Here is a 115,343-nt window from a genome sequence, read left to right as displayed (position 1 = left end):
CCTGCTGGGCCTGGCGGATGAGCGCGGGGACGTCGGCCTTCTCGTCGACGAGGAGACCGCGCTCGGTCAGGACGACCTTCGCGGTGCTCTCGATGAGTTCCTTCGCGCTGCCGATCGCGAGCGCCGGGTCGTCGATGACAGGTCGTTGGATCCGGTCGAGGTGCTCGCGGATCGCGGAGGGGAGTTCAGCCATGGCAAGGACGGCCAGCTCACCGGAGCAGACCGCGAATCCGTGGAGATCTCCGTGCTCGCGTTGCACCTGCCGCAGGCCGCCGTCGCCTACGTCAACACCGTCCTTGACCAACGCGTCCTGACCGACCCGGCCTGGACGGCGAGGCTCACCGACGCCGACCAGCGCGGCCTGTCCGCCCTGTTCTGGACCCACGTCAACCTCTACGGCCGCTTCCAGCTGGACATGACCAGCCACCTCGACGCGCTACGACCGTTGACGGAGGAGGTGTCGTGAGCCAGGAGCAGGAGCTGACCCAGCACGCGGCTGGCCTAGCGACGTTCCTCGTTGAAGAGAAGCCGCGGCGGCAGGTTGGGGCGGATGTGCCGGAAAATCCAGTTGCGACCGGGTACGGAATTGCCTGTACTGCGTGAGGTGGGCCTGCCGCCGTGCTGGCTGGGTGTGTGACAGGGGATGGGTGATGTCGCCAGGGACGGATGAGTCGGTCGCGCGGGTGCGGGAGGTCTTTGACGCCTTCGGCGAGGAATGGGAGCGGCTGCGCAAGGATGTCGCCGGACGGGTTTCCTTCGAGATCCACCGCCGTTTCCTCGATGAGCATCTGACGTCCGCTCCACGGGTGCTGGAGATTGGCGCCGGTCCCGGGATCTTCACCCAGTACCTGGCACGGCGCGGCGCCCAGCTCACCGTCACCGACATCTCCTCTGTGCAGCTGGTGGACAACCAGCGGCGGATCACTGAGGCCGAGCTGGGCGGCGTGGTGGAGGACTTCCGGGTCGCGGATGTGCGGGATCTGTCCTGGTGTGCCGATGGCTCGTTCGACCTTGCGGTGGCCTACGGCGGCCCGCTGTCCTACGTCTTCGAGGACGCGCCGGCCGCGCTGCGGGAACTGCTTCGGGTCACCCGCCCGGGCGGCACGGTAGTCGCGTCGGTGATGTCCACCCTGGGCGCTTACCGGCACCTCATGCCCGGCGTGGTGGACATCATCATGGACTACGGCGACGACGCCAACGACGTGGTCCTGAGTACTGGAGACCTGCGGCCCGTTCAGCCCGCCGGCCATGTCTGCACCATGTACCGCTCCGAGCAGATCCCCGGCCTGGTCGCGCAGGCCGGAGGCCTGCTGATCGGGATGTCGGCATCAAACTGGTCCTCGCTCGGCGACATCGGGGCCCTGGCCCGGTTGGAGGCCGACCCGGCGCACTGGGCGCGGTTCCTGGACAACGAGACATGGGCGTGCCGTCAGTCAGGCTGCCTCAACGGCGGTACGCATCTGATCTTCGCCGCCCGCCGCCACCACTCCGACACCAGCGATATTCCGCCGCCAACCCCGACCGTGTGACTGCGTCGGTCACGACGCAACAGCCGCCTCACCCGATCCGGGCAGCACCAAATGGCTGCAGGCGGTACATCGAGATCGAGGGAGAGGCCACCAAGAGGGTCGCAGCCGTTTTCGGATAACGGGCCATCGTCTGGTACCTCAATACACACAAGGCGTTCACCGCGGTGACACGGACCCGAGTCCCGGCCCCAGCTGCCTGTGACATGGGAAGGAAGGCAGATGGGAGAAGTACCCTCGGGGATCGACGCCTACAGGAGTTCCAGCACAGCACTGGTGCTCGATGATTCCGTCCAACCAGTTCGCGCAGGAGGTCTCCGTCGGCCGCCGGCCGGGGCACTGGCCAAGGAACATACCCAGCTACATCAGCTACTGACGCTGGCGTTCACAGATGGCGCCCGGCGTGCCGTGCGGCCCGAGCGACAATGCCGGCGGGGAGAATTTCCAGGACGCCGGAGGCCCCGTTTTCCTGCCCGACGTAGAGGACGTTGTCGCGCTGGGTGTGCGGACCCCACCCAGCGCCGGCATGGACAGCGACGGCTTGCCCAGGACCGACTCGTGCCCACCAGAACCAGGCGTCGAAGGCATAGCCGCTCGCGTCGTCCCGGACAATCGCCTTCGTTCCCCGCGCTGCGTACTGATAGACCTGTAGCACGTGCACGAGCGCCGCGCCTGGGGTGGCGGCGACTCGTCCGCGCACGAAGTAGAGATGGGCCGCCGCCGCTGCATCGCCCCGCTCGCGACGACGACGGAACCAGCCAAAAAGTCCCGACATGCCCATGAGCCTAACCATATCGCCTGTAGGTGTTCACCGGGGGTAACCGGCCAGGCTGGTGGATTTTTCCTTGACTTCGGGATTGACTGGAGTTAGCCGACGGCATTTCGGCTTTGTTTGTTTGTGAGCCGGGTGGGTGAGCGGGCCGCGGGGCGCAGGCGGTATCGCTGCCGCGGACGCCGGCGGACCCGACGGAGCGGTTCAGCCACGGGTCAGATCCTGGAGACCGACCACGCGCAGCAGTTCCAGCCGCTCGTAGGAGCTGCTGCCGGGACGGGCGGTGTAGACGACCAGCCGCTGGTCGTGCTCCGGGTTCAGCAGTACCTCGCAGTCCAGCTCCAGCAGGCCGACGACCGGGTGCAGGAAGCGTTTGGTGTCGGCTCGGCGGACGGCGACGTGGTGGGTGTCCCACAGCGCCGAGAACTCCTCGCTGTGGGCGCGGAGCCGACGTACGAGCCCTGCCAGCCGCGCGTCGTCCGGGCGGCGGGCGGAGGCGGCACGCAGGTCCGCCACTGCCGCGCGGGCGGCATGGTCGCGGTCCTCGGCCGGGAAGAGCTCCCGCGCGGAGGGGTCCGTGAAGTAGCACCAGACGACGTTGCGTTCCGCGTCGGGGCGGGCGGACGCGTCACCGTGGAGTGCCGTGGCCATCGCGTTCTGCGCGAGGATGTCGCCGCGGTCGCTCACCACCCGGGCGGGCGTGTCGGTCAGCCGGTCGAGGACGAGAAGCAGGCCGGGGCGGACATGCTCCGAGGTCGGCCGGCTGCGCGGAGGCTCCTCGCCGGCCAGATAGAAGAGGTGGTCCCGCTCGTCGCCGGTCAGCCGCAGCGCGCGGGCGACGGCTGCGAGCATCTGGCGGGACGGGCGTGAGCCCCTGGCCTGCTCGAGGCGCGTGTAGTGGTCGGTGGACATGCCCGCCAGCTGCGCCACCTCCTCGCGGCGCAGTCCCGGGGTGCGGCGTCGCGCGCCCTGCGACAGCCCGACGTCGGCAGGGGCAAGCCGGGTACGGCAGTGGCGCAGGAAGTCGGCCAGTTCGGTTCTGTCCACCCCTCCACCATGCCCGGGATGCCAGACGCAGCCAGGGACGGCCCGTCCCCGGATAAGGACGTCTCTCCCGACGGCGCCCGCACCGCCGCACGCTGGAATCCGGCTCGGCGGACCGGCGGCGCCCCGTCGGCGCGACGGGACGAGCACCGGAGAGGTGTCGCGTGCCACCTGCGGCACCTGCGCGACAGCCACATCCGCCCGCCGCTGACTTGTCGGCGTTGCTGGCTATTTGGATATCTCTTTGCGGAGAAGGGCAGATTTCGCATGCAGTACCGCACGCTCGGCCGGACCGGGATCAAGGTCAGCCCCTACGCGCTCGGCGCCTTGATGTTCGCCACGTCCGTCGGCAACCCCGACCCCGACGACTCGGCCCGCATCATCCACAAGGCGCTGGACGCGGGAATCAACCTCATCGACACCGCCGACGCCTACGGCGACTCCGAAGAGGTCGTCGGCAAGGCACTCCAGGGACGACGGGACAACGTCGTCCTCGCGACCAAGGTGAGCCGCCCGACAGGTGACGACCCCAACCAGCAGGGCGCCTCGCGGCGCTGGATCGTGACCGCGGTCGAGAACTCGCTGCGCCGGCTGCGGACCGACCACATCGACCTCTACCAGATACATCGGCCGGACCCGGCCACGGACATCGAGGAGACGCTCTCCGCGCTCACCGACCTGATCCACAGCGGGAAGGTCCGTACGATCGGGACGTCCGCGATGCCGGCGTCCGACATCATCGAAGCCCAGTGGGTCGCCGAGCGGCGCGGTCTGGAACGGTTCCGCACAGAGCAGCCGCCGTACTCGCTACTCAACCGCGGCATCGAACGCGAGGCGCTGCCAGTCGCTCAGCGCTATGGGATGGGAACGCTGGTGCGGGGCCCGCTCGGGCAGGGACTGCTCACGGGGCGCGTCCGCAAGGGCCAGCAGAACGAGCTGCGCCGCGCCGGCTACTTCAGGCACCTCAACGACGAACGTCGTCTCGACGCCGTCGAGCGGTTCATCTCCCTGGCCGAGCAGGCGGGCCTGCCGCTGACCCATCTCGCCATGGCGTTCGCGATCGCCCATCCCGGCGTGACCAGCGCGCTCGCCGGGGTGCGCACGATGAGCCACCTCGACGACCTTCTCGCCGGCATCGACGTGGCACTCACCGACGACATCCTCGACCGGATCGACGAGATCGTCCCGCCGGGCACCGACGTCGGCACCCTCGACCAGGCATACCTACCGCCAGCGCTCCAGCAGGCAGGCCTGCGCCGTCGACCCGTCAGCGACCGCACCGCCGCCTGACGCATCCCGCCACCGACCGCGGAACCGCCGACTGGTCAGCGAGGCGGCTACATGTCAGGCCGCGGGGCGAGGACGCAGAACTCGTTGCCCGCCGGGTCGGCCAGGACCGTCCATGGGACGTCGCCCTGGCCTACATTGGCGAGCGTCGCGCCGAGGGCCTTCAGTCGGGCCACCTCCGCCTCCTGATCGTCGCCGGGGTACGGCAGCAGGTCGAGATGGACGCGGCCCTTCGCGGTCTGGGCATCGGGCGTGCGGAGAAACTCCAGATACGGGCCGACGCCCCTGGCGGAGCGCAGGCGCGCGTGATCGTCGGTCACCTCGTGCAGGGTCCAGTCCATCGCCTCACCCCAGAACCGGGCCATGGCGCGCGGATCCGCGCAGTCGACGACCACCGCGGCGATCGGCCCGGTGTCCCGGTAGATCTCCCGAGGCTCCAGCACGCAGAACAGATTGCCCTCCGGGTCGGCCAGGACCGTCCACGGGACGACGCCCTGGCCCACGTCGGCGGGCGTCGCCCCGAGCTCCTTCAGGCGCGCGACCAGCTCCGTCTGATGGGCCGCGGAGGTGGTGGCGAGATCGATGTGCACGCGGTACTTCACCGTTTCGGGGTCCGGGACGGCGACGACATCGACGCAGACCGCGGCGGGGTCCGGCCACGCGAAGCCCACGGGTTCAACGTTGGTCACACCGGGTCCCTCGCTGGAAACGCCCCAGCCGAGCGCCTCCGCCCAGAACCCGCCGAGCGCCGAGTGATCCCGAGCCTTGAAATTCACCTGAACAAGTCGCAGTGCCATGCCGCCAATCCTGTGCCAACGGATGACCAGGATGAACCACGCACCTTCCGCTCACCCGGCGGTCATGGGCGGGTGGATCTCCGGCTCGAGTCATGTGACGGAGGTCATGCTGTCGCCAGGCGGTTGGGTCAGCCGGAACGTGAAGTAGTTGACCTGCCAGCCGTCCTTGATCAGATCCCGTTGAGCCACGATCTCCGTAGTGAATAGGCCGAATGTCGCAGCCCAGGCATGCGGATCCGGACGGCCACCTTGCTGCCACCGCTCCCGGCGTCGGGTGCACAGGCCTCGGCCGGACGTCCCTAACCGGCGGGTCGCCACCGCGCACCCGGTCAGCCGGCAGCGACCTCTCAGCGGTGGCCCCGGATCGGCGAGGAACACCTCCCGCTCGGTGAGGTAGTCGGCATAGAGCCGCATCAGTTCTGCGCTGGCCGGGACGGTTCGGGAGATCCCCATCTTGGCCTGGGCCCGATTGACGTTGGACCGCGGCAGGACGGTCACAGTCCGCTCAGCGATCCCCCGGCTCCACTGGGGCGGGGCCTGGTCGTTGCCGAGCACAGTCCATGACTCGACCTGCGAAATCGGGCTGGCGGAGCGCGGCGAGTGGCTCCGTGGTGTCCGGCCGCGGGGCCTCCGCAAAAACCTGTTGGCGGATCACGGCGACCACTGCTAGTTTTCCGGAGGCCGTGCGAGAGGACGAGGAGGTGGTACCCGTGAACGCAGTATCGACATGGGTGCTCCCCTCCGGGGTCACGGTCGGACGATAGGTCGTCCGGGAGCGCCGTTCACGAGCACTCCCGGAAGGCACGACCATGCGATTCACTTCTGAAAAGCGCCTCGACGACGGTGTTCTCGAGCGCGAATTCGCCCTCGGCGACATCCCCGGCATCCTGTGGACGCCCGGATCCGCATCCGCGTCCGCACCTGCCCCGCTGATCCTGGTCGGCCACCCCGGCGGATTGCACAGGATGTACCCCCGACTGGTGGAGCGGGCCCGGCACTCCGCGGCGGAGGGCTTCGCCGCGGTCACCATCGAGCTCCCCGGGAGCGGTGACCGGCCCCGTTCCGCCGCGGCCGAGAAGGCCCGCGCCGACCTGCGCCGGGCGCTGGCGGCCGGCGAGCCGGTCGACGACGAGATCGTCGACCGGCTCGTCCTGCCGCTGGTCGAAAAGGCGGTCCCGGAATGGCGGGCCGCCCTGGACGCCGTCCTTTCGCTGCCCGAGATCGGCGGCCCGGTCGGGTACTCGGGAGGGGTGATCGCCATCGGCGTCCGGCTGGCGGTGGTCGAGCCGCGCATCTCGGCCGCCCTTCTGTTCGCCGGGAGTTTCGTGCCCCGCACCATGTTCGAGGAGGCCCGGCAGGTCACCATTCCGCTGCACGTCCTCCTGCAGTGGGACGACGAGGGAAACGACCGGCAGATGGCCCTGGACCTGTTCGACGCCCTCGGCTCCAAGGAGAAGACGCTGCACGCCAATATGGGCGGGCACACCGGCGTCCCGCAGTTCGAGGGGGACAACGGGAGCCGGTTCTTCGCCCGGCACCTGAAGTGAGGCCCGGCAGTCAGGCCGGCGGCAGACGATAGGAGCTGTCGGCCAGGATGCCGCTCATCGAGGACAGGTCCCGGCCCTCCTCGATGAGCGGCGGCCACCAGATGCACGACCGCCCCGACCGGCCGGACTTGCCGTCGCTCTGACACCACTCGGGGCCGGCGTCCTGACCATCCGGCGCTGGGCCACGACGGGGCCACTCGGACGCGACGGCCTCTCGGTGGTCACGGGAATCCTCGGCTTCTTCGTCATGCTCGACGCCTGGTCCTGCCCTCCCCGAACGGCGCCACGCTGTCCGCCGCCGCCAGCGCATACGGGGCCGCACCGGTCGCCGGTTGCCTGCGCAACGCCGCGGCCGTCGGCGACCTGCTCGCCCACAACGTCGCCGCTGGCCGCTCCGTCGCGGTGATCGCGGCCGGGGAACGCTGGCCGGACCCGTCGGGAACCGCGCACGCCGGCCCGCTGCGCCCAGCCGTCGAGGACCTCCTCGGCGCCGGCGCGGTCATCGCCCGAGGCCGGCGACCTCACCCGGACCCAGTTGTCCCCGGAAGCCCGCGCCGCCCGGGCGGCGTTCGACGCGGCAGCACCCGTCCTGCACGACGAACTGCGCGGCTCCGTCTCCGGGCGGGAACTGCTGGAACTCGGCTGGGACGACGACATCGAGGCCGCCGCCCAACTCGACGCCGACACCGCCGTGCCCCTCCTGCACGACGGCGCCTTCACCGCCGTCGCCGGGTCCGCCCTCCAGACCCGTTCCAGGGAGCAGATCTGGTGAAACGTCCGCGCAGAACCCGCGTCGCAGAGCTGGTTCAGCAAGACGGCGCACCACGGACTGTCTCAGCGAATCCGCGCTGCCCAACTCAAGGCCCTTGATCGCGAAGCAGGTTCGGTGAGACGGCACACCGGTGTCGACAGACGACCGTTTGCCGACAAGATCCCCGGTGGGTCATCGTGGCCCTTCAGGACGTCCGATACTTAACCGCGTGAGCGATTGCGATCCGGCCGCCTCGCCGCGACGGACGACGATTCTTCGCGGGGTCGGGCGGAGCTCATTCTGGTCTTGATGTTGTTCTGGCCGTGCCGAGCGACGTCGTGGAAGCCGAGCCGCCGGTAGAGGGCGTGCGCTTGCTGGTTGACGGCCTGGACGTCGAGGGTGACGGGGTGGCCGCGGCGAGCGGCCTCGTCGAGGAGGCTCTGGATGAGGCGGCTGCCGATGCCCTGCCCCTGGTAGCCGGGGTGGATCTCGATCCGGCCCAGGTAGGTCTCGGTCGGCCGGCGTTCGACGCTGATCGAGCCGGCGTCGTGGCCGTCCACCGTGATGATCTGGGTCCGCGCCGGGTCGAAGGTCCGCTCGTGGTGGGCGCGTTGGAGGGCGTCGTCCCAGCCCCAGATCTGCTCGACGTACCTGCCCATCGCGTCGCGGTGCAGCGCGAAGCAGAACTCGCTGTCACCGGATGTCGCTGGCCGTAGCCCAACCTCGGTCATGCGACCCGTTCCATCGAGCTACGAGCGTTCGCGACCAGGGCGGACGCCCCGTCTACGTACCCCGACGATGCATACCTCCAGGCGTCGGTGTACTCGACGCAGTGCTTCCCCAGCCGGTCTTCTGTCGCTGTCAACAGGCACTGGTGCAGGTAGTCGTGCCGGCTATCGAGGATCAGGCCGGCGGCTATCAGCCCGATGACGAACGCGACCGTCCATCGCTTGACGGCGCCCCGGTTGTGGACCAACCAGGCCAGCACGAGCGCGGCCAGGGGTGCGCCGGCCACTATGACGGCGGCGCGGATCAGGGCCCGATCGCCGGAAAGGATGGCGGCTCGGGTCGGCAATTCGTCGGATGGAGGAAAATTGCTGGCCGTGAGCATCGCGTCGAACAGGTATATGGCCGTCCCGAGGATCCCCCCGACGCCCAGCAGCAGCCGCAGGAAGAAGGTCACATCGAACCCGTCCTGCGCCGAAGTCTGATCGGTCACGCTGTCGATCCTCGCTCAGCGCCGCGGCACGCGCGGTCGAACCCCGGCGGGCCGCACCCACGGCCTTCCCTCGTCGCCTCAATCCCGGACCACGCCGAACCCGGCGGCGGCCAGCGCATGCCGGTAGCGCTGCTACTCACCATGACGGTCGAGAACAGGGCCGTCGGCCCAGCGCACCAGGAACGCGGCGTGGTTCTGTGGGCTTCCGCGACGAACCCGATGTGCCGTGATTCCTTTGGTGCGCTCGGACCCGCTGCGCAGGCCGCTGAAGCTGCCCATGATCCATTGGCCTGTCTTATTGGATCTGGTCCGGAGAGCATGATCTTTCGCGTCACCTCGTCGAAGGTGCTCGCTCTGGCTGAGATCCGTGGCGTCGTTTGGCTATGCCCTGATTGCAATCAGCGCCCGGACCGTGACAGCTTCGACGAGGTCGGCGTCGGGGAGTTCCTGCAGGGCGTCGGTAAGGGCGCATTCGAAGGCAGGCTGCTGGTCGCCGAGGAGATGGCGCAGGGGAAACGACGTCGAGTAGAGGTAGCCGATGATCCGTTCGATGGTCCAGTGCCGGGAGAACTCATAGGTAAGGCGTTCGACATGCCGGAACGCGGAGCGGGCTAGGACCGGCTCGGCGCCTTCGGCGGCCTGCGTGGGCGTGGTGTTCGCGGGCTGGCGGTCAGGCCCGAGGAAGCGCTGCCGCACCATGTCGACCGTGCGCTGCCAGGGAGTGCTCGCCTGGACCAGGCAGGAGTCACCGACGATCACAATGCCGCCGTCGTCTGTGACCATGCCGGCAAGAGCGGCGAGGACCTGGTCCCGGTTCATCCAGTGGAACGACCGGCCCATCGTCACCAGCCGGAACCGCCCGAACATTCCCGGCAGGTCGTCGGAACGGCCCAGCGTCCATGTCACGTTGGCGACCTCGGCCGCCCTGGCCTGCGCCGCTGCCTCACGCAGCATCTCTGCCTCCGGGTCAACGCCGACTGCCTCGGCGACGTGACGGGCGAGCGGGAGGGTCAGCTGTCCAGTGCCGCAGCCGAGGTCGAGGAGCCGGCCGGTGCCGTCGAGACGGAAGCGCCGCACCACGTCATCGATGAATGCCGAAGGATAGTCGGGTCGAAATCGCGCGTAGTACCAGGCTGTCGCGGCGAACAGCTCCCGCGCGTCACCATCTCGGTTCATGATCAATTGATCTGTCTCCTCGGGCTGGTCTGGGATTCGTGATCTTTCCAACCTCGCCGGTCGGGTCTGCCATGGCGTGAGCTGCGATGCCTCAGATAGGCCGGTAGGGCTGAAGGTCTTGATCTGTCATTGGATCTGCGGCAGGTCGCGGTGGCAATGGTCGCGAAGCGGAAAGCTGCGGTCGCGGCGGGCAGGCAAAACTGATCGCCAGGCGGGGGCGGGCTTTTCATACTGGGCAGGGTGGAGATCGATAGCCGGATGACGGCCCAGTATGAGCGGGTTGACGAGGACGACCGTCTGTGGCGGCCGGGCCTGGGCGACCTGGTCCGGCTGCGGACCTGGGACATCTTCACGCGGTTCCTGCCCGGGCACGGCCGCGTCGTGGACGTCGGTGGCGGTCCGGGGACCCACGCCGCGCACCTCGCCGGGCGCGGCCATGACGTTCTCCTTGTTGACCCGGTTGCCCGCCATGTCGAGATGGCGCAGGCCCGATCCCGGGCGCAACCGCACGCGCCGTTTCGAGCCGAGCTGGGTGAGGCCCGTCGTCTTCCGGTGCCCGATCAGACGGCCGATGCCGTTCTGCTGATGGGCCCGCTCTATCACCTTGTCCAGCGGGATGACCGGGTCGCGGCGCTGCGCGAGGCGGCCCGGGTCCTTCAGCCGGGCGGTGATGTTCTGGTCGAGGTCATCGCCCGGCACGCCTGGGTCCTCGACGCGACGTTGAAGGGCCTGCTGGGAAGCCGCGAGATCTGGGACAACTTTGACCGCAACCTGCGTGTCGGCCTCAGCCAGGACCCGGACCGGCCCGCCGATGGCAGCTTCTGGGCCTACTTTCACCACCCTGAGGAACTGCGCGCGGAGCTCGACCTCGCCGGCTATCGAGACATCCGCCTCGTCGCGGTCGAGGGTTTCGCCTGGCTGTTGGGAGACCTGGCGCAGCGGATGACCGACCCCGCCGATCTGCTCAGGGCCGTCCGCCTGACCGAAACCGAACCGTCGATGCTCGGAACGAGCGCGCATGTCATCGGCGTCGCCCGCAAGCCGTAGGGCTATCGCCTGACCATCCAGCGCGCCGGGATGGCTCAGATAGCAATGTCGTTCAGGGTTTGCGGAAAAATAACCCGTAGCTTCCGGGTTCGCCTGTCTTGGCGAGGTATGGCCTGCATGGAGGAGTTCGGCGGGTGCTCGGGGCGAAGTTCCCGCATCTGGATGAGCGGCAGCGCCGGCTGGTGATGGCGGCTGAGGCGCGGGCGCTGGGGCATGGGGGGATCCGCTTCCCCAGGCCTGAGGAACATCGGAACGAAACCGTCCGATCCACCTGAGCAAGCGCCGCAGACCAGTTCCACTCAGGTTGACACGCGCTGCGCATGGCCCACGGGAGCTGCCACAGCCGCACCGTGCCGTCGGCGCTGGCCAGAGTGCGCCCATCCGGGAGAACTCGACCGCGGAGTCCGTCCGAGGCTGGAGCCAGCTCACGCGGAACGGGCCGGGCAATTTCGTCACACCGGCAAGCCATGATCGGGTCGTGATAGATCCACACATTGACCCTGATGAGGCCGCGAGCCGCCGAACGGATCTCCTGGTGACCAACGGACGTCGGCGATGCGCGCGCTGTGACCGGGAGTTGGCGGAATCTGCTTACGCCCGGCCGCGAACCGTGAAACGCCCGGGCAGTGCACAGTGCGAAGTGCGGTCAGCGCATGCCGCGTCCGGCCTACCGTCAGGTGTCCGCCGGCCGTTGGCGAACCGACTGCATGGACTGCGCCAACTCCCGAAATCGGGAGAGGTATCGCATCGAGGGCGGTTTGGAGCGGATACGCCGTGACCACTGGCTACGAACGTATGGGCTGACCGTCAGCGCCTATGCGGCCCTCATGGCGTCGCAGGACGGCAAGTGCCCCGTTTGCGACGTAGTCCTGTCCTCACTGCCCGGGAACCGCGTACACGTCGATCATGACCACCGCGATGGCCGGGTACGTGGCCTGCTCTGTTCGACGTGCAACGTGCGCGTCGTGCCAGCAGTCGAAGCACTGGCTCCTGACCTACTGGCTCGCGCTATGGCCTACCTTCAGCGCACCCTCGCCGGTCGCGACCTCTAGCGGCATCTAACTCACGAGAACGGCAGCTTATCGAGCGTCAGACTTTTCGTCGCGCGACCCGAAGCGTTTCGTTCCGTCGTTCCGTTGCGTCTCTGCTACGTTCTTGACGAAACGGAACGGGCGGATCTGGGTGGGGACGGAAGGGCTGGGCGTGGCGAGGACAACGAGGACGGGTCGGGACGCGGCGGACGACGGGGCCGGTTCGAGCGGCGACGAACCGGCGGGCCCGTCGACCGGGTCCGCCGGCGGGCGGGCCGCGGGACCGGCGGACCCTTCGGCGTTCGGCGACGGCACGCGGAGCCTGACGGACGCGCCGGTCGGCGGGGGCGGGGCGCCGGTCGTGGTGGTCCCACAGACGCGGGTCGAAAGCGCGGTGTGCGGCTACCCGGGGTGCCCGAGGCCGTGCGCACCGGCCGACGGGCCGGGGCGGCCACCGGCGTACTGCGACGACCCGGCGCATACCCGGCTGTCGGCCTACCGCCGCCGCCGCGACCTCGCCGCGGCGGCCGACGGCGTCAGCGGCGAGGCCGTCGGCGGTGACGGGCGCAGGCGGCCCGGGTCCGGGCGCGCCGGCGGCCAGGGCGCGGCCAGGCCCACTGGTGAGCAGGCGGCACGACGGCCGGTGGCGCTCGCACGACTGCGCGCCGACGAGCTGGCCGCCCACGTCGGCGACCTGGCCGCCGACCTGGGCCGCACCCTGGACGCGTTCGCCACGACCCTTGGCCGCCTCGGCGACGTCGCCACCGCCGAGGCGCAGGTGGAGGCCGCCGAGGCGGACGCCGCCCGCCGGGTCGCGGACGCCGCCGCCCGCGCCGGACGCGCCGAGGCGGCGGCCCGCGACGAGGCGGCCGCCCGCGCCGACGCCGAGGCGGTCGCCACCGAGGCCGCCACCGCCCTCGACGAGCTCGAACGCCGGCTCGAGACGGCCGAGGCGGCGGCGCTCGCCGCCCGCCGCGACGCCGATGAGGCCGGCGAGCGCGCCGCCCTGCAGACCGAGCGGGCCCGCGCCGACGTCGAGGCCGCCCGCGCGTCCGCCCGGGACGAGATCTCGGCCGCCCGCCGGGAGGCCGAGGAGCGCGCCGAGGGAGCCCGCGCCGAGGCCGCCGCCCGGCTCGCGACCATCCGGGCGACCGCCGAGCGGGAGATGGCCGCGCTGCGTGGTCAGGTCGCCGCCGCCCGCGGCGAGCTCACCGCCGCCCGCCGGGACGCCGACGCGGCGACAGCGGCCGTCGCGGAGCTGCGCGCCGAGCTTGCCTCGCTGCGTGAGTCGGCGACCGCCGAGCGGGCCGCCGCCGCGGCGGACCTGGACCGGGTCCGCACCGCCGCCGCCACCGAGGCGGACCGGCTGCGCCGCGAAGCCGCCGACGAGCTGGCGCGCCTGCGGGCCGCGGCCGACTCCGAGCTCGCCCGGGTGCGCGCCGAGGTGGCGGCCGCCCGCGAGGCCGACCGGGCCGCCGCCGACGAGCGGGCCGGCGTCCTCGTCGAGGCCCGCGCCGACGCCCGTGCCCGCGCCGAACGCGCCGAACGCCAGGCCGACGAGCTCGCCGCCCAGCTGGCCCGGCTGGGATCCCGGTAGGAACGGAAACCGGAGTTGCTGGCAGACTTTTTCACGGTCGGCGAAGGTCAGCTCATGATGGCGGAGATGCTCCAGACGTCGTCGTATCTCACCGACGTCATCGCGGGCGCCGACCCCGCCGGTCATCTACCTGACCGACACGTTCGGGCCGGCGTTCCCCAAAGGAGAACCCGCCCTCCGCTGACGTGGCGTTCGGGACCCGCTCCAACTGCGCCCGTGACGGCGCCCCGACGAACGAGTCACAGACCGCAGCCTGCGCGTCAGACGGGGAACTCGGGCGGCACCCCGTGAGACCCTCGTCCGTGCCTCGTCATCGCGCACGGCCCGTTTGGAGTCGTCGACCCGGTCACGGCGTTCGCCCGCGTCCTGCCGGCGTCCCCACCGCCGACCGGTACGCCGGCGCCCTCGCGGTGATCACGGATCCTGCATCCGGGCCCTGGATCATCGGGCCGGAGTCGCGAACATCCGTCAGGAACCGCTGTACGTCGGCGGTGTCGCGGCCGCGGTGGAGGGCCAGGCGGTGACCGCCCGGCCTGCCGCGCCCAGCCCCGCCACAGGTCGTAGGACCACCCTGGGACCACAGTCGCGCGGGCGGGGGCGTGGACAACCGGCACGCATCCACAGTTTCGTGATGTTGGTGGCGGCCGTACCCGGCCGGCGCGCACCGTTGCCCCATGTCCCTGGCCCCGAGGAGTGCACCATGTCGGTCATGGCCGTTCCACCGCCAACACCGCCCCCGCCCGACCCGTGGTTGTTCCCCGCACCGGGCCCGGACGGGTTCACGGCCGACGACCTCGCCGACCTGTCCGACGAGGGCGGCCACGCGGAGATCGTCGACGGGACCCTGCTGGTCTCCCGCCCGGGTGGCTTCACCGTCGACGATCTCGACCGCATCCCCGGCGGCGACGGCAACCGCTACGAACTCATCGACGGGATGCTCGTCGTGAGCCCGGCGCCCGGCATGCCGCACCAGGTCGTCGTCACCCGGCTGGCGATGCTGCTGACCGCCGCCTGCCCGCCGGACCTGTTCGTCCTCGGCTCGTCGCCGGCCATCCGGACAGGGCGCCACGGCAGTGTCGAGCCGGATGTCGTGGTACTGCGCAAGGCCGACGTCGCCGCCGCGTTCGACCGGCCGTACACAGGCGTGCCGGTGCTGGCCGTCGAGGTGCTCTCCCCGTCCGGCAGAACCTTCGACCGCCTCGTCAAGCGAACCATCTACGCCCGCATCGGCGTGCCGACCTACTGGATCATCGACCCGTCCCCGCGCACCGGCCCGGCCATCACCGCGTTGCGTCTCGACCTCGCGACGGGCGAATACCAGGACGACGCGTCCGTCGACCCGGGCGGCATCCTCACCACCGCCGAGCCGTTCCCCGTCACCCTCCGCCTCTCCGACCTGCACGACCTCGGGTAGCGACACCTCGCCGTAAGGCGCGACGTGGATCCAGAACAGCGGGGTCATCCCACACCTGGGATCGGAAAGTTCGGAAAACCGGGCAACCTGGAGACGGCCCGCCGGCCTCTGTAAGGCGAGGGAGGTCGTGTTGCGCACAGACGAGGGCGACGACGGCGGGTTCACGGCGTACTTCACGCCGCGGGCTGCCGGGCTGCTGCGATTCGCCTACCTGCTGACCGGCGACGCCGGTGAGGCGGAGGACCTGACGCAGACGACGCTGACCCGGGTGTTCGTGGTCTGGCCGCGGGTCCGCGGCCACGACCGGCCCGACGCCTACGCCCGCCGGGTGATGGTCAACACCAACACCAGCCGGTTCCGCCGCCACCGGGTCCGCCAGGTCCTCGTCGACGTGCCGCCGGAGCGGGCGGAACCGTCGCCGCAGCTCGCCGCCGTCGAGGACCGGGCGGGACTCGCCGCCGCGCTCGCCACGCTGCCACCGCGGCAGCGGGCCGTCGTCGTGCTGCGCTACTGCGAGGACCTGCCCGAGGCCGAGGTCGCCGCGCTCCTGCGCTGCTCGGCCGGCACCGTGAAAAGCCAGGCGGCGAAGGGCCTCGCGAAGCTGCGCACCCACCCCGCGCTCGCCAGCCCCACCGCCCCACCGGCCCCGTCCCGCGTCACACGCCCCGTCGTCCCGCGGCAGGAGACGCCATGACCAACACCCCGTCCGGCAGCTCCGACGACGCGGCCGCCCGCTGGCTGCGCTCGGCGACCGGCCAGCTGGAGGTCCACCCGCCCGCCGAGCTGCTGCCCGCCGCGCTGGCCGCGGCGCCCGCCGCCCGGCGCCGCCGCCGCCTCGCCGTCGCCGTCCCGGCCGGCGCCGCCGTCCTGGCCGCCGTCGTGATCGGGGCGGGCGTCCTCGCCGGCGGCCGCGCGGACAGCCGGACGACGATCCGGCCCGCGGCCGGGTCCCCCACCGTGGTCCGCGGCGCCGCGCCGGCAATCCCCACCGAGGTCCCCGCCGCCGCGGGCGGCCCGCCCCTCCACCTGCGCTACGTCGACACCCCCCGTCTGCTGACCCTCACCGACGCTCAGCGCGACGAGGTCGACGCCGGCTGCGCTACGCCCTACGAAGCCCAGCTGCCGCCGGACGCGGCGCGCCTGTTCGTCGCCGTCGCCGACCGATGGGGCCTGCAGGTCCTCGTCGCCGACGCTGGCGGTGGCGGGTCGTGCCGGACCTTCACCGGCTCCGGGAGCGTCCCCGACTTCTCCGGCCTGAACGGCCCTCTCCTGTGGTCGCCCGGCCGGCACGACCTGACCCGGCCGCCAGCAACCCCCGTCGAGGTGTTCAACTCCGGCGAAGACGGGTCCGGCAGGCTGGGCGAATGGAATGCGCGGCAGTGGGCCGCCGGCCAGGTGTCCCCGCAGGTCGCCCTGCTCGTCGCCGCGCTTCCAACCGGAGACGCCGTCGTCGTCCCCTTCGAGCCCGCGACCGGCGCGTTCATCACCCGCATCCAGGTCACGACCCCGGATCTCGCCCAGTACCAGGCCATCGGCCAGATGCCGCTGACGTTCTACGCCTACAGCTCGACCGGCACGCTGCTCGCCCAGGCGACGGCGGCCACCTGCGGTCAAGTGTCCGCGTGCGACAGCGGGCCTGGGACCTTCCAGACCCAGATGCCCTCACCCTTGTCCTCGCCACCGGCGGCACCAGCATCGGGCACGGGCAGACCTGCCACCCCCGCCGCTGGTTAGGCACGGCACCCGCCCGCCCCGGTGTCGGACCGAATCACCCGGAGGAGACCGTCGTGCCGGCGGCGACCGCCGCGCGGCTGCCAGACGGGCTCGATCCGGTCGGCGCGGCTTCCCTGCCGCTCAACGCCTCGACCGCGGCGCAGCTGGTGGACCGGCTCGGCCCCGCCGGGGCTGTGGGCGGGTACGCCGTCGCGCTGGCCGCCCACGCAGGCTGGGCCGTCACCGGACTGGCCCGCGAGTCCGACCGCGACTTCGTGCTGAGCGCCGGGGCCCGCGCGCTGGTCACGCGGCTGCCGGAGCCGTCGTTCGACGCCGTCGTCGACGGTGCCGTCCTGCACGCGGCGGCCCTCGGCGCCCTGCGCGACGGCGGGACGTTCGTCGGCGTCACCTCGGCGTCTCCCGCCACACCCGAGCGGGGCATCGAGGTCGCCATCGTCAACGTCCAGCCCGACGGCTCCCAGCTCGCCGATCTGTTCGCCCTCGCCGCCGCCGGCGTCCTGGAACTGAGAGTGGCCGGCCGGGTGCCACTGACCGAGGCGGCGGCGTACGGCAAGGTCGCCGGCGGGGGACAGCGGGGGCGGTGGCTGCTGGTGCCCTGACCCAGCCCGGTCTCGACGGGCGTCGTCCCGCGCGCCGTTCCGCTCACCCGCCACCCACCATCCACCATCACCGCACCGGCGATGAGTCTCACCCCGGCTTCGGGTCTACACCCGGAGAACCCAGGAACGGAGGACGAGATGATCGAGTCGAGTGGGCGGACTCCGATGCCGGCGCGGCCGCGGACCTTCGCGCTGATTCCCGGCGCCGGGGGCGTGGCCGCGTACTGGCATCGGGTGGTTCCGCTGTTGCGCGAGGCCGGGCACGAGGCGGTCGCCGTGGACCTGACCGGCACCGGTCCGGATGCGGGGCTGGCGGAGTACGCGAAGCTGGTCTGCGCCACGGTCGACGGCCGGGACGACGTGGTGGTCGTCGCGCAGTCCCTCGGCGGGTTCACGGCACCGCTGGTCGCCGAGGCGGTCCCGGTGGCCGCGCTCGTGTTCGTGAACGCGATGATCCCGGCTCCGGGCGAGACGCCGGGAGCCTGGTGGGACAACACCGGGCAGGCCCAGGCGCTGGCCGCCGCGGCCGAACGGGGTGGCTACAGCGCCGAGTTCGACCTTGAGACGTACTTCCTGCACGACATCTGCGCCGAGGACGCGGCGGCGATCCGGGAGGATCAGCGCGACGAGGGCGACGCCGTCTTCGAGTCCGTCTGCGCGTTCGACGCCTGGCCGGCCATACCGGTCAGGGTGGTCGCCGGAGCCGACGACCGTTTCTTCCCGGTGGACTTCCAACGGCGGGTGGCACGCGACCGTGTGGGCGTGGAGGCTGATGTGCTGCCCGGTGGTCACCTGATGGCGCTGTCACAGCCCGACGCCCTCGCGCGTTACCTGATCGGGATCTGAAACCGGCGGATGTCGCCTGAACCGGGCGGACCGCCGCGGCGGATGGGCGTAGCGTGCCGGTGCCAGGCGGGGCCGGACGGGTGCCGGCCCCGCGTCCGCCGGGGATTCAGGGAGGCGAGACGGCGATGCCCGAGCAGACCGCGGCGGTGCGGGCGGTGTCCGAACAGAAGCGGCGGATGCTGGCCGGGGAGCTTTACCACGCGGGTGACGAGGAGCTGGCCACCGACCGGCTGCGGGCCGCGCGGCTGCGCGAGCGGTACAACGCCACCCGCGCCGACGAGCCGGAGCTGCGCGCCGAGATCCTCGGCGAGCTGCTCGGCGAGGTCGGGGACCGGGTCGAGATCCTCCCGCCGCTGCACGTCGACTACGGCTACCAGACGACCATCGGCCCGGGCACGTTCGTCAACACCGGTGCCGTGCTGCTCGACGTCGCCCGCATCAGCCTCGGCGCCGACGTCCAGATCGGCCCGGGCGTCCAGCTGCTCACACCCACCCACCCGCTCGACCCGGTCCTGCGCCGCATCGGCCGCGAGGCGGGTGAACCGATCACCATCGGCGACAACGTGTGGCTCGGCGGCGGCGTCATCGTCAGCCCGGGCGTCACCATCGGGGAGAACTCGGTCGTCGGTGCCGGCGCCGTCGTCACCCGTGACCTGCCGGCGAACGTGCTGGCCGTCGGCAACCCGGCCCGGGTGATCCGGACCCTCTGACCCGGTGCGCCGCGGGGCGGGCTCGCGTGGACGAACAGGGGCCGGGCGGACCGCTCAGGGCTTGGTGGCGCGCAGGGAGTAGAGGAGCGGGGCGCGGGGGGTGCCGGGCGGGAACCGGTAGAGGCCGTCGTCGCCGTGGACCAGGGTGTCGAACCGCTGGGACGGCACGCAGTCGTGCTCGTGGAGGAACTCCAGGCGCAACCCGGCGCCGGCGACCGCCGAGACAACGGACCCGAGGGTGTGGTGGTACTCGACGGTCACGTTCGCGTCGGTCTCCGCGTCGGGGTCGGCGTAGCTGCCCTCCTCCTCCCAGACGATCGGGCCGATGTCGAAGTAGTCGAGGTCGAACGTCGAGCCCGACTCGTCGTCGAGGACGTCCTGCACCGGATGGGTCTCGGCCAGGTAGAGGAAGCCACCGGGGGCGAGCAGCCTGGCCACGACACCCGCCCAGCGGGCGATGTCCGGCAGCCAGTTGAGCGCGCCGATACCGGTGTAGACGATGTCGAACGTCTCACCCGTGAGGACGTCCGCCGCGTCGTAGACGTCGGCGGTGAGGAACCGGGCCGGCAGCGTCAGCTCGGCGGCCAGCGCCTCCGCCGCGTCGACCGCCGGGGCGGAGAAGTCCAGTCCGGTGACCGTCGCGCCGCGGTGCGCCCAGGACAGGGTGTCCAGGCCGATGTGGCACTGCAGGTGCAGCAGCCGGGCACCGGTGACGTCCCCGACCTCGTCGGTCTCGAAGGCGCGCAGTACGTCGGGCTCGGCGAGGAACTCGTCGAGGTCGTAGTAGTCGCTCGCGAGATGGATCGGCACCCGCTCGTCCCACCACGCCCGGTTCGCCACCGCCCCGTCGCCCGGCCCGGCCCGCTCACCCAGCTGCGTCACGCGGGTGACTGTAGCGCCTCGGCCGCGTTCCCTCTCCCGATTTTCTCGGCGGCCCCTGGACCAGTCCGCATGCGGAAACCCGGACGGAGATCAGAGCCACCGGGGGCCGCCAGGACGGTGGTGTGCCACCCGGAGGCTGGCCGGTCGCCACTGCGGGCCAGGCCTGCCGCGGGGCCTCCATGATCTGGTGGATTTTTCGGGGCCGGAGCACGTTTTCGGGGCCGGAGCACGGACGAACACACCAGATCATGGCAGGGCCGTGGCGGCGAGATGGCTGGAACCCGGCGGTCGGCTAGGTTCCAGCCATGACGACGTTCCCAAGGACCGGCCAGCCCGCCTCCGGGGAGGCGTCTCGCCGAGCGGTCGAGCCGGCGCCAGTGGTCCGTCCCGTCCCGGTAGCGGGATCGGCCGGCCGGCATCTGGTCGCGGTGCTGGCGGTCGACGGGGTGGTTCCGTTCGACCTGGCGGTGCCGGTGGAGGTGTTCGGGCGGGCCCGGCTCGCCGACGGCCGGCCGGCCTACCAGGTCGTCGTCTGCGCGGCCCGGCCAGGAGCCGACATTGACGCGGGGACGTTCACGCTACGGGCGCGCCATGGGCTGGACGCGCTCGCCGAGGCCGACACGGTCGTGGTGCCCGGCGCCGCCGACCCGGCCCTCCCCGTCGAGGCGGTCGTCGTCGACGCCCTGCGCGGCGCCGCCCGTCGCGGGGCGCGGGTGGCCTCGGTCTGCTCGGGCGCGTTCCTGCTCGCCGCGGCCGGGCTGCTCGACGGGCTGCGGGCGACGACGCACTGGCTGGGAACGGCGGAACTCGCGGCCCGCTACCCCGGGGTCGATGTCGACCCGGAGGTGCTGTTCGTCGACAACGGCGGCCGGATCCTGACCTCCGCGGGGGCGGCGGCCGGGCTGGACCTGTGCCTGCACATGGTCCGCGCCGACTTCGGGTCGGCCGTGGCCGCCGACGCGGCGCGGATCTCGGTCATGCCCCTGGAGCGTGCCGGCGGGCAGGCGCAGTTCATCGCGCACGAGCCGCCGGCGCCCGACGGGGTCTCGCTGGAGCCGCTGCTGCGCTGGCTCGCCGACAACCTCGACCGGGAGCTGTCCCTCGACGCCATCGCCCGACAAGGCGCCCTGTCGACTCGTACCCTGTCGCGGCGGTTCCGTGAGCAGACCGGCACCACCCCAGCCCAGTGGCTGGCCCGCGCCCGGCTGCGCCGCGCCCAGCAGCTGCTCGAGTCCACCGACCACGGGATCGAGTGGATCGCCGAACGGGTCGGCTTCACCTCGCCGTCCACGTTCCGCGACCGTTTCCGCCGCCTCGTCGGCACCAGCCCCCAGTCCTACCGCCGGGCCTTCCGCGCTCCTGAGGCTGAAAGGGCGGCCTGACCCGGCGTCGGCCCACGGGCCGTCAGACGCCCGTGGTCGAGCCCGGGCGGACGATCATGAGGACGACGACGGCCGCCCAGAGCAGGTTGAAGATGCCGGTGGTCATCCCGAGCCGGGCGGCCGCGCGGGACAGCACCGGCGACGCGTCGGTCGCCACCCGGGCAGGGGACGCGACGGCGACCGAACCGGCGGAACCACCGGAATCGGCCGAGCTGGCGGAGCCCGCCGGAGCGACCGCGGCGGCCGGAGCGGGCTCGTCGTCGCCAGCGGCGGGTCGCGGCGCGGCTTCGGGAAGGGTAGCGAGCGCCCGGCGCTGGCCGGGCAGGATGACGGCGGCGAGCAGGGCGGCCGCGGCGGCGGTCAGCACGATGGAGATGATCACCCAGGCGTCGCCGAAGACGTGCAGCGGGCCGGCGGTGGCCAGGCCGAAGAACGGCACCGCGATCCCGAGCAGCGCGTAGACCCGGCAGATCCGGTGCAGGGCCCGCGCCACACCCGCGGCCGGGCCGTCCGCCGGACCCACCGCCGCCAGCCGCAGGTAGCGGGGGAAGATGCTGGCGGCCACCGCCACCGGCCCGATCGCGAGGATCGCGGCGAGCACATGCAGGCTGAGCAGGATCTTGGCCACGGATCGGTCTCTCCACGGGTCGTCGGGGTCGAATCACGACGCTAGCGACGCCACAACCGCCCGAGCAGTGGCCAGAACGCCAGATGCCGCCGGATTCCGGCCAACGGCGCGCACAGAAATGCCTTTGGCCCGGGCCTGGCTGGCCATAGGTTGCTGACCATGACCTGGCGACATTGATCCCACCAATGGCAACCCAGCCGGCGACGAAGCGCCGCGCGGCCCGAGCGGGCCCTCGCGCGGCGGCTGTACATGTACGCGTTCCTCGAGGAATGCGTGCCGTTCTACGCCCTCTACGCGCTGCTGTTCGCGGACAGCGGGGTGTCGACGGCGGGCATCTCGGCGCTGTTCGCCCTGTGGTCAGCCACGACGTTCCTGCTGGAGATCCCGTCCGGGGTGTGGGCGGACGTCGTCTCCCGGCGCCGGCTGCTGACGTTCGCCCCCGTGCTCGACGCGGCGGGCTACGCGCTGTGGACGGTCGCGCCGTCACTCTGGTCGTTCGCCGTGGGGTTCGTGCTGCTCGGCGCCGGGGTCGCGCTGCGCTCCGGCGCGCTGCAGGCCCTCGTCTACGCCGAGCTCGACCGGCTCGGCGCCACGGCGGCCTACCCGCGGCTGATCGGCCGCTCCCAGGCGGCCGGCGGAGCGGCCGGTCTGCTCGCCACCGCCCTCGCCGGCCCGCTGGTCGCCGTCGGCGGCTACCTCGCGGTCGGCGCGGTCAGCGTCGTGTCGCTGCTCCTGTGCGCCGCCGCCGGTCGCGCCCTGCCGGAACAGCCACAGCCAGACGACGTGGAGAAGGCCGGTCAGGACGGCTCGGACGGCTCCACCGCGCCGGCCGACGACGAGGACGCGACCGCGGGCGAGGCCCGGCCGGGGCTGGCGGTGCTGCGGTCAGGACTGGCGGTGGTACGCCGGTCGGCGCCGGTGCGGCGGGCTCTCCTGCTGTCCGCGGCGCTGACCGTCGTCGGGGCGCTCGACGAGTACGTGCCGCTGCTCGTCCGCGACACCGGCGCCGCGCCCACGGCCGTGCCGCTGCTGGTGACGGTCGTGGCCGCCGGGTCGACGCTGGGCGGCCTAGTCGCCGGCCGTGGCGGCCGGCGGCTCGTTCCGCTGCTGGCCACCGCCGCGGTGCTGCTGGCCCTCGGCGCGGGCAGCGGGGCGCCGGTCGGGATCGCCGGCGTCGCCGTCGCGTTCGGGATCTTCTACTGGGCGCTCGCGCAGGCCGACGCCCGGCTGCAGGACAGCCTCGACGACACCTCCCGCGCCACCGTCACCTCGCTGTCCGGCGCCGGCATGGAGGCCGTCGGCATCGCCACCTTCGCGGCCTACGGCGCGGGCGCCGACGGGCTGGGCCTGTCCGCCCGCTGGCTGTTCGCCGCGGCCGCCGTCCCCTACCTCCTGCTCGTCCTCCCAGCCGCCGCCCGCCGGGCCAGGTCCCGGTCCCAGGCGAGCCCATGACCCAGACCAGGCTGCACGCCGCGCCCGCCTGGGACGCCGGCCCGCGGGTCGTGTGGGGATCCGCCGCGGGGGGGCCCCCCCCCCGCCGCCGGGGCCCCCCCCCCGGGGGGGGCCCCCCAAAACACAACAACCCGCGGGCCGCGGCCGGGGGGGGGGGGGGGGCTCCCGCGGGGGGGCCCGCCCGCCCCGGGGGGGCCCCCCCGCGGCCGGTTGCGCGCTCAGACCTCGACGACGGCCTGGGCGAACTGGGCCTTGTACAGCCTGGCGTAGGCACCGTCGGCGGCCAGCAGCTCCTCGTGGGTGCCCTGCTCCACGATCGAGCCGTGCTCCATCACCAGGATGGTGTCGGCGTCGCGGATCGTGGACAGCCGGTGGGCGATGACGAACGCGGTCCGCCCGGCCCGAAGCTGCGACATGGCCCGCTGGATGAGCACCTCGGTGCGGGTGTCCACCGAGCTGGTCGCCTCGTCGAGGATGAGGATCTGCGGGTCGGCGAGGAACGCCCGGGCGATGGTGATGAGCTGCCGCTCGCCGCCGGACACGCCGGCGCCCTCGTCGTCGAGGACCGTGTCGTAGCCATCGGGCAGGGTGCGGGCGAACCGGTCGACGTGGGCGGCCTTCGCCGCCGCGATGACCTGTTCGCGGGTGGCGCCCTCGGCGCCGTAGGCGATGTTGTCGGCGATCGTGCCGCCGAACAGCCAGGTGTCCTGCAGCACCATGCCGGTCGCCGCACGCAGCTCGTCGCGCGTCATCGTCGCGATGTCCACGCCGTCCAGGGTGATCCGCCCACCGGTGACCTCGTAGAACCGCATCAGCAGGTTGATCAGCGTGGTCTTGCCGGCACCGGTGGGGCCGACGATCGCGACCGTGTGCCCCGGCTCGGCGACCAGCGACAGGTCCTCGATGAGCGGCTTGTCCGGCTCGTAGCGGAACGCGACGTGCTCGAACTCGACCCGCCCACGCGGCTCGGCGGGCCGGACCGGCTCGACCGGGTCGAGATCCTGCTCGGGGGTGTCGAGCAGCTCGAACACCCGCTCGGCCGACGCCACCCCTGACTGCACCAGGTTCGCCATCGACGCGACCTGGGAGAGCGGCATCGAGAACTGCCGGGAGTACTGGATGAACGCCTGCACCGAGCCGATCGACAGGTCACCGGAGGCGACCCGCAGCCCGCCGACGACCGCGACGAAGACGTAGTTCAGGTTCCCGATGAACATCATCGCGGGCTGCATCAGCCCGACGATGGCCTGCGCCCGCCAGCTCGCCTCGTAGAGTTTCTGGTTCTGCTCGGCGAAGACCGCGGCGGCCTCCTCCTGCCGGCCGAACGCCCGCACCAGCATGTGCCCGGTGTACATCTCCTCGACGTGGGCGCCGAGCCGGCCGGTGGTGCGCCACTGGCTGACGAAGTGCGGTTGCGCGAACTTCCCGATCCGCGCCGCGAGCAGCATCGACAGCGGGACGGTGACGAGCGCGATCAGCGCGAGCAGCCAGGAGATCCAGAACATCACCGCCAGCACGCCGATGATCGTCAGGACGGACTGGACGAACTGCGCGATGCTCTGCTGCAGGCTCTGCCCGAGGTTGTCGATGTCGTTGGTGACCCGGGACAGCACCTCGCCGCGCTGCGCCCGGTCGAAGTACCGCAACGGCAGCCGGGTGATCTTCTCCTGGACGTCGGTACGCAGCTGGGACAGCACCCGCTGCAGTGCGGCGTTGGTGAGCCGGGCCTGCAGCACGGAGCAGACGCCGGCGAGCAGGTAGACGGCCAGCACCCAGGCGAGCACGGCGCCGATGGCGTGGAAGTCCATCCCGGCGCCGGGGGTGACGTTCAGCGAGTTGAGCAGGTCGGCCTGGGTGCCGTGGCCGGTGGCGCGCAGGTGGTCGACGGCCTCGGCCTTCGTCGTGCCCGCCGGCAGGTTCCTGGAGAAGACGCCGGTGAGCACCAGGTCGGTGGCGTGGCCGAGCAGCTTCGGGCCGCTGACGTTGAAGGCGACGGCAATGGCGCACAGCACCAGCGAGGCGACGAACAGCCGCCGCTGCGGGCGCAGCAGCCCGAGCAGGCGCCGCGTCGACCCCTTGAAGTCCGCCGACTTCTCGACACCACCACCCATCATCATCCGGACCGCCGGGGGGCCGCCGCCCGCGGCGGCGGGGCGCGGCGCCGGCAGCCCACCGGCTGGTCGGCCGTTGGGACTCGTCATGCGGCGGCCTCCTGTTCGGTGAGCTGGGACAGCACGATCTCCCGGTAGGTCTCGTTGCCGGCCATCAGCTGGTGGTGGGTTCCGACGCCGACGACCCTGCCCTCGTCGAGGACGATGATCTGGTCGGCGTCGCGGATCGTCGCGACCCGCTGGGCGACGATCACGACGGTCGCGGCCGCGGTCTCACGGGAAAGCGCCGCGCGCAGCGCCGCGTCGGTGGCGTAGTCGAGCGCGGAGAACGAGTCGTCGAACAGGTAGATCTCCGGGTGGCGCACCAGCGCGCGGGCGATCGCGAGCCGCTGGCGCTGTCCGCCGGAGACGTTCGTGCCACCCTGCGCGATCTGCGTGGCCAGCCCGTCGGGCATCGCCTCGACGAAACCGCGGGCCTGGGCCGTCTCCAGGGCCTGCCAGAGCTCGTCGTCGGTGGCGTCCGGGTTGCCGTAGCGCAGGTTGGAGGCGACGGTGCCGGTGAACAGGTAGGGCTTCTGCGGGACGACGGCGACGGTGGCGGCGAGCAGCGCCGGGTCGAGCTCGCGGACGTCGACGTCGTCGACGAGCACCGCCCCCTCGGTGACGTCCGACAGCCGGGGGATCAGGGACAGCAGCGTCGACTTGCCCGCCCCGGTCGACCCGATGACCGCGGTGACCTGGCCCGGGCGGGCGAGAAGGCTGATGTCGCGCAGCACCGGCTCCTCCGCGCCCGGGTAGCGGAACCCGACGCCGCGCAGCTCCAGCTCGCCGTGCCGGGTCAGTCGCGTGACCGGCGCGGCCGGCGGCAGCAGGGTCGTCTCGGTGCCGAGAACCTCCTCGATCCGCTCGGCGCAGACCTCGGCGCGAGGGATCATCATGAACATGAAGGTCGCCATCATCACCGACATCAGGATCTGCATCAGGTAGCTGAGGAAGGCGGTGAGCGCGCCGATCTGCATCGCCCCGGAGTCGATGCGGTGCGCGCCGAACCACAGGACCGCGATGCTGGAGAGGTTCACCATGGTGAACACCAGCGGGAACATCAGCGCCATCAGCCGGCCGAACCGCAGCGACGTGTCGGTCAGCTCCGCGTTGGCAACCCCGAACCGGGTCCGCTCGTGGTCGTCGCGGACGAACGCCCGGATCACGCGCAGGCCGGCCAGCTGCTCACGCAGCACCCGGTTGACCGTGTCGAGCCGCTCCTGCATCGCCCGCCCCAGCGGGCGCATCCTGTAGATGATCAGTGAGATGATGATCGCCAGCAGCGGGACGACGACGACCAGCAGCGTCGAGAGGCCCAGGTCCTGGTGGATCGCCAGCACGATCCCGCCGATGCACATGATCGGCGCGGACACCATCATGGTGAACCCCATCAGGACGAGCATCTGCACCTGCTGCACGTCGTTGGTCGCCCGGGTGATCAGCGACGGAGCCCCGAAGTGGGCGACCTCGCGGGCGGAGAACGACTGCACGCGGTCGAACACCGCGGCGCGCACGTCCCGGCCGACCGCCATCGACGTGCGGGCGCTGAAGAACACGGCCCCGCCGGAGCACACGATCTGCCCGACCGTGATCGCCAGCATGATCCCGCCGAGCCGCAGGATGTAGCCGGTGTCCCCGGTGATCACCCCGCGGTCGATGATGTCGGCGTTCAGCGTCGGGAGGTAGAGCATCACGAACGTCGCCGCGAGCTGCAGCGTGACGAGCGCCGCGAGCTGCGCGCGGTAGGGCCCCAGGTGGGCCCGCAGAAGTCGGATCAGCATGCGGTGGCGGTCCCTCTCAGCGGTGGTGCGGGTGGCGGCGCTGCCGGCGCTGACAGCGCTCGCGCACGGGTGTGACAGCCGGTGGCGGCCGGGCGTCGCGGGCCAGCCGGGCCGCGGGCGGCACGTTCGGACACTACGGACTCACCTCCAGGTGAGGTCAAAGGCATTTCCACGGTTCCCACGGCGGACAACCGGCGGCCACCAGCTGGCCAGGGCGGCGGCGCGGCCGGGCACGGCGGCCGTGCTGGTCCCAACCAGCCGACCGGCGGGTCTGTTCTCATCAGGACGGGTCGCCGAGCTGGCCGCGGGCGGCGGCGCGGTCGACGCCGAGCCGGTCGAGCAGCGTGGCGGCCGGGTCCGGAGGCGGGCGTTCGAGCAGTGCCAGCAGCACCAGCTCGGGGGTGACGCGGCGGGCCGGGGTGGTGGGCGCGACGGCGAGCGCCCGGGAGAGCACCGCGCGGGCGCCGGAGCTCAGCGCGGTGCGCAGCTGGGCGACCTGCGCCGGCGTCGGCCGCTGCCGGTCATGGCCGAAGAGAACAGCGGCCGGATCGTCGCCCGACGCCGGCTCGCCCGACGCCGGCGCCCGCGCGGCGGGCCACGGGTCCACGCCGTCGTCGGCCGGCGCCGCGGGCGCCAGGGCGCCGACGGCGATCCCCAGGGCGGCCAGAGCAGCCTGGTCCAGCGCGGCGAGTGCCGAGCGCGCGGCGGGCAGGTCCACCCCGAGCGCGCGCGCCGCCTCGGTGTCTGGATGGTGCAGGACACCGAGGAGCAGGTGCTCGGTGCCGATCCGCCGGTCGCCGCGCAGCCGCGCCTCGGCCAGCGCCGCGCCGACGACCCCACGGGCACCGGCGGCGAAGCGAGCGGGCATCCGCCATCGCCTCCTCTTTCTGCTGTCCGAATCTGTCCTGTCCGAAGCACCGGAGGGACGCCGCGCGGGGCGCGGGCTAGCCGGCCGCGCGCCCGTGCTTGGCGTGCGCGGACTGGCGGGACACGCCCAGGGCGTCGCCGATCTGCTCCCACGACCAGCCCTGCTCGCGGGCCGTCACGACGGCCTGCGCCTCCACCTGCTCGGCGAGCCGGTGGAGCGCTCCGACCGCCCGCAGACCGAGCGCCGGGTCACCGGCCCGCACCCGCGTCAGCAGATCGCCCACGTCCATGGCTGTCAGTTTGGACTGACAGCCATGACTTTGTCAATTCAGACTGACAGCCATGGTCTTGCTGACGCGGGACCCGGGGGAGAAGACTTCACCCATGCCCACCGGACGCGAGCCAGCCGCCGACCCCACGGGCGGCGAGCAGTCCGCCGAGGTGGCCAGACTGCCCGCGCGGGCCGACGCCGAGGTGGCGTGGGACGGCGACGCGGACCTGACCGCGGCGCTGGCCGGCCGGGTGACGCAGTACGCCCGCGCCGCGCGGGCGACCTCGACGTGGCGGGCCTACGACACCGACCTGCGGCACTTCCGCGCCTGGTGCGCCGCCCAGCCGACGGTGCCGACGGCCGTGCCGGCGAGCGCGCTGACCGTCGCCGGCTACATCGCCGCCCTCGCGGACGCCGGCTACAAGCCGTCGACGATCCGGCGGCGCCTCGCCGCGATCTCGGTCGCCCACCAGCTCGCGAAGGCGCCCAACCCGGCGACGTCCCCGGAGGTCGCGACCGTGTGGGACGGCATCCGCCGCGTCCACGGCACCCGCCCCGCCCGCAAGGAGGCGCTGGAGACGTCGCTGCTCACCCGCGTCCTCGCGGCGATCGACGAACCACCCGCCGACGCGCCGACCAGCACCGGCGCACCCGCCGACGAGACGCCGAAGGGCGCGTTGGCGGGCGACGCGGTGCCGGGCAGCGCGGCCGCGGCGCTCGCCGCCGTCCGCGACCGGGCGCTGCTGCTCGTCGGGTTCGCCGGCTGCCTGCGCCGTTCCGAGCTGGTCGGCCTCGACGTGGCCGACATCGAGGTCACCGCCGACGGGCTGGTGCTGTCGATCCGCTCGTCGAAGACCGACCAGGAGGGCGCCGGCGCGCTCGTCGGCGTCGCCTACGGCTCCTACCGGCCGACCTGCCCCGTGCGCGCCTGGCAGGCGTGGGCCGCCGCCGCGAGGCTCACGGGCGGCCCGGCCTTCCGCGGGATCAACCGGCACGGCCACGTCGGGGCCAGCCGGCTGCACCCCAGCTCGGTCGCCCGGATCGTGCAGCGCCGGGCCGCGGCGGCGGGCCTGGACCCGGCGGACTTCGCCGGCCACTCGCTGCGCTCCGGGTTCGCCACCGCCGCCGCCCGCGCCGGCGTCGCCGACCGGGCGATCATGCGGCAGGGCCGGTGGCGCTCGGCCTCGTCCCTGGACAGCTACGTGCGCGCGGGGCGGCTGTTCGACCGTGACAACCCGTCGGGCCGCGTCGGCCTCTAGTCCGACGCGGGGCCGGCCGGGCCGGGTGACCAGGCACGTGGGAGGCTCGCGGGCGTGACAACGGGCAGTGGGACAGGTGGTTCGGCGGCGCCAGGCGTGGTTCGCTGGGACCTCGCGGTGAGCTTCGCCGAGCAGGACCGCGGCTGGGCCGACTGGCTGGTCTGGCAGCTGCAGGACGCGGGCCGGCGGGCCACCGCCGAGCCGCTGCCCGCCGGCAGCCCGGGCGCTCCAGCCGTGGCGGTGGCGCTGCGGTCCGCCGCCGGGCACGCCGACCAGGTGCTCGTCGTCCTGTCCGCCGCCTACCTCGCCGCTCTCGGTGACGACGCCGGCGAACCATCCAGCCCGGCCGCGCACCCGCCGCGCCTCGGCGAGCCGGCGGCCGGCGGGGACGAGGACACCGACACCCCGGCCGGTGGCCAGGGCCCGGAGACCGGCGCGGGCGAGGTGCCGGTCGGGCGGATGGTCGTGGCCCGTGTCGAGGACCTGCGCCGGCCCGCGCTGCTCGCCGGCGCCGTGTCGTTCGACCTGTTCGGCCTGGAGCCCCCGGTCGCCCGCGAGTGGCTGCGCCGCCAGCTCGCTGTCCTCCCGGCCACCGCCCGCTCCGTGAACGCCGCTCCGGCGACGCCGGCCGACGCCATGCCCGTGCCGTCCGCCGCGGCGGCGCCCTCGGCCGGCACGACCACGCCGGCCGAGGCGCGGCCCGCGGCATCGGCCGAGCCGGCGGCGTCAGCGCCGGTGCTGACGCCGGGGGTGCTCGCCGAGCTGCAGGGGCAGCACTCCCCGGTGCGCGCCGTCGTGCTCCCGTCGACTGGCGGGGTGCTGGTCAGCGGCGCCCAGGACGGCAGGGTCCGGCTGTTCGACCTGGCGAACCCAACCCGCCCGGCGCCGCTCTCCGTGATCGAGTACGGCGGCCGGCTGACCCAGGAATGGGTCCGCGCGCTGGCGGCAAGCGCCGACGGCACCCGCCTCGCCATCACCGGCGACGGGATGCGGGTCGCGCTGTGGGATATCACCGACCCCTCCGCGCCGGAGGAGGTCTTCACCGAGCGGGGCCACCGCCACTACATCCGCGCGGTCGCGCTCAGCCCGGACGCCCATCTGCTCGCCTCCGGCGGGCAGGACAAGATCGTCGCTCTGTGGGACACCCGCCGCTCCGGGGCGGACAGTCTCCTCGTCGCGCTGACCGACCATCGCAAGGGGCTGCGGACCGTCGCGTTCAGCCCGGACGGGCGGCGCCTCGCCAGCGGTGGTGACGACAACGTCGTGCTGCTGTGGGACCTGGCCGACCCGGCGAAACCGACCCGGATGGCGACGCTGGCCGCGCACCGCGACACCGTGTACGCCGCACGGTTCGTCCCGTCCGGGCCCCTGCTCGCCACCGCCGGCGGCGACCGGCTCGCACGGCTCTGGGACGTCGCGAGCCCGGCCCATCCAGAGCCGGTCGCGGACCTCGCCGGACACCGCAAGGCCGTGACGGCGCTGGCCGTCACGGCCGACGGCCGCGGGCTCGCCACCGGCGGCGCCGACGGCCAGGTGCTGCTGTGGGACCTCACCGACCCGGCCCGCCCGGCACGGGTCGCGGCGTTCACCGCCGGGCACGGCGCCATCAACGACCTGGCGTTCTCCCGTGACGGCGCGCTGCTCGCCGCCGCCTGCGCGGGCAAGGCCACCGTCCTGTGGAGCACCGGCACCCTGCTCGCCACCGCGAACCACTGACCCGGCGGCGCCTCAGGCGCCCGGGTGGGGTTCGCGGGCGAAGCCGTGCAGAGCGGTGTGGTGCTCGAGGACGCGGGTGAGCAGGCGGATCAGCTCGGCGCGCTCCTGGGTGTCCAGGGGGGCGAGGAAGACGTCCTGAAGGTCGGCGGCGACCACGTCGAAGTCCGCCAGCCGCGACCGCCCGGCCGGGGTGATCGCGATGATGTTGCGGCGCCGGTCGGCCGGATCCTGCGCACGCTCGACGTGGCCAGCCTGGACCAGTTCGTTGACCATGGTCGCGACGTCGCTGCGGTCGAACCCGCAATGCCGCCCGAGGTCCGCCTGGCTCGACGAGCCGAACTCCTCGAGTGAGGCGAGCAGCGCGTAGTGGAAGCGGCGGCCGCCAACGGCGGTGAACGCCTCGGCGGTCAGCCGGTGCGAGTGCACCGCCGTCTTGTTCACCAGCCAGCCGGCGAGCCCGCGCACCCGGGCCGGCCAGGATGCGGCAAGCCCTTCGGCGGCGGTGGCTCCCACGGTATCCGTCGCGGCCGCCGCGACGCCGCCCGCAGGGGCACAGCTCTCGCCCACCAGGTCCCACCCCGCTTCGTCCGACAAATTTGTTGGCGCCACCCACGAATCTTGTTAGTGTTGGCGACACCAACGTTGGCAGTCCCCATGATAGTGCCGCCGAAGCCCAGCATCCCGCATCCGGTTTCGGCGCCCGGCACGAGACCCCGCCAGGACGCGGGGCAGAGGGTGGAAACGCGATGAGCACGGACCCTTCACCGACACGGCCCGCCGACCCGGCCGCCGCGGCCACCAGCCCCGACCACGACGACGGCGCGGCCGACCCGCGGCGCTGGCGAGCGCTCGCGGCCGCGGCGCTCGGCCAGCTGATGGTCGCCGCGGACTTCACGATCATGAATATCGCGTTGCCGTCCGCGCAGCGCTCGCTGCACATGTCCGACCCGAGCCGGCAGTGGGTCATCACCATGTTCGCGCTCGGCTACGGCGGCTTCCTGCTGCTCGGTGGCCGGGTCGGCGAGCTGCTCGGCCGCCGCCGCGCGCTGCTGATCGGCCTGGCCGGCTTCGCCGTCGCCTCCGCGCTCGGCGGCGCCGCGGTGAACACCGGCATGCTGCTGGCCGCCCGCGGCCTGCAGGGAGCGTTCGGCGCCCTGTTCACCCCGGCCGCGCTCGCCCTGCTGGGGACCACGTTCACCGTCCCGGCCGAACGCGCTCGCGCCTTCGCCATCTTCGGCACGGTGATGGGCTCCAGCTCGGGGATCGGGCTGATTGCCGGCGGGCTGCTCACCGGCTACTTCTCCTGGCGCTACAGCCTGTTCATCTCCATCCCGCTCGCCATCCTCGCGAGCGTCGTCACCCTCGCGGCCGTGCCCGCCAAGGCGGCACGCCCGGCGCGCGGCACCGAGGCGGCCAGGATCGCCAGGGCGGCGCGGGAACGGCTCGACCTGCTGGGAGCGCTCCTGGCGACCGTCGGGCTGATGGCGCTGGTCTTCGGGTTCTCTCGGGCGGAGACCGACGGGTGGGACGCGGCCATGACGATCGTCTCCCTGGTCGCCGGCGTCGCGCTGCTCGCCCTGTTCGTGCTCGTCGAGTCCAGGACCGCCAGCCCGCTGCTGCCGCTGCGGGTCGTCACGCACCGCGGCCGCGGTGGCTCGTACCTGGCGACGTTCAGCCTCGGCGTGGCCGTGTTCGCCGGGATGTTCTTCCTGACCTTCTATCTCCAGGAGGTGCTCGGCTACTCGCCGACCCGCACCGGCGTCGCGTTCCTCCCGATGACCATCGGCCTGATCATCGGGGCGCGCATCGTCGGCCGACTGATCGTGCGGGCGCCGATCCGCAACCTGCTGGTGACGGGACTGGTGAGCGCGGCCGTCGCGCTCGCGCTGATCGGCCTGCTGCGGCAGGACAGCTCCTACTGGACCGGGGCGCTGCCGTCGCTGGTCGTGCTGGGCTTCGGGATGGGCTGGGTGATGATGCCGGCGAACAGCATCGCCACCCTCGGCGCCGGCCGTGACGCAGGGGTCGCCGGTGGCGCGGTGATGACCTCCCAGCAGATCGGCGCGTCCCTCGGGCTCGCGCTGCTGGGCACCATCGCCGGGACCGCCACCTCCGGCTACCTGGGCTCCCACCCGGCGGCCACCGGGGCGGCGGCCCACGGGCGGCTGCTGACAGCCGCGACCGTGCACGGCTTCAACGTGGCCAGCCTCGTCGGCGCCGCCTTCCTCGCGGCCGCGGCCATCGTCGTCTTCCTGGTCGTCGGCGCCCGCGCGTCCACCGCCACCGGCGGCGCCGCCGCCGCGCCCGGCCCAGGCCCGGCTCTGGCGGCCGAACCGGCGGCCCTCCCCGCCCAGGCCCAGGGCGCCACGCCCGAAGCGACCCCGGTCCCGCTGGCCACCTAGCCCGGCGGATGGCCGGCCGGCCGCCGCGTGCCGCCCCGGCACACGGCGGCCGGCCCGTCCCGCCGGGGAAACACGGCGGCGACGTTCCGCCAGCCCAGCGGGCACAGCCGGCCGTACCGTGGGACGATCCCCGCCGGCCGGGGGTGCCCCAGGGGAGGCACGCGGGTGCCGTGGGAGTGACGATGGTGGAGACGACGCCTGAGACGGCGAAGAAGCCGGCACAGCCGGCGCAGGGTGGCCCGAGCCCAGCGGCGGGCCACGGCGACGCGGGGCAGGCCGCGGACCGGACGACCCGGGCGCGGGGCAGCGAGACGGACCGGCCCACCGCCGGGCGGTCGATGGTCGGCAGGACCGTCGTCATCACCGGAGCGAGCGCGGGGATCGGCGCCGCCGCGGCCCGCCAGCTGCGCGCCCTCGGCGCCCGGCTCGTGATCCTCGGCCGCTCGCCCCAGCGGACCGCCGCCGTCGCCGCCGAGACAGGCGCCCTGCCCGTCGTCGCCGACTTCGCCCGGCTCGCCGACGTCCGCCGCGCCGCCGCCGAGATCATCGACGTCTGCCCCCGTATCGACGTGCTCATGAACAACGCCGGCGGGCTGTTCCCGGCGCTGACCCGGACCGAGGACGGCAACGAGCTCACGTTCCAGGTCAACCACCTGGCCCCGTTCCTGCTCACCGGCCTGCTGCTGCCGCGGCTGTCGGCCACCCCCGGCTCGCGGGTGGTCGTGACCAGCAGCGTCGTCAACCCCCTCGGCCGTCTCGACGCGAAGGACCTGGACCGTGCGCGGCGCCGCTACCAGCAGTTCGGCGTCTACTTCGACAGCAAGCTCGCCAACGTCGTGTTCGCCCGCGAGCTCGCCCGCCGGGCCGCGCCCGGCTGGCCGACCGCGACCGCCGTGCACCCGGGTGTCGTGGTGAGCAGCTTCGGCCGCGACACCTGGTTCGTGCACACGTTCTACCGGCCCCTGCGGCTGGTCGGTGCCCGGACCCCGGCCGGCGGCGCCCGCCCGCTCGTGGCGCTGGCAACCCGGCAGGACCCGGAGGCCGTCAATGGCGCCTACCTGCACCGCTACAAGGTGCGTGACCGGTTCTTCACCGGCCGGCAGGCCCGTGACACGGAGCTTGGCAGGGCGCTGTGGGAGTACTCGGCCGCCCGTGTCAGCCTGCCTGACTGACCCTGCCGGGCGGTGACCAACGGCGCGGCCGTGTGCGCGCCTCGTCGCGGCCGGGCGGCATACCGTGAGACGGCGGCGCGGCCGCCGATCGGCCTGGCGCGGGCCGTGGCCGCCGCACCGCTTCGGTACCGGCCGGCCAGGGACACCGCCGCCGGCCGGCAGGCTGTCCGTCGCGGCGGACAGCCGGGGACGTCAGCGGGAGAGAGCCCTGAGCGACGCGGAACCTGTCCTTTCGGCGGCGCCGGCGGTACGCCGCCGGCCGCTGGCGGGGACGCACGGCGCGGTGATCGCGGTCGTCGCCGCCGGCGGGGTGGTCGGCGCCTGCCTGCGCTACGGCGCCGCGCTCGCCTGGCCGACCCCGCAGGCGGCGTTCCCCTGGACGACGTGGGCGGTCAACACCGCCGGCTGCGCGGCGATCGGCGTGCTCATGGCGGTGGTCGCCGCGCGCCGGGCGGTGCACCCGCTGGTCCGGCCGTTCCTGGGCACCGGCGTTCTCGGCGGCTTCACCACCTTCTCCACCTATGCCGTCGACGCGCAGCGCCTCCTCGACGCGGGCCGGGCGGGCCTGGCGCTGGCCTACCTCGCGGCGACGATGGCGGCGGCGCTCGCGGCCGTCACCGTCGCCTCCGCCGCGACCAGGCTTACGCTGCGGGCGGGGCCTCAGGCGGCCCGCGCGCTGTTCGGGAGGCACCGATGACCAGGCTCGCAGGCCGGGCGCTGCGCCTCACGGTGTTCATCGGCGACAGCGACCAGTGGCACCATCGGCCGCTGTCGAGCGAGATCGTGCGCCGGGCGCGCGCCGCCGGCCTTGCCGGGGCGACCGTGTTCCACGGCGTCGAGGGCTACGGCGCCTCGTCCGTCGTGCACACCACCCGGCTGCTGTCGCTGTCGGAGGACCTGCCCGTCGTGGTCGTCATCATCGACGAGGAGCCTCGGGTCCGGGCGTTCCTCCCCGAACTCGACGAGCTGGTCGGCGAGGGGCTGGTCGTGCTCGACGAGGTCGAGGCCGTCCGCCACACCGACCGGCGGCCGGCGGGGTGAACTGGCTGCTCGTCGCCGCCGGCGCCGCCGTCGGCGCCCCGCTGCGCTACCTGGTGGACCGGGCGGTTCAGGCCCGCCACGGCGCCGTCTTCCCCTGGGGGACGTTCACCGTGAACGTGGCGGCGAGCCTGCTGCTGGGCCTGGTCGCCGGGGCGGTCACGGCCGGCGTCGCGTCGCAGCGGGTGGCCCTGCTGGTCGGGACGGGGCTGTGCGGGGCGCTGTCGACCTACTCGACGTTCTCCTACGAGACGCTGCGCCTGGCCGAGAGTGGTTCCCGGCTGGTCGCCGCGGCGAACGTCGCCGTCACGGTGCTGACCACGCTCGGCGCCGCCATCCTCGGCGCCGCCGTCGCGGGCGCCGCCTGGGGCTGAGCGGGCCGACCGGCGGGCGGTCACCGCGCGAGGCGGACGCCAGGGAGCCGAGAAGGGTGCCGGGTCCCCGGCGGTCACCCCGCCGCGACCAGCCGGGAAGGCGGCGGCTGGTCGCGGGCGGCGGTTGACCGCCTCGGTGGGTCGGCCGGCCGGTACGCCCGCGCGATGGCGGGGCCGGAGGTGGGGCGGCCCGCGACCGCGGTGCGCTGCCGGTCGGCGCGGCGGGCCAGCAGCCGCTCGGCGAGCGCGTCGGCGCGTTCGATGTCGTCGAGGGTCGCGCGCTGGCGGGCGTCGACCTCCAGGATCGCGGCGAGCAGCTCGGCTGACAGACGGGTCCGGGCCGCGACGCGGGCGACGCTCGGCGGCAGGGCGGCCGGCGCCCACGGCGGGCCGCCTGGGGCGGCTGCCCGCGCGGCGACCGGTGGGCGGGTGACGGTGGCGCGGTGCGCCGGGGCGGGTGGCGGGGCGAGGCCCGGGGCCGGCGCGGCGCCGCGATGGGCCGTCTCGGCGGTGGTCGTCTCGTCGCGGCGGAGCCGTTGCATCAGGGCCATGCACCCAGTGATACCTGCGGGCGTGTCCCGTTCAACGCCTTGACATCCGGCCTGTCGGCGGGATCAGCCCTGTCCCACAGGCGATCCCCAGCCTTGACCCCCCTCGTCCCCAGGGGGCACCCAGTTACCCACCGTGTCGTCACCAGGGTTATCCACATGTCGATCATCATGTGACGCATCTCACATGCTGTGGCCGGGGGGTGGGCCAGGCCTCCGACGCGCGGGGTACGCACCCTGCCGACCTCTCACCGGCGCCGGGGTGGCCGCATCGCGGTCATCCCTGTGGACGAAAGGTGTCCGTCCACAGGGATGAGACGAGCCTGGCGGGCCGGGCGCGGCCCGGTCCACGCTCGGTCCCGCCTGGCGGACGCGGCGCCAGGGCTCGCGGCCGGCGGTCATCCGCCGACGGCCGACGGTGACCGACAAGGACGAGGGGCCCAGGCATGGCGGTGAAGGTGCGGCGCGGCGGGGTCGCGCACGCGAGGGACGGCGCCACGGCGCCGCGGGGACGCCACCAGGCGGCCCCGGCGGCGGGACGGGCGCGCGGGGGTACGCGGTGAACGGCGAGGCGGCCCCGGTGCCGGTGAGCCTGGTCGCGGCCGGCCGGAGCACCGGGAGACCGGCGGCCCAGGCCGAGGGCCTGGCGGACGTGCTGCACCTGCGGCTCGAGCCCGACGACGCCGTCGCGGGGGTGTCACTCGGCCAGGCAAGGGCGCTGTTCGCCGGGGTCGCGCGGCTGTTGCAGGCCGCGGCGATGGCGGCCATCGGCCCGGCATCGCGGTTCGCCGGCCGGCGGCCGGACGCGGTGAAGGCGTTCGTCGAGCAGGACGTCCGGTTCGTCCACGCCGAGGCGGACAGCCCCCTGCTGGCGGTCTACACCCGGCTCGACGACGGCCCACTGCCCGGCGCGGACCGCGGCCGGGGCGCGCCCGCGGCCTGGCCTTCGGGGGCGCGGCTGGCGCCGTTCCAGCGGCGGGTGGGCACGACCCTCGCGGGCGCGCTCGTCGAGGTCACCGAGGCGATCCGTGACCACCACACGGCCCGCCGCCTGCCGTTCGCCGAGCCGGCGGACGACCCGGCCGGCCCGCTGGCCGTGCCGGCGGCGGGCCTCGGTCCCGCCGGCGGCACGGCCACCGAGGCGGCGCCGTCGCCGCTGGTGCTGCGCGGGGTGAGCGTGGACCTGTGCGACGCGCTGCTCGGGATGGTGACCGCGCCACGGGTGCGCAGGATGGAGCTGGCGTTCTACTGGGCGCCGCGCGCCGGGCTGGACACCCCGGCGGTGGTCCGGGTGGCGTTGCGCCGCGACGACGCCGAAGCGCTGCTGCGGCTGCGAGCCGTCCTGGCCGCCCTGTCCGAGCGGCCCAGGACGGCGGTGTACGGGCAGGTCACCCGGCTCGACCGCGGCGAGGCCGACGACGGCGGGATCGCCACGATCCGCGGCGTCGTCGGCCGGTCCACCCCGCGCACCGTGCAGGTCACCGTGTCCGGCCCGGAGTACGACGACGCGATCCGCGCATACCGGACCAGGGAGCCGGTCGTCGCCACCGGCCGGCTGCGCCGCCATGGCGGGGTGCACATACTCACTGGCCACTTCGCCGTCGCCAGCGGCGACGGCCAGTGACCATGCCCCCGCCTTTAGGAGCCGCCCCAGGGGGAGCGGGGGCGGGTGGGTGCCGGCGGCTCCGTCGCCGCCCACACCTTGCGCCACCGGGCCGGCTCGCCACCGCCGGGGGCGGGGACGGCGGCGCGGGTGCCGCCGGGAGGTGGCGTCGGCCGGCCCGGCCGGGGCAGCGACGCCCACCAGGACGTCTCGCTCTCGGTGACGAGCCTGTCGACCTCCGCGGCCAGCCGGGCGGTGAGGCCGCGCACGTCGTCGCCCTCACCGGGCCGCAGCGGGCGACCGAACCGCACCGACACCTCCGGGCGGCCCGGCACCGGCCACGACCGGCCCCGCGGCATCGCCGCGAACGTGCCGCGCAGCCCGACAGGCACCACCGGCACCCCGGTGTTGATCGACAGGAACGCGGCGCCGAGCTTGAACCGGCCCCGTGCCCCGTCCGGCGACCGGGTGCCCTCCGGGAAGATCACCAGGTTCCAGCCGTCGCGCAGCAGGTCCACCGGCGTCGTCGACGGGGCGCCGCCGCTGCGGTCGATCGGCACCGTGCCGAACGCCAGCGCCGTCGACAGGCCCCGCCACGTCGACTCGAAGAAGTAGTCCGCCGCCGCGGTCACCACCGTGCGCTCCCGCACCGCCGGCGGCAGCGCGCACAGCAGCACCGTGGCGTCCAGATGGCTCGCGTGGTTCGCCACGATCAGGGCCGGCTGTTCGCCCAGGTCGGCGAACACCTCGGACCCCTCGACCGTCCACGTCAGCTGGGAGTGCAGCAACGGGTCCATGATCCCGCCGAGGAACGCCGCCCGGGCCGCCGTGGCGGCCGGGCCGCGCGCCCACGCCGTCGGGAACTCCCGGCCCGGCAGCGGCGGCCAGTACACCTGCGCCGACGCCGGTACCAGCCGCTGCCCGCCGAGACGGAACCCGCGGGCAGCCTGCCGCAGCCCCACGCCGGGGTGGGGCTGCGAGGACGACGACGAGCCAGCCCGCACCGGCCGGCCCGACGCCCCACTGACCCGGCTCACCGGACGTCCGCGATCGCGTGCGGCGGCGAGTGCAGGTAGGTGATCGACGGGTCGCGACCGACCGTGCCCGACACCATCTCCAACGCGTCGGCGAACGTCGACGCCGCTCGGAAACCCATCCGGGCGCACGCCCTGCGGTCCCCGCCGACCCAGACGACGTCGCCGACGTGGTCCATGCCGTGCGTCGCCCAATACCACATGTAGAAGGGGTGGACGCCGTGGTAGGCGTGCGAGGTCCGGTACAGGTGGATGTACCAGGGGTCGGTCGCGTACTGCTTCTCGAACTTCGCCTCGATCGTCGCCGGGTCCGTCGACTCGGCGAGGACCTCCTCGTAGAAGTCCACGTACGAGGGGTGGTGCAGCTGGGTGAACTCGGGCGTCACCGGGTGGTACAGGATCATCGCGCCCTTGTGCCGGACCAGCGGCCTGCCCCGGTACATGTTGAAGAAGTAGCCGAGCCCCAGGCAGGTCGCGAGGATCGGGTTCATCACCGCGTCGGAGTTGTACGGCCCGATGTACGGCAGCCCGACGACCAGCACGTCGGACTGGCCGTCGACCTCGACGAGCTGCTGGCGGTGCACCGACTCCAGGGTCCTCTCGTGCACCGCCTCGGTCTCGCCGGCGTTGACGGCGGTGACCTGGTAGTCGGCGACGATGTTCTGGAACAGCCGGTGGCGCTGCCGGCCGGGCAGCTTCGGCAGCGCGGCGGTCATCCCGTAGGCCATCGCCTGGTCCTTGCGCGACCACTCCCACTCGCGCTTCGTCAGGAAGCCGTACTTCTCCGGGAACGCCTGGTTGTTCACCGTCGTCTCGACCGTGAAAATCTTGACGTGCCGCGCGAGGAGCCGGCCCATCCGCCACGCCGACGAGTGCATCGCCGAGCGGGTGTGGTCCATGAACGAGTTCGAGTGCAGCATCGTGTGGCTGTTGTGGTGATGCCGCAGGCTGTTGTACGACGCGAGGCCGATCGGCACCGACTTGTGCCCGCCGTCCATCGCGACCAGGTTCACGTTCACATAGACGATCAGGTCCGACTCGGCGGCCCGCCGGTTGATCTCGACGTCCTCGCCGTGGTCGGTGACCCCGACGTGCAGCAGGTTGTCGCGGTCCTCCGCGTCGTGGTTGTACAGGTTGTCCGGCCAGAACGACCGGAACACCCGCTCCCCGACGACGTACTCGATCTCGGCGGCGGTCATCCGCCGGTGCAGCGCCGTCGCGACGATCAGATGGACGTCGTCGACCCCGGCCTCGGCGGCCAGCGCCAGCACCTGCTCGATCACCCGCTGGCGGATGTCCGGGCGGCGCATCCTCGGCAGCGGGATCGACAGGTCGTCGAACGCGATCGTCAGCTTCATCCCGGCGAACAGCAGCGCCCGCAGCGGCTCGCTGCCGTGCGGGTGCTCCAGGGCGTCCGCGATCACCGCGTTCACGTCCGGCACACCGGGCAGCGACTCCGGCGGGTACACCACGCGCGTCCCCAACGGGAACTGCTCCAGCAGCAGACCCTCACCCTGGTGCACCAGCAGCGGGGGAGTCCGCTCGTCGACCTCGAGCACGAACCCCGGTCTCACAGCCACGTTCCCCTCATCGCGGGCCCGCACGGCCGGCGTCGGCCGCCGCGTCGGGCTGTTCGGAATATCGCCCCGGCCGCGGACCGGGCCGGTGGTGCGGCCGCGGCGCCAGGCGTCGCGACCATCGTGCTGGATCCGGCACCGGCGGTCACGCCCATGGTCATGCCGGCATCGTCGGGTCGAACGCGACCTTCACCGCGCCGAGCCGGCCGGCGGACAGCGCATGGTCCAGCGCCTCCCGCCAGCGGGCCAGCGGGTAGACCGCCGAGACGACCCCGTCCAGCGGCGCCGACGCCGCCAGCTCGAACGCCCGGCCGAAGTCGGACCGCGCCCCCGCCGCGCCGTCCACCCCGGCCGCCGCGCCGGCACCCGCCGCGTCCAGCTCCAGCCCGGCGCCGGTGGCCCCGTCCGCCGGCCGGCCGGTCCGGCCCGACGACGCGTAGGTGCCGACGAGCTCCAGCTCCCGGTACCACAGCGGCGTCAGGTCCACCGACCCCGACGGCACCCCCGACAGCACGACCCGCCCGCCCGCGCGGGTGACCCGCAGCGCCGTCGACAGCGACGACGACGACCCGGCGCAGTCGACGGCGATGTCGACCCCGCCGAGCAGGAACGGCCCGCCGAGCTCAGGCTCGGCGCGCAGCGCCCTCGTCGCCCGCCGCACCCCGCCGAGCGCGTCCGACGGGGACAGCACCTCGTCCGCGCCGAAGCGCCGCGCCAGCTCCACCTGGCGGCGGTGCTTCGCGACCACGGTGATGTGCGCCGCCGGGGTGTAGGCCCGCAGCGCCAGCAGCGTGAACAGGCCGACCGCCCCGGAACCGATCACCAGCACCCGGTCCCCGGGCGCGACCCTCGCCCGCCCCGCGGTGTGCACCGCGGTCGCCAGCGGCTCGACGAGCACGGCCCGCTCGTCGGACAGGTCGCCCGGCACCGGGTGCAGCTGGCTGTGGTGGGCGACCAGCGCCCGCGCCCAGCCACCCCCGGTGTCCTTGCAGTACCCGGTCTGCAGCCCCGGCGAGAGATGCCCGACCGTCACCCGGTCGCAGCGGCTCGTCAGCCCCGCCGCGCAGTGCGCGCAGGGCTCCAGGCCGCGGGCCGCGCAGCCGAGCACCGGGTCGATGACGACCCGGCTCCCGGCCTTGTAGACGGTGCCGTCGGGCAGCGCCGCGTCCGACTGCAACGTGCCGACGACCTCGTGGCCCGGGGTGAAGGGCATCGACACCAGCGGCGAGAAGTAGAACGACGACTGGCCGGTCACGGTCGCCAGGTCCGACCCGCAGATCCCCGACAGCGTCGGGCGCACCGTCACCCAGCCTCTGCCTGGCAGCGCCGGGTCGCCCTTGTCGACCAGCCGCAGCGGCGCGGCCGACGTCGCCGCCGCCCCCGCGAGCGACGGCACCCTGCTCGAGAGCACCCGGGCCGCGGCGTAGCGTGGCATCGACCGGTACAGCTCCAGCCCGCGGCTCACCGCGCACCCCCATCCCGTCCCACGCCGGCGCCCGTGCCCGCGCCGGTGAGCGTGGCGGCGGCGATGCGGGCCGCGTGGAACAGCGACCGCTCCTGCCGCGACGGGGCCACCGCCCGTGGCTCCCCGGCCGTCGACGGCCACTCCTCGACCGCCCAGCCGTTCGCCTTCGCCGTGCGGAACAGCGACAGGTCCGGGTTGACCGCCACCGGGTTGCCGACCGCCCGCAGCATCGGGATGTCCGACTGCGAGTCCCCGTAGGCCCACGACGACGACAGGTCCGCGCCGACCTGCCCCGCGTAGTGGTCGAGGAACGCCGCCCGGGCGTCCCCGACCAGCGGCGACGACGCCAGCTTCCCGGTGAGCAGCCCGTCCGCGCCGACTGTCAGCTTCGAGGCGACGACCTCGTCGAACAGCGGTGCCAGCGGCCGGACCAGGAAGTCCACCGACCCGGTGAGCAGCACCGTGCGGTGCCCCGCCTGCCGGTGCGCCCGCACCCGGCGGATCGCCGCCGGCTTCACCCGCCGCAGCAGGATGTCACCCGCGACCTCGTCGATGATCCTCGCCAGCTCCTCCGGGTCAGCTCCCTTGTACCGGGCGTACACCGAACGGATCAGATGCCCCCGGTCGGTGCGCTCGGCCCGCAGGTAGCGCGGCAGCACGGCCGCGAGCCCCGCGAGCTCCCGCGCCCGGCCCGCCGGCGCCTCGTCCGCGAGCCGCAGCCACAGGTACGACTCGATCACCGTCGAGGTGACCAGCGTGCCGTCGAGGTCGAACACTGCCAGCGCGTCCGGGTTCGCCGGCAGGTTCACCCCGCTGCGCTTGGGCGGCGCCGGGTCCCGCGGCCTGCGCAGGATCGCGGTGACCGCCGGGAAGTGCACCTCCTGCAGGTAGTGGTACCAGTCGTAGCAGGCCGGGTCGAAGTTGAAGTCGGCCTGGTCGGCGGCGTCGAGCGCGTCGTAGAGCGCCTTCGTCGCGTCGTCGACGTAGACGAGCTCCGCCTTCGTGTACGCCCGGTAGATGTCGGCGTAGCGGCGCAGGAACCCGACCCGCGACTCGAACCGGTCGAACTCCTGCGCCCATCGGCGGACCTTCTCCGAACGCGGCACATGCTCGAGCACCCGGCCGGCGACGGCCGCGACCCGCTCGCCGTTGCGAAGCTTCGCCTCCGCCGCCCGCGCCCCGGCGAACGGCCACTCCGGCACCGCGATCGGCCCGCGGCCCCGCTTCGGCAGCGGATGCTCCTGGAAGTACTCGTGGACGTGCTCGAACAGCTCCCGGAACAGCAGCGGGTTACGGAACCCGGAGCACACCGTGTAGTACGCCGGCTCGTCGGCCGGCGGCGTCTGCGCGGCGGCGGCGATGATCGCGTTGACGACCAGGTCGACCGGGATGATGTCGATCGTGGCGTCCGGGGACGCGGGGAAGTCGGGGAACTCGCCCCGGCCGTAGGCGAGGATCAGCGGCTCCGCCATCTTGAAGCCCTCGATCCACCCCGGGTACGGCCGCGCCAGCGCCGACTCGATGATCGACGGCCGGACGATCGTCAGCGGCAGGTCGCCGTGGGAGTCCTCCAGGCAGCGCTCCGCGAGCGCCTTGGTGAACGTGTAGCAGTCCGTCCAGCCGAGCACCTGCGCCCGCTCCGCCCCGGAGCGGACCAGCCGGTCGCGCACCCACTGGCGGCGGCGGTCCTCGGCGTCGCGGGACACGGACTGCGCCCCGGCGCGCAGGTGCTTGGCCTGCGCCTCCGCCAGGAACCGCGCCGAGTGCTCCGGCGTGCGCGACGCGTCCTCCGCGGCCTGGCGGGCCCGGCCGGCGACGGCCTTCTCCGCCTCCCAGTCGACGTCGTGCGTGAGCCGCCCCTCGGCGATGTGCCCCGAGCGCAGCCCGGCCACGTACGCCGTCGACACGTGCACGATGTGCGGCGACGCGCCCCCGGCACGGGCCGCGCGCAGCAGCTCCTGCACACCGCCGACGTTCGTCGTGAACCCCTCGTCGACCGGCGGGTCGAACGACACCTCACCGGCGCAGTGGATCACCAGGTCGACGTCGGCCGGGATGTCCGGAATCGACGCCAGGTCCCCGTCGAGGACCTCCACCCGGGCCGCCAGCTTCTCGACAGCCCCCTCGCCCACCTTCTCCCGCAGCGCCTTGAACGCGGGCTTGCGCAGCTGGCGCCGCAGCCGCGACGCCCCGTCCTGCCCGCCGCGGGGTCGTACCAGCGCGACGACCCGGGTGTCCGGGAAGTCCGACAGCAGGCGCTCCAACAGCGCCTCACCGACGAATCCCGTCACCCCGGTCATGTACACGCGCCTACCCGCGAGCCGCTCGCGCAGCCCCACCCGTCACCTCCGCTACCGCACCGACATCCGCTGGGCAACGGTAGGCGACGATGGACCCACAGGCGGTGTCCTGGCCGAATCGTTCGCGTGCGCGTGCTGCCCGAGCCGGAGTATGACTGGTCAAACTACCGGCCCACCGACCCGGCGCCGCCGGCACCCGGCTACCGCGCCGCCAGCCCCGCCCGGGCGGCGGCCCGGCCCGATGCCCAGCACCCGCAGTCTCCACCGCGGGTGCCCGCCCGGCCGGTAGGCCAGCCCCGACCGGGCCGAACGTCGCCACCCCGCCCACAACGGCCGGCCCATCTTGCCCCGGTGTGGGCCACATCTCCCGCCCACCCCGGCCCGGCCGTACCCAGCGCCACGAGCCCGGCGGGCCGGGTGCCCGGCCGGGCGGCGTGCGTGAGCGGCGGGCCACGCCGAGACGCCAGCCGCCGGCGGGCCGTCAGCCGCTGTCAGCGGCCGGCGGCCGAGGTCGCCAGGGCGCGGGCCAGCCGGGTCGCCGCGGAGGTGAGGCCCCAGCGCTCGGCGAGGGCCAGCACCCGGTCCGGGTCGGCCGGGGCCGCGGGCAGGGCGGTGCGCAGCGGCGGCAGCGGCACGTCCGGCACGACCCGCACGACGACCTCGGCGCGGTCCAGGTAGTCGCGGGCCACCTCCAGCCGCCGCCGTGCCCCGGCCGGGAAGCCGTCCTGCTGGCCGGCGTCCAGCGCGTCCAGCGCGGCGGTGAGCGAGCCGAACCGGGTCAGCAGCGCCGCCGCCGTCTTCGCGCCGATCCCCGCCACCCCGGGCAGCCCGTCGGACGGGTCGCCGCGCAGCGCGGCGAAGTCGCCGTAGGCCCTGCCTGGCACGCCGTAGCGGGCGGTCACGGCCGCCTCGTCGATGATCGCGAACTTCTCCACCGAGTAGCGGACCCGCACGGGCACGTCGTCGCGGATCAGCTGGAACAGGTCCCGGTCGCCGCTCAGCACGTCCACCGGCCCCGCCCAGCCCCCCGTCGGCGGCCCCTGCCCGGGTGCCGGGTCGCGGACGGCCCAGCCGTCGCCGTCGCCGTAGGGGAAACGGGTCGTGAGCGTGCCGATGACGTCGTCGGCCTCGAACCCGGCGGCCTGCGCGCGGGCGATGCCGAACGCGTCGAGCATGTCGTCGATGACCGGCAGCTGCGGCGTCAGCTCGTCGGGCACCTCCTCGACCTGCACGCCACCTTCACCGCCCGCGCCCGCGGCGCCCGTCGCCGCGTCGCCGTCGCCGGGCGGGACGGGAGAGACGGACGTTGACGCGGGCACCTCGGCCGGCGTGAGCACCTCGGCGACCCGGTGCGCCTTGTACGACGCCACCAGCTCGACGCGGAACGCCGGACGCCAGTCCGCGTCGAAGCAGCACACCAGGTGCCGCGGCCGAAGATCCAGGATCTGGCGGGCGAGCACGTCCAGCAGCCCCCGCACCGCGTTCACCGGCGTCCCGTCCGGCGCCGTCACCGACCGCGGCACCCCGTAGAACGCCCGGAAGTACAGCGACGGCGTGTCCAGCAGCGCCAGCCCGCCGCCCAGCTCTGTCCCATCCACACCGCCCACCCTGGCACGGCCCACCGACAACACCGACAACCCGGCAGCCCCGTCCGGGACGGACACACACCCAGACGACTGGCCCGTCCCGCCCCCACCGCCCCCGTCGAGGCACCGACCCAGGCCGGGCGCGACTCGGCCCATTACCATGCCCCGCCCACCGTGTCGCTCCTGGTGGCGCCCCACGAACCCGCCCGCAGCACCCGCTAGCCCATTGGTGCCATCAGCGGAGACAGCTTCATGACAGCCACGGGCGCGACAGACCGGAGCCCCGCTCGGCCACGCCGCACCCGGCGGATCACCGGTGAACGCTCCGCCCTGCCAGGCCCTACGCTGCCCCTCGTGCTGGAAGATCTCGACCGCCAGATAGTGCGGCTGCTGTGTGACGACGGGCGGATGAGCTTCACCGACCTCGCCAAGGGGACCGGGCTGTCCGTGTCCGCGGTCCACCAGCGCGTCCGCCGCCTGGAACAGCGCGGCGTGATCACCTCCTACACCGCGCAGGTCGACGCGGCGCTCGTCGGCCTGCCCCTGACCGCGTTCATCTCGATCAAACCGATCGACCCGTCGCAGCCCGACGACGCCCCCGACCGGCTGCGCCACCTCACCGCGATCGAGGCCTGTCACTCCGTCGCCGGCGAGGAGAGCTACCTGCTCAAGGCCCGCGTCGCGGCCCCCGCCGACCTGGAGACCCTCCTGCAGCAGGTCCGCGCCGCCGCGAACGTGTCCACCCGCACCCTCGTCGTCCTGTCCACCCCCTACGAGGGCCGCTCCCCGGCGCTCTGACGGCGCCGACGGCCGCCGGCAGATCCACCACCGACGGGGCCGGACCGTACCGGCCCTGGTCACTCGCGCGCAGCCTCGCCAGGCCCCGAGAGGCCTGGCTGCGTACCGAGCCGAGGGAGCAGCCGAGGGCGGCGGCGACGTCCGCCTCGGGTAGGTCGTCGACGTAGCGCAGGACGACGATGGCGCGCTGCCGGGGCGGCAAGGTCCGCAGGACGCTGATCAGGCTGTCGCGCTGGGTCATCCGGTCGGCGTGATCGGGGCCCGTGTCGGCGACGTCGGCGGTCCACTCACCGTCGACGACCAGCGGCACCTCGCCGACCCGGGCCCGCAGCCGCCGCCAGCGGCTGGTGGCACCGTTGACCACCGCCCGGCGCAGGTGGGCATCCTCACGGCCCTCGCCGATCTTGCCCCAGCGCAGGTAGATCTGTTCGAACGCCCCCTGGACGAGGTCCTCGGCCGCCGCCCAGTCACCTCCGGTCAGCAGGACCGCGCTCAGCAGCTGCCGGTTGGCCGCCCTGGCCATGAACTCCTCGAAAGCCCGCTCGTCATCCGCACGCACCCTCGCCTCCTCACCCGTGTCCGCTCCGTCGCAGTCCAGACGCGGCCGGCCCGGCGCACGATGAGATGGTTTCTCCCGGGCGGCAGCACGGCCACCGCCCGCGCGCCCCCCGCCGGCCCGGCAACGGCGGACGGCCACAGTGTCAGCCGGGGACGCACGCCGCGGACGCGACCCAGGTCAGCACGCCGCAGTAGCTGTCGGCGGTGAGCTTCCAGCCGTCGGCGGTGTCGACGAACCACGTCGGGCCGACCCGCGGAGCCGGTCCGCCGGCAATGACGAAGACCTGCGGCGCCACCACCGCCTCGGTGGCGCTGAGAAACACCACGTCGGCATCGTGGAATCCGACGGGCCGCAGGCCCCGCAGGCCAACCGGGTTCACCCGCAGCGCTTTGTCCAGCGCCGGGCGCATCCGTGCCCCGTCGGCCACGGCGGCCAGCATCTCGGTCCCGGACGAGCCATCGAGTGCGGCCAGCGCCGCCGCGTGTATCTGGTGGATGGCTCCTGCCCGGTCCACCGGCGTCGGCGGTGGACCGGGCACCGCCGCGCGTGCGATCCGCAGCACCGCCTCCCGGTCCGCTCCCAGGACCTCGACCCCGACCTGGGCGCCGCCCGGTTCATCGACCACCCAGTACACGAGGTACCAGCCGATCTTCGAGTACGCGGCCAGCACCGCGGGGTGGCCGCTCACCGTCGTGGGCGTCAGCACCGGTGGCGACGCGGCGACGTCCATCGGCCGACGCCAGTCGTCCAGGCTCCGTACCGCCCCGGCATTGCCTCCGGAACGCGTGACCGTCACCGTGACGGTCCCGTGCGGATCCGGCGTCGGCCCCCCGCTGGGCCGGGCCGAGGCGAACATGGCCTGGTACGCCAACCGGTAGTCGTCCGAATCATCCAGCGAGATGCGGGAGTAGTCGCCGCGCTGCCAGATCATGCCGTCCGGCAGCCACCCCAGGGACACTCCGTACACGGCAGGCCGCGGACCGGACGCCCCGCCCGCCGGTACCACCGACGCCCTGTCGTCGTCGCGCAGCACCTGGGGGAGGACCGCCGCACCGGCGGCGACCAGCGCCACCGCCACCGCGGCGGCGACCGCGACCAGCAGCCGGCGTCGCCGCGGCTCCCACCGCCCAGACCGCGCGCCGCGCGACATGACCTCCGCCGCGGCGGTCGCCGGCAGGCAGACGTCGCCGGCGGCCTCGGTGAACGCGGCGCGCAGGTCGCGCTCGAAGTCGGTCACCGCCGCGGTCTCGGCCGAGACCGCCAGCCTGTCCGTCCCGCTCACAGGGACACCTCCTTCACCGACGCGGGCCCCTCGGCCCCGGGCAGGACATGCCGCGCAGACGGCCCTTCGGAGGGCGCCGCGGGGGGCTGGGGCGGCGTGGCCGCGGCCCCCGGGCCGAGCAGCTCACGCAGGCGGGAAAGCCCCCGGGACGCGTGCGTCTTCACGCTGCCCTGGCCACAGCCGAGCTCGGCGGCGATCTGCGCCTCGGACAGGTCGTCGAAGTACCGCAGCACGATCACCGCCCGCTGCCGGGATGGCAGCCGCCGCAGCGCCCCGAGCAGGTCCTGGCGGTCACCCACCGCCCTGGCCACATCCACTCCGCCGCCCCGGTCCAGGCCGCCTTCGGCAGACCAGTCGACGAGGTCCTCCCGGGCCCTGCGCCGCCACCGCAGGCGGCTCGTCGAGGCGTTCACCAGGGCGCGGCGCAGGTAGCTCTCCGGCTCGTCGATGTCGTCCCAGCGCCGGTAGGCCCGCAACAGGACGTCCTGCAGCAGGTCCTCGCCCGCCTGGCGGTCACCGGTGAGGAACACCGCGGTGCGCAGCAGCGCCGTCCCGCGGTCAGCGACGAACTGCTCGAACGACCGGTCATCGCGGCGCGACAGTGCGCCACCGTCCGGCATGTACGTCCCCTTTCGCCGTCCCGTCCCTCCCACAGACGCCGCCGAACCCGCCGCGGTGGACACACCGAGGCATACGCCGCGGTCTCTCAGGGAACGGCACTGCCACGGCGAAGCCTCGGACCGCCCAGGTTCATGATCTGGTGGGCTTTTCCAGGCCGCGGAGGGCGGCAGGCAGACTTGGGCAGGTGCGCACCCGGATGTCGCCCCGGTCCGCCGGCGCCGAAGGCCGCCGGGACCAGGCGGTGCTCTACCGCGGCGGCCACGTGCACAGCCCGGCGTACCCGGGCGCGACGGCGCTGCTGACCGTCGGCGACACCGTCGCCTGGGTCGGCGCCGACCTCGACGAGATCGGGGCGCCGGGGCCCGGCAGCGGCGTCGACGCGGTCGTCGACCTGGACGGTGCGCTGGTCACCCCCGCGTTCGTCGACGCCCACCTGCACGCCACCGCCACCGGGCTCGCCCTCGGTGGCCTGGACCTCGCCGCCGCGCCCACCCTGGCGGCGGCGCTCGACACGGTCGCCGCCGCGGCCCGCGCCGACCCGGGCACGGCTCTGCTCGGTACCGGCTGGGACGAGACCCGCTGGCCCGGGCGGCGCGCCCCGGCCGCCGCCGAACTCGACCGGGCCGCACCCGGCCGGCTCGTCTACCTCGCCCGCGTCGACGGCCACACCGCCGCCGTCTCCACCACCCTCGCCGCCGCGTCCGGCGCCGCGGGCCTTCCCGGCTGGCTCGGCGACGGCCTCGTCGCGGGCGACGCCCACCACGCCGCCCGTGTCCACGCCTACGCCACCATCAGCCCCTCCCAGCGCGCAGGCGCCTGGCGGCGGCTGCGCGCCACCGCCGCTCGCCTTGGGATCGCGGCGCTGCACGAGATGGCCGGCCCCGACGTGTCCAGCGCCGAGGACCTCGCCGCCCTGCTCGCCCACGCCGCCGCCGAGCCCGGCCCCGCCATCCACGGTTACTGGGCGGGGGAGGCGGCCGTCCTCGCCGACCTCGACCCCGACGGCCGGCTCGCCGTCGGCCTCGGCGGTGACCTGTTCGTCGACGGGTCGCTCGGCTCCCACACCGCCGCGCTGCGCGCCCCCTACGCCGACCGCCCCGGCCATCGCCCCGCACCGATGCTGGACGCGGCCGCCGTCCGCGACACCGTGCTCGCCGCGGTCGCGACCGGCCGCCAGCCCGGTTTCCACGCGATCGGCGACGCCGCGCTCGACGTCGTCCTCGACGGTCTCGACGCCGCCGTCCGGACCGTCGGCGCCAGCCGGGTCGCGGCCAGCCGGCCCCGGGTCGAGCACTGTGAACTCGCCCACCCCGACCAGATCACCCGGCTCGCCCGCACCGTTGCCGTCGCCGTCGTCCAGCCCGCGTTCGACGCCGCCTGGGGTGGCCCGGACGGCATGTACGCCACCAGGCTCGGCGCGCGGCGGGCCGGCGCGATGAATCCGTTCGCCGCGCTCGCCGCCGCCGGCGTCGGCCTGGCCCTGTCGTCCGACGCCCCGGTCACCCCGCTCGACCCGTGGGGTGCCGTGCGCGCCGCCACCGGCCACCACACCCCGACCGCCCGCCTCGACCTCGCCACCGCGCTGCGGGCGGCCACCCACGGCGGCTGGCACGCCGCCCGTGCCGACGCCGACGGCTCCGGGACCCTCGCCCCCGGCCACCCCGCCACCCTCGCCGTCTGGCGCCTGCCCGCCGGCCTCGACCCGGCGGCCGGGCTGTCCCGGCCACCGCTGCCCGACCTGACCGGTGCGGACCCGGCCTGCGCCCGCACCGTCCTGGCTGGCGACGTCCTCTTCGACGCCGGCACCTGACCGCCGTCACGGCCAGCCCCGCCCCGAGCCCGTCCCCACCTCGCCGGCCGACGCGGGCCGGTTGGTCCAATGTTGTGAATGTGGCCGTCGCCCCGGACGGGCCGCCGCCGCGTCATGAGGACGGACCCAGACGGCGGAAGGGGACACCATGCCGGACGGTGGCGCGGCGCCGCGCCGCGACGACCGGTCGTTCGAGGACTACGTGGCCGACCGCGGCATGACCCTGCTGCGCACCGCCGTCTTCCTCACCGGCGACCGGCAGGCGGGCGAGGACCTGCTGCAGGACGTCCTGCTGCGCGTCTACCGGCGCTGGCGGCACATCGACGACCCCGACAGCTACCTGCGCCGGTCGCTGGCCAACGGCGCGGTCAGCCGGGCGCGGCGCCGGCTGACCGCCCGGGAGAACCTCGTCGACTGGGACGACCCCGACGTCGACGACCCCGCCGGGCCCGCTGACGAGGCGGCCCAGGCCACCGACCGCCACGACCTGCTCGCCGCGCTGCGCCAGCTGACAGCCCGGCAGCGGGCAGTGATCGTGTTGCGCTACTTCGGGGACCTGCCCGAGGCCCAGATCGCGGCCGAACTCGGCTGCGCGCCCAGCAGCGTCAAGACCCACACCGCCCGCGGCCTGCTGCGCCTGCGCGCGCTCCTGGGCCCTGGCGCTCCCGCTCTGCCCCCGCTGTCCCCGTCCCCGAAGGGAGCGACCGCATGAGGGCGCCCGAACCGGCCGGCCACGACGCCAGGCCGGGGCCGGCGGAGCTGGCCGGGTTCGAACGCCGCCTGCGCGTCGAGTTCGACGCCGCCGCGGCCGGCATCCTGCCCCCCGCGCCGACCGGCGCCGCCATCATCACGCGGCGCCGCCACCAGCGCCGGGCCGTGACCGCCGCCATCGCCGTGGCCGCCGCCGTCGCGCTCGTCACCGGCGGCGTCACCGTCCTGACCGGCACGACCCGCCACGCCGCCCCGGCGGTCGTCCCCGCGCACACCCGGCCCGAGACCCACATCGACGTGTACGGCGTGACGTTCGGCTGGCTGCCCCCGGGCGTCGCCCGCTACGACGACACCGTCACCGCCCTGGGCCCCACATCCAACGTCAACGCGCCCGTCGGCGTCGCCCGGCCAGGACCGACGGTCCAGCAGGAGCTGAAACTCGCCCCCGTCGCCGAGGTCAACCAGGCGCTGGCCGGCGGCGACCCGCCCAGCCCCGCCACCGCCTACACCGTCGCCGTGCTGCGCGTACAGCCCGATCCGCTCACCGGTGCTTCCCCCGACCCGGGCATCGAACTGCGCCGCCAGTGGGACCGCCACCAGAGGTTCTCCCCCGACTGGTCGGCCACCGAGGTCTATGCGCCCGGCCTACCCGCCCGGTCCACGGTGCTCATCCGCCGGGACGCCCGGCCGGCCGGCCCCTCGGCCGGTGACATCCCACCCGTGTCGTACGCCCTGTACGTCCACGTCCCAGGAGCCCCTGCCGGGGTGATCGTCACCGGTCCGGACGCGGACACGGTCGGGCGGATCGGGGCCGCCGCCACCGTCGGCCCCCAGCCAGCCGTCGCGCCAGCGCAGCGGGCCTCAGCCCTCGCCGGGTTCCGCCAGGCCGCGCACGCCGCGTTCGACGGCCCCGCCGGTGCCGGGATGCTCGCCGCCCTCACCGCTCCCGACCGGGCCCGGCCCGCGCTGACCGAAGCGCTGGCGAGCCACGGCGCGCGGATCCACGCCGTCCGGTTCGTCGGCCTCGGCGAGCTCGACGACGACGACGAACCCGACCCGCTGTTCCTCGGCACCACGGAAGCCACCGTGACGGCGAGAGTCGAGCTGCCCACCGCCGACGGCCAGGGGCACGGGACCATACCCGTCGAGCTGCGTCTCGTCCTCGCCGACGGCCACTGGAAGATCACGACGGCGAGCTACTGCGCCGCGCTGACCTCCGTGCTGCGCTGCCCGACCATCCCCTGACCCGGCCCGCGCCGCCCTCCCGGCAGCCACGAGGACAGAGCTACGTCACAGAACGTTACGAACGCCACGATGAGTACTCGCCAGGGGGCCGGGCAGGGCCGGACGGCACGGGGACAGGCAGATCCGGACAGCGGGGGAGCGGGCCGCAACCGGCCCGGGCGCGGGCAGGACGGGCACTCCCGCCCACCAGATCCGTTCTGTCCAGCACACTGGGACCGTGACACCGCCGTCCGCCGCCTCCGCGCGCACCGGCCCGCCGCCCTCGGTCGAGTCCCGCCCCGGCGGACCCGCGACCGAGGGCACGGTACCCGGCGTCGCCACCGACACCGCCCGGCCCCGGCGGCGACGCCTCCGGCCGCCCAGGCCCGCGACGCTCACCCGCGCCGTGGCCGCGCTCGCCGCCGGTGTCGCCCTCTACCTGGCGTTCCCCCCGGTAGGGGCCTGGCCACTCGCCCCCGTCGCCGTCGCCGCCTTCACCCTGCTGGTACGCGGCCGGCGGCTGTGGTCCGCCTACCGGGTCGCGTTCCTGTTCGGCCTGGGCTTCTTCCTGCCGCTGCTGCGGTTCGTCTCGTTCGTCGGCGAGGACGCCCTGGTCGCCCTCGCCATCGGCGAGGCCGCGATCCTCGCCCTCGCCGGCCCCGCGACCGTGCTCGCCCTGCGGCTGCGCGCCAGCTACGCCTGGGCCGCCGTCGCCTGCGTCTGGGTCGCCCAGGAGGCGGTACGCGGCCGCGCCCCCTTCGGGGGCTTCCCCTGGGGCCGGCTCGCGTTCAGCCAGCCCGACGGCCCCTACACGCCGCTCGCCGCCGTCGCCGGCACCCCGGCGATGACGTTCGCCGTCGCCGCCACCGGCGCGCTGCTCGCCCTCGCCCTGCACACCCTCGCCACGACCGGCCGCGCCGCGCTGGCCACCCGCCTCGGCGTCCCCGACGTCACCGCACCCCCCGGGCCAGCCACCAGCCCCACCGGCCCGGCCGCCGTGCCCGCCCAGCGGTCCGGCGACGGCGACACCCGCACCGGCCGGCACGGGCGGGCGCGGGTGCTCGCCCTCGGCGCCGCGCTGCCCGCCGCCGGCATCGCCGCGCTCGCCGCCGTCGGCCTCGCCGTCCCGCTGCCCACCGCGGCCCAGGACGGCACCCTGCGCGTCGCCGCGATCCAGGGCGACGTCCCCGAACCCGGCGGCCTCGACGCCCTCGGCGAGAAGTTCCAGGTCACCCGCAACCACGTCGACGAGACGCTGCGCCTCACCGCCGACGTCGACGCCGGCCGCACCCCCAGACCCGACCTGGTCGTCTGGCCGGAGAACTCCTCCGACGTCGACCCGTTCGCCGACCCCCGCGCCGCGGCGCTGCTCGACGAGGCCGCCCGCGCCGTCGGCACCCCGATCCTGCTCGGCGCCGTCCTCGACGGCCCCGGCGCCGGCCACGTCCGCAACGCCGGCCTCGTCTGGACCGCCGACGGCTGGGCCGGCCAGCTCTACGTCAAGCACCGACCCGTCCCGTTCGCCGAGTACCTCCCCGGCCGCGCCCTCCTGCAGAAGGTCATCACCCGGTTCGCGACCGAGATGCCCAACGACTTCGTCCACGGCACCGGCCCCGCCGTCCTGCCCGCCGCCGGCACCACCATCGGCGACGTCATCTGCTTCGAGGTCGCCTACGACGGCAACGTCCGCGACTCCGTCGACCAGGGCGCCCGCCTGATCGTCGTCCAGACGAACAACGCATCCTTCGGCCGCAAGGGCGAAAGCCAACAGCAGCTCGCGATGACCCGGATCCGCGCCGTCGAACACGGCCGCGCCACCATCCAGGTCTCCACCAGCGGACAAAGCGCCATCATCACCCCCGACGGCACCATCCTCGCCCAGACCGGCCTGTACGAACCGGGCATACTGTCCGCCGAGCTGCCACTGCGCACCGGCCGCACTCTGGCCGACCGGGTAGGCGCCATCCCGGAGGCGGTCGCGAGCGCCCTCGCGGCGGCGGCCATTATGGCTGGGATCGCCACTAGTAATTCCGGGGACAGAGGCCGCCGGAGGCGCGAAGGAGGAACATCTTCGCACCTCCTTTGGCCCTCTAGGCGCCGGCGCCCACGGCCAGCCGGTCCCACCCCGTCCGGCGCCGGGCACCCCGGCCCTGACGCCACCCCGCGGGACACCCCCGCCCCGCGGGCAGGCCACCGGCCCGACGGCCGTGGACCAGAAAGGAGCGGCGTGGACGCCCACCGGGTAGTCGTCTGCATGCCGACGTACAACGAACGGGAGAACCTCACCCGCACGGCCCACCGGCTCCGCGAGGCGAACCCGGCCGTCGACCTGCTCGTCATCGACGACAACAGCCCCGACGGCACCGGTCAGATCGCCGACGAGCTGGCCCGCGAGGACCCCCAGATCCACGTCCTGCACCGCGCCGGCAAGTCCGGTCTCGGCTCCGCCTACATCGCCGGCTTCTCCTGGGCCCTGCGCCACGGCTACGACGTCATCGTCGAGATGGACGCCGACGGTTCCCACCAGCCCGAGGAGCTCGCCCGCCTGCTGGCCCGGCTGAACACCGCCGACCTGGTCATCGGCTCCCGCTGGGTCCGCGACGGGCAGGTCCGCAACTGGCCACGCAGCCGGCTCATCCTGTCCCGCGGCGCGAACCTTTACGTCCGCGCCGCCCTCGGCATACCGCTGCGTGACGCCACCGCCGGCTACCGCGCCTACCGGGCCGACGTGCTGCGGGCCCGCGACCTCGACGCGATCCAGTCCCAGGGCTACTGCTTCCAGGTCGACCTGGCCTGGACCGCGTGGCGCGCCGGTTTCCGCGTCGCCGAGGTACCCATCACCTTCGTCGAACGCGAACGCGGCGCGTCCAAGATGAGCCGTTCCATCATCATCGAGGCCTTCTGGCGCACCGCCCTGTGGGCACTCACCTCCGGCCGCAGCGGCCCGGCGCCCCGCCCGCTGCCCACCACACCGGTCAGCGTCCCCGCGCCCTCCACCGAGCCCGCCCTCGTCACGGCCACCGCCACCGCCGGCGCGCCCACACAGCCCACCAAGCCCACGATCGCCACCACCAGTCCGTCCGCCAGCACGGCGACGTCACCCAGCTCCGCCGGCACCACCACCGTCAACCCGCCGGCGCCCGCCCACCAGCGCACCTCCGACGAGCCCTGACCCATGGCCAGGCGACCCCCGACCGGGAACCCGGCCCGGAGGACAGGCAAAAGGGGCGTGGCCTCGGCGCCACGCCCCTTTTGCCGCGTCCGCGGCAACACTTCCGCCGCTTCCGCTTCTCCGTGCTCTTCGCTCGCTCCGTCGGCCTCCGCCGGGCCGCGCCCGGCCGACAGGCTCCGAGGGTCACCCCCGGAGCAGAACAACTGACCCAGGCCCGCCGGGACACCACCCGAAGGGGCGGCGACCACGCCAGGCCCGCTACCCGTCAGCTGGCCTGGCGGCTGTCCCCACGCAGGACGGCCAGACGCTCCGCCAGAACCTCCTCCAGATCCGCCGTCGTCCGCCGCTCCATCAGCATGTCCCAGTGGGTACGCGGCGGCTTGGCCTTCTTCGGCTCCGGCCGCTCCCCGTCCACGATCACCGACGCCTCGCCGCACACCCGGCACTCCCAGACCGAGGGCACCTCAGCCTCAGCGGCGAACGGCATGGTGAACTGGTGGCCGTTCGGACAGTCGTACGACGCGGTCTGCCGCGGAGCAAGCTCCGTGCTGCGGTCGGTCTCGTAGGACACCGCGCCGAGACGGCTGCCCCGCAGAACGCGCTCGCCCATAGAACCCCTCCGAGCCGTTGATAACCGGTGTCTCTGTTCTCCGAACGTCGGAGCCAGCCGAGACGTTCCCACAACGGAAGGGTCGGTAACGAGACCGTGGCCACACTACGTGTCCGCACGCTCACATCCATCACACCGCAAGCCGGCGGCCGCACGCATCTCGGCCTGCTCGCCCTCGGCCGCTGCGCCATCGGCGCCGCCGCGCTCACCCGCCCCGTCACCGCCCTGCGCGCCACCGGCGTCGACCGCGTCACCGCCGAGAACACCGCCTGGGCCGCCCGCCTCCTCGGCGGCCGCGACCTCGCCCTCGGCACCGGCCTCCTGCACGCCCTCGCCCGCCGCCACCCCACCGACGGCTGGGTCTGGGCCGGCATCCTCACCGACGCCGTCGACGCCACCGTGCTGTCCACCGCCGCCGCCCGCCGGCAGATCTCCCCGGCCGCCGGCGCCCTCGCCGCCCTGCTCGGCGCCGGCGCGGTCGCCTGGGCCGCCCCAGCCCTCACCCGCCCCGCCGCCGCCGGCCCGACCGACCCGGACACAGACACAGACACAGACTGAAGTCCACCCGCGGGCCCCCGGTCACGGAACCGACCACAGCCGGGCGGTGCCGTCGCCGTTTCCGGTAGCCAGCAGCCGGCCATCCGGCGACAGGGCCAGGCTCGCCGCCCCGCCCTCAGGGCCCGCCACGTGGCGCGCGGTCAACACCGGCCGCGCCGGATCCGTCACATCCCACACACCGACACCCCAACAGCCCGCGGCCGCGAACATGTCGCCGTCAGGGGAGAACACCATCCGATATGCCCCGTCCGCGACCGGCACGCTCGTCGGATGCGCCGGGTCGGACACATCCCACAGCCGGGTACGATCATGGCCGCCGAGGCTGTTGGTGGTCGTCGCCAGCAGGCCGCCGTCGGCGGAGAGCGCCACCGCCACCATCTGAACGCCCTCGGCCAACGTGGCGACCGGACGCGGCCGCGCCGGGTCGGACACATCCCACAGCCCCGCGCCGACGCCCGCGGTCGCCAGCCGGCCGCCCTCGAGGGCAACCAGGTTCGTGTCACCGACCGGCAGCCGGGCGGCCAGCCGGCCATGGGCCGGGTCGGACACGTCCCACAGCCGGGCCGCGTCATAGAAGCCGCTGCTGGCCAGCAGCCGACCGTCCGCCGAGAACACCACCGCCCCGACCGGCCCGGCCTGCCCCGTCAGCGGCTCACCCACCTCCCGCGGACGTGCCCGGTCCGTCACGTCCCACAGGCGGATCGCCGCGTCGAACCCACTGGTCGCCAGCACCCCGCCGTCCGGGGAGAACGCCAACGCCTCAATGATGCCGGTCGTCGCGAACGTCCCACCGACCCGCGACGGCCGCGCCGCTTCCGACACGTCCCACAGCCGGACAGCCTGGTCGTCACCACCGACCGCCAGCGTCCGCCCGTCGGGGGAGAACGCCACCGCGTGCACGTTGCCCGAACCAGAGGACGCCACCCCGGACTGCTCGAGCACCCGCCCCCCGGCCGGCGGCTCGCAGACAACCTGCCCGGCCCCATCCGAGCCCTGGTCGCCACCACCGTCACGCGCCGTGAGGACAACGGCGGTGACGACACCCGCCAGGACGACGGCCGCGGGCGCGGCGACGAGCGCCAGACGCCGCCGGCCGCGCCGTCGCGGCGCGTTGCCCGCGGCCGGCACCCCACCAGCCACCCCACCCGGCGGCGGGACAAACGGCCCTGACTCGCCCTGCCAGGGCGCCCGCCGGGTCACCGCATCCGGATCCGGCGCCGCACCCATCGTTGCCCGAGGCGGCCCGGCGGGGCCGGTCACGACGGAGGTGACGGGCACACCCGCGCCATCCGCGTCACCGTCCCCGCCGACCGACCCGGCCGGCATCGGGGGAGGCGGGGTCGGCGGCGGGGTCAACCGGGCACCCGCATCCGGAAGCGTCGGCCCGGCCGCCGCCGGCCGCGGCGGGCGGGCCGCGAGCCGATGCAGCAACAGCAGCAACTCGTCGGCGGCCGGCCGATACGCCGGATCCTTCGACATCGCCCGGGCGACCAACGGACGCAGCGCCCCATGCACCGAGGACAGGTCCGGCGCCTCGTCGACCACCCGGCGCAGGACCACCGGCGTCGAGTCACCCTCGAACGGCGGCCGGCCCGACGCCGCGAACAGCACCACCGCGCCCCAGGCGTACACATCGGCCGCCTCCGACACCGGCCGGCCCAGCGCCTGCTCCGGCGCCATGAACCCCGGCGTGCCGATACTGCCGTGCGTCAGCGTCGCGGTGACGTCCAACGCCCGGGAGATCCCGAAATCGATCACCCGGGCACCCGTCCCGGACAGCAGGATGTTCCCCGGCTTCAGATCACGGTGCACGATCCCGGCCGCGTGAATCGCGGTCAGCGCCGACGCGACCGCGACCGCGAGACGCTCCAGCTCCGCCGGTGGCAACGGCCCACCCGCCCGGACAGCGGCGAACAGCGTCGGCCCGTCGATGAACTCCGTCACCAGGTACGGCCGCCGCCCGACCGTACTGACGTCGATCACCTCGGCCGTGCAGAACCGCGCCACCCGCTGCGCCGACCGTGCCTCCCGCAGGAACCGCTCCCGGAACTCGGGAATGCGCGCCAGATCCGGCCGGATCACCTTCAGCGCCACCAGCGGACCCGCGTCACCTCCCGCCCCGCTGGCCTCGCCGGAACCGTCGGCCACGCGGCGGCGCGCCAGGTACACACTGCCCATCCCGCCATCACCCAGCCGACCCAGCAGGTCATACGGGCCGACCGACGTCGGGTCGTCCTCGTCCAGCGGCAGAGTCGACACCACCGGCGAACCTCAACCCCCCTGGCCGCGAACCGGCCCCATCCCCGCGAACCGCGTCATACGGCCACACCTGCGGCGATCGTAGGGAACCCGGCGCCCTCCGTCCTGCGTGCTACCACTGACCCATGCCGCCGTCCTGGCGACACCGCACCCCCGCGGCGGCCAGCCGGCCCCACGGGGAATGCCCACACCAGCCGGACCGCTGCACCATGTGACGATCGACGACCCCACCAGGCACCCACTGGACCAGTCCCATCAGGACACCCGCGACCGTCAGCGACCACCCGCCAACCACCGATGGAGAAGCCGCCGCAACGGCGCACAGCGCCGACGCACCACCGCCGCGGGCACCCACGACCGGCGAGGCAGCGGCAAACGGCAAACCGTCCCAGCGACGCGTCGTCGTCCACCGACAGGAGCACCATGACCGACAGCCAGAGCAGCACCCCGCGCGCCGCCGACGAGAAGGTCGTGCGCGACGACACCGAGTGGCGCGCCCTGCTCGACCCGTCCCGCTACGCCATCCTGCGCCAGGCCGCCACCGAGCGGCCCTTCACCGGCGCCTACACCTACTCCAAGGAGACCGGCACCTACATGTGCGGTGGCTGCGGCAACCCGCTGTTCGCCTCCGACACCAAGTACGACTCCGGCAGCGGCTGGCCCAGCTTCTACCAGCCGATCACCGAGGGCGCCGTCGAGTACATCGAGGACCACTCTCACGGCATGACCCGCACCGAGGTCCGCTGCGGCCGCTGCGGCTCCCACCTCGGCCACCTGTTCGACGACGGCCCCGCCCCCACCGGCCAGCGCTACTGCATGAACAGCCTCGCGCTCGACCTCGACACCAACACCACCTGAGCCCAGCCGCCCGCCACGCCGGCCCCCAGGACCGGCCACACCCCGGCGGCCCCGCCTCGGGGCCGCCAACCCACCCGACCCGGCACATCCGACCCCGCCGGCTCCGCCCCCGCCGTCGACGGCCCGGACCGGACCGGACCCGCCGGACATGCCCACCGCGAGCCGCCGCCGGTGAGCAGCACCTACACCAACCCCGGCCCTGCGTCGGGCCCTTCGCCACCAGCACCCGGATCTGTGGACGGCCCGCCGACATCCACAGCGGAACTCGCCGGCACCAGCGCACATCCACGCCAGTCCGTAGCGTGACCCACCGGAGGACCACAGGCGCACCGACCAACCACACGGCTCCCAGGAACCCGGAGCCGCGACGCAGGGGGCGTTCCACCGCACAGCGGGAGACGCCAATGAGCAAGCACCGCGGCCCCCGGACCCGCCCGCGCCGCACCCTCACCATCACCAGCGCCACCACCGGCCACACCCACGGCACCAGGACCCACATCACCACCCCGACCGGCGGGCCCAACCGGCTCATCGACACCGAACACGAACTGGACCGCCTCTGCGACCAGTTCGAACAGCGCTACACCGCCCTCCTCGACGCCACCATCACCGAGCAGGGCTGGGCACTCCAGGGCGTCGGCGGCGACCCCTGCCTGCCGCGCCACGTCTACACCATCGGCCTGACCGCATACGACCACCCCGAACTCGTCGTCGTAGGCCTACGCACCCAGCCCGCCGCCCACCTCCTCAACACCCTCGGCGAGCAGGTCCGCGCCGGCGCCCGCCTCACCGCCCGCCACCAGTGCGCCGACTTCCCCGGCTGGCCACGCCTCGCCCTCCTCGACGTCGACCCAGGAACCTCCGCCGACCTCCTCACCTTCGCCAACCGCCGCTACCAGACCCCCGACGGCCCACCCGTCGACGCCCTGCAGATCGTCTGGTGCGACCCCGCCGGCCACTTCCCCTGGGAACCCGGCTGGGTCCTGCCCCACGACACCCAGCCGATCCTCTACTACCCCCTCGACCCCTTCGCCGCCCTCGACGACGAGGACGAGACCGACCTCGCTCACCCCGCCGCCCCCGACAGCGAGCACACCGACCAGGACGGCGGAGACGACTCCCCCCGCCACCACACCGCCGCCAACTGACCACGGCCCGCCCCCAGGAACCGGTTCCCCGGACAAGGCGGCCATCCCGCCGGGGGACCGGTCCATACAGTGGCCGCCATGCCACGGACCGAGGCCACCCGCCTGCCCGAGCTGATGTCCCACAACCGAGCCGACCTCGACCGGCTGCTCGCCTCCACCGTTCTAGGCCACGTCGGTTTCGTCGACGACGATCACCCCGTCGTCCTGCCGACCGCCGTCGTCCGCTGGGACGACCAGCTCCTCATCCACGGCTCCACCGGGTCCCGCTGGCTGCGCGCCATCGCCACCGGCCAGCCGGTGTCGGTCTCCATCGCCGCCATCGACGGCGTCCTCATCGCCCGCTCCGCCTTCGAGTCGGCGCTCCTCTACCGCAGCGCCGTCCTGTTCGGCACCTTCACCCCGCTCACCGGCACCGACAAGGAGACCGCCCTCGACATCCTCACCGACCGGATCGCCCCCGGCCGCGTCGCCGAACTGCGCCGCCCCACCGCCAGAGAACTCGCCGCCACCCTGCTCCTCGCGATGCCGATCCGGCAGTGGTCGATACGCGTCCTCGACGACTGGCCCCACGACCCCGCCGACGACGTGGCCGGACCCGCCTGGGCCGGCCAGGTCCGCCTCGGCACCCCACCCCTCACCGTCCTCGACGCCCCCGACCTGCGCCCCGGCATCCCCACACCACCCTCGGCCACCGCCATCCACGGCATTCGCTGACCCCACAGCCACCCGCGACCCCGTCCGAACCCGGCACCCGGCGCTCCCCGGCGAGTCCCAAACCCGCCGGGGGAGTATCAAAAGCCGGACCGCCGAACTGCGTGCCGCCACCGCCAGCCCCTGACGGGCCCCGCCCGGGCAACGCCACAACCACGTCACCCGAGCCCACGCGCGCCATCCCACGCAGCGCCCAGCACAGGCCAGTCCGAGACCCGTCCGCCACGGGTCCACCGGCGAACTACCCGCCCAACACCACAGCCGGCCCCGAGACCGACACACCACCGGCCGCCGGAACATCCACCGTCAGGACACCCGGACGCCCCATGTCCTGCCCCTGGTGGACCGTCAGCCGCGCCGGCGTCACCACCAGCTCCAACTCGCGCAGGTAGCCACCCAACGCCGCCGCCGCGGCACCCGTCGCCGGATCCTCGACCACCCCACCAGGCGGGAACGGGTCACGGGCATGGAACGTCGCCGCGTCCGCCCGCCACACAAGCTGCACCGTCGTCCAGCCCTCCGACGCCATCAGCGCCGCCAGCCGGTCGAAGTCGTAGTCCAACGCCGCCAGCCGCGCCCGCGAACCCGCCGCCACGATCGGATGAAACGCCCCCGCATAGCCAACCCGCGGCGGCAGGGCCGGATCGAGGTCCTCCGGCCGCCAGCCCAGCGCCGCCAGCAGCTCCGACAACGCCCCGGCGGACACCGGCGCCACCCGCGGCGGCACGCTCGTCAACGTCGCCACCACCCCCGCGTCCGTCACGGCCGTACCGACCTCCACCGGCCCCGCCGCCGTGTCGAACACCAACGCGCCTGTCCCATGCCGATCCGCGTAGGCCACCGCCGACGCGATCGTCGCGTGCCCGCAGAACGGCACCTCCACCAGCGGGCTGAAATACCGCACGTCGAACCGGCCGCCGCCCCTCGCGACCAGGAACGCCGTCTCCGAATAGCCCACCTCCGCCGCGATCCGCAACATCTCCCCGTCGGACAGCCCGGCCGCGTCCAACACCACCCCAGCCGGGTTCCCACCCTCCGGCGACGACGTGAACGCCGCATACCGCAACACCTCGACGCCAGACCCGGACACCCGCACCAGCTCCATCCCTCGCCAGATCCGACCGCCACGCACGCGCGTCTCCCAGGCACCGCGTCGCGCCCGATCGGGACTCGACGCTGCCCGTGGGCGTGGGCACGGTGCCAAAACCAGCACACGGCCCGACAACAGCTACCAGACCACGCGTCACCCCGGAACACACCCCGAAGCCACATTCAACGAACCCCACGGCAGCGGATGTGGGGAGGGATTTCCGACAGGTGTGGTCGACATCCTCCCTGATGCCCGGGCCATCTATTGGGACGCGTCGGGCCGGTCCAGGGCAAGCTCGGTGCCGGTAACCGCTGGCAGGTGAGCACTCTGACCGCCTGACCTCAGGCGAGGTGTCCGCGCTCAGGGACCAAACTCAGCGCACCTCGGCCCCGAACCCACAAGCCGTTCATGATCTGGTGGGATCGTCCGAGCCGCGGCCCCAAAATTCCACCAGATCATGAAACGCGGCACCAACAGCGGCAACCAGTGGAAGACCTCGCCGCCGGGTGTCGGAGAGGCAGAAAACCCGCTGGCACCAGCAGTTCCCCCCCACTCCCCCAAGCGCCGATAAGGAACATTATGTCAAGTAGAGGGGAGTGGGGCCGGCCTGTCGCGGCCCACCGGCCGGGCCCACCCTCCGAGCCTCACCCGAGAAAGTCCAACCGGCCACGCCGCCGGCTCGCCCCGTCCCGCGGCGCGAGCCCCGGGGAAATGCCGATCCAGCCAGCACCCGCCGACGGGACCGTCGCCCACGTCACGACAGCCAATAGTGGATCTTGCCGCCATCGTCGCCGGGGTCGTCGATGACCCCCGGCCCCCGGTGATGTACCGATTCTGATCTTCAAGATCAAACTGACGGATGTCTGCTCGTCAACAGCGTTGATTATCTTCGTTGTTGCGCCGGTGATCAGATCGCCCGGGCCATGACCGGGTCGGCCGATGACCTCGATCGTTCGTCGTTGGAGCTGAGACGCAGGACGCGGGACGTCGGGACCTGGCGCCAGCTCGGCACGGTCGGCCGTTCCTGGCGAGCCGGGGTGACCTGTCGGTGGTGTGTGGCACATTGCGGGCATGCCGGAACGCCCACCCGTACCGCGCGAGATGGTCAGCCGCCTTGGCGCGCTCCTGACCGGGTTCCCCGACTGCGTCGAGGAGGACGCCTGGACCGGTGTGCGCTGGCGCGTCGGCCAGGCGACGGTCGCGCACGTGTTCGGCGGGGAGGACCAGCTCATCAGGATCACCTTCCGGGCCGAGCTCGGCGAGGTGATGGCGTTCGAGCGCCTCGGCCCGCCGTACTTCAAGGCGTCGTGGGGCGAGAACGTCGTCGGCCTCGTCCTTGATGGCCAGACCGACTGGGAGGAACTTGGCGAGCTCCTCACCGACGCCTACTGCCTCCAGGCCCCGCCCCAGCTCGCCGAGCGGGTGCCGCGACCAGACCTCGCCGGCCGGGCCAACGGCGCCTAATGTAGATCAACTCCGCTCATAGATCAACTTCATCGCCGCCGGCGCGTCAACAGCGTTGACTATCTTGTGTGCCTTCGGGCCGACGCCAGGCGCGGCGGCGGTCAGCGGGTGTTCGGGGTGACGAGGCCGGTCTCGTGGGCGACGACGACGGCCTGGACACGGTCGCGCAGCGAGAGCTTGGACAGGATCCGGCTCACATACGTCTTCACCGTCGCCTCCGACAGAGGTACGGGCGCCATTAACGGACGTGTCACTGGCCCCAAACGGGGTGGATCTTCGATGGATTGGCCGTTCCCGACGAGGGTGCTTCACTGACGCGACTGCACGGGGGCCAGGGCTCTGGTGCCCGGTCGTCGCTGACGAGCCGTACTTGAGCATGATGTGCGGCCATGGCGCGGCAGCCGGTGGGCGTGGATGAGCTGGTCCAGTACTGGACGGTGCTCGGTGACGAGCTGGAGCTCGTGGCAGGTAAGCGGGGTGGGACGCGGCTGGGGTTCGGGCTGCTGCTGAAGTACTTCACTCGGCATGGCCGGTTCCCCCGTGGTGGGGCGGAGTTCCCGGACGAGGTGGTCGAGTTCGTGGCCCGACAGCTGGAGGTGCCGGCGGCGGAGTTCGAGTCCTACCAGTGGGTCGGGAGCACGATCGAGTACCACCGTGCCCAGATACGCGGGCATCTGGGGTTTCGGGCGTGCTCGGTGCAGGACGCGGAGAAGTTGACGGCCTGGCTGGCCACCAACGTCGCGCACGCCGAGCGGAACGCGGACCGGGTGCGCGAGGAGCTGCTGAAGCACTGCCGCGAGGAGAGCATCGAGCCCCCGGCGCCGGACCGGATCACGCGGATGGTCCGTTCCGCGTTGCACACCGCGGAGGAGACCTGGTTCGCCACCGTCGCGGCCCGGTTGGTTCCGGAGGTGCGAGAGCGGATCCTCACTCTGGTGGCCGCCGCCGGTGACACGGACGAGGAGGACGCGGACGACGGCGAGTCGGTGCTGGCGCTAATCAAGGCGATGCCAGGGAACGTGAGCCTGGAGTCGATGCTGCGGGAGATCCGCAAGCTGACCGCGATCCGGGCGATCGGGCTGCCGGCGTCGCTGTTCGCCGACGTGGCACCGCAGGTGCTGGCTTCCTGGCGGGCGCGGGCTGCGGTGGAGTCGCCGTCGCACCTGCGCCGGCGGTCGCAGGAGGCTGCGGTGACGCTGCTGTCCGCGCTGCTGGTGGAGCGAGAGCGGGAGGTGACCGACTCGCTGGTGGATCTGCTCATCGCCACAGTGCATCGGACCGGCGCCCGGGCCGAGCAGAAGGTGACCAACGAGCTGATCAACGCCTTCAAGCGGGTGACGGGCAAGGAGAACATCCTGTTCCGGATCGCCGAGGCGTCGCTGGCCCAACCGGACGGTGAGGTCCGCGAGGTCGTCTTCCCGGCCGCGGGCGGAGGCGAGCAGACGCTGAAGGAGCTGGTCCACGAGTACCGGACGAAGGGGCCGGTGTACCGGCACACGGTGCAGACCACGCTGAAGGCGTCCTACACCAGCCACTACCGGAAGGGTCTGATCGAGCTGCTGGAGGTGCTGGAGTTCCGTTCCAACAACTCCGCGTACCGGCCGGTCATCGACGCGCTCGCCCTGGTCCAGAGGTACGCGAAGGCCGGGAACACCACCTACTACCCGCTCGGCGAAACTGCGCCGGAGCATCGGGTCACCACCGGGCAGTGGGCGGAGCTCGTCTACCGCGCAGACAAGCGCGGCCGGCGTCGGATCGTGCGGATGGTCTACGAGGTGGCCACCTTCCAGGCGTTGCGCGAGCAGCTGCGCTGCAAGGAGATCTGGGTGGTCGGCGCGGGCCGCTGGCGCAACCCGGACGAGGACCTGCCCACGGACTTCGAGGCCCGCCGGGTCGAGCACTACAACGAACTGCGCAAGCCGCTGGACCCGGCGGTGTTCATCACCTCCCTGCGTGAGGAGATGACCGAGGCCCTGGCCGGCCTTGATGAGGCCCTGCCGGGCCTGGGCTGGGTGGAGATCAAGGAGCGTAAGGCCGGGGCGATCAGATTCACCGCGCCGGAGGCGTCCGAGGAACCGCGTAACCTGCGGCGGGTCAAGAACGAGGTGGGCCGCCGCTGGAACGCGGTGCCGCTGATCGACATGCTCAAGGAGGCCCTGCTGCGGACCGGCTGCCTGACGGCGGTGACCTCCGTGGTGGGCAGCGGGCACCTGGCGCCCGAGGTGCTGGCTGAACGGCTGATGCTCGCGATCTACGCCTACGGCACCAACGCTGGTATCCGGTCGGTAGCCGGTGGCGAGCACGGCCACACCGAAGAGGAGATCCGCTACGTCCGGCGCCGCTACCTGACCTTGCAGGCTGCCCGGCAGATCGCCATTGAGATCGCCAACGCCACCTTCGCCGAGCGAGAGACGGGGTTGTGGGGCACCGGGTCGACCGCGGTGGCCTCGGACTCCACGCACTTCCGTTCCTGGGACCAGAACCTGTTCACCGAGTGGCACTCGCGCTACGGCGGCCGGGGGATCCTGGTGTACTGGCACGTCGAGCGGGGCTCGGTGGTGGTGCACTCCCAGACGCTGCGGGCCTCGGCCTCGGAGGTCGCGGCGATGGTCGAGGGCGCGATCCGCCATGGCACCACGATGAGCGTCGAAGGCAACTATGTGGACAGCCACGGCCAGTCGGAGATCGGGTTCGGCATCACCCGGTTACTGAACGTCGACCTGCTGCCGCGGATCAAGCAGATCAACCGGGTGCGCCTGTACCGGCCGAACGCTGGCGAGCCGGGCGCCTACCCGAACCTGCAAGCCGCCCTGACCCGGCCAATCCGCTGGGACCTGATCGACGCCAACTACGACCAGGTCATCAAGTACGCCACCGCGATCCGCACCGGCACCGCCTCCACCGAGGCGATCCTGTCCCGTTTCACCAGGGCTGCCTTGCACCCCGCCTACCAGGCGATGCTGGAGATCGGCCGCGCTCAGCGCACCGTCTTCCTCGCCCGCTACCTGCGTGACCGGGACCTTCAGCGGGAGATCGAGGAGGGCCTGAACGTGGTGGAGTCCTGGAACGCGGCGAACGCGGTGATCTACTACGGCAAGGGTGGGGAGATCTCCACCAACCGGCGTGAAGAGATCGAGACGGCCGCGCTGTGCCTGCGGATCCTCCAGGCATCGCTGGTGTACGTCAACACGCTGATGCTCCAGGACGTCCTCGTCGAGCCGCAGTGGTCAGGCCTGCTCACCCCCGCCGACCGGCGTGGGCTCACCCCGCTGTTCTGGTCCCACGTGCGCCCCGACGGAGAAGTCCGCCTGGACCTGGGATCACGCCTGGCCATCGGCCCCACGACCTGAACTGCGCGAGGACGTGCAGTCGGGTCAGCGGCGTATCGCCTGGGAGCGGGACCTTGCCCGCCGCAACGTGCTCGTCGACGTCGGAGCGGACGCTGCCGCAGATAATCACCGACTTTCTGCGGAACCCGCCCAGACCCACCGATCATGCACCCGCAGACCGCCCATCAGCACCGACTCAGGCCTAGCATTGTTTTCGTTCCGATGTTCCTCAAACCCCAACCAGTACAACACGCACAGAGCCGGTCAAAGTCTTACTAGACTTCCATATCCATGGCGATTGGGGGGCCGGACAGCGGTCGCCGGCCGTGGCGCGACCGGCTGGTCTGGCGCCGTGCGGTCGCGGCCCTGCTGGCCGGAGTAGCGGGGCTGGCCGTTCTGGGCGCGGTGTTCGTCGTCCTGCCGGGTGTGGTGGTCGACCACGATCTCGCTAGGGCGAGCGTCGCTCCGCAGGACCGGCTGAGCGCGGTGAACGACGTCCGTACGACGCTTCTGCAGGCCGTCGGCGGCATGATCGTGCTTTTCGGCGCATACGCCACCTGGCGGCAACTGCGAGTCAGCCAGGACGGCTTGCGCGCCACCCAGGAGGGCTACGTCACCGACCGGTTCAGCCGGGCCGTCGATCAGCTCGGCAGTGACAAGCTGGAAACCCGCATCGGCGGGCTCCACGCGCTGTGGCGAATCGCGGAGCACTCCGCCCGCGACCGCGAGGCCGTCATCTCCATCCAGGCCGCTTATCTGCGTACGCACCTGCCCTGGCCGCCCACCGGTCCGGAAGCTCCAGCGGCGGAGGTGCCTATCAACGACATCTCGCCGCTGGAGGTCCGTGCCGCCGATGCCCAGGTGGCGCTGACCGGCCTCGGGGTGCTGTGCCAGCGCCGGGAGCAGTCCTGGGTCAACCTCAGCGTCACCGACCTGCGACGGGCCGACTGCGACGGGCTGTGGCTGCCCGAGGTCAACCTCGATCGTTCCTGCATGGAGGCGGCGGGCCTTTACCATGCCAACCTGACGCAAGCGTCCCTCGTCTCGGTCAACCTGCGACACGCCGACCTCAAAACCGCGATCCTGCGCCGGGCCCGCTGCGTTCTGGCCGATTTACGGGGCGCACGACTGGTCGAGACCGACCTGCGCGACGCAGACTTCACCGAGGCTGACCTGCGCGAGGCGAACCTGCGCAAGGCCGACGCCAACGGCGCTGTATTCCGCCACACCGACCTGCGCTTGGCCGACGTGCGTGGCACCGACCTGAGCACGGCCGATCTTCTCCAGGCACGTCTGACCGGCGCGGTGGCCAGCGAGCACACTCGCTGGCCCGCTGGCTTCGACCACTCGGCCGCCGGCGTCGTCGTTACCGAGGACCCCGGCCCCGAACCTCCGCCGCTACTCCAGCCACCAGGGATAACGACACATCACCCGCCCCTGCAATCCATGCCGTGACCGGGAGATCCGGGTGAAGACCGTTGCGGGCGCGAAGACCTGGCCGGCGTTACTTCTCCGGCCGGACGAGACGGTCTGTGACCTGAGCCCCTGATGGCGCATCCAGCGCCGCCCACACAGCCGTCGCCAGTGCCTCGCCCGCCGGGGAAGAAAGCCCGTGGGATCACGCTAGTGACCGCAGCCGGGCAGTGACACAGAATCGAAATTACCTGTCACATACCCTCACCGCGGGGCGCGTGGGCCCAGGTCGGTGCTCACCGCCCCGCGGACGACTCCGTAACGTTATGTGTCACATCAGTTCGGGAGGCCGGCCGCCGTGTCCGTCGTCGCGTTCCCCGGCCCGGCCGCCGAGCCCGTGGCTCTCGCGGCCGCCGTCGACCGTTACCTCGACTCCATCCAGGTGTTGACGACCCGCGCAAGCTACGCCGAGACCCTCGCCCGCCTGGTTGCCGTCGCCGCGGCCGACCGGCCCGCCGCCCTGACTCCCGAGGACTACGCCGCCGTGATGCTCCGGTGGAACGGTGCGGCGGGAGCCACCTGGAACCGGCACCTGACCGCGCTCACCTCCTTCACCGCCTGGGCGCAGCGCCAGGAGCTGCTGGCGACCAACCCGGCCCGGCGGTTGGAGCGCCGCAAACCCACCCGCCGCGGGGACCGGGCCATCCCCCGCTCCCGCCTGGAGGCGCTGTTCACCGGCGACCACAACGGGCTGCGTGAACGCGTTCTCTGGAGGCTGCTGTATGAGACCGCCGCCCGCGCCGAGGAGGTCCTCTCGCTGAACATCGAGGACCTCGACACCGAGTTCCGCCGCGCCCGGGTGATCTCCAAAGGCGGCGCGATCGAGTACGTGCACTGGCAGACCGCCACGGCCCGCCTCCTGCCCCGCCTGCTGTCTGGGCGTACCACCGGCCCGGTGTTCCTCGCTGACCGGCGCGCTCCCGCCTCCGGCCGCCGCGCGCCCGCAGCCGCCGACATCGACCCGGCCACCGGCCGCGGCCGGCTGTCCTACCCCCGCGCCGAGCACATGTTCAAAACCGCCTCCGCGCAGATCGACCCGCACAGCCACGGCTGGACGCTCCACCAGCTACGCCACTCCGCACTCCAGCACCTCGCCCAAGCCGGACGCACCGCACCCGAACTGCAAGCCAAGTCGCGCCACCAGCACCTGGCCAGCCTCGGACACTACGTCCGCCTCGGCGAAGAAACCTCCGCCCGCGTCACCGCCGAACACGACCCCACCACCCGCCGCCGCACCCGCTGACGGAACCCCCACCGGATTTGGGGCTGGTGACACGTTCGTTAATGGCACCCGAGGTACAGCGCGGCGGCGATCTCGGTGTTGGACAGGCCACGGGCGATCAGGATCAGCACCTCACGCTCCCGCGGCGTCAGCGATGCCAGGTCGCGGTGGGGGCGGCCTGGTTCGTCCGGGCGAACCGCTCGGCCAGACGGCGGGTGATGGCCGGGTCGGCTGGCCGTCGGTGGCGGCCGGGGCGTCGGCGAGGATGCGCCGGGTGGCCTCCAGCCCGTCCAGCTCCGGCATCCGGACGTCCATGAGGACGGCGTCCGGGCGCAGCCGGCGGGTCGCGAAGATCGCCTCCAGCCCGGTGCCCGCGTGACCGACGACCTCGACGCCGCCGGCAGCGAGGATCACCTCGACCGGCAAGCGCGCGGGCTCTTGTTACGGTGCGGGCATGAGGCTTCTGGACGGGCGGGCGATGGCGGCCGAGATCGGCCGGGGCGTCGTCGACGAGGTCGCGCACCTCGCCGAGACAGGGGTGACGCCGACGCTGGCGGTGGTGGTGCCCGGCACCGATCCGGCGGCGCTGTCCTACGTCCGGGTCCTCGAGCGCACCGCCGGCCGGGTCGGCGTCGGCTTCCAGCGCCACCAGCTGACCGACGACCCGGCGGAACTGGCCGCGGCACTCGACCGGCTCGCCGCCGACCCGGCCGTGCACGGCGTGATCGCGCAGACGCCGCTGCCGGCCGGGATGATCACGGGCGAGGTGGGTGACCGCATCCCACCGGTCAAGGACGTCGACGGGATGAACCCGGTCAGCCTCGGCCGCCTCGCGCTCGGCCTGCCGGCGTTCGCCCCGGCGACGGCCGCGGCCGTGGTCGAGGTGCTGCGCCGCGGCGAGGTGGCGATGTCCGGCGCGCGGGCCTGCGTGATCGGGCGCGGCGCGGTCGTCGGCAAGCCCGCCGCGCTGCTGCTGCTCGCCGAGAACGCCACCGTGACCGTCTGCCACTCCCGGACGAGCGGGCTGGCCACGGTCGCGCACGAGGCGGACATCGTCGTCGCCGCGGTGGGCCGGCCGGGGCTGGTCGGCGCGGGCTTCGTCCGCCCGGGCGCCGCCGTCGTCGACGTCGGCACGACCGTGACGGACGCGGGCCTCCTCGGCGACGTCGACGCGGACGCGATCGCCGGCGTCGCCGGCGCCCTCACCCCCGTTCCCGGCGGTGTAGGCCCGGTCACGACGATGATCCTGCTTCGCCACACCGTCCAGGCCGCATACCACGCGACCCGCTGATCCCTGCTCCCAGTCCCCCTCACCCGACGATGTCCAAGATCGAACTTGGGCGCCCGGCGCTGTCAACACCGTGGACAACACCGTGAGACCCACCCCCGTCTCGTGACGTCCCGCGCCTTACAGGCGAGTCGATGTCCTCTGGCGTCCGCGCCGCCGCGAATGGGACTTCGGGGGCATCGTGCGGACGTGAACGCCGGCGGCACCTCCTTCACGGAGATCTCCGGAAGCGTCACCGTTCGGTTCGGTTCGGTTCGGCCACGATGGTCGGGACCTGGAGCAGCGGCGCGACCTACGGTGCGCGTCAACGACACCGGCCTCGCCTCGGCCGCATCATCCCAGTACCGTTTCCGCCTCGCCCTGTCCGGCCACTGACCACCGTCCGCGCCAGCGCGGTTTCCCGCTGGCCCGACGGCGCCACGGGCACAGGCGCGGCCGCCCGGCAATGGTCGGGAGCGGCCACGGACAGGTTCCCGACGCCAGGCCCGCTGGCGGGGAGCACGCCCTAATCCGCCCGGGTCGCCTGAGGAGGTACGGGGGGAGCTCCGCCCTGGACCGGCGGCCCGGCCTCGCCCGCCGGCGCGGCGGCGGCGGGCCGCTCGGCGGCGGAGGCGGCGAGATGGACGCGGTTGCGGCCCGCGGCCTTGGCGCGGTACAGGGCGGCGTCGGCGGCCGCGAGGGCGGAGGCGAGGCTGGCCGGCGGCTCGCAGGCCGCCGCGCCGACCGAGACGGTGACGCTCACCGTCCCCCGGTCATCGTCATCGCCGCCGTCGAGACCTGCGGCGGGTGACGGGCCGTCGAGCGGGCAGCGGGTGGCGGCGACCTGACCGCGGATCCGCTCGGCGACCTCGGCCGCGGTGGACAGGTCGACGTCGGTGAGCAGCACGACGAACTCCTCGCCGCCGAACCGGCCGACCAGGTCCCACGGCCGGGTCGCCGCCCGCAGCGCGTCGGCGACGGCGACCAGCACCGTGTCGCCGAACAGATGGCCGTGGCGGTCGTTGACCTGTTTGAAGTGGTCGATGTCGACGAGCAGCACCGACAGCGGCCGGCCGGCGCGCCGGGTCCTGGCGAGCTCGGCCTCGGCGACCTCGCGCCACCAGGTCACGTTGGCGAGCCGGGTCTTCGGGTCGGTGCGGGCGGCGGCGAGCAGCTCGTCGGGCGGAAGGCTGCTGGCGAGCAGCAGCACGGGTGGGACCACGGCGAGCATGAGCAGCGGGTTCGCCGCCCACAGCGCCGCGACCGCCACCCCGGAGCACAGCTCGGCGATCTCCGCACCCTTCGCGGGCCCGCACAGACCGCGCCAGCGCCCGGTCACGCGCGTCCGGGACCCGGGGATCGGTGCGCGCCACCAGCCCGGCCAGATCGCGTCCGCGGTCCAGGTCTCCCCCGAGGCCTCGTTCCCGGTCGGCGCCACCGCCCCGCCCTGGACGGGGACGCGGCTGGCGCCCGGCTCCCCACCGGCGCCAGTACCGGTGATCGCCTCGGCGTTGGCGTACGCGCGGTGTCCGGGGAGGCTGGCACGGCGGACCGCCGGCCGCGGCGAGCCGAGCAGCAGGCGGCGGACCAGGGCGTAGCCGAGCACGGTGGCGGCGACCGCCGCGAGCCGCCCCGGCGAGCCGGCGAGGCTGTGCGCGGTGTAGGGCTCACCCGTGGGCGCCAGCAGCCCGTGCAGCCAGGACGCCGCCGCCCCGGCCACCCCGAGCGCCGCGGCCCCGTGGATCTGCCGGCCGCCGGCCCGCGCCACTCCCCGCGCCACCACCGCCGGCCGGCTGGCCCGTCCCTCCGAGCCGCCGGCGCCCGGCGCGGCGGCGGCGCGGGCCGGCGGCCCCTCGCGGGTCCCCTCGGGCTGCGCGGGGCGCGGCGCCTCGGCGGAGCCCGGCGACACCATGGCACCTGCTGGCGCCGCCCGGTTCGCGGCGCCGTGGGTACCAGGGGCGCAGGGCCGGCCGGTCGCAAGCAGGCAGAAGGGCAGGTGGGTGACCAGGGCGTAGACCGGCGGGAGCAGGAGGACGACCGGCAGGGTCCAGATCTCCAGCAGGTCGTCGCGGGAGCACACGCCAAGGCGGCGCGAGGCCGTCAGTGCCAGTGCCCCGAGCGCGAGCAGCGTCCCGAAGGTGAGGACGTCCGTCAGCCGGAACAGGGGGTCGACCAGCCAGCTCGCGGCGAGTCCCGCCCAGGCGGCTCCCACCGCCGCCGCCCGCCAGCTCGGCCACATCGCCCTCGGGGTGCCCCCTGGCCGCGCAGGCCGCGGTCCGGGTCCGGTCGAGAGGTGACCGGTCGCGAGCCGTGCGGCCGGCGGCCGGCGGCCGGCCGGCGCGACGGCCGCGGCGCGCGGCTCCCGCTGGCCGTCGGCACCGGCAGGCCGCCGGCGCGCCGACTCGCCGACAATCGCCGCGGCCGGCGGGCGCGGACGCTTGCCCGGCGGGCGGGACAGCGGTGGCGCGCCGTCTCCCGTCGCGGGCGGCGCGGGGACCGTTGGCAGCCCGGCCGGCGGCGTGTCGACGACCCAGCCGCCGTCTCCCAGGACGCCAGGGTCCGGGACGGCCGGGCGCCGACGACGCGGCGATCGTGCCATCATGGCCATACCCGCGTTGATGACCACGCCGAGCCGTAAGAACACGGACGCCATCGACCAGGCCCATGCGCGGCGCAGCACCGCGCCCATCCGGTTGCGGCGCCGGTCCAGACCGCCGTTCCCACCGGTGCTGCCCCGTCCGCGGCGCTCGCCGTGGGACGCGGCGGCTTCGGTCACTGTGGCCATGGGGCATCGGCCTTCCTCGTCCAAGGTCCAGGCGGGAATTGCCGGTCTGAGGCCCCCCTGGGGTATAGCTACTCCCTGTGCTCCGCTGAGAACAAAGAGTACGAAGTTCGGGTGGGCATCGGCAACCACTTCACCAATGTCGGTCATCTGTCGCCTTAGGTGACCACCGTTGCTGATCTAGATACACACAGCAACATAGCGACCACCCTGACGCGGCGCTGACCTGCACGAACACCGGCTCCCCCCGCCGCGCGGCGCGCCCCCAGGTCGCCAACCCCGCCCGCGGGAGCACTGTGGCCTCCGGAGCAGAGGTCACATCGCGTCCACACCAAGCCCCTCCGACCGGCCGCGGCACGCCCCGCCATGGCACCTCCGGGCAGAACGGCGCAGGCCCCCGGCCCGGCGGATCAGGGACCGAAATTCCACAGTCGGCCGCCGTCAACGTCGTTGACTATCTTGTGGCGGCCCGCCCACGGGCCCGCCGAGGCCAGCGGGCAGCGGGCAGCGGGCAGCGGGCAGCGGGCAGCGGGCAGGATCATCCCGTGGTACGGGCGACGGCCTCCACCATCGCGGACGTCAGGGTGGCGACGTCAGCGGTGGAGGTGATGAAGGGCGGCATGGCGTAGACGAGACGCCCGAAGGGGCGGACCCAGACACCCAGGTCGACCAGCAGGGGCTGGATGACGGCCATGTCGACCGGCTCACGGGTCTCGATGACGCCGACGGCGCCCAGGGTGCGGACATCCGCGACGCCCGGCAGGCCGGCGGCGGGGGCGAGGCCGGCGGCGAGCTCGGCCTCGATGCGGCGCACCGTCTCGCGCCACGGGGAGGACAGCAGCAGGCCGAGGTTGGCGTTCGCGACCGCCGCCGCCAGCGGGTTGGCCATGAACGTCGGGCCGTGCATGAACGCGCCCGCCGGTGGCGAGCACACCCCTTCGGCGACCTCCTCGGTGCACAGCGTCGCCGCCATCGTCAGGTAGCCGCCGGTCAGCGCCTTGCCGACGCACATGATGTCCGGGCTGATCCCGGCATGGTCGCAGCCGAACAGCTCCCCCGTCCGGCCGAACCCGGAGGCGATCTCGTCGGCGACGAGCAGCACGCCGTGCTCGTCACACAGCTCGCGGACCCGGGCGAGCCAGCCGGGGGCGTAGCCGCGCATCGCGCCCGTGCCCTGCAGCACCGGCTCGAGGATCACGGCGGCCACCTCGTGGGCGTGGGCGGCGAGCAGGGCCGCGAACGGCTCGGCGTCGGCGTCCTCGAACGGCTCAGCGAACCCGCGCGCCGGCGCCGGGGCGAACAGGTGGCGCGACAGCAGGCCGGTGAACAGGTGGTGCATGCCGGTGTCCGGATCGCAGACCGCCATCGCGCCGGAGGTGTCGCCGTGGTAGCCGCGCCGGATCGTCAGCAGCCTGCTCCGCTCCGGCCGGCCGCGCCCCGTCTGGTACTGCAGCGCCATCTTGATCGCGACCTCGACGGAGACCGACCCCGAGTCGCACAGGAACACCCGGCGCAGCGGCTCCGGGGTGATCGCCACCAGGGTCTCGGCGAGTGCCACCGCCGGCTCGTGGGTGAGCCCGCCGAACATGACGTGCGCCATCGTGTCGATCTGGGCGTGCGCGGCGGCGTCGAGCACCGGGTGGCGGTAGCCGTGGATCGCCGCCCACCACGACGACATCCCGTCGACGAGCTCGCGGCCGTCGGTGAGCGTGAGACGAACACCCGAGGCGGAGGCGACCGGGTACAGCGGCCCGCGCGCGCCCGGCCCGACCGCCGCGTAGGGGTGCCACACGACGGCCCGGTCCCGCTCGACCAGCCGCCGCGCCGCGCCCGTCAGGACCACCGAGGCGGCCACCTCGTCCTGGCCGCCCGCCAGCGGCTCGCTCAGCAGCTCCACGCCCCCACTCTGCCTGACTCTCCCGCTGCCCCGGCGCCCGGCCGGGGTCCCTGCCGGGTCGCGAAGCGATCTGGGAGGTCTGGGGCGCCGCGGCCGGCTCACGACGTGGCGGGGCGCCGCGGCGCCCGTCCCAACAGGGCCAGGACAGCCAGGGCCAGCAGGCCGACGACGGCGACGAACACCAGTCCCGCGGTCCGCAGCGTCGTCAGCGTGGCGAGCACGCCGATACCGACAACGGGCACCGAGAGCGCGACGTAGGCGACGACGAAGAACGCCGACGAGGTCCGCGCCCTGGCCTGCGCCGGCGCGGCGGTCAGCAGCGCGCCGAGGCCGGAGGAGAAGCTCAGTCCCTGCCCCACGCCCGCGATCACCCCGCCGAGGGTCAGCATCGCGAGCGAGGCGAACACCAGCGCCAGCGCGACCACCCCCACCCCGACGATCAGCACGACGCAGCCGAGCGGCAGGCCGGCACCGGGCCCGGTCCGGCGGGCGACGAGCTGGCCGGCCGCCGACGACCCGAACACCGCGGCGACCACCAGCCCGGTGACCAGCGGGTTGTGCACGCCCAGCTCCTCGCCGAGGAACGCCGGGCAGACGGCGGTGAACATGCCGAGCACGGCGAATCCGGCGAACCCCGCCAACGCGGCCCGTACGAACGCCGCCCGCACCTGCGCCGGGACCCGCGGCCGGGCGACCAGCCGCCCGCTGGCCCGCGCCGCCGCGCGCGCGGCCGGCGCCACGGTCTCCGGCATCAGCAGCACCGCGGGGACGAGCAGCGCGAGGTCGACGACGAACGTCAGCCGCAGCGGGTGCTCGCCGAACCGGGCGACCAGGCCCGCCAGCACCGGCCCGCAGCCAAGGCCGCCCATGTTCGCGACCGTGGCGACGAGAGCGGCGCGGCTGGCCTTCCCCGGCGCGGCGAGGTCGACGATGGCGGCGGTCGCGGTGCCGGTGAGGATCCCCGCGGACAGGCCGGACAGCAGCCGGCCGGCGAGCAGCGCCGGCAGCCCGCCCGCGAGCAGGAACACCACGGCGCTCGCCGCCGAGGCCGCCAGCCCCGGCAGCAGCGCCGACCGCCGCCCGACCCGGTCGGACAGCCGGCCGAACAGCAGCAGCGCCGCGATCACCCCGACGGCGTAGGTGGCGAAGACGACCGTCACCATCAGCTGCGAGAACCCGAACTCGGCCCGGTAGGCGGGGTACAGCGGCGTCGGCAGCGTCGTGCCCGCCATCGTCACCACGAACGCGTAGGCCGCCGCCGCGAGCCCCGCCGCCCGGCCCAGCACCACCCGCCGCCCGCGCGCGCCGGCAGGCGGGCCCGAGGACGACCCAGGCGCAGTGCTCACCCCAGGCGCGGTGCTCACCGCGGGCGGGGACGGCACATCGCTGACGGCTCGCACCTCACGGACAATGCCAGCCTCCGGTCCCGCGTTCCCCGCCCACGGCGTGACAGCCGCCACCGCCGAAGCCGGCGCGCCGGCACGATCCCGGCCCGGGCACCGCCCCCGGGCACCCGGGGGCGGTGTCACGGCGTTGTGGCGGGGGCGTTGCGCCGGCGCCTCGCACCGCCCCCGTGGCGCCGGGGCGAAAGGGGCCCGGCAGGATGTCGGGCGTGGTCATCCCCATCCACGACATCAACCCACTCAGCCGTCGGCCGGTCGTGACCTGGCTGCTCATCGCGGTCAACATTCTCGTCTTCGTGCTGCTGACCCCGGTCGCCACGGCGGTGATGGGGATGCACCGGGACGGGCAGGCCGCCAGCGTCTGCGAGCAGCGCCGGTTCTTCGAGCAGTGGGGGGCCATCCCGAAGGAGCTGCTCAGCGGCGACCAGCTGCCAGCCGCCGACACCGGCCGCCTGCAGCTGCGGCCCGACAGCACCACCGGCTGCCAGGTCGTGAGCCCGCCGCCGTTCCACAAGTACCCCGTGCTGTCCGTGCTGACGTCGATGTTCCTGCATGGAAGCTGGCTGCATCTGCTCGGGAACATGCTGTTCCTCGGGGTGTTCGGCAACAACATCGAGGATCGGATGGGCAGGCTTACCTACCTGCTCTTCTACCTGGCCTGCGGGTTTGTCGCCGCCTATGGCTTCTCCCTCGCGCAACCCGACTCGCAGAACACGCTAATCGGCGCTTCCGGCGCGATCGCCGGCGTGCTCGGCGCCTACCTGGTGGTGTTCCCGCAGGCCCGGGTGATCGGCCTGATACCGATCCTGTTCTTCATCCCGTTCTGGCTGCCGGCCTGGATCGTGCTCGGGTTCTGGTTCGTGCTCCAGTACCTGTACTTCACCGGGATCGGCGTGTCCTCCGGCGGCGCGGTCGCCTATGGCGCGCACGTCGTCGGCTTCGTGTTCGGCGCGCTGGCCGTGCTCCCGTTCGTCCGCCGGCTGCGCGCCGGCGGGCCGCACCCGCGCCGCCACGCGCCGCGCGCCCGCTGGGTCCGCGACACCGGCTGGTAGGGCGGGACTGGTCGGTCGCGCGCGGCCGTTGATGGCCTGGTCGCGTTCTCTCTCGGGGCGAGACGGGGCCGGTGCCCCACGCGAGAGGCCTGTCCGGCGCGGCGTGGTGTGAGGGGGCTCGCCGGTAATCCGGTGGATTCCGGTCGGACGGTCGGGCAGGGTTGGACCGGCCACGGCCAGGAAACGGACACCGACCGACCGTCCGTACACGCCCGTCCAGCCAGGCGTGTACCGCGAGGTCAGCCGCGGGCGGTCGTCGGCAGCGTGGCTGGGTCGGCGGCTCAGGAGTCCACTGTTGGCCAGTGTCTACCGGCAGGCGTTCGCGACCCCGGGCGCCAACCGCTTCGTGCCCGCCGCGTTCGTCGGCCGCCTGCCCATCTCGATGGTCGCCATCGGGATCGTGCTCTACATCCAGCACACGACGGGCTCCTACGGTGTCGGCGGCACGGTCGTCGCCGCCGGCACGATCAGCGAGGCGGCTCTCGCCGCCCAGCTCGGGCGCGCGCTCGACCGGTTCGGCCAGGCTCGGGTGCTGCTGTGGTGCCTCGCCGGCCATCTGGTGGGCCTGGTCGGCCTGCTCGTCAGCGTCGGCACCGGCGCGCCGCGCCCGCTCTGGTACATCGCGGGGGCGCTGACCGGCGGGCTGTTCCCGCCGGTGGGCGCCTGTGTGCGGGCCCGCTGGAGCTACCGGCTGGGAGGCTCGCCCCTGCTGAGCACCGCGTTCGCGCTGGAGGCCGCGCTCGACGAGGCGATCTTCATCTGCGGGCCGGTGCTCGTCACCTGGCTGGTGACCGAGGTGACGCCCGCCTCCGGGCTGGTCGTCGCCGGCGTGCTGCTCGCCGCGGGGACGCTGGCGCTGGCCGCGCAGCGCGGCAGCGACCCCGGGCCGCGGCCCAAGGCGCTCGGCGCGGCCCGGCCGCGGGTGTTCCGCGACCCCGCCGTGCGGGCGCTGCTCGTCGTGATCTTCTCCGTCGGCGTGTGCTTCGGCGGGGTCGACCTCGCCGCCGTCGCATACGGCCGCGAGGGCGGGCTGGGCGCCCTGTCCGGCCTCGTGCTCGGACTGTTCGCGTTCGGCTCGGGCGTGAGCTCGCTGCTGTACGGGGCGCGGGCGAGCACGGGTGGGCCCACCCGCCGGTTCCTGACCGCCGCCGCCCTGATGGCGGCGGCCGCCTGGCTGCCGCTGGCCGCGCCGAACACGGCCGTGCTGCTGCCGTTCATGGTGATTGCAGGCGCCGGAGCCTCGCCGACGCTGATCAGCGCCAATGCGCTGATGGAACGGCTCATGCCCCCGGAGGCGCGGACCGAGGGCTTCGCGTGGCTGCAGGTCGCGCTGGTGACCGGCATCTCGGCCGGGACGCCGCTGGCGGGCGCCCTGATCGACCGGTACGGCCCGAGGGCCGGGTTCACCGTCGTCGCCGGCGCTGGCGTGCTGGTCGGCCTCGCGGCCCTGAGCGCCCGCCGCGCCCTGCTCGCCGTCCAGTCAGCCGAGCCGACCGCCGCGGCGGAGCAGGCCGCCGACGCGCCCGCCGCGCTGGCCGGACCGGCAGAGGCCGGGGCGGAGGCCGGCCCGCCCGCCACGGAGGCTGCCACGGCGGACCGCCCGTAGCCGCCGTAACGACCGTTACGGCGCGTCGGCATGGCACGCCCGGCCGCTGGGCGGCCGTCCAGAAGATACGCATAGGACACGCACCAACTCCGGCATCGCGGTGCGGGAGCGGCGGTTCCCACGGCCGGTATGCGAGACGAGGCCAAGAGCCGGCGAATCGACGCGGATGTCGCACAGCGCCGTCGATTAATCACGCGGGACGAATTTCCCGTCCCAAGGGGCCCTTGTGTGCCAGTGAGGATCGCAGCGGCCGGCCCGGTCGGTCCAGGTCAGTGAACTCCCGCGTTATACTCTCGTTGCATCACGTGACGCACAGAGGGTCTTCAACGACAGCGGGTCTGGCGGGGTCAACGGTGTCAGAGGTATCAGCGGACATTCCCGCATCGGCGAGTGCCCAGAGCAAAGCGGCGGGCTTTCCCACGGGTCTAGCCGGGGCGCCGACGGTGGCCACCGGCGAGCCGGCGCCGCCCCCTGGCCGCACGATCCGCATCTTCCTGCTCGACGACCACGAGGTCGTCCGGCGCGGCCTGCGGGACCTGCTGTCCGAGGAGCCGGACATCGAGATCGTCGGCGAGGCCGGCCGCGCCGACGAGGCCCTCGAGCAGATCATGGCGCTGCGGCCGGACGTCGCCGTCCTCGACGCCCGGCTGCAGGACGGCAGCGGCATCGAGGTCTGCCGCCAGGTCCGCTCGAACGACTCCACCATCGCCTGCCTGATCCTGACGTCGTTCGACGACGAGGACGCCCTGTTCACCGCGATCATGGCCGGCGCCGCGGGCTACGTGCTCAAGCAGATCCGCGGCGCGGCGCTCGTCGACGCCGTCCGCCGCGTCGCCGCCGGCCAGTCGCTGCTCGACCCCGAGGTGACCCCCCGCGTCCTCTACCGGCTGCGGCAGGGCCCGGCCGAGGACGAGCGCCTCGCGGGCCTCACCGACCAGGAACGGCGCATCCTGGCGCTCATCGCCGAGGGCCTGACCAACCGCCAGATCGCGAACCGCATGTACCTGGCGGAGAAGACGGTCAAGAACTACGTCTCGAGCATGCTCTCCAAGCTCGGCCTCGAAAGCCGGACCCAGGCCGCCGTCTTCGCCACCAAACTCGGCACCTGAGGCGACGGCTGGCTCGAAGGTCGGGGCGAGGCGCTGGACGCGCTCGCCCCGTGTCGGGCGCTGAGCGCCCTCCCGGCCTGGTTTCGGGGCTGGAGGGTATGGGGCCGGGGCTGGTGTGGTTCGGGGTTCCGACGTGGGTGCGTTGGGAGTGCGCCGATGCGCTGTCACCAGCGGTGGCTGGGTGGGGTGGGGGCGGCGGCCCAGCGCGTCGCCTGTCGGGCGCTGAGCGCCCTCCCGGCCTGGTTTCGGGGTTCCCGACGTGGGTGCGTTGGTGGTGCGCCGAGGCGCTGTCGCCAGCAGTGGCTGGGGCACGCTGAGGGCGTTGTCAGGACGGACGCGGCCGATACCCCTGGCTGTTCGAGCCGTGAATGTCTGGCTCGGGGCCTCGACGTCCTGGATTGCGCCTGGCGCCCGGGGCCGCGCTAAGGGCGGGGCAGGCCGGGTGGGGTGGGGGCGGTGGCCCAGTCGGGCGGGGACTCGCGGCCCAGGAGGGGGACCTGCCAGCGCACGCGGGTGCCGACGCCACCGACGCCGGGACCGAAGTCCAGGTGGCCGCCCAGGTCCACGGCGCGGCGGCGCAGGTTCGCCAGTCCGCTGGTGACGGTCGCGCCACCGGGGCCGACGCCGTCGTCCTGGACCTCGACCAGCACGCTGTCGTCGCCGGCCCGGACCAGCACCCGCACCCGGGTCGCCCGCGAGTGCCGGGCGATGTTCGACAGTGCCTCGCGCAGCGCCGCGAGCAGGTGCGGATGGATCACGACGGGCACCCGCTCAACCGGCCCCTCGACCCGCACCACCGGGCGCAGCCCAAGCGAGTGCTCGGCCTGCCCGACGATCCGGTCGATCTCGGCCCGCAGGTGGGCGCCGTCCGGCGTCGGCGAGGCCAGCGAGAAGATCGTGTGCCGAAGCTCCGAGATCGTCTGGTCCAGCTCGGCGACCGCCCCGGCGACCCGTGCCGCCACTGGCGGCGGCACCGACCGCGCGAGTCCCTGCAGCGACAGACCGGTGGCGAACAACCGCTGGATGACGACGTCATGCAGGTCGCGGGCGATGCGGTCGCGGTCCTCGAAGACGGCCAGGCGCTCCCGGTCGCGCTGCAGCCGGGTCAGCTCCAGGGTGAGCGCCGCCTGCCCGGCGAAGGCGGTCGCCATGTCCAGGTCCAGCGCGCTGAACGGCGCGACGCCGCCCGGCCGGCCCTGCGCCGCCGCCGTCCCCACCGACGCCGACACTCCCGGCGCGGCGCCCGCCGCCGCCTGGACGCCGAGCAGCAGCCCGCCGACCGGCCGGCCCGCGGCGGCCATCGGCACCACCATCACGCACGCCAGCGCGAGCCCGTCGGCCGCGTCCCCGAGCAGGTCGGGCAGGTCGCCGGCGCCGACCACCTGCGCGTGCCCCACGCGCATCACCTCGACCAGCTGGCTGCGGTCCACCGGCAGCGACCGGCCGCGCAGTGACTGCGTCCCAGGCCCGTCGGCGTTCGTCACCACGAACCCGGTCCTCGTGTCCGGCAGCACGATCGCCGCCAGGCACGCCGACGTCACCTGCCGGGCGCGGCGGGCGACCAGGTCGAGCGCGGCCCACGGCTCGTTGACCGACACCAGCGCCGCGGAGATCTCCCCGCTGGCCGTGTGCCAGGCCTGCTGACGGCACGCCTCGTCGCGCAGCCGGGCGTTCTCGACCGCGATCCCGGCGGCCGCCGCCAGCGCCGTCACCAGCTCCTCGTCCGCGCGGGTGAACGAGCCACCGCGCTTGCCACCGAGGAACAGACCGCCGAACGCGACCCCGCGCACGGCGATCTGGGCGCCCAGGAACGTGTCGAACATCGGGTGGCCCGCAGGGAACCCCACCGCCTCGGGGTGGCGGGCGACGTCGTCGGCCCTCAGCGTCCAGGTCTCCCGCAGCACCTTGCCGAGCAGCCCCTGCCCGGTCGGCAGCCCGCCGACACGGGCCGCGTCCTCCGCCTCGACGCCCACCTGGATGAGGTCGGTGATCCGCCCGTCGGCCCCGAGCACGCCGACCGCGCCGTACTCGGCGTCGGCGAGCCGGCAGGCGGCCTCGGCGGTGCGGCGCAGCGTCGCCGGCAGGCTCGGCTCCTGGGCGGCGCCGACGACCACGTCGACCAGGCCCCGCATGCGGCCCTGCCCGGCCAGCGCGTCGTCGACCCGGTCCCCCAGCCGGGTCAGCATCCGCTCGATCTGGTCCTCGATCGGGGCACCCGGCTCGGCCTGGACGGCCGGAGCCGGCTGCACGGCCGGGTTGCCCACGCTCGCGGTGGCGGAGGGGCCGGCGGCCGGCCCGGGCCCGCACGGCACGGCGTCCGCCCCGGCCTGGGTGGGCAGCGACGGCCGCGGCGCGGCGAACGGCACCGACGGTGGAACACGCGCATGGCCGGCCTCGCTGGTCACCCTTCCAGCACCTCCCACGCGCCTCGTCGGCCCGCGCCCATGCTGGCGAACCTGTTTCACCCTGGCGACGATCAGCCGCCTCGAGCTGCACAATACGACGCCAGGACGGGTCGAAAGTCCCGCCCACCACGACAGAACGCTACCAATGCGCTCCCGAGGGCCGCGACGCCACTTCTGACCTACCCGAAAGGGGCAAAGCGTGGCAGACACGTGACGACCAGACGACACAACGGCGATCCCCCGGCCCGCCGGCACGGGCACCTAAGCGGGGGGCCGTCAGCGCCGTTGACCATCTTGGGTGTCGCGAAGCCGGTGGGGCGACGGCGGTGGCCGTGTGGCTATACCATCGGCGCATGGCAGCTGTCCTCCTGCTACACAGCGACCGCGTCACCGACCTGGGTCGGCTGGCCAGCGGCATGTGTACCAGGGCGGCCGCCCCCGTCCGCTGACCTTCGGCCGGCTTCCGGGCAGCCGGAGGCGGCGCCCCCCGAACGGGACGAGCCCCGCGCGCTCGCGCGCCAGCGGCACGGTCGTCCGCCGACGGCGCAGCCGGAGTGCTCTCTCGCACCGCGCGGCCATCACGCCCGGTCGGCGCCAGGCCGCGCCCCGGCTTCCGAGTCGCCGGCCCCGGCGGAGCCCTGACGGCTCGGCCGCCGAGGCTCCGCCCGCCCAGGCCTGGACAGACTCCTCACCGAGGTCGCGGCGGCAGACCGATCTCTATTTCACATCTTATCGATCGGGAAAGGTTCGTAGTCGGGGGCGCTGGCCACGTCCGGACGCGCCAGCGCCGGCGGCCCGCCGAGCCGGGTTCCCGCCCCGGTGACCCGCCGCCAGCCGTTCCCGCCCCTCGCCCGACTCGCATGACTCTCCTGACCCTCGCGCACGCCGCGCGCAGTACCCCCTGGAGCCTCACGTGCCACTCGTCCATCCCGCGATCCTCGGCCTGACGGCCGCGTCCGTGACCCGTGAGGCCGAGGATCCCCCGCCAGCCGGACCCACACCTGCCACGGCCCGCCCGCGGCTGGGGAGCCCGCCGGCCGGCACGCCGCCGGCGGACCTGCTGCCGGCGGGGCTCGCCGACGCGGTGCTGCGCGACGACGACGAGCCGCTCGATCTGGCGACGCTGAGCGACCTCGCCGGGCGGTTCGCCGCCGCGAGCTGGCTGTGGCGGCCGATCGTGCGTCACGACCCGCGGCGGCGCTGGTACACCCGGCTGCTGCTGACCGGCGTCGTCGAGGTGTGGCTGATCGGCTGGACACCCGGCCAGCACACCGCCGTGCACGACCACGGCGGCGCGCTGGGCGCGCTCGCGGTGGCCGACGGCGCCGTCGAGGAGGACATCCACGACCTGAGCCGAGGATCGTGGCAGGGGATCGAGACCCGCCGGCACACCCGAGGCCAGGTCGTCGGGTTCGCCGCCGACCACGTCCACCGGATCATCAACCGCGGCGGCGCCGCGGCCACCACCGTGCACGCCTACTCCCCACCGGAGCTCCCCTTGCGCTACGAGCCATCCGGCGCCGCCCGGATTCCGGCCGCCGCCCCTGTCCCGCCGGCCGTGACGGCCGCCACCGCCGCGGCGGTGGCGCCGTGACCGCCGCGGCGGCCGGCGACGCCGCGGGCAGCCGGGTCGACGCGATGCTGGCCCGTGCCCGCGCCCGCCTGCGCAGGCTCGACCCGCTCGACGCCGCCTCGGCCGTGGCCGGCGGCGCGCTGCTCGTCGACATCCGTCCCGCCGCGCAGCGCGCCGCCGAGGGCGAGATCCCGACCGCCCTCGTCATCGAGCGCAACGTGCTCGAATGGCGCCTCGACCCGACGAGCGACGCCCGCCTGCCCGTCGCCACCGGGGACGACCTGCGCGTGATCGTGATCTGTTCGGAGGGCTACACGTCAAGCCTGGCGGCGGCCGCGCTGCAGGAGCTGGGCCTGCACCGGGCCACCGACGTCATCGGCGGTTACCACGCCTGGGCCGCCGCCGGCCTACCCACCGCGGCGGCGGCCGAACGCGCCTGACCACCGGCCGTCGCACCCGCCCGGCGCCGCTCGCGGCGCATCGCACCACCCGTCCGGCGGCGCCTGGGCGCCCGCCTGGAACGCGCCTGTCCCCCACCCCGCCGCGCCGCGCCCCGGCGGCGGCCGGCCTCGGACACAGTGCCGAAACCGGCCGGCGCGACGGCCCGGACGGGCATACGGCACCGGATGCCATTATCCGGAACGGGCCCCGATTTCAAGGGGCCGAGAACTGCTGTGGGACTACGCACACTTCGCCGCGGCGCACGGCCTCCGCCGGGTCTCGAGCCTCGTGCTCCGAGCACGAAACGCGGCGCCGGCCGGACGCCGGACGCGCCCTCGAGCCGCCTCGCGCCCGGGGGGCCGTCGGCCGCGGCCTGGCGGCAGCCTCAGGCGACCGCACGACGGAAGTGCCTGCATAGCAGGGGTTCCGGGAGTCCCAGCCGCCCCGGCCGGACGGCCCGGCGACGTCGGCGGCGGCCCGCCCGCCGGGTGGCGAGGCGCCCATCCGGCGGGGGGCGACCGGGGCCGGGACGGCGTGAAGAGGGGGTATCGAGACGCCTCTCGGGTATTCGGACGTCCGCGTTCCGGAACCCTTGCTATCCGGTCGAGAGACGTCTACGTTCCTCCGTTAACGAGACGAGACGGGTTCGTTTCCACGCAGCGGGGCACCGGTCACCGACCGGGCGAAACACCCCGCAGCTGCACGGATCACCCGGGGGCTACTCGGCTCAACCTGGTCGGACCGTCCTCTGGCGCGCCCTTTTCGGGCCGCTTCGACGGCCCTCCGCACGCCTGTCCGCATTGCACTCGCAGGAGACGGTATGCCCAGTCAGCCCACCGTGCTACTCACCAGTAACCCGGTTGACCTGCCCCGCACGGAGTGCGTCCGCACGGAAGGAGCCCGATGAGCGCCGGCGTCCCCGTCCTTCCCGGTCGTGACCTGCCGCCCCAGCCGTACGGCCCGGGCTGGCCCGCCTACTGGCGTCAGGACGCCGCCTGCCGCGACGGCGACCCGGACGCGTTCTTCCCGCCCGACGGCCGTAACACCAAGGCCCGCGCCGCCGCCGAGACCCGCGCCCGCAAGATCTGTTCGACCTGCGCCGTACGACGGCCATGCCTGGCCACCGCCATCTTCCGCCAGGAGGAGCACGGCGTGTGGGGCGGCCTGACCTCGGACCAGCGCGCGAACCTGATCCCCCGTGGCCGGATCGACGCCGAGGAGGCCCTCATGATCGCCGACCGGTTGCTGCCCGTCGTGACCGTGGCCGGCTGACCGGTCAGGACCACCAGCTCCACCCGCACCAGGGCACAACCAGCACCACCGCTAGCTGGCCCGCCGGCTGTAACCAGCCGGCGCCCCCAGACCCCCGGAGGCGATGCCCCGGGAGGCGGGTCCGGCCACGCCGCGACATCGCGGGCCAACCGGCGTTTCTCCACCTCGCATCATCACCAGGCGGGGTACCCACACCCATCGGCGTGGGTACCCCGCTTCCGTGTCCTGCGCGTTCGGAATAGCCTTGTCTGGGCCGTACACACTCGCCCGCCGGGTCGGCGGCCCCCGTGGCGACGGCGGCCGCGGCTACAGTCCGTCACCACATGCGAGGAGGACCTGTGTCCGGTGACGCCCCGGGCGTCCCCAGCCGCTCCCCTCGCCAGGTTCCGCGCCCGGCCGGCCGCGCCGGCGCGGGGTTCCTGTCGGATCGGCTTCGGCGATCCGGCAGGTCCGGGGCGGCCCGGTGGTAAGCGCCAGCCGGCGGCTGATGCTGCTGCGCCACGCCAAGTCCGACTGGGCCGACGCGGAGACGCCCGACGCCGAGCGGCCGCTGTCCCGCGACGGCCGCGAGGCCTGCAAGCTCGTCGCCGAGCACATCGGCGTCGAGCGGCTCGCCCCCGACCTGATCCTTTGCTCGTCGGCGCTGCGCACGCGCCAGACCCTGCAGCGGATCGCCTCCGCACTCCCGCCCGAGGTTCCCGTCCTCACCGAGGACCGGCTCTACCTCGCCGGGCCGGACGAGCTGCTCGCCCGGCTGCGCGAGGTCGACGACGGCGTACCGAACATCCTGCTCCTCGGGCACAATCCGGGCATCCACGCGCTGGCCGTGGGCCTGCTCCCGCCGCCGGACCGGGTGAAGATCCCCACCTTCCCGACCGCGGCGCTCGCCGTACTGGACCTGGGAACGCGACGCTGGGCCGAACTCGGCCCGGCCAGTACCCGCTTCGGCTCCTTCGTCACCCCGCGCGGCCTGCGCCACGCCCTCTAGTTCTCCCGGGGACGGGGGCCGCCGGAGGTGCGAAGGAAGAACATTTTCGCACCTCCTTCGGCCCTCTAGCGCCGCCGCCGCGCTCCGTCGCCTCCAGGCCCCGTCAGTAGTAGGCCTGGTCCATGATCCGGGAGGCCAGCGCGATGGCCCCGCCGGCGACCAGCGCCACCCCGGTCAGGATCCACAGCGCCACCAGGTGGGTCGCCAGCGCGAACGCGCCGGTCCCAAACCCGACGATGATCAGAAGGACGGCGACCCAGGAGCCGACGTTGGCCCGGTGATGCCCGGACCGGCCCCCCGGCTGGCGGTTTCCCGGCTGACGGCCCGCTGGCCGGGCCGCCGGCTGGCCCTCGCGGCCCGCCGCCGGACGCGCCCGCTCCTCGGTGCCCCGCATCGTTCCCACCATCGCCATCGACCCCCAGTCACCCGGAGCGCTCCTCGCCCGGCCACCGCCGGGCGGCGCGCGGACGCGCGCTCCGCGTCATCGTTCCCCGTCCGCCGCCCGTAGCACCTGCCACCGCCCGAACACGGACAATCCACCGGATCCGCGTCCCGCCCGGCACCAGGCAGCACGGCATGGGAGACGCCGGGTACGTGGCCAGGCCCCGGGTGCGTGCCCAGGCCTGGACGGGGCCGGGGCACGCGAGGCCGGGCGGCGGGATCAGGCGAAGCCGGCGATGCGGCGCAGATCGGTGAGCTGGTCTCCCAGCCACCGAGCCACGTCGTGGGTACGGACCTGTTCGGCCGCCGCGGCCAGCCGGCGGTGACGCTCTTCCAGCGGCATGGTCAGCGCCGTGTAGAAGGCGTCGGCCATCTGCTGGATGTCGAACGGGTGCAGGGTGACGGCGAACTCGCCGAGTTCCTCGTGCGCGCCCGCCGTCTCCGACAGCGCCAGCACCCCGCCGCGCCGGTTGACGACCGCGACCTCCTTGGCGACCAGGTTCATCCCGTCCGCGATCGCGTTGACGACCAGCACGTCGCAGATCGAATAGGCCGCGACCGCGAGGGGGAAGTCCTCCACCATCCGCAGGTCGATCGGCTGGCGGCCTTCCTTCGTGTACTTCGCGTTGATCTCGGCGACGACGCCGCCGATCAACGCGATGTAGTCGGCGTACTCGGGCACGTCGGTGCGGCTCGGCTGCAGCAGTGCCAGGAAGCTGACCTTCCCGACCAGCTCGGGGTGCTGCTCGAGAAGCGTGCCGAACGCGAGGAACCCGCGCACCACGTTCTTGCTCGGGTCGGTCCGGTCGACCCGCAGCATCAGCTGCCGGTCCTCGTCGAGGAAGATGTAGCGCAGCATCGCCACATGGGCGTTGACCTGCTCGCTGGCCAGCGTCGTGTCCAGCGCCGCCGGGTCCACCGAGATCGGGTAGTAGCGAGCCCGCACCGTCCGATCACCAACGGTGATCGTCAGGGCGTCGAGATCGGTCGGCAGGCCGAGCAGCTCGCCAGCGCACAGCACGAAGTTGCGTGCGTAGCGCCGGGTGTGGAAGCCGACGACGTCGCTTCCGAGCAGCCCGGTCAGCAGCCGCTCCCGGATGTCGGCGGGCAGCACCCGCCACTCGTCCGGCCCCGGCCACGGGATGTGGACGAAATGGGTGAGCACGACGTCGGGGCACTGCTGACGGACGTGCTCCGCGACCAGGTAGAAGTGATAGTCCTGTAGCAGGACGAGCGCCTTGCCGCCGCGGGCGCGCACCTCGTCGGCCACCGCGTCGGCATAGGCCCGGTTGACGACGACGTAGCCGTTCTCGAAGGCGTCGTGCTCCGCCTGCGTCAGCACCGGCGAAAGGGAGCGGCCGTAGAGGCCGTGCTGGACGAACCACAGGATCGGGTTCGACCAGATCGAGTAGAAGTCCGCGTAGGCGGCGGGGTCGGTGACGACCATCCGGACCTTGATCGCCGGCCCGTCGGGCACGGCGTCCCCGAAGCGGGGGTCGACCAGGTGCGGGATGGGATGGGTCTGCACGAGCAGCGCCTGGCCGGTGGCCTCGCGGGCTACGGCGGCGTCCTCCTCGGTCGCCGCACCGCAGACCCAGACAGCGTCCTCGAGATGCTCGGCGAGGCCCGCCAGCGCGGAGACCAGTCCGCCCGCGCCCCGGTTGACGGTACGGCCCGAGGCGTCCCGGTCGAAGCTGACCGGACCTCGGTTCGACAACAGCACCAGCGGCAGGTCAAGCACATCGATGTGCGCCACGTGGGGAGGCCCTCCTGGTGGTCTCTGTTCAGTTTCGCTTGTTCGGCATGAGGGAGCACGGTGGTTCCTGACCATGCTCCGGCGGCCCTCGGGCGGCGGTCCCGCCTGCCCTGAGCCTGGAAAGGTCCCGGATATGCCGAAATAGGCGCGATCTAGGTGGTCGCGCCCCGGACGCCTCCCCGGGAGCCCCGGCCGGGAAAGGCCGTGTCTTGTCAGATGCCCGCACTGCCTCCTTCCGGTGAGCGACCTCGTCTCCCGCTCACGCGTCCCAGGCGTCAGGCCTCGTCCGGTGCAGCGCGAGCTCCTCGGCTCGGAGCCTCGGTGTGTCAGGTCCACACCACCCGGGACCGGCGGACGGCCCGGGCATGTTCGTGCGACGAACACTCGACCGCACGGGTGTCAATTCGGACTGTAGCCAGCCGCCGGGGTCGGGCGCACCGGGTTGCGACCCCGCTGGTCGGTTGTTACCCAACCCTTCACGCGGTTACTACCACTGCCGGACGCCCACACCACGATCCCCTGTGGCACAGGCGACATTCGGGTGCACCACGCGGTCGGGCGTGTCGTGTCGTGCCGGGCCAAGCCCAGCCGGACCGGCCGCGCGCCTAGAGGCTGTCGCGGTAGTCGCGCACTTCCTGGACCGCGGAGCCGAGCGAGGCGAGCGAGTTCGCCAGCGTGTCCCGGGTGTCGACGAGGGCGCTGGTGAGCAGCTCGACCGCGTGGTGCTCGCTGCCGTCCGTCGCGGCGATCACCATCGCCTGCGCCTCCTCCAGCAGGGTCAGCGCGCCCTCGAGCTGGCCGGCGACCTCCTCGGTCCGCCGGAACGCCTCGTCCAGCTGCGCCTTGACCTCAGCGATCGAGCCTGACACCCCATGCCCCGTTCCTTCCGGCCCCCGCCTGCCTACCCCCCACCCAGCCGTCGGGCGTGCCGGCCGCCGGCGCTCCCCCGCCGCGCCGCCGGACGACCCCCACGGAGGCTAGCGGCGCCGCCCCGCGCCCCCGCCGGCGGCCGGCTGCTCTGGCTTCGACGCTCCGAAACCCAGGCCGAACCGGACCGCGGCGGCCAGCGACGCGAGCGACAGGATGATCGCCGCGGGCGCCGTCGGCGCGACCCGGGCCGTCGCCAGCACCACCGCGCCGGCGGTCCCGGCGGACAGCAGCGCCGAGCGCACCGCCGCCTTCGCCCCGCCGTCGGTCGCCACACTCACCAGCGCGGCGCCGGCGATGAGCCCCGCGGCCAGGCACGGCAGCCCGTCCGTGTCGAGGAACAGCCGCGCCGCGGCGCTGAGCAGGCCCGCCAGGACGCACGTCCCGGCGGTCACCAGGCCGATCGACAGGCTGGAGGAGGCGCGTTGCACGCCCCGCAGCTCCGCGGCGGTGGCCAGCGCCCGCATCCACAGCCGGCGGGCCTGGTCGGCCTCCGCGGCGACGTCCAGCGGCCCGTCCTCGGCCGGGCCGCTCACGGCGGCTGGTGCGCCGGTCGGCCGGAGCCCGCTGGCCGCGGCATGCCGGCCCGCCCGAGCCGGGGTCGCGTCGGCGCGGCGGCCGCTGCCGTCGCGGCGCGGCGGCAGCGACCGCCGGCCGGTCCCCTCGTCACCGAGACCGATGCCGGGGAGCGCCTCGGTGGCCGGCGCGCTGCCGCGCACCTGGTCCAGGTTGTCGACGCCGAACGGCGCGAGGGACTCGGAGACCTGCCCCCACACCCTGCGGACCTGGCCGCGGATCTCGGCCGCGGCATCCCGGTAGCTCTCGGCAAGCGCGAGCGCCTCCTCATGGCCCGCCCGCAGCCGCGCCTCCCACTCCCCGCGGGCCCGGTCCTCGTCGGCGAGCAGGTTCGCGAACCGGCGGGCCGCGACCCGCGGGTCGAGCAGCTCCTGCCCGGCGGGGTCACCGGGCCAGCCGGGCGCGCCCGCGGGGCCAGTGGGCTGGCCCGGGTGGGACGGCGCCGGGCCGGCGGCGGCCGGCACCGGTCGCGGGAGCGCGGGCAGCAGCGCCCCCGACCCGCTGGCCGGCTGGCCGCCCGCTCCGGCGTGCCCAGCCCCCGCGCCGAGGCCCTCGGCCCCGCCGCCAGGGCCAGGGCCGGGGTGGCCGGCCCCGGCGACGTCGACGAGGCCGTGGCCCGCGAGGCTGTAGTCGAGGCCTGCGTAGTCGTCGTCGACGTCGCCAGGGCCGCCGCCCAGCGCGTACGCGCGGCCGCCCGCCGGGTCGTGGTCGCCAGCGTGGGCGTAGCCGTCGAGGTCGGCGCCGGCCGCCAGACCGGCCGGGCCATGGCCGCCGGCCTCGCCCAGGCTGGCGCCGGGCGGCTCCTGGGCACCACCGGGCACGGCCCGAGCCGGCTCGTGGCCGGTCGAGGCGGGCCGGCGGCGGGCTCCCAGCGGCCGGGCCGGCGCGCGGGGCGCACGGGCCGCGGGGGCCGCCGGGACGTCGAGGTCGACGTCGGGGAACCACGGGACGATCCGGTCATGGTCAGCCACTGGCCCCGCTCCCTCCTAGCTCGCCCGCCGCGCCGAACGCGCCCGCCGGGTCCTTCGCCGCGCCGAACGCGCGGGCGGCGTCGTCGCCATCCCCCGCATCCAGGGGGGCAAACGGGACGACGGTGTGCGGTTCCGCCCTGACATGCCGGTCGAACAGCACCCCCCGGTTGGACGCCGTGCCCGCGGCGACCGTGCGGTGCCCGGCCAGGGCGAACAGGTCGCCGCCGGACACCCCGACCGACACCCAGGCGGCGACGTCGTCGCGGTGGCCGGGCCCCAGGTCGTCGAGCAGCCGCGACGGCCCGCGCCACCAGCCGAGCACGTGGACCCGCACGGCCGGGCCGCGCCGGGTCACCAGCCGCAGGTCGTCGAGCCCGGTGCGCCGCCCGGAGCCGCTGGGCGCCTCCAGCGCCGCCCGGCCGGCGTCCGCGGCGAACAGCACCAGCAGCCGCAGCGGGAAGCCGGCGCGGCCCTCGCCGGTGTGCCCCACGTCCTCGCGCCGGGCCACCTCGGCCGCGGTCTCGGTGACGACGCCAGCAAGCCCCGTCATCCCGGTGACGGTCACCGCCGTCCCGGCGGCCCGCAGCGCCGCGGCCAGGTCGTCGACCGCGCCGAGGGTCTCCAGGCTCGCCGCGACCAGGTCGACGCGCAGCCCGCCGGGACCCGCCTGGGCGGCGACGCTGCGCACCGCCGCCTGCAGCACGCCGACCGCCTCCCGGCGCAGCGGGCCGAGGACAGCGAGGTTCCGGCCCGGCTGGGCCGACAGCCGCACCCCGACGGCCGGCGGCGTGAGGTCCAGCGGGGCGCCGACGAGCGCCACCGGGTCGGCCGGCGCCGCCGGGCCCAGCGCCGGCGCGGGGACACGCAGCGCGGCGAACGCGGGGTTCGTGTCCAGCACGGCGGGGGCGTGGCCGACGAAGACCCGCGGCGGGCGCGGGTCGTCGACGGTGGCGGCGAGCGCCTTCGCCAGGCTGGGGCGCAGCACGGCGAGCGTGTCGGTGTCGGGCCGGGCGACCCGGATCAGCTCGTTGCCGGCCGGGTGGCCGTTGCGCCGGTTCACGACCGCCTGGCCGACGCCCGACAGCGCGCCCGCGGCCTCGTTGTTCGTCGAGAGCAGCACCCGCGACTCGCTGATCGACGTGCGCAGCGCCACCCGCAGCGCGAACTGGCCGAAGATCGACCCGCGCTTGCCGGCGGTCGCGTCGAGCGCGTCGATGCCCGACAGCGTCTGGCTGGCCAGCAGCAGGTGGATGCCGTAGGCGCGGCCCTGGCGGGCGAGCGTCTCCAGGTGGGCGACCGCCTCCCGGGCGACCGGGTCGAGCGGGGTGAGCATCACCTGGAACTCGTCGACGACGATGAGGATCCGCGGCCAGGCGCTGGTGCGGTCGTTCGCGCGCAGTCCGCGCAGGTCGCGGGCGCCGGCGGCGCGCATCGCCACCGCCCGCCGGGACATCTCGCCGCGGACATGGCGCAGCACCGCGACGCCGAACTCCCGGTCGCTGTCCATCCCGACCGTGTCGGCGTGCGGGAGGAAGAACGGGTCGCGCTCGCGCGGCCCGAACTGGGCGAACTCCAGGCCCTCCTTGAAGTCCAGCAGGTGCATGCGCAGCTGGTCCGGGCCGTAGCGGGCGGCCAGCCCGTAGATGATCGCGAGCAGCAGGGTGGACTTGCCCGCGCCGGCCTGCCCGCCGACCAGGCCGTGCACGGTGTCGTCGTCGAAGCCGAGCAGGCAGGGGCCGTCGGCGCCGAAGCCGACCGGCACCGAGATCCCCGCGGCGCTGTCGTACTCCCACAGCCCGTCGGGCAGCAGCGCGCCGAGCCCCGGCGCCCGGGCGGCCGCGTCGGCGGCCGTCGCGGCCACCGACCCCGCGACGGCGGCGACCAGCTCGGCCGGCGGCGGGGCGTCCAGCGCGCAGTCCAGGCCGGGCGCGAGCGAGCAGCGCCACCGCGCGGGGCCGGCCGTGAGCAGCGACGCCTCGTTCGGCAGCGGCCCGACGGCTGGGCGGCCCGTCGGGGCGGCGTCGGGGTCGTCGGGCTCGGTCACCGCGACGATGTGCACGCCACACGCGGGCCCCTGCGCGGCCAGGCCCAGCAGGGACCGGGACGCCTCGTCGGGCAGCGACGGCCAGGCCAGCAGCACCAGCACCCGCCACGGCTCGGACCGCGGCAGCCCGGCGTCCTCCCGCTCACGCAGCGTCGCGAACGAGCCGCCGAGCCGGTCGACGGTCACCCGCCCGACATGGCCGGACAGCTCCGCGAGCGCCGTCTCCAGCGCGGCGCGGGTGGTCAGCGTCGGACCGACGACGCCGGCGGCCCGCAGCGGCGCGAACCCGGCGATCCCGGCGCCCAGCTCGAACGGGTCATAGACGGTGAGCTCCACCCGGCCCGGCGGCACCTCCGCCAGCACCCGGGTGAGCAGCCCGCGCACCAGCTCGACCGCCTCGGCGCGCCGGGCTCTGGGGGCGGTGACCCGCAGGTTACCGGCGTCGAGCAGCGGTACCGCCAGCGGCACAGCTTTGCTCCCCACCGGCGCCAGCACCCGCCCGACCCGCCACAGCCCCGGCCGGAACCGCCCCGCGGCACCGGCCGCCAGGCCCGGGGAGCCGGCGGCGCCCGCGGAGCCGGGGGCGGTGAACACGGACCACGCCGACGCCCCCCAGCCCGCGCTCGCCAGGCCCCGGGCCTGCGCGTACACCAGCTCGGTCGCCTCCGTGAACGCCGTCCCGAGCGCCGCCCGACCACCGGCGCCCTCGGGTGCGTCGGCATCCGCGGACGCGCCGGTGAGCCGGTCGGCCCGTCGGTCCAGCCGGTCGGCGACGGCGAGCGCCCCGGCCAGCGAGGACTGGACGGCCGCCGCGAGCGTGCGTGCCCGCCGGCTGCCCGACACCGCAAACCTCCCCGCTCCGCGCCGATGGCGTGACGTTGACGCGGCGCCGGTGCCGACTCGGACGGCAGCCGCCAGGTGGCTACCAACGTCAACACTCACGCTAGCCCACAAAGGCCGGACGCCCGCGACCCTTTGCCGGACTCCGGTCGTGACTCCGTTGTCGGGCAGCATGACCCACGCCGTCTGGACCGTACCGGAGGGCGCCGTGATGTGACCGCCCGCCCGCCCCCCGGGCTGTGTCCACTCGTCTTCCGCTGCTGACCGGTCCGCCCGACGACCTTCCCCGGCACCACGGCTTCCCTCGGCGGCTCGGGCCAGGCGCCCGCCGCCACGGGCCGGCCGGCGGCGGCATACCCCCCGGGGCCGAGGGACGGCAGCGGAGCCAGCCAGTATGGAACGGACAAGGCGGGCGTGCGGGGGTGGCACCCGGGTGCCGGCGGGGCCACCGGCCGGAGGCCGGGCCTGCGAGGGAGGACGAGCGTGGACGAGGCGGGCGGGGCCGGCGAGGCGGGCGGGGAGCGGCCGGTCGCGGTGATCGACGTGGACGGTGTGGTCGCGGACGTCCGGCACCGGCTCGGCTTCCTGCGCCAGCGCCCGGGCGACTGGAATGCCTTCTTCGCCGCCGCGACCGCCGACCCGCCGCTGCCGCAGGGCGTCGACCTGGTCCTGGGCCTCGCCGCCGACCACGACGTGGTGTGGCTGACGGGCCGGCCGGAACGCTCGCGCGCCGACACGGAACGCTGGCTCACCGCCCACGGGCTGCCGATCGGGACGTTGCGGATGCGCCCCGATGACGACCGCCGCTCGGCCCGCGTCTTCAAGCGCGCCGAGCTGCGCCGCCTCGGCCGGGCCCGGCACGTCGCCGTGGTCGTCGACGACGACCCCGCCGTGGTCACCCTCCTGCTCGACGACGGCTGGCCCGTCGTCCACGCCGACTGGCTGCCGTACGAGGACACCCTCAAGAACGCCCAAGAGGTCGAGGGCCGCACCTGAGCGCCTCCACGCGACTGGTGGGGTCGGACGCCTCGCGCCCGACCCGCACCGGATGGCCTACCGGCTGGTGCTGCGGCGGTAGACGCGGACCGCCAGCGGGCCGAAGACGGCGATGATGCCGACGCTCCAGGCGACCGAGGAGATCAGCGGCGTCGCCAGCGGGCCGCCCTGGAACAGGGCCCGGGACGCGTCGATCGTGACCGACACCGGCTGGTGCTTCGCGAACGCCTGCAGCCAGCCCGGCATCGTGTCCACCGGCGCGAACGCGGAACTGGCGAACACCAGCGGGAACACCCAGATGAGGCCACCCGACTGCGCAGCCTCCGGGTTGCTGACCGCCATCCCGATCGTCGCCGAGATCCACGAGAACGCGTAGGAGAACAGCAGCAGCACCGCGAAGCCCGCGATCACCTCGGGCGCGGAGGTGTCGTGGAAACGGAAGCCCACGGCGAGGCCGACGGCGAGCATGAGCAGCACGATGAACGTGTTGCGGACCAGGTCGGCCAGGGTCCGGCCGGTGAGCAGCGCGGAACGGGCCATCGGCAACGACCGGAACCGGTCGAGCAGTCCGTTCTGCTTGTCGGTGGCCAGGCCCATCCCGGTCAGCATGGCGCCGAACACGACCGTCTGCGCGAACACGCCCGGCATCAGGTAGTCGACGTAGTTCTTGCCGGGGCCGACGTCGATCGCGCCGCCGAAGACGTAGGTGAACAGCAGCACGAACAGCACTGGCTGCACCGACGAGAAGACCAGCACGTCCGGCACCCGCCAGGTGTGGATCAGGCTGCGTTTCGCCAGCAGCCAGGCGTCCGAGGTCACCCAGAACAGCCCGCTCCTGCTCGCGGGCGTCAGGTCCACCGCCGACCTGGAGCCGGCCGCACCCGCCGGGCTCCCGTCGGGAGGCACCTTCCCGAACACCGCAGTCTCGGTCGTCGTCACGTCGTCACCAGGTCCTGTGGCTCGGAGCCCCCGCCCTGGGCGGGCGGGGTGTCGGAGGCAGCGCCGCCGCCGTCGTGGGCCGCGGCGCCGGAGGCCCGGCCGGTCAGGCTGAGGAACACGTCGTCGAGGGAAGGCCGGTGCAGCGCGACGTCGACGAGCGCCACGCCGGCCGCGTCCAGCCCGCGCACGACCTCCGCGAGCACGCTCGCGCCCGGCACCGGGACCGACAGCCGCCGGCTCTGCTCGTCGACGGTGACCTCGCCGGTCCCGACGCCGGCGAGCACCCCGGCCGCGGCGGTCAGGTCGCCGCCGCGGGCGACCTCGATGTCGAGTTGGTGGCCGCCGATCCGGGCCTTCAGCTCGTCGGCGGTGCCCTCGGCGATCACCCGGCCGCCGTCGATGACCGAGATCTGGTCGGCGAGCTGGTCGGCCTCCTCCAGGTACTGCGTGGTCAGCAGCACGGTCGTGCCGTCGCGGACCAGGTCGCCGATGACCTCCCACATCCCGATCCGGCCGCGCGGGTCCAGCCCGGTGGTCGGCTCGTCGAGGAAGAGCATCGGCGGGGCGATGATGAGGCTCGCCGCGAGGTCGAGCCGACGGCGCATGCCGCCCGAGTAGGTGCCCGACATGCGGCGGGCGGCGTCGGCGAGGTCGAACCGCTCGAGCAGCTCCATGGCCCGCGCCCTGGCCCGGCGGGCCGGTAGCCGGTAGAGCCGGCCGAACATCTCCAGGTTCTCCAGGCCGGTCAGCCGTTCGTCGACGGCCGCGTACTGGCCGGTAAGGCCGATGCGGCCGCGCAGCGCGGCCGCCGAGCGGGCCACGTCGAGGCCGAGCACCTCGGCACGCCCGGCGTCCGGGCGCAGCAGCGTCGTCAGGATGCGCACCGCCGTCGTCTTGCCGGCGCCGTTCGGTCCGAGCAGCCCGTGCACGGTTCCGGCGGCGACGGTCAGGTCCAGCCCGGCGAGCGCCTGGGTGCTTCCGTAGTTCTTCCGCACGCCCTCCATGAGGACGGCGGGCGCGTCACTTTCGCTCACCGACGCATCGTAGGCACGAGGTGTGACAGAACAGGGCACCGGCCGCCCGGAGGCAGGCGGAGGGCCTAGGCGGAGCTGCGGCGGGCGCGGCGGCCGGCGAGCTCGTCGCCCGGGTGGGCGGCGGCCGGCTGGCCGAGGCGCTCGCAGGGCAGCGAGGCGAGCTGGCCGCGCATGTCCTGCACCGCCCGGCCGACGGCGATCGCGAACACGCCCTGCCCGCCCCGGACCAGATCGACGACCTGGTCGTCGGAGGTGCACTCGTAGACGGTCGAGCCGTCGCTGATGAGCGTGAGCTCGGCGAGGTCGTCGACACCGCGGCTGCGGACATGCTCGGCGGCGGAGCGGATGTTCTGCAGCGACACGCCGGCCTCGAGCAGCTTGCGCACCACGCGGAGCACGAGAATGTCGCGGAACGAGTAGAGGCGCTGGCTGCCGGACCCGGTCGCGCCGCGCACGCTTGGCACCACCAGCCCGGTCCTGGCCCAGTAGTCCAGCTGCCGGTAGGTGATGCCGGCGGCGGCGCAGGCGGTCGGGCCCCGGTAGCCGACGTCGTCGCCGGGCGGGCCGGGCAGCTCGTCGGGGAAGAGCTCACCCTGCTCGATCATTGCCGTCCCGTTCCCGGTCGCCACGCCCCCGACCTCTCACTCGCGCCTCCAGCGGGGACCGGGCGGCCCGGCCACCGACCGGCGTCACCGCCGCCGCGTCCAGGGAGCCAAAGGGTGTGCGAAAATGATCTTCCTTCGCACACCCCGCGGCCATTGTCCCTGAGGTCACCAAGGGGGCAGGTCGGATTCATGTCCGCGCCTCCTCTGACCGCGAGCCCTCGGCGCGCGCCCGCCGCTCTGGGCGCGCCTGGCCGGCGCGCCGCCTGCGTGACCGGCCTCCCCCGCGGCGCGGCCACCTCGTCCCGACCGCCAGGTCGGTCCCCCCCAAACCGGACACGGCGGTACCCGAGCCCGGCGCGGACCTCCCGACCGTAGGAGCGCCGCGCCGTACCTTCAACGATCCAGTTCGGCGTGTCTCCCGTCCAGCCGGCAGAACTCACCTACCGGACGGACCCACCACAAACGCCCACCATCCGCTTCGCAAACCACCGCAACCAGCCCACAACGTCTTCAGCGTCGCCCAAGCATCTCCCAATCAGATTTTCAGCCTACGCCAGCAATCCGCTCGCCACCGCCCAAACGCCGTCGACCCCGCACATGCCGAGGGATACCGCCGGACAGCCATCCCATGGGCTCGGCTGTCCAGCCACAGCTGGTGACGGCGCATTGGCGCAATACCTACCCAGCCACCTCGTCAGCCCGGTCCCAGCCATACCACCGCCACATGCCAGGGCCCGGAACCACGCGAGGAGGGCGCCCAGCGCCCGACACGGGGCGAGCGCGCCCAGCGCCTCGCCCCGACAGGCGGCGGCAGGAACCGAGCCCGGGCATGGGTCGGCCCCCGCCCCGGCGGACGCCGGCGGGGGCCCCGGGGCCGCGGGCCCCCCGGCGGCCAGCCGGGCGGGGGGGTCTGCACCCGCCCCGGGCCTGGGGCCGCCCCCGCCCGCGACCACCGCGGCCGGGGCCGACGGGACGGCGAGCCCCCGGGCTACGAGCCGGGCGTATTGAAGTCCTCGGGGGAGATCGTGTCGAGGAACTCGCGGAACTTCTCGAGCTCGCTCTCCTGTTCCTGCTCCTGCTCCTCGGGAACGGTGATCCCGGCCTCGGCGAGCACCGCCTCGACGCCGTAGACCGGCGCGCCCATCCGCATCGCCAGGGCGATCGCGTCCGATGGACGGGCGGAGACCTCGACGCCGTTGGCGAACCGCAGGGTCGCGAAGAACACGCCATCCTGCAGGTCGGTGATGGTCACCTGGGAGAGCTCCGTCTGCAGCGCCCGCAGCACGTCCCGCATCAGGTCATGGGTCATCGGGCGCGCGGTGGTGATCCCCTCCTGCGCGAAGGCGATCGCCGTGGCCTCGACGGCACCGATCCAGATGGGCAGATACCGCTCGCCACCGACCTCCTTGAGCAGGACGATCGGCTGCTTCGAAGGAAGCTCGACTCGCACGCCGACGATGTCCAGCCGATGCACCGATCTACCTCCTCGTGCGGGTGACCCGGGAACACCCGTCGACCCCCGCCTCGCCCGGACGGCCACCCCACCGCCGGGCCCTCGACCATCACCCACAACGGCCGGGCCCGGAAACCCCACTCTGGAGACAGTATCTCCGCCGCGACCCACCCGTCAGCGCGCCGGCGAGTTCCATAGGTCCCAGCCACCGCCCGGCTCCACAAAACCACCACCCGGCCACCGCCCGTCGGCACGGAGACCGCGCGCCACCCGGACGGGGGCCATCCCGGCCCGGGCCTTGCCGCGCACCGGGTCCGGCGGGCCGAAGTCAGCCGCGCGGGCTTCAGCGCTCGGCCCCTGGGCAAAATCGCCCCGGAAGCCGGGGACTGAATCCGAAGGTCCGCGAATCGGCCAGCCCGACCGCGTCCCCTGACGCGGGGTCCGGGGCTCGGCCCCGGAGCAATATCACGTGGGAGTCCGGGAGCGAACCCGAAGGGTTCGCGAACAACCTCCCGGCGAGCGCGCCTCCCGCCGATCGCGTCCTCAGGTCCGGGAGCCGAGGCGGGCGCGTAGCAGGGCGGCGTGCAGGCGGACCAGCAGCAGGGCGAGCTCGTCGACCGAGTCGCGGGGCAGGTCGTCGGCGTCAGGGGCGGCACCGGCGCTTCGCGGGGCGCGCAGCGGGGCGACGGCGGCCTCGATGAGGCCGGCCTCCCGGTCGGCGGCGGCGCGGGCGGCCCGCAGGTGGCGGGCCTGCACGCCGTGCGCGGCGAGCAGGCCGACGGTACGGGCGACGACCAGCGCGTCCGCGTCGTAGTAGCCACCGCCGGAGACAGCCCGCAGCAGGCCGTGCCGCTCGAGTTCGGCGAGCGCCTCCTCGTCGAGCCCGCTGGCGGCGAGCAGCTCGCGGCGCGACATCCGGACCCGCTCGGCGCCGAGCAGCACGTCCAGGCCGGTCGCGGGCGGAGTCGTCGGCACCGCGCGCGGGCCGGGAGGCGGTGCGGCTGGCACGTCGCCTCGGTCCATCGCCGCCAGCTCGTCCTTGATCACACGCAGCGGCAGGTAGCGCTCCCGCTGTGCGTGCAGGACGTAGGCGAGCCGGACGACGTCCGCGGCCGAGTACTTGCGGTAGTTCGCGCTGGTCCTGGCCGGCTCGACCAGGCCCTCGGCCTCCAGGTAACGGATCTTGGACAGGGTGATGTCCGGATAGTCGACCCGCAGCCGGTCGAGCACCTCGCCGATGTTGAGAACCTTGGCGTTGTGCCGGGCGCCCGCCTGGGCGTCCGGCACCGGACGGCCGGTGTGACGCGCTGGCCGCCCGACCCGGGACTGGCCTGAGCCCAGGCTCGACGGAGCTGGCGCCGCGGCCGCCGCCGCGGCCGACAGCCGGGCGCTCACCGCGGTCCCCCCGCCCTCACAACGGACCACCCCCCGAGTAGGGGGACCCGGTCAGGAACACCAGCCGGAACTTGCCGATCTGCACCTCGTCCCCGCTGGTGAGGTCGGCGGAGTCGATCCGCTCCCGGTTCAGGTAGGTGCCGTTGAGACTGCCGACGTCACGGACCGTGAAGCCCTTGGTGTACGGCGAGCGCAGGAATTCCGCGTGCCGGCGGGACACGGTCACGTCGTCGAGGAAGATGTCGCTCTCCGGGTGCCGGCCGGCGGTGGTCAGATCCGCGTCGAGAAGGAAGCGGCTGCCAGCGTTCGGGCCCCGCTTGACGACGAGGAGCGCCGAGCCGGGCGGCAGCGCGTCGACCGCGGCTACCGCCTCCCGCTCGCTGGCCTCCTCGACCTGGTCGCCGTCGACGCGGTGCAGGGCGGCGGTCGCCAGGTTCAGCGTGGACGTCTGGTCCCCCGGCGGCGGCTCGGGCGCCACCGGCTCGCCCGGGCGTACCAGGGGTGACCCGCACCGCGCGCAATACAGCGCGTCGGGCGGGTTGTGCTGTCCGCACCTCGTGCAGAACACCGTCGCGTCCGCCTCCTGCCGACGCCCGCGGGCACGGGCCACCGGCCGCTCGGGCCACCGCGCTGGTGGCGAGAACGTCGTCTTCCCAATCCGCGAGGGTCGCCGAACCAAGCCGCCCACCCCCCACACACGTCACCCGGGCCGGGCCACCGCCCGCGCCAACCGCGAACGGCGCCACCACCGCCAACTGATGCAACCGAGGCTAGTGCATCAGGGGCAGGCTCGTGAAAAGGGTGCGACAACAGCTCCCGGCGTGGCGCCCCGAAAACAGCCCGTTCAGGGCCTCGGCGGCGAGACTATCGTACCGGCACCTCTACGGACCACCACGGCACCATCCACAACATCCACAACGAGCCGCCAGACCACCACCACCGGCACCGGCGGGCCGTTCGCGTGCCTCTCCGCGCCCCGCTGTGGTCGGACTGTCGCCCATCCGACAGCCCGACCACCGGTCCAGCCCGCCGACGGCCTCTCCGGCGCGGAACCACCGGCCAGACCCCGCCCGCACCAGGCCAGCCCGGCCGTCGGGGTCCCCGCCGATCCCGCCCCCGACCCGGAAAGAGGCCGAACCTCCGGAACCAGCCCGAACCGGAATCAGCGGGGGCGTCAGTGGCTCTTGACGTGTTCCTCGTAGGCGGCGGCGTCCAGGAGCTCGTCGAGGGTCGACGGGTCGGAGACCGCGACCTCGATGAGCCAGCCGTCGCCGTACGGATCGGAGTTGAGCAGTTCGGGCGAGCCGTCGAGCGCCTCGTTGCGGGCGACCACCTCGCCGGACGCCGGCGCGTACACGTCCGACACGCTCTTGGTCGACTCCACCTCGCCGAACGGCTCGCCGGCCCTGACCGGCTCCCCGACCTCCGGCAGCGACACGTACACGATGTCGCCGAGCGCCTCCTGGGCGTACGAGGTGATGCCGACACGCATCGTCGCGCCGGCCACCCGGGCCCACTCGTGCTCGCGCGAGTACTTCAGGTCCTCCGGGTACACCGAGTCGCCTCCCATGGGCCCAACCGCCTCCAGCCAGTCCAGCGGCGCGGCCGGGCCGCGCCGTCTTACCTCACCGCGCGGATCTCGACCCGGCCAAGCTCGGTGACCCGCGTCGTCGCACCCTCGCGGGTTGCCACCGTATCGAGCACGCCGCCGGGGAACCGCATCGCCTCGGCCAATGTGTGCGGATCGCCGATCGCGCGCACCGTGTAGGGCGCTGGCACGGCCTTCCCGTCGACGGTCAGCCCGCCGCCCGGCCGGTTGACGATGTAGCTCTCGGCGACCAGGCGCACCCCGGACAGTTCGACCGCCTCGGCGCCCGCGTCGCGCAGTTCCTGGAGAAGGTCGACGAGGACGTCGGCGCCGACGTTGCCGCGCGGGTCGGTGAGGGTCAGCTCGACGCCCGGTCCGGCGACGGGCACGGTGCCGGTGAGAATCGCCAGGGCGTCGGCGCGGGCGCTCGCGGCGGCGAGCGCCACCCGGTTCGGCGTGGCGGAGGCGAGCGTGGCCCGTTCCTGCTCGAGCCGGTCGATCTCGGTGGCGAGCCGGCGGCCGTCGGCGCCGAGCGCGCCGACCTGGTCGACAAGGCGCGCCGTGCCCGTGCCGGCGGGCGCCGTCTCCCGCGCGGCGTCGACGGCCACCGGAACCGCGAACCCGACCGCGGCCAGCAGCACCGTCACGGCCACCCTCGCGGCCGGCGGACGTGAGGGCGGCTGTGACGCCTGCTCCGCGGGCTCGCCACCGTCGCCCGCCGCGGGCCGATCAGCCGCCGCGGGCCGGCTCCCGGCCACCGGCGCCTCGTCGGGCACAGGCGGTTCGGTGGGCGTGGACGTCCCGGCGCGCGGCGCGGGCGGTTCGACGGGCACGGCTAGACCCCGAACAGGTGGCGGCGCAGCGCTGTGGCGTTGGTGAAGATCCGGATCCCGAACACGATGACGACGGCGGTCGTGAGTGCTCCCCCGGCGCCGAGCCGCTCGCCGAGCAGCACGAGCAGCACGGCGACCACCGTGTTCGTCAGGAGCGACGCGACGAACACCAGGTCGTCGAAGACCCGTTCCAGGGCGGCGCGCAGCCCACCTACCAGCGCGTCCAACGCGCTCACCACCGCGACTGGCAGGTAGGGCGCGAGCCAGCTCGGCGCCGACGGCAACAGCAGGAACCCGGCCACCAGCCCCGCGACGAGCGCCAGAGCCGGCGCCGCCGCGCCCACCGCCGCCCGCCGGCGCTCCGGCCGGCCGCCGTCGGCAGGGCCCCCGACCCCGTCGTCGGCGGCGCCGACGGGGTCGTCGTAGGCGTCGTCGTAGGCGTCGTCGGCTCCCCCGGTGCCCACCCGCGGTGCTCCGCCCACGTCGTCCTCGGGCTTGTCCGGCCGGTCCGGTGCGTCGGGGCGGGTCACGGCGCCATCACTGGCTCTGCCTCCTCGCGAGTCTGGGTGGCGTCACCTGCGCGGCGGGCATGGTGAGGTCGCGCATGGTGGTGGTCGCCCGCAGGCGGGCGCCGGCCAGGTGGTCATCGGCGAGCCGGCGGCCGGCGGCCGAGCCGAAGAGAGCCGCGAGCAGCCTTGCCGGGTCACCGATGGCATCGATCCGGTACGGCGAGGCGACGGGCTGGAAGCCGACGAGGATCGCCTCTCCGGCGGTGCGGATCGCGCTGGTCGGCGAGAGCCGGACACCGCCCACGGTGATCGCGCGGGCACCGCCGCTCCACAGGGCGTTGACGAGATCGGCCAGATCGTGGTCGGCGAGCTGGCCGGTGCCACGCTCGCCCGGTGATGCCGCGCCGGGCTGCCCGGGCGGCGCGCTGGCGGGTTGGCCCGGTGTGGCGTCGACGAGTTCGACGCGCAGGCCGGGACCGCTGGCCGGGCGGGCGGCGGCCGCGGGCTCGAGCACTCCCAGCGCCGAGGCGACGGCGCGCTGCTCACCCTCGCCGAGCGCGAGCGCGGCCCTGGCCGCGTCGACGTCGGCCTGCAGCGTCCGTGCCCGGCCGGTCAGCGTGGCGACGTCGGCGGCGCGGCGGTCGCGCTCGGTGATCAGCGCCGCGTCGGCGTATGCCCTGGCGGGCGCGCCGGCCCGCCAGGTGCCGGCCGCGTCGGCCAGCAGCAGCCCGACCATGGCGGCCAGCGCGAGGGTGACCAGTCGCGACGGCCGGCGGCGGGCCGCGGCGGCACGGGCCGCACCGACCCCGCCGGTGGCCTCGGCCGGCCCGGCGCGCCGGGCACGGCGCGCCGCGGCGGCGCGGTAGGCCGGATCCAGCGCCCCAGCGGCCACCAGGGCGAGCGGGGCCGCCGCCCCAGGGGACCTGGACGCTGGAGGGGTTTCGCGAGTCTGGAGGCCCGGTCCAGGGGTCAGGGCCGATCCGGGCGCGCGCACACCGGGCATTCTCACCGACGCCGAAGCCACTGGCGCGCAGCGCACCCGCGCGGGCGCCCGGCCGTGTCGGCGCCCTCACCGTCACCGGCCCGCGTCAGTGGTGGCTGTGAGGGCCGTACTGGCCGTGGGATGTGGACGCGCGGTCGCGGTGGTCGGCCTCGACGACGGCGGCCCAGTGGCGCAGCAGGGCGCGGGCCTCGTCCCGGTCGCCGGCCTCGGCCCACAGATGGGTGACCGCCTCGGCCGGGTCGGGCAGCACCAGCACCCACGCCCCGTCCGGGCGCACCACCCGCACGCCGTCGGTCGTGTCGATGACGTGCCCGGCGGCCGCGTCGACCGACTCGACGACCCGGCGCATCACCGTCCCCTTGGCCGCCCACGGCGTCGGCACCGAGCGGCGCACGACCGCGACCGGCGGGATCCGCGCGTCGATCGCGGACAGGGTCAGCCGGGTGCGCGCGACCAGCGAGAGCAGCCGGACGAACGCCGCGAGCCCGTCGAGCGCCGCGCCGAACTCGGGCACGACGAACCCGCCGCGCCCGTCGGCGGCGAACACGACCCTGGGGTCGCGCGCCACCCGGGGCAGGTCGGCGGCCGACAGCGACGTGCGCCGCACCGTCAGGCCGTGGAACTGGGTGACCTGGTCGGCGACCAGCGTCGTGGTGACCGGCACGGCCACCTCGCCGCCCCGGTTCTCGGCGGCGACCAGGTCGAGGAAGACCAGCAGCGCCCGGTCGTCGTCGATCAGGTCGCCCCGCTCGTCGACGATGGTGATCCGCTCTCCCACCTGGTCGAACCGGACCCCGAACGCCGCCCGGGAGCTCGCCACCAGCTCGCCGAGCCGCTCGACGGCGCGGTGGCGCTGCGCCTCGGTGTGGGTGGTGACGGTGTCGTCGAGGCGGTTGTTGACCGTGAGCACGTCGACGCCGAGCCGGCCGAGCAGCGTCGGCAGCACCAGCGACGCGGCACCGCCGGAGGGATCGACGACGACCTTCAGGTCGGCCTCGGCGACGCCGGAGGTGTCGACCTGGTCCAGCAGGTCCTGGGTGTAGCGGTCGGCGGTGCGCGCCGGGAGCCGCAGGTCGCCGATCTCGCCGGGGAAGGCACGGCGGAACTCCTGGCGGGAGAACACCCGGTCCAGCTTGCGCTGCGCCGCGGGCGACAGGTCGTCGCCGTCGGCGTCGAGAAAGACGATGTCGATGCGCTCGGGGTCGCCTTCGGTCGTGCGCAGGATGATCCCGCCGGCCGCGTCCGACGTGCGCACGTCGAACCGGGCGACCGGCATGGCCGCGACCTCCAGGTCACGGACGTTGATCGCGCTCGTGGTGAGCGCGCTGATCACCGCGCGCTTGAGCGCCCGGGCGGCGCGCGAGCCGTCGCGGGCGGTGGTGACGGTCGCGCCCTTGCGCAGCGTGGTCGCGTAGGCGGCGGCGAGCCGGACCGCCAGCTCCGGGGTGATCTCGGCGTTGATCAGGCCGGAGACGCCACGCGGGCCGAACAGCGACCGCTGCCCGCGCGACTCCCAGATGACCGAGGTGTTGACGACGGCGCCGGCCTCGATCGTCTTGTACGGGTAGACCCGCACGTCGTGGGAGATGAACGCCTCCTCCTCGACGACACAGGCCTCGGCGACGACGGCGCCCTCCTCGACGCGGGCGGCGCGACGCACGTCGGTGCCCTTGCCGATGACGCAGCCGCGCAGGTTGGTCCGCGCGCCGATCAGCGCGTTGTCACCGACGACCGCGCGGTGCAGGAAGGCGCCCTGCTTGATGACGACGTTGCTGCCGACGACGGTGAACTCGCGCAGTTCCGCGCCGGCCTCGACCTTCGAGTAGTCGCCGACGACGAGCGGGCCCTTGAGCACCGCGTCCGGGTGGACGTCGGTGTCCTCGCCGACCCACACCCCCGGCGAGACCTCGAAACCGCCGATCTCCACGTCGACCTGCTGGTTGAGCACGTCGGCCTGGACCCGAAGGAAGCTGGCGATCGTGCCCACGTCCTCCCAGTAGCCGGACACGACGTGCCCGAACACGGGGGCGCCGGCGGCGACCAGGCGGGGGAACACGTCGGCCGACCAGTCGACGGGCTCACCGGCCGGGACGTGGTCGAACACCTCCGGCTCCATGACGTAGATGCCGGTGTTGACCGTGTCGGAGAAGACCTGGCCCCAGGTCGGCTTCTCCAGGAAGCGGGAGATCCGGCCGTCCTCGCCGGCGATGACGATGCCGAACTCCAGCGGGTCCGGCACCGACTTGAGGGCGACGGTGACCAGCGCGCCGTTCTTGCGATGCTCGGCGACGAGCTCGGTCAGGTCGATGTCGGTGAGCGCGTCGCCGCTGATCACCAGGAACTGCTCGTCGCGCAGCGCCGCCTCGGCGTTCTTCACGCTGCCCGCGGTGCCCAGCGGCGTCGACTCGGTGGCATACGACAGGTGCATGCCGAGCTCGTCGCCGTCACCGAAGTAGGTACGCACCATCGCGGCGAGGAACTGGACGGTGATCACCGTCTCGTCGAAGCCGTGCCGCTTCAGCAGCCGAAGGACATGCTCCATGATCGGCCGGTTGACGACCGGCAGCAGCGGCTTGGGCGCGTTCGCGGTCAGCGGCCGCAGCCGGGTGCCCTCCCCGCCGGCCATGACCACGGCTCTCACGGCGAGCCTCCCGCCGGGGACGGCCGGCCCCGGGCGGCCTGCCGGCGGGCCCGGGCGATGCCGGCGACCTGGAAGGCGTAGAGCAGCCCGGCCCACCAGTACAGCGCGGTCCCCCAGATCGCGAACGCCCAGCCGAGCGGGCGGACCACGGTCGAGACCGTCCCGTGACCGTCGGCGAGCAGCAGCAGCGGGAAGGCGTACAGCAGGTTGAAGGTGGCCGCCTTGCCCAGGTAGTGCACCGGCAGCGCGGTGCCCAGGCCCAGGCGGCGCATCGGGATGAGCAGCAGGGTGATGAACACGTCGCGGCCGACGATCGCCGCGAACAGCCACCAGGGAATGATCCCCCGGACGGCGAGGGCGACGATGGTGGCGAGGATGTAGAGCCGGTCGGCGAGCGGGTCGAGCAGGATGCCCAGGCGGCTGGTCTGGCCCAGGGCCCGAGCGAGCCGGCCGTCGAGATAGTCACTGATGCCGGCGAAGACCAGGATGCCCAGCGCCACCCAGTCGGCGTGCGGGCCGAGCACGAGCCACAGGAAGACGGGTACACCGAGCAGGCGCAGCGCGGACAGCAGGTTCGGGATGGTCCAGATCCGGTCGCTGGGGGCGGAGGCGCTCGTCATGCGGCATTTCCTCCCCTCAGCGGCGACCTGCCAGCAAGATTACGGGCCAAAGGAGACGCGGAAATGTCCTGCCCGCGTCGGGCACACGCGTACCGTGGCGCGCCCGGCAGGATCGGCACGCCCTCTGGAGGCAAGACGCTAGTCGATGACCATGCACGCGGGCGCGGCGAGGGCGGGCAGGACAGCGCGCCCGACCGGGCGCCGGCACTGAGGGCGTGACCCGGGCCCTCCGCGGCGCGGACCGTGGCGCCGGCAGCCCCGCCGCGCGTTCCGGGCCGGGCTCGGCACCGGCCGCAGACCGCCGCGGCGGACCAGGTCAGCCGGATCAGAAGGAGATGAGGATCACCGGCTTCCGGCCGCGGGACGCATGAAGCCTCGTCCACACCGTCGCCCGCGGGGAAATAGCCGCAGGGAACCGTCCGCCGCCGACTGGACCTGGCTCACCGGGCCCGAAGAAGAGCTACCCCCGCCATGAACAGGCATCGGGATCCAGGCTGGTCGGGCGCGAAGCGTCCGGGAGACGAAGACACGGCCGGGGCGCTCCGCGCCTGGCCGCGTCCCGTCACATGACCCGGCCGACCAGGTAGGTCGAGCTGTAGATCGGGCGCAGGGACACCACACCACCGGTCTGCGGGGCGGCCCACATGTAACCGTTACCGGCGTAGATGCCGACGTGGTAGATGTTGCCCGGGCTGCCGTAGAAGATCAGGTCGCCCGGCTGCTTGCCCGACTGGGCGACGTGCGTCGTGGCCCAGTACTGTGCCTCGGCGGTGCGTGGCAGGTTGCGGCCGAGCTGCTTGAAGACGTACTGGACGAGGCCCGAGCAGTCGAACGAGTACGGGCCCTCCGAGCCGTAGACGTACGGCTTGCCCTTCTGCAGCGAGGCGAGGTAGACGGCCTTCTCGCCGATGGTGCTGCCCTGGATGACCGACGGGACGCCGGTGTCGAGGTAGTCGTCGCTCCTGCGCTGCTGGATCGTGATCGTGGTCGCGCCGGCCACCGAGGGCCGCAGCGTGCTGCCGCCGTCGAACACGGCGGTGAGCGTGGTGGTCGACAGCAACCGGGCGGTGATGCTCGCCTGGCCTTGGTCGTCAGTGGTGAGGGTGGTGGTGGCCTGCCACTTCGGCCCGTCCACCACGACGATCTTCACCTTCTGGCGGACCAGCGCCGAGCCGTCGAGAGCCTCGCTCGCCTTGACGGTCAACACGACCGGAGCGTTGGGCTGGACGGTGGTGTGGTCCGCGGTGAGCGTCAGGTTGGTGAAGACCGGGCCGGAGTCGGCCACCGCCCCCGCGAGGCCGCCCGAGCCGGAACCGTCGGACACGGCGCGGCCCAGGCCGCTGGCGCCGCTCTCGTCGCCCCCGCCCCCGAACGCGGCGCCCAGGGCGCTCGCCTCGTAGGTGGTGCTGCTGTTCTGCGGGTTCGTGTCGACGGTCGAGGGCGAGTCCGAGGAGGGGACCGTGGCGGCGAACGCGGCGGTGGAGACTGCGAGCGTGCCGGTCGTGAACGCGGCGATCGTGCTGACCCGGCGGGGTTGGTTGCCGGTCCGCCGGCGGGCCCCGTTCGGGGCGCCGTCCGTGCGATGCCGGCCGCGCACAAGCTCGTCCCAGTCGTCCGGGAGCCAGGCCATGCCACGACGGGACAACGCGCGTCCTTCCCTGACGCCTGCGAGGTCAGCTGTCGGGTTCGGGCGGGGTTCACGCCACCCGGCTGCCTTGCGGCAGCTTCACCCCGAGGACGCGGCCGGTGTACCGGCGTTGCCCGGTGAGACCTTGGGTCCCCCGCTCCTGCCCCGGCTTGTCGGAGGGTGTTCAGACCAGGGGCAGGACTCGGCGTTTGGCCTGACGATTTGGTGCCTTAGGCGAAGAATGTTGCATCGCTGACCATAGCCGATCCCCCAGCGGCACCTCCAACCACCGTAAACACAACAATTGGACACCTCCCAGCAGGTTTCGATGAGATGTCCGCCTCGTTCCGACCGGCTCTGCCCACACGCCCAACCAGGAGAAATCGTCATCGGCGTCAGGGGTTGCGAACCATCCCGCGCCAGCGCGGCCCAGTCGATTGATCCGACGTTGGGTCGGCCGAGAGAAATTACACCCTCGGGGCCCACCGAGCCCAGTTCGCGCAGGACTAAAGTCCCGGATCGCTCTAGGGTCCAAGGGCCCTACCGGACGAATGGGCCGAAACAGACGCGCGCGGTCGCAACGCGACACACCCGCCGCGACCGGCATGCCACGGCGACCCGACCTCCGCCCATCCCACACCAAAGGGCCGCCGGCGCGACGAAGATCGTCGCGCCGGTCCCGTCGCGTCAACAGCGTTGACTATCTTGTGGGCGGGTTGGCGCGAGCCGCCGAAACCACAGGGTCCTCGGCAGAGCGCAAGACACGGTCGGACCAGCAGGCGCGGTCAGGCCGACAGTCGCGGCCTGATTGCGGACGGCCGACGGAGGGCGTGGCCGCGGACGGCCCGGCCACCGGGCGACGACCGCGGTGGGCGCGGCGGCGCCGTCACCCGGATGGCCGCGGAGTGGCGGCGGAGGGCACGGCGGGAGCGACCGAGGCGGGCGGGGGCGGCGTGAGCCCGGCCGACGCGGATCCGGCCGACGCCGGCGGGGCGGACACGGGCGCGGCGGATGCCACTCCCGCCGGGGTGCCGGCCGACGGCGTGGGCTGGGCCCCGGCGGGCGACACGGGTGGCGTCACACCCACGGGCGTCGGCACGGCCGCGGGTGTGGCACCGGGCGCCGCCGGGAGGCCCTGGGCGGGCGGGACGACCGGTGTGGGGATGGCATGGCCGTAGACAACGAGGTTGTCCAGGTAGTGGTGGGTCCGCTCGTCGAACCCGCCGTCGCAGGTGATGAGCCGGATCTCCGGGCGGGTGACCGGGCCGTAGACCCGCTGCGTCGGGAACGCCGCCTTGGACACGGTCTCCGACCGGTCGACGACGAACGTGACGCTCGCCCCGGACACGCCCACGACGGTCAGCTGGTCCCCTGGCAGCAGGCTGCGCAGCCGGTAGAAGACAGCCGGCCCCTTCTTCGAGTCGTAGTGGCCGACGAGCACCGCGGGCCCGACGGCGCCTGGGGCAACCCCCGGCTTGTACCACCCGACGTCGCCCCATTGGGTTGGCACGTCGATGGCGCCCTGCGGCGTCAGCCCAAGGCCGACGACGGGCGCGTCCACCGCGATCGCCGGGATCCGCAGCCGTACCGGGTCGGCCACCACAGGCGGTGGAAGCAGTGGCGCGGGGCTCGCCGTGGCCGGCGGAGCCGAGGCCGTCGCGGTGACCGGAGGCGGCAGCACCCGGCCGGCCGACGGCGCCTCGACCGCGGAGAGTTCCGGAGCGGCCAGCCGGTATCCGCTGAGGGCGACCAGCGCCAGCCCGGCCAGCACCAGCGGCCAGGTCAGCCGGGCTTTCGACCCGAACCGGCCCGTTGGCCTGTCCGGCGGCCCGGCCGACGGCATGCCGGCCCGGGACCTGCCACGCAGACGAGCGCGAGCGGTCGCCCGGGTCCGGGCCGGGCCCAGGGCCACGGGCTCGGTGGAGTCGAGGAGGGCGTCGAGGCCGTCCTCACGAACGGCGGCACGCTGGCGCCCGCCGCTCGCGACGCCTCGGTCCCGAGGAAGCCCGTCGCCCCGCGCGGGCCCGCGGTGGTCCAGCAGGCGGTCCGAGCCGGCCACCTGCTCGGGCCCCGCGCCGAGGCGGTCGGGCCGGGGGTCGGGCCGCCGGGGCCGTCCGGCCGCGGCGACCGCCCGCGGACCGGGCCGCCGGCCGCCACGCTCTGACGCACCGCCCACGATGCTCGCCCCTTCCCGTGCCACCGGCACCCGACGGCGTGCATGCTATGGCGCCGAAGCCCGTTGTCCGCGTCACCGACGCCGTATCCGGCAGTGAATCAACGGCGCGCCCGGACGGGACAGGAAAAAGGGACAGGACGCACGCGGAAGACAATCAGGGCCAACGCTGTGGTCCCGAATTCCGGAAAACCCGTCCTGGATCGCGGGAAAGGCGCCGGAGGAAACCGGCGGGAACGGGGCGGTCCCCGTCGCCGCAGGCAACCGCCGCCAGGGGCCCCGAACCCCGCCGTTGATTCTCCGGCCAGTCACCAGGTGCTCACCACGCCCATGCGGGCTGCTCAGGATTTGGCCAAGGAGTGGCTATGGTGTCACTCGCAGTCATGTGAAAGTCACAATCTGCGAGAGAGGGGACCTGATGAAGGGCCTGGGACGTAGTGCAGCCCTGCTGGGATTGGCCGGCGCCGCGAGCGTCATCCTCACCATCGGTGGGCCCGGCCTTGGGATCGCGCAGGCCGCGGACGGCAATGGTGACCGGAAGGACAACGGCGCCCTCGACGACAAGAACAGGGACAAGGACTGCATCGACGGCACGGACGACGGCAGGAATGACGACTGGTTCAAGGACGGCATCCTCGGCGACCGCGACAAGGACAAGGACTGCGTCGTCGGCGCGGGTGTCGGTGTCGGTGTCGGCGGGGGCGGCGGGGGCGGCGGCGGGGGCGGCGCCCCCGGCGGCGGCCCCGGCGGCGTCGCCGCGGGCGGTGGCGGCATGGCCACCAACTCCACCCCCGTCCTCCCGCTGGCCGGCGCCGGCCTTGGCGCCATCCTGCTCACCGTCGGCGTCGTGAACCGCCGCCGGAGCCAGGGCACCATCTGACCCAGCCGTCCGCCGGCGGCCCCGCCCGGGCCGCCCCGACGGTCGACGTCGGCTGTCCCGGCCGATCCGGCCCGCTGAGGTCGGACGGCCGCGAGACAGACCACCGCGCGCTCCGGTTCCGGCCAGGCGAACGCCCACTCCGCCTGGCCGGACCGGTCCCGCGCGACCCGCGCCCACGGCGACCACCCTCGGTGGGGGGGGCCCCCCCCCC

The 115,343-nt window shown here is 74.0% G+C and carries 98 protein-coding genes, 3 pseudogenes and 1 riboswitch (1 of these 102 running past the window's edge); of the genes and pseudogenes, 48 read left to right on the top strand and 53 right to left on the bottom strand.

Annotated elements, in window-relative coordinates; translation table 11 throughout:
• On the bottom strand, nucleotides 1-193 hold the 5' portion of the coding sequence (locus QOZ89_RS18855; protein WP_071050482.1) for an abortive infection family protein. It extends 65 nt beyond the left edge of the window; the window shows 193 of its 258 coding nt (coding positions 1-193); the start codon lies at nucleotides 191-193; its stop codon lies off the left edge, out of view.
• A gap of 51 nt (nucleotides 194-244) precedes the next feature.
• On the opposite strand from QOZ89_RS18855, the gene QOZ89_RS18850 reads away from it, so the two are divergent.
• Together QOZ89_RS18850 and QOZ89_RS18845 are read left to right on the top strand one after the other, a co-directional pair.
• Nucleotides 245-466, top strand: coding sequence for a Tn3 family transposase (locus QOZ89_RS18850; RefSeq protein ID WP_312624395.1), 222 nt, complete (start codon nucleotides 245-247; stop codon nucleotides 464-466).
• 184 nt (nucleotides 467-650) lie between these two features.
• Complete coding sequence (locus tag QOZ89_RS18845) at nucleotides 651-1,529, top strand: class I SAM-dependent methyltransferase (RefSeq protein WP_312624370.1); 879 nt, start codon at nucleotides 651-653, stop codon at nucleotides 1,527-1,529.
• 382 nt (nucleotides 1,530-1,911) lie between these two features.
• Here the strand turns inward: QOZ89_RS18845 and QOZ89_RS18840 are convergent, their stop codons facing one another.
• On the bottom strand, nucleotides 1,912-2,307 hold the full coding sequence (locus QOZ89_RS18840) for a hypothetical protein (RefSeq protein WP_131804097.1): 396 nt from the start codon (nucleotides 2,305-2,307) through the stop codon (nucleotides 1,912-1,914).
• Nucleotides 2,308-2,502: 195 nt separating this feature from the next.
• Nucleotides 2,503-3,345, bottom strand: coding sequence for a helix-turn-helix transcriptional regulator (locus QOZ89_RS18835; protein ID WP_071050486.1), 843 nt, complete (start codon nucleotides 3,343-3,345; stop codon nucleotides 2,503-2,505).
• Between the two features lie 264 nt (nucleotides 3,346-3,609).
• On the opposite strand from QOZ89_RS18835, the gene QOZ89_RS18830 reads away from it, so the two are divergent.
• On the top strand, nucleotides 3,610-4,632 hold the full coding sequence (locus QOZ89_RS18830) for an aldo/keto reductase (RefSeq protein ID WP_312624369.1): 1,023 nt from the start codon (nucleotides 3,610-3,612) through the stop codon (nucleotides 4,630-4,632).
• A 47-nt stretch (nucleotides 4,633-4,679) separates the two neighbouring features.
• Here the strand turns inward: QOZ89_RS18830 and QOZ89_RS18825 are convergent, their stop codons facing one another.
• A complete protein-coding gene (locus tag QOZ89_RS18825; RefSeq protein ID WP_071050488.1) occupies nucleotides 4,680-5,426 on the bottom strand; it encodes a VOC family protein in 747 nt (248 codons plus the stop codon).
• Nucleotides 5,427-5,516: 90 nt separating this feature from the next.
• Nucleotides 5,517-5,924: a site-specific integrase gene (locus QOZ89_RS18820; RefSeq protein ID WP_198543357.1), complete on the bottom strand. Its 408-nt coding sequence runs from the start codon at nucleotides 5,922-5,924 to the stop codon at nucleotides 5,517-5,519.
• Nucleotides 5,925-6,235: 311 nt separating this feature from the next.
• Here QOZ89_RS18820 and QOZ89_RS18815 point away from each other — a divergent pair, with 311 nt between their 5' ends.
• Nucleotides 6,236-6,973 (top strand): alpha/beta hydrolase, encoded by a 738-nt coding sequence (locus QOZ89_RS18815; protein WP_312624368.1) that lies wholly within the window; start codon nucleotides 6,236-6,238, stop codon nucleotides 6,971-6,973.
• A 535-nt stretch (nucleotides 6,974-7,508) separates the two neighbouring features.
• The gene (locus QOZ89_RS18810; RefSeq protein ID WP_312624367.1) at nucleotides 7,509-7,745 is read left to right on the top strand and encodes a hypothetical protein; all 237 of its coding nucleotides are present in this window, start codon (nucleotides 7,509-7,511) and stop codon (nucleotides 7,743-7,745) included.
• Between the two features lie 200 nt (nucleotides 7,746-7,945).
• Here QOZ89_RS18810 and QOZ89_RS18805 read toward each other — a convergent pair whose 3' ends face one another.
• From QOZ89_RS18805 to QOZ89_RS18795, 3 genes are all read right to left on the bottom strand, one after another.
• Nucleotides 7,946-8,455 (bottom strand): GNAT family N-acetyltransferase, encoded by a 510-nt coding sequence (locus QOZ89_RS18805; protein ID WP_312624366.1) that lies wholly within the window; start codon nucleotides 8,453-8,455, stop codon nucleotides 7,946-7,948.
• Nucleotides 8,452-8,943: a hypothetical protein gene (locus QOZ89_RS18800; RefSeq protein WP_312624365.1), complete on the bottom strand. Its 492-nt coding sequence runs from the start codon at nucleotides 8,941-8,943 to the stop codon at nucleotides 8,452-8,454. The genes QOZ89_RS18805 and QOZ89_RS18800 overlap by 4 nt, the downstream gene beginning before the upstream one ends.
• A 381-nt stretch (nucleotides 8,944-9,324) precedes the next feature.
• Nucleotides 9,325-10,119, bottom strand: coding sequence for a class I SAM-dependent methyltransferase (locus QOZ89_RS18795; protein ID WP_071050493.1), 795 nt, complete (start codon nucleotides 10,117-10,119; stop codon nucleotides 9,325-9,327).
• A 258-nt stretch (nucleotides 10,120-10,377) separates the two neighbouring features.
• Here QOZ89_RS18795 and QOZ89_RS47410 point away from each other — a divergent pair.
• The 10 genes and pseudogenes from QOZ89_RS47410 to QOZ89_RS18755 form a co-directional block, all read left to right on the top strand.
• A pseudogene (locus QOZ89_RS47410) lies at nucleotides 10,378-10,824 on the top strand (class I SAM-dependent methyltransferase); the annotation flags it as partial.
• Between the two features lie 15 nt (nucleotides 10,825-10,839).
• Nucleotides 10,840-11,166 carry a hypothetical protein gene (locus QOZ89_RS47405; protein ID WP_397428806.1) on the top strand — a complete coding sequence of 109 codons (327 nt, stop codon included), beginning with the start codon at nucleotides 10,840-10,842 and terminating at the stop codon, nucleotides 11,164-11,166.
• A 653-nt stretch (nucleotides 11,167-11,819) separates the two neighbouring features.
• Complete coding sequence (locus tag QOZ89_RS47400) at nucleotides 11,820-12,218, top strand: endonuclease domain-containing protein (RefSeq protein WP_083419642.1); 399 nt, start codon at nucleotides 11,820-11,822, stop codon at nucleotides 12,216-12,218.
• A gap of 151 nt (nucleotides 12,219-12,369) precedes the next feature.
• Nucleotides 12,370-13,794: a coiled-coil domain-containing protein gene (locus tag QOZ89_RS18785; protein ID WP_312624364.1), complete on the top strand. Its 1,425-nt coding sequence runs from the start codon at nucleotides 12,370-12,372 to the stop codon at nucleotides 13,792-13,794.
• A 700-nt stretch (nucleotides 13,795-14,494) separates the two neighbouring features.
• Nucleotides 14,495-15,208: a Uma2 family endonuclease gene (locus QOZ89_RS18780; RefSeq protein ID WP_312624363.1), complete on the top strand. Its 714-nt coding sequence runs from the start codon at nucleotides 14,495-14,497 to the stop codon at nucleotides 15,206-15,208.
• Nucleotides 15,209-15,338: 130 nt separating this feature from the next.
• The gene (locus QOZ89_RS18775; RefSeq protein ID WP_312624362.1) at nucleotides 15,339-15,902 is read left to right on the top strand and encodes a SigE family RNA polymerase sigma factor; all 564 of its coding nucleotides are present in this window, start codon (nucleotides 15,339-15,341) and stop codon (nucleotides 15,900-15,902) included.
• Nucleotides 15,899-16,942: a hypothetical protein gene (locus tag QOZ89_RS18770; RefSeq protein ID WP_312624361.1), complete on the top strand. Its 1,044-nt coding sequence runs from the start codon at nucleotides 15,899-15,901 to the stop codon at nucleotides 16,940-16,942. The genes QOZ89_RS18775 and QOZ89_RS18770 overlap by 4 nt, the downstream gene beginning before the upstream one ends.
• A 53-nt stretch (nucleotides 16,943-16,995) precedes the next feature.
• Nucleotides 16,996-17,541: a zinc-binding dehydrogenase gene (locus tag QOZ89_RS18765; RefSeq protein ID WP_312624360.1), complete on the top strand. Its 546-nt coding sequence runs from the start codon at nucleotides 16,996-16,998 to the stop codon at nucleotides 17,539-17,541.
• Nucleotides 17,542-17,679: 138 nt separating this feature from the next.
• A complete protein-coding gene (locus QOZ89_RS18760) occupies nucleotides 17,680-18,387 on the top strand; it encodes an alpha/beta fold hydrolase (RefSeq protein WP_312624359.1) in 708 nt (235 codons plus the stop codon).
• A 125-nt stretch (nucleotides 18,388-18,512) separates the two neighbouring features.
• Nucleotides 18,513-19,097 (top strand): sugar O-acetyltransferase, encoded by a 585-nt coding sequence (locus QOZ89_RS18755; protein WP_312624358.1) that lies wholly within the window; start codon nucleotides 18,513-18,515, stop codon nucleotides 19,095-19,097.
• Nucleotides 19,098-19,151: 54 nt separating this feature from the next.
• On the opposite strand, the gene QOZ89_RS18750 is transcribed toward QOZ89_RS18755, so the two are convergent.
• The gene (locus QOZ89_RS18750; protein WP_312624357.1) at nucleotides 19,152-19,979 is read right to left on the bottom strand and encodes a class I SAM-dependent methyltransferase; all 828 of its coding nucleotides are present in this window, start codon (nucleotides 19,977-19,979) and stop codon (nucleotides 19,152-19,154) included.
• A 305-nt stretch (nucleotides 19,980-20,284) separates the two neighbouring features.
• Here QOZ89_RS18750 and QOZ89_RS18745 point away from each other — a divergent pair, with 305 nt between their 5' ends.
• On the top strand, nucleotides 20,285-21,361 hold the full coding sequence (locus QOZ89_RS18745) for a GlxA family transcriptional regulator (protein WP_312624356.1): 1,077 nt from the start codon (nucleotides 20,285-20,287) through the stop codon (nucleotides 21,359-21,361).
• 22 nt (nucleotides 21,362-21,383) lie between these two features.
• Here the strand turns inward: QOZ89_RS18745 and QOZ89_RS18740 are convergent, their stop codons facing one another.
• The gene (locus tag QOZ89_RS18740) at nucleotides 21,384-21,989 is read right to left on the bottom strand and encodes a hypothetical protein (RefSeq protein WP_071052598.1); all 606 of its coding nucleotides are present in this window, start codon (nucleotides 21,987-21,989) and stop codon (nucleotides 21,384-21,386) included.
• 249 nt (nucleotides 21,990-22,238) lie between these two features.
• Between QOZ89_RS18740 and QOZ89_RS18735 the strand changes: the two genes are divergently transcribed.
• Complete coding sequence (locus QOZ89_RS18735; RefSeq protein ID WP_312624355.1) at nucleotides 22,239-23,441, top strand: MFS transporter; 1,203 nt, start codon at nucleotides 22,239-22,241, stop codon at nucleotides 23,439-23,441.
• A gap of 218 nt (nucleotides 23,442-23,659) precedes the next feature.
• On the opposite strand, the gene QOZ89_RS18730 is transcribed toward QOZ89_RS18735, so the two are convergent.
• The 4 genes from QOZ89_RS18730 to QOZ89_RS18715 form a co-directional block, all read right to left on the bottom strand.
• Nucleotides 23,660-25,642: an ABC transporter ATP-binding protein gene (locus tag QOZ89_RS18730; protein ID WP_116271759.1), complete on the bottom strand. Its 1,983-nt coding sequence runs from the start codon at nucleotides 25,640-25,642 to the stop codon at nucleotides 23,660-23,662.
• On the bottom strand, nucleotides 25,639-27,375 hold the full coding sequence (locus QOZ89_RS18725; protein WP_312624354.1) for an ABC transporter ATP-binding protein: 1,737 nt from the start codon (nucleotides 27,373-27,375) through the stop codon (nucleotides 25,639-25,641). Before QOZ89_RS18725 ends, QOZ89_RS18730 begins: the two co-directional genes overlap by 4 nt.
• 280 nt (nucleotides 27,376-27,655) lie before the next feature.
• Nucleotides 27,656-28,243, bottom strand: a complete 588-nt coding sequence (locus QOZ89_RS18720) for a Clp protease N-terminal domain-containing protein (RefSeq protein WP_071052594.1) — start codon at nucleotides 28,241-28,243, stop codon at nucleotides 27,656-27,658.
• Nucleotides 28,244-28,319: 76 nt separating this feature from the next.
• A complete protein-coding gene (locus tag QOZ89_RS18715; RefSeq protein WP_071052593.1) occupies nucleotides 28,320-28,532 on the bottom strand; it encodes a helix-turn-helix domain-containing protein in 213 nt (70 codons plus the stop codon).
• A gap of 94 nt (nucleotides 28,533-28,626) precedes the next feature.
• On the opposite strand from QOZ89_RS18715, the gene QOZ89_RS18710 reads away from it, so the two are divergent.
• Both QOZ89_RS18710 and QOZ89_RS18705 read left to right on the top strand, forming a co-directional pair.
• Nucleotides 28,627-29,772 (top strand): tyrosine-type recombinase/integrase, encoded by a 1,146-nt coding sequence (locus QOZ89_RS18710; RefSeq protein ID WP_071052591.1) that lies wholly within the window; start codon nucleotides 28,627-28,629, stop codon nucleotides 29,770-29,772.
• A gap of 96 nt (nucleotides 29,773-29,868) precedes the next feature.
• The gene (locus QOZ89_RS18705) at nucleotides 29,869-31,488 is read left to right on the top strand and encodes a toll/interleukin-1 receptor domain-containing protein (RefSeq protein ID WP_312624353.1); all 1,620 of its coding nucleotides are present in this window, start codon (nucleotides 29,869-29,871) and stop codon (nucleotides 31,486-31,488) included.
• Nucleotides 31,489-31,500: 12 nt separating this feature from the next.
• Here the strand turns inward: QOZ89_RS18705 and QOZ89_RS18700 are convergent, their stop codons facing one another.
• Nucleotides 31,501-32,055, bottom strand: coding sequence for a MarR family winged helix-turn-helix transcriptional regulator (locus QOZ89_RS18700; RefSeq protein ID WP_312624352.1), 555 nt, complete (start codon nucleotides 32,053-32,055; stop codon nucleotides 31,501-31,503).
• A gap of 179 nt (nucleotides 32,056-32,234) precedes the next feature.
• Here QOZ89_RS18700 and QOZ89_RS18695 point away from each other — a divergent pair, with 179 nt between their 5' ends.
• The 5 genes from QOZ89_RS18695 to QOZ89_RS18675 all read left to right on the top strand — a co-directional run bounded on the left by QOZ89_RS18695 (nucleotide 32,235) and on the right by QOZ89_RS18675 (nucleotide 36,474).
• Entirely contained in the window at nucleotides 32,235-33,890 is a 1,656-nt protein-coding gene (locus tag QOZ89_RS18695) for an MFS transporter (RefSeq protein ID WP_312624351.1), read from the top strand.
• Between the two features lie 182 nt (nucleotides 33,891-34,072).
• Nucleotides 34,073-35,062 (top strand): SDR family NAD(P)-dependent oxidoreductase, encoded by a 990-nt coding sequence (locus QOZ89_RS18690; RefSeq protein WP_083419648.1) that lies wholly within the window; start codon nucleotides 34,073-34,075, stop codon nucleotides 35,060-35,062.
• 283 nt (nucleotides 35,063-35,345) lie between these two features.
• A complete protein-coding gene (gene crcB, locus QOZ89_RS18685; RefSeq protein ID WP_241842223.1) occupies nucleotides 35,346-35,759 on the top strand; it encodes a fluoride efflux transporter CrcB in 414 nt (137 codons plus the stop codon).
• Nucleotides 35,756-36,103 carry a DUF190 domain-containing protein gene (locus QOZ89_RS18680; protein WP_071052589.1) on the top strand — a complete coding sequence of 116 codons (348 nt, stop codon included), beginning with the start codon at nucleotides 35,756-35,758 and terminating at the stop codon, nucleotides 36,101-36,103. Before crcB ends, QOZ89_RS18680 begins: the two co-directional genes overlap by 4 nt.
• Nucleotides 36,100-36,474 carry a fluoride efflux transporter FluC gene (locus QOZ89_RS18675; RefSeq protein WP_071052587.1) on the top strand — a complete coding sequence of 125 codons (375 nt, stop codon included), beginning with the start codon at nucleotides 36,100-36,102 and terminating at the stop codon, nucleotides 36,472-36,474. The genes QOZ89_RS18680 and QOZ89_RS18675 overlap by 4 nt, the downstream gene beginning before the upstream one ends.
• 74 nt (nucleotides 36,475-36,548) lie before the next feature.
• Here the strand turns inward: QOZ89_RS18675 and QOZ89_RS18670 are convergent, their stop codons facing one another.
• Nucleotides 36,549-37,016: a hypothetical protein gene (locus tag QOZ89_RS18670; RefSeq protein WP_397428800.1), complete on the bottom strand. Its 468-nt coding sequence runs from the start codon at nucleotides 37,014-37,016 to the stop codon at nucleotides 36,549-36,551.
• Between the two features lie 565 nt (nucleotides 37,017-37,581).
• On the opposite strand from QOZ89_RS18670, the gene QOZ89_RS18665 reads away from it, so the two are divergent.
• Entirely contained in the window at nucleotides 37,582-38,646 is a 1,065-nt protein-coding gene (locus tag QOZ89_RS18665; RefSeq protein ID WP_312624349.1) for a hypothetical protein, read from the top strand.
• A 14-nt stretch (nucleotides 38,647-38,660) separates the two neighbouring features.
• On the opposite strand, the gene QOZ89_RS18660 is transcribed toward QOZ89_RS18665, so the two are convergent.
• The 5 genes from QOZ89_RS18660 to QOZ89_RS18640 all read right to left on the bottom strand — a co-directional run bounded on the left by QOZ89_RS18660 (nucleotide 38,661) and on the right by QOZ89_RS18640 (nucleotide 46,599).
• Nucleotides 38,661-39,662, bottom strand: a complete 1,002-nt coding sequence (locus QOZ89_RS18660) for a lysophospholipid acyltransferase family protein (protein WP_312624348.1) — start codon at nucleotides 39,660-39,662, stop codon at nucleotides 38,661-38,663.
• Complete coding sequence (gene larAH / locus QOZ89_RS18655) at nucleotides 39,659-41,239, bottom strand: NPN-dependent hydroxyacid isomerase, LarAH14/15/16 family (protein WP_071052630.1); 1,581 nt, start codon at nucleotides 41,237-41,239, stop codon at nucleotides 39,659-39,661. Before larAH ends, QOZ89_RS18660 begins: the two co-directional genes overlap by 4 nt.
• A gap of 154 nt (nucleotides 41,240-41,393) precedes the next feature.
• Nucleotides 41,394-42,701, bottom strand: coding sequence for a zinc-dependent alcohol dehydrogenase (locus tag QOZ89_RS18650; RefSeq protein ID WP_071052628.1), 1,308 nt, complete (start codon nucleotides 42,699-42,701; stop codon nucleotides 41,394-41,396).
• A complete protein-coding gene (locus tag QOZ89_RS18645) occupies nucleotides 42,698-45,040 on the bottom strand; it encodes an HAD-IB family hydrolase (protein WP_312624347.1) in 2,343 nt (780 codons plus the stop codon). Before QOZ89_RS18645 ends, QOZ89_RS18650 begins: the two co-directional genes overlap by 4 nt.
• Before the next feature lie 452 nt (nucleotides 45,041-45,492).
• Nucleotides 45,493-46,599: a 5'-3' exonuclease gene (locus tag QOZ89_RS18640; RefSeq protein WP_083419635.1), complete on the bottom strand. Its 1,107-nt coding sequence runs from the start codon at nucleotides 46,597-46,599 to the stop codon at nucleotides 45,493-45,495.
• 240 nt (nucleotides 46,600-46,839) lie between these two features.
• Between QOZ89_RS18640 and QOZ89_RS18635 the strand changes: the two are divergent.
• Nucleotides 46,840-47,313: pseudogene (locus QOZ89_RS18635) on the top strand (Lrp/AsnC family transcriptional regulator); the annotation flags it as partial.
• Here QOZ89_RS18635 and QOZ89_RS18630 read toward each other — a convergent pair.
• The 3 genes from QOZ89_RS18630 to QOZ89_RS18620 all read right to left on the bottom strand — a co-directional run bounded on the left by QOZ89_RS18630 (nucleotide 47,255) and on the right by QOZ89_RS18620 (nucleotide 49,846).
• Nucleotides 47,255-47,944, bottom strand: a complete 690-nt coding sequence (locus QOZ89_RS18630) for a SigE family RNA polymerase sigma factor (RefSeq protein ID WP_491723659.1) — start codon at nucleotides 47,942-47,944, stop codon at nucleotides 47,255-47,257. The pseudogene QOZ89_RS18635 and the gene QOZ89_RS18630 overlap by 59 nt on opposite strands.
• 142 nt (nucleotides 47,945-48,086) lie before the next feature.
• Nucleotides 48,087-49,226: a hypothetical protein gene (locus QOZ89_RS18625; protein ID WP_312624346.1), complete on the bottom strand. Its 1,140-nt coding sequence runs from the start codon at nucleotides 49,224-49,226 to the stop codon at nucleotides 48,087-48,089.
• Nucleotides 49,223-49,846, bottom strand: a complete 624-nt coding sequence (locus tag QOZ89_RS18620) for a SigE family RNA polymerase sigma factor (RefSeq protein ID WP_312624345.1) — start codon at nucleotides 49,844-49,846, stop codon at nucleotides 49,223-49,225. The genes QOZ89_RS18625 and QOZ89_RS18620 overlap by 4 nt, the downstream gene beginning before the upstream one ends.
• A gap of 197 nt (nucleotides 49,847-50,043) precedes the next feature.
• On the opposite strand from QOZ89_RS18620, the gene QOZ89_RS18615 reads away from it, so the two are divergent.
• The 4 genes from QOZ89_RS18615 to lnt all read left to right on the top strand — a co-directional run bounded on the left by QOZ89_RS18615 (nucleotide 50,044) and on the right by lnt (nucleotide 56,764).
• Entirely contained in the window at nucleotides 50,044-51,657 is a 1,614-nt protein-coding gene (locus tag QOZ89_RS18615) for an amidohydrolase (protein WP_312624344.1), read from the top strand.
• A 148-nt stretch (nucleotides 51,658-51,805) separates the two neighbouring features.
• Nucleotides 51,806-52,369, top strand: a complete 564-nt coding sequence (locus QOZ89_RS18610) for a SigE family RNA polymerase sigma factor (RefSeq protein ID WP_071052577.1) — start codon at nucleotides 51,806-51,808, stop codon at nucleotides 52,367-52,369.
• On the top strand, nucleotides 52,366-53,613 hold the full coding sequence (locus tag QOZ89_RS18605; protein WP_312624343.1) for a hypothetical protein: 1,248 nt from the start codon (nucleotides 52,366-52,368) through the stop codon (nucleotides 53,611-53,613). The genes QOZ89_RS18610 and QOZ89_RS18605 overlap by 4 nt, the downstream gene beginning before the upstream one ends.
• Before the next feature lie 217 nt (nucleotides 53,614-53,830).
• Nucleotides 53,831-56,764, top strand: coding sequence for an apolipoprotein N-acyltransferase (gene lnt, locus QOZ89_RS18600; protein WP_312624342.1), 2,934 nt, complete (start codon nucleotides 53,831-53,833; stop codon nucleotides 56,762-56,764).
• A 265-nt stretch (nucleotides 56,765-57,029) separates the two neighbouring features.
• On the opposite strand, the gene QOZ89_RS18595 is transcribed toward lnt, so the two are convergent.
• A complete protein-coding gene (locus QOZ89_RS18595) occupies nucleotides 57,030-57,374 on the bottom strand; it encodes an RNA polymerase-binding protein RbpA (RefSeq protein ID WP_007519376.1) in 345 nt (114 codons plus the stop codon).
• Between the two features lie 96 nt (nucleotides 57,375-57,470).
• Here QOZ89_RS18595 and QOZ89_RS18590 point away from each other — a divergent pair, with 96 nt between their 5' ends.
• Complete coding sequence (locus QOZ89_RS18590) at nucleotides 57,471-57,932, top strand: hypothetical protein (protein WP_312624341.1); 462 nt, start codon at nucleotides 57,471-57,473, stop codon at nucleotides 57,930-57,932.
• A gap of 21 nt (nucleotides 57,933-57,953) precedes the next feature.
• Here the strand turns inward: QOZ89_RS18590 and QOZ89_RS18585 are convergent, their stop codons facing one another.
• Nucleotides 57,954-60,194, bottom strand: a complete 2,241-nt coding sequence (locus QOZ89_RS18585; RefSeq protein WP_312624340.1) for a WD40 repeat domain-containing serine/threonine protein kinase — start codon at nucleotides 60,192-60,194, stop codon at nucleotides 57,954-57,956.
• Between the two features lie 420 nt (nucleotides 60,195-60,614).
• On the opposite strand from QOZ89_RS18585, the gene msrB reads away from it, so the two are divergent.
• The 3 genes from msrB (at nucleotide 60,615) to QOZ89_RS18570 (ending at nucleotide 62,911) form a co-directional block, all read left to right on the top strand.
• On the top strand, nucleotides 60,615-61,049 hold the full coding sequence (gene msrB, locus QOZ89_RS18580; protein WP_312624339.1) for a peptide-methionine (R)-S-oxide reductase MsrB: 435 nt from the start codon (nucleotides 60,615-60,617) through the stop codon (nucleotides 61,047-61,049).
• A gap of 404 nt (nucleotides 61,050-61,453) precedes the next feature.
• Entirely contained in the window at nucleotides 61,454-62,197 is a 744-nt protein-coding gene (locus tag QOZ89_RS18575; RefSeq protein ID WP_312624338.1) for a DUF4262 domain-containing protein, read from the top strand.
• Nucleotides 62,198-62,275: 78 nt separating this feature from the next.
• Nucleotides 62,276-62,911, top strand: a complete 636-nt coding sequence (locus tag QOZ89_RS18570) for a pyridoxamine 5'-phosphate oxidase family protein (protein ID WP_071052623.1) — start codon at nucleotides 62,276-62,278, stop codon at nucleotides 62,909-62,911.
• A 238-nt stretch (nucleotides 62,912-63,149) separates the two neighbouring features.
• On the opposite strand, the gene QOZ89_RS18565 is transcribed toward QOZ89_RS18570, so the two are convergent.
• On the bottom strand, nucleotides 63,150-64,040 hold the full coding sequence (locus QOZ89_RS18565) for a PhzF family phenazine biosynthesis protein (protein WP_241842221.1): 891 nt from the start codon (nucleotides 64,038-64,040) through the stop codon (nucleotides 63,150-63,152).
• A gap of 1,029 nt (nucleotides 64,041-65,069) precedes the next feature.
• Here QOZ89_RS18565 and QOZ89_RS18560 point away from each other — a divergent pair.
• Nucleotides 65,070-65,462 (top strand): MmcQ/YjbR family DNA-binding protein, encoded by a 393-nt coding sequence (locus QOZ89_RS18560; protein ID WP_071052568.1) that lies wholly within the window; start codon nucleotides 65,070-65,072, stop codon nucleotides 65,460-65,462.
• Between the two features lie 101 nt (nucleotides 65,463-65,563).
• On the opposite strand, the pseudogene QOZ89_RS18555 reads toward QOZ89_RS18560, so the two are convergent.
• Nucleotides 65,564-65,704, bottom strand: a pseudogene (locus QOZ89_RS18555) (LuxR C-terminal-related transcriptional regulator); the annotation flags it as partial.
• A gap of 147 nt (nucleotides 65,705-65,851) precedes the next feature.
• Between QOZ89_RS18555 and QOZ89_RS18550 the strand changes: the two are divergent.
• From QOZ89_RS18550 to QOZ89_RS18540, 3 genes are all read left to right on the top strand, one after another.
• Nucleotides 65,852-68,812 (top strand): Tn3 family transposase, encoded by a 2,961-nt coding sequence (locus QOZ89_RS18550; protein ID WP_312624337.1) that lies wholly within the window; start codon nucleotides 65,852-65,854, stop codon nucleotides 68,810-68,812.
• Nucleotides 68,813-69,082: 270 nt separating this feature from the next.
• Entirely contained in the window at nucleotides 69,083-70,246 is a 1,164-nt protein-coding gene (locus QOZ89_RS18545) for a pentapeptide repeat-containing protein (RefSeq protein ID WP_312624336.1), read from the top strand.
• 316 nt (nucleotides 70,247-70,562) lie between these two features.
• The gene (locus QOZ89_RS18540; protein ID WP_312624335.1) at nucleotides 70,563-71,507 is read left to right on the top strand and encodes a tyrosine-type recombinase/integrase; all 945 of its coding nucleotides are present in this window, start codon (nucleotides 70,563-70,565) and stop codon (nucleotides 71,505-71,507) included.
• A gap of 38 nt (nucleotides 71,508-71,545) precedes the next feature.
• Here the strand turns inward: QOZ89_RS18540 and QOZ89_RS48280 are convergent, their stop codons facing one another.
• Nucleotides 71,546-71,617, bottom strand: a complete 72-nt coding sequence (locus QOZ89_RS48280; protein WP_312624394.1) for a hypothetical protein — start codon at nucleotides 71,615-71,617, stop codon at nucleotides 71,546-71,548.
• 1 nt (nucleotide 71,618) lies between these two features.
• Nucleotides 71,619-71,912 carry a response regulator gene (locus QOZ89_RS18530; RefSeq protein ID WP_312624334.1) on the bottom strand — a complete coding sequence of 98 codons (294 nt, stop codon included), beginning with the start codon at nucleotides 71,910-71,912 and terminating at the stop codon, nucleotides 71,619-71,621.
• 28 nt (nucleotides 71,913-71,940) lie between these two features.
• Here QOZ89_RS18530 and QOZ89_RS18525 point away from each other — a divergent pair, with 28 nt between their 5' ends.
• Nucleotides 71,941-72,777: a bifunctional 5,10-methylenetetrahydrofolate dehydrogenase/5,10-methenyltetrahydrofolate cyclohydrolase gene (locus tag QOZ89_RS18525; protein ID WP_071052564.1), complete on the top strand. Its 837-nt coding sequence runs from the start codon at nucleotides 71,941-71,943 to the stop codon at nucleotides 72,775-72,777.
• Nucleotides 72,778-73,279: 502 nt separating this feature from the next.
• Here QOZ89_RS18525 and QOZ89_RS18520 read toward each other — a convergent pair.
• The 3 genes from QOZ89_RS18520 to QOZ89_RS18510 all read right to left on the bottom strand — a co-directional run bounded on the left by QOZ89_RS18520 (nucleotide 73,280) and on the right by QOZ89_RS18510 (nucleotide 78,778).
• Nucleotides 73,280-75,538 carry a GGDEF domain-containing protein gene (locus QOZ89_RS18520; protein ID WP_312624333.1) on the bottom strand — a complete coding sequence of 753 codons (2,259 nt, stop codon included), beginning with the start codon at nucleotides 75,536-75,538 and terminating at the stop codon, nucleotides 73,280-73,282.
• A gap of 535 nt (nucleotides 75,539-76,073) precedes the next feature.
• A complete protein-coding gene (gene bioA / locus QOZ89_RS18515; RefSeq protein ID WP_397428804.1) occupies nucleotides 76,074-77,372 on the bottom strand; it encodes an adenosylmethionine--8-amino-7-oxononanoate transaminase in 1,299 nt (432 codons plus the stop codon).
• Nucleotides 77,373-77,530: 158 nt separating this feature from the next.
• Nucleotides 77,531-78,778, bottom strand: a complete 1,248-nt coding sequence (locus QOZ89_RS18510; protein WP_312624332.1) for an MFS transporter — start codon at nucleotides 78,776-78,778, stop codon at nucleotides 77,531-77,533.
• Nucleotides 78,779-79,044: 266 nt separating this feature from the next.
• Between QOZ89_RS18510 and QOZ89_RS18505 the strand changes: the two genes are divergently transcribed.
• From QOZ89_RS18505 to QOZ89_RS18495, 3 genes are all read left to right on the top strand, one after another.
• Nucleotides 79,045-79,887: a rhomboid family intramembrane serine protease gene (locus tag QOZ89_RS18505; RefSeq protein ID WP_071052550.1), complete on the top strand. Its 843-nt coding sequence runs from the start codon at nucleotides 79,045-79,047 to the stop codon at nucleotides 79,885-79,887.
• 295 nt (nucleotides 79,888-80,182) lie between these two features.
• Complete coding sequence (locus tag QOZ89_RS18500) at nucleotides 80,183-81,493, top strand: MFS transporter (protein ID WP_312624331.1); 1,311 nt, start codon at nucleotides 80,183-80,185, stop codon at nucleotides 81,491-81,493.
• 443 nt (nucleotides 81,494-81,936) lie between these two features.
• A complete protein-coding gene (locus QOZ89_RS18495) occupies nucleotides 81,937-82,602 on the top strand; it encodes a response regulator (protein ID WP_051466299.1) in 666 nt (221 codons plus the stop codon).
• A 422-nt stretch (nucleotides 82,603-83,024) separates the two neighbouring features.
• Here QOZ89_RS18495 and QOZ89_RS18490 read toward each other — a convergent pair whose 3' ends face one another.
• Nucleotides 83,025-85,007 (bottom strand): GAF domain-containing protein, encoded by a 1,983-nt coding sequence (locus tag QOZ89_RS18490; protein ID WP_312624330.1) that lies wholly within the window; start codon nucleotides 85,005-85,007, stop codon nucleotides 83,025-83,027.
• Nucleotides 85,008-85,920: 913 nt separating this feature from the next.
• Between QOZ89_RS18490 and QOZ89_RS18485 the strand changes: the two genes are divergently transcribed.
• From QOZ89_RS18485 to QOZ89_RS18470, 4 genes are all read left to right on the top strand, one after another.
• Nucleotides 85,921-86,601, top strand: a complete 681-nt coding sequence (locus QOZ89_RS18485; RefSeq protein ID WP_083419631.1) for a cysteine dioxygenase — start codon at nucleotides 85,921-85,923, stop codon at nucleotides 86,599-86,601.
• A 44-nt stretch (nucleotides 86,602-86,645) separates the two neighbouring features.
• Nucleotides 86,646-87,020, top strand: a complete 375-nt coding sequence (locus QOZ89_RS18480; RefSeq protein ID WP_071052559.1) for a rhodanese-like domain-containing protein — start codon at nucleotides 86,646-86,648, stop codon at nucleotides 87,018-87,020.
• A 904-nt stretch (nucleotides 87,021-87,924) separates the two neighbouring features.
• Nucleotides 87,925-88,293, top strand: a complete 369-nt coding sequence (locus tag QOZ89_RS18475; protein WP_071052548.1) for a WhiB family transcriptional regulator — start codon at nucleotides 87,925-87,927, stop codon at nucleotides 88,291-88,293.
• Nucleotides 88,294-88,780: 487 nt separating this feature from the next.
• Complete coding sequence (locus tag QOZ89_RS18470; protein ID WP_071052558.1) at nucleotides 88,781-89,281, top strand: SixA phosphatase family protein; 501 nt, start codon at nucleotides 88,781-88,783, stop codon at nucleotides 89,279-89,281.
• Between the two features lie 103 nt (nucleotides 89,282-89,384).
• Here the strand turns inward: QOZ89_RS18470 and QOZ89_RS18465 are convergent, their stop codons facing one another.
• The 5 genes from QOZ89_RS18465 to QOZ89_RS18445 all read right to left on the bottom strand — a co-directional run bounded on the left by QOZ89_RS18465 (nucleotide 89,385) and on the right by QOZ89_RS18445 (nucleotide 96,839).
• The gene (locus QOZ89_RS18465) at nucleotides 89,385-89,675 is read right to left on the bottom strand and encodes a hypothetical protein (RefSeq protein ID WP_131804156.1); all 291 of its coding nucleotides are present in this window, start codon (nucleotides 89,673-89,675) and stop codon (nucleotides 89,385-89,387) included.
• A 267-nt stretch (nucleotides 89,676-89,942) separates the two neighbouring features.
• Nucleotides 89,943-91,478: an alpha,alpha-trehalose-phosphate synthase (UDP-forming) gene (locus QOZ89_RS18460; protein WP_071052546.1), complete on the bottom strand. Its 1,536-nt coding sequence runs from the start codon at nucleotides 91,476-91,478 to the stop codon at nucleotides 89,943-89,945.
• Nucleotides 91,479-92,083: 605 nt separating this feature from the next.
• Nucleotides 92,084-92,347, bottom strand: coding sequence for a hypothetical protein (locus QOZ89_RS18455; RefSeq protein WP_071052545.1), 264 nt, complete (start codon nucleotides 92,345-92,347; stop codon nucleotides 92,084-92,086).
• Between the two features lie 108 nt (nucleotides 92,348-92,455).
• Complete coding sequence (locus tag QOZ89_RS18450; protein WP_071052544.1) at nucleotides 92,456-93,952, bottom strand: hypothetical protein; 1,497 nt, start codon at nucleotides 93,950-93,952, stop codon at nucleotides 92,456-92,458.
• On the bottom strand, nucleotides 93,945-96,839 hold the full coding sequence (locus QOZ89_RS18445; RefSeq protein ID WP_083419630.1) for an FtsK/SpoIIIE domain-containing protein: 2,895 nt from the start codon (nucleotides 96,837-96,839) through the stop codon (nucleotides 93,945-93,947). Before QOZ89_RS18445 ends, QOZ89_RS18450 begins: the two co-directional genes overlap by 8 nt.
• 480 nt (nucleotides 96,840-97,319) lie before the next feature.
• Between QOZ89_RS18445 and QOZ89_RS18440 the strand changes: the two genes are divergently transcribed.
• Nucleotides 97,320-97,832, top strand: a complete 513-nt coding sequence (locus QOZ89_RS18440) for a phosphatase domain-containing protein (RefSeq protein ID WP_071052543.1) — start codon at nucleotides 97,320-97,322, stop codon at nucleotides 97,830-97,832.
• 57 nt (nucleotides 97,833-97,889) lie between these two features.
• On the opposite strand, the gene QOZ89_RS18435 is transcribed toward QOZ89_RS18440, so the two are convergent.
• From QOZ89_RS18435 to QOZ89_RS18370, 14 genes are all read right to left on the bottom strand, one after another.
• Nucleotides 97,890-98,738 (bottom strand): ABC transporter permease, encoded by an 849-nt coding sequence (locus QOZ89_RS18435; RefSeq protein ID WP_071052556.1) that lies wholly within the window; start codon nucleotides 98,736-98,738, stop codon nucleotides 97,890-97,892.
• Between the two features lie 29 nt (nucleotides 98,739-98,767).
• Complete coding sequence (locus QOZ89_RS18430) at nucleotides 98,768-99,775, bottom strand: ATP-binding cassette domain-containing protein (RefSeq protein WP_071052542.1); 1,008 nt, start codon at nucleotides 99,773-99,775, stop codon at nucleotides 98,768-98,770.
• A 95-nt stretch (nucleotides 99,776-99,870) separates the two neighbouring features.
• Complete coding sequence (locus QOZ89_RS18425) at nucleotides 99,871-100,410, bottom strand: MerR family transcriptional regulator (RefSeq protein ID WP_071052541.1); 540 nt, start codon at nucleotides 100,408-100,410, stop codon at nucleotides 99,871-99,873.
• A 988-nt stretch (nucleotides 100,411-101,398) separates the two neighbouring features.
• Nucleotides 101,399-101,884, bottom strand: coding sequence for a bifunctional nuclease family protein (locus QOZ89_RS18420; protein WP_071052540.1), 486 nt, complete (start codon nucleotides 101,882-101,884; stop codon nucleotides 101,399-101,401).
• 522 nt (nucleotides 101,885-102,406) lie between these two features.
• Nucleotides 102,407-103,258, bottom strand: coding sequence for a transcriptional regulator FtsR (ftsR, locus tag QOZ89_RS18415; RefSeq protein WP_071052539.1), 852 nt, complete (start codon nucleotides 103,256-103,258; stop codon nucleotides 102,407-102,409).
• A 16-nt stretch (nucleotides 103,259-103,274) separates the two neighbouring features.
• Nucleotides 103,275-103,826, bottom strand: coding sequence for an FHA domain-containing protein (locus tag QOZ89_RS18410; protein WP_071052554.1), 552 nt, complete (start codon nucleotides 103,824-103,826; stop codon nucleotides 103,275-103,277).
• Between the two features lie 606 nt (nucleotides 103,827-104,432).
• A complete protein-coding gene (gcvH, locus tag QOZ89_RS18405) occupies nucleotides 104,433-104,828 on the bottom strand; it encodes a glycine cleavage system protein GcvH (RefSeq protein ID WP_198543509.1) in 396 nt (131 codons plus the stop codon).
• 50 nt (nucleotides 104,829-104,878) lie between these two features.
• Nucleotides 104,879-105,679 carry a DUF881 domain-containing protein gene (locus tag QOZ89_RS18400; RefSeq protein ID WP_241842220.1) on the bottom strand — a complete coding sequence of 267 codons (801 nt, stop codon included), beginning with the start codon at nucleotides 105,677-105,679 and terminating at the stop codon, nucleotides 104,879-104,881.
• Nucleotides 105,680-105,681: 2 nt separating this feature from the next.
• Nucleotides 105,682-106,209, bottom strand: a complete 528-nt coding sequence (locus QOZ89_RS48275) for a small basic family protein (RefSeq protein WP_083419629.1) — start codon at nucleotides 106,207-106,209, stop codon at nucleotides 105,682-105,684.
• Between the two features lie 7 nt (nucleotides 106,210-106,216).
• Complete coding sequence (locus tag QOZ89_RS18390) at nucleotides 106,217-107,080, bottom strand: DUF881 domain-containing protein (protein ID WP_312624329.1); 864 nt, start codon at nucleotides 107,078-107,080, stop codon at nucleotides 106,217-106,219.
• A 196-nt stretch (nucleotides 107,081-107,276) separates the two neighbouring features.
• Nucleotides 107,277-109,817, bottom strand: a complete 2,541-nt coding sequence (locus QOZ89_RS18385; protein ID WP_071052538.1) for a mannose-1-phosphate guanyltransferase — start codon at nucleotides 109,815-109,817, stop codon at nucleotides 107,277-107,279.
• An 11-nt stretch (nucleotides 109,818-109,828) separates the two neighbouring features.
• Nucleotides 109,829-110,452 carry a cardiolipin synthase ClsA gene (clsA, locus tag QOZ89_RS18380; protein WP_071052527.1) on the bottom strand — a complete coding sequence of 208 codons (624 nt, stop codon included), beginning with the start codon at nucleotides 110,450-110,452 and terminating at the stop codon, nucleotides 109,829-109,831.
• A gap of 562 nt (nucleotides 110,453-111,014) precedes the next feature.
• Nucleotides 111,015-112,097 (bottom strand): C40 family peptidase, encoded by a 1,083-nt coding sequence (locus QOZ89_RS18375; RefSeq protein WP_071052526.1) that lies wholly within the window; start codon nucleotides 112,095-112,097, stop codon nucleotides 111,015-111,017.
• Between the two features lie 3 nt (nucleotides 112,098-112,100).
• Nucleotides 112,101-112,297: riboswitch (cyclic di-AMP (ydaO/yuaA leader) on the bottom strand.
• A gap of 668 nt (nucleotides 112,298-112,965) precedes the next feature.
• Nucleotides 112,966-114,255, bottom strand: coding sequence for a class F sortase (locus QOZ89_RS18370; RefSeq protein WP_241842218.1), 1,290 nt, complete (start codon nucleotides 114,253-114,255; stop codon nucleotides 112,966-112,968).
• Nucleotides 114,256-114,670: 415 nt separating this feature from the next.
• Here QOZ89_RS18370 and QOZ89_RS18365 point away from each other — a divergent pair, with 415 nt between their 5' ends.
• The gene (locus tag QOZ89_RS18365; RefSeq protein WP_312624328.1) at nucleotides 114,671-115,132 is read left to right on the top strand and encodes a hypothetical protein; all 462 of its coding nucleotides are present in this window, start codon (nucleotides 114,671-114,673) and stop codon (nucleotides 115,130-115,132) included.
• Nucleotides 115,133-115,343 lie beyond the last annotated feature (211 nt).

Source organism: Pseudofrankia coriaricola, assembly GCF_032027725.1.
Lineage (GTDB): Bacteria > Actinomycetota > Actinomycetes > Frankiales > Frankiaceae > Pseudofrankia.
This window is presented reverse-complemented; position numbering and strand designations above follow the sequence as displayed.

Coding starts and splice junctions, on each gene's coding strand:
- QOZ89_RS18425 (WP_071052541.1), bottom strand. CDS start 100,410: ATGATCGAGCAGGGTGAGCTCTTCCCCGACGAGCTGCCCGGCCCGCCC.
- QOZ89_RS18385 (WP_071052538.1), bottom strand. CDS start 109,817: ATGGCCGGCGGGGAGGGCACCCGGCTGCGGCCGCTGACCGCGAACGCG.
- QOZ89_RS18770 (WP_312624361.1), top strand. CDS start 15,899: ATGACCAACACCCCGTCCGGCAGCTCCGACGACGCGGCCGCCCGCTGG.
- QOZ89_RS18610 (WP_071052577.1), top strand. CDS start 51,806: ATGCCGGACGGTGGCGCGGCGCCGCGCCGCGACGACCGGTCGTTCGAG.
- QOZ89_RS18560 (WP_071052568.1), top strand. CDS start 65,070: ATGCCGGAACGCCCACCCGTACCGCGCGAGATGGTCAGCCGCCTTGGC.
- QOZ89_RS18475 (WP_071052548.1), top strand. CDS start 87,925: ATGAGCGCCGGCGTCCCCGTCCTTCCCGGTCGTGACCTGCCGCCCCAG.
- QOZ89_RS18710 (WP_071052591.1), top strand. CDS start 28,627: ATGCCCACCGGACGCGAGCCAGCCGCCGACCCCACGGGCGGCGAGCAG.
- QOZ89_RS18680 (WP_071052589.1), top strand. CDS start 35,756: ATGACCAGGCTCGCAGGCCGGGCGCTGCGCCTCACGGTGTTCATCGGC.
- QOZ89_RS18615 (WP_312624344.1), top strand. CDS start 50,044: ATGTCGCCCCGGTCCGCCGGCGCCGAAGGCCGCCGGGACCAGGCGGTG.
- QOZ89_RS18670 (WP_397428800.1), bottom strand. CDS start 37,016: ATGCAACGGCTCCGCCGCGACGAGACGACCACCGCCGAGACGGCCCAT.
- QOZ89_RS18605 (WP_312624343.1), top strand. CDS start 52,366: ATGAGGGCGCCCGAACCGGCCGGCCACGACGCCAGGCCGGGGCCGGCG.
- QOZ89_RS18755 (WP_312624358.1), top strand. CDS start 18,513: ATGCCCGAGCAGACCGCGGCGGTGCGGGCGGTGTCCGAACAGAAGCGG.
- QOZ89_RS18840 (WP_131804097.1), bottom strand. CDS start 2,307: ATGGGCATGTCGGGACTTTTTGGCTGGTTCCGTCGTCGTCGCGAGCGG.
- QOZ89_RS18520 (WP_312624333.1), bottom strand. CDS start 75,538: ATGGCCACAGTGACCGAAGCCGCCGCGTCCCACGGCGAGCGCCGCGGA.
- QOZ89_RS18595 (WP_007519376.1), bottom strand. CDS start 57,374: ATGGGCGAGCGCGTTCTGCGGGGCAGCCGTCTCGGCGCGGTGTCCTAC.
- QOZ89_RS18525 (WP_071052564.1), top strand. CDS start 71,941: ATGAGGCTTCTGGACGGGCGGGCGATGGCGGCCGAGATCGGCCGGGGC.
- QOZ89_RS18690 (WP_083419648.1), top strand. CDS start 34,073: ATGGTGGAGACGACGCCTGAGACGGCGAAGAAGCCGGCACAGCCGGCG.
- QOZ89_RS18465 (WP_131804156.1), bottom strand. CDS start 89,675: ATGCGGGGCACCGAGGAGCGGGCGCGTCCGGCGGCGGGCCGCGAGGGC.
- gcvH (WP_198543509.1), bottom strand. CDS start 104,828: ATGGGAGGCGACTCGGTGTACCCGGAGGACCTGAAGTACTCGCGCGAG.
- QOZ89_RS18545 (WP_312624336.1), top strand. CDS start 69,083: ATGGCGATTGGGGGGCCGGACAGCGGTCGCCGGCCGTGGCGCGACCGG.
- QOZ89_RS18620 (WP_312624345.1), bottom strand. CDS start 49,846: ATGCCGGACGGTGGCGCACTGTCGCGCCGCGATGACCGGTCGTTCGAG.
- QOZ89_RS18575 (WP_312624338.1), top strand. CDS start 61,454: ATGAGCAAGCACCGCGGCCCCCGGACCCGCCCGCGCCGCACCCTCACC.
- clsA (WP_071052527.1), bottom strand. CDS start 110,452: ATGACGAGCGCCTCCGCCCCCAGCGACCGGATCTGGACCATCCCGAAC.
- QOZ89_RS18720 (WP_071052594.1), bottom strand. CDS start 28,243: ATGCCCGCTCGCTTCGCCGCCGGTGCCCGTGGGGTCGTCGGCGCGGCG.
- QOZ89_RS18715 (WP_071052593.1), bottom strand. CDS start 28,532: ATGGACGTGGGCGATCTGCTGACGCGGGTGCGGGCCGGTGACCCGGCG.
- QOZ89_RS18470 (WP_071052558.1), top strand. CDS start 88,781: ATGCTGCTGCGCCACGCCAAGTCCGACTGGGCCGACGCGGAGACGCCC.
- QOZ89_RS18845 (WP_312624370.1), top strand. CDS start 651: ATGTCGCCAGGGACGGATGAGTCGGTCGCGCGGGTGCGGGAGGTCTTT.
- QOZ89_RS18805 (WP_312624366.1), bottom strand. CDS start 8,455: ATGACCGAGGTTGGGCTACGGCCAGCGACATCCGGTGACAGCGAGTTC.
- QOZ89_RS18780 (WP_312624363.1), top strand. CDS start 14,495: ATGTCGGTCATGGCCGTTCCACCGCCAACACCGCCCCCGCCCGACCCG.
- QOZ89_RS18480 (WP_071052559.1), top strand. CDS start 86,646: ATGCTGGCCCGTGCCCGCGCCCGCCTGCGCAGGCTCGACCCGCTCGAC.
- QOZ89_RS18570 (WP_071052623.1), top strand. CDS start 62,276: ATGCCACGGACCGAGGCCACCCGCCTGCCCGAGCTGATGTCCCACAAC.
- QOZ89_RS18730 (WP_116271759.1), bottom strand. CDS start 25,642: ATGACGAGTCCCAACGGCCGACCAGCCGGTGGGCTGCCGGCGCCGCGC.
- QOZ89_RS18815 (WP_312624368.1), top strand. CDS start 6,236: ATGCGATTCACTTCTGAAAAGCGCCTCGACGACGGTGTTCTCGAGCGC.
- QOZ89_RS18745 (WP_312624356.1), top strand. CDS start 20,285: ATGACGACGTTCCCAAGGACCGGCCAGCCCGCCTCCGGGGAGGCGTCT.
- msrB (WP_312624339.1), top strand. CDS start 60,615: ATGACCGACAGCCAGAGCAGCACCCCGCGCGCCGCCGACGAGAAGGTC.
- QOZ89_RS18735 (WP_312624355.1), top strand. CDS start 22,239: ATGTACGCGTTCCTCGAGGAATGCGTGCCGTTCTACGCCCTCTACGCG.
- QOZ89_RS18760 (WP_312624359.1), top strand. CDS start 17,680: ATGATCGAGTCGAGTGGGCGGACTCCGATGCCGGCGCGGCCGCGGACC.
- QOZ89_RS18825 (WP_071050488.1), bottom strand. CDS start 5,426: ATGGCACTGCGACTTGTTCAGGTGAATTTCAAGGCTCGGGATCACTCG.
- QOZ89_RS18830 (WP_312624369.1), top strand. CDS start 3,610: ATGCAGTACCGCACGCTCGGCCGGACCGGGATCAAGGTCAGCCCCTAC.
- QOZ89_RS47400 (WP_083419642.1), top strand. CDS start 11,820: ATGCCGCGTCCGGCCTACCGTCAGGTGTCCGCCGGCCGTTGGCGAACC.
- QOZ89_RS18550 (WP_312624337.1), top strand. CDS start 65,852: ATGGCGCGGCAGCCGGTGGGCGTGGATGAGCTGGTCCAGTACTGGACG.
- QOZ89_RS18695 (WP_312624351.1), top strand. CDS start 32,235: ATGAGCACGGACCCTTCACCGACACGGCCCGCCGACCCGGCCGCCGCG.
- QOZ89_RS18430 (WP_071052542.1), bottom strand. CDS start 99,775: ATGGAGGGCGTGCGGAAGAACTACGGAAGCACCCAGGCGCTCGCCGGG.
- QOZ89_RS18795 (WP_071050493.1), bottom strand. CDS start 10,119: ATGAACCGAGATGGTGACGCGCGGGAGCTGTTCGCCGCGACAGCCTGG.
- QOZ89_RS18725 (WP_312624354.1), bottom strand. CDS start 27,375: ATGCTGATCCGACTTCTGCGGGCCCACCTGGGGCCCTACCGCGCGCAG.
- QOZ89_RS18365 (WP_312624328.1), top strand. CDS start 114,671: ATGAAGGGCCTGGGACGTAGTGCAGCCCTGCTGGGATTGGCCGGCGCC.